This window comes from Pseudomonas sp. zfem001 (assembly GCF_032621725.1).
GTDB classification, from domain to species: domain Bacteria; phylum Pseudomonadota; class Gammaproteobacteria; order Pseudomonadales; family Pseudomonadaceae; genus Aquipseudomonas; species Aquipseudomonas sediminis.
In genome coordinates, this window is record NZ_JAVYJI010000006.1 from 334,839 (window position 1) to 432,633 (window position 97,795).

85 protein-coding genes and 3 tRNA genes are annotated in these 97,795 nt (G+C 62.1%); 47 read left to right on the forward strand and 41 right to left on the reverse strand.

The annotated features are described in order from the left end of the window. Positions 1-24: 24 nt before the first annotated feature. Both RTH74_RS20075 and rpoS read left to right on the forward strand, forming a co-directional pair. Positions 25-903 (forward strand): peptidoglycan DD-metalloendopeptidase family protein, encoded by an 879-nt coding sequence (locus RTH74_RS20075; protein WP_420713170.1) that lies wholly within the window; start codon positions 25-27, stop codon positions 901-903. Between the two features lie 101 nt (positions 904-1,004). Further along, positions 1,005-2,012, forward strand: a complete 1,008-nt coding sequence (gene rpoS / locus RTH74_RS20080; RefSeq protein WP_316915820.1) for an RNA polymerase sigma factor RpoS — start codon at positions 1,005-1,007, stop codon at positions 2,010-2,012. Between the two features lie 435 nt (positions 2,013-2,447). Here rpoS and fdxA read toward each other — a convergent pair whose 3' ends face one another. The 3 genes from fdxA to RTH74_RS20095 form a co-directional block, all read right to left on the reverse strand. Beyond that, positions 2,448-2,771, reverse strand: coding sequence for a ferredoxin FdxA (gene fdxA, locus RTH74_RS20085; RefSeq protein ID WP_017678218.1), 324 nt, complete (start codon positions 2,769-2,771; stop codon positions 2,448-2,450). Positions 2,772-2,909: 138 nt separating this feature from the next. Beyond that, positions 2,910-5,477, reverse strand: coding sequence for a DNA mismatch repair protein MutS (gene mutS / locus RTH74_RS20090; RefSeq protein WP_316915821.1), 2,568 nt, complete (start codon positions 5,475-5,477; stop codon positions 2,910-2,912). Between the two features lie 91 nt (positions 5,478-5,568). Beyond that, a complete protein-coding gene (locus RTH74_RS20095; protein ID WP_316915822.1) occupies positions 5,569-6,873 on the reverse strand; it encodes a PAS domain-containing methyl-accepting chemotaxis protein in 1,305 nt (434 codons plus the stop codon). A gap of 110 nt (positions 6,874-6,983) precedes the next feature. Here RTH74_RS20095 and RTH74_RS20100 point away from each other — a divergent pair, with 110 nt between their 5' ends. The 3 genes from RTH74_RS20100 to recX all read left to right on the forward strand — a co-directional run bounded on the left by RTH74_RS20100 (position 6,984) and on the right by recX (position 9,088). Beyond that, the gene (locus RTH74_RS20100; protein ID WP_316915823.1) at positions 6,984-7,484 is read left to right on the forward strand and encodes a CinA family protein; all 501 of its coding nucleotides are present in this window, start codon (positions 6,984-6,986) and stop codon (positions 7,482-7,484) included. An 87-nt stretch (positions 7,485-7,571) separates the two neighbouring features. Beyond that, complete coding sequence (recA, locus tag RTH74_RS20105; protein ID WP_106734992.1) at positions 7,572-8,615, forward strand: recombinase RecA; 1,044 nt, start codon at positions 7,572-7,574, stop codon at positions 8,613-8,615. A gap of 11 nt (positions 8,616-8,626) precedes the next feature. Continuing rightward, positions 8,627-9,088 carry a recombination regulator RecX gene (gene recX, locus RTH74_RS20110; RefSeq protein WP_099523409.1) on the forward strand — a complete coding sequence of 154 codons (462 nt, stop codon included), beginning with the start codon at positions 8,627-8,629 and terminating at the stop codon, positions 9,086-9,088. 13 nt (positions 9,089-9,101) lie between these two features. Here recX and RTH74_RS20115 read toward each other — a convergent pair whose 3' ends face one another. Next, on the reverse strand, positions 9,102-9,983 hold the full coding sequence (locus RTH74_RS20115) for a DUF6685 family protein (protein WP_316915824.1): 882 nt from the start codon (positions 9,981-9,983) through the stop codon (positions 9,102-9,104). A gap of 144 nt (positions 9,984-10,127) precedes the next feature. On the opposite strand from RTH74_RS20115, the gene RTH74_RS20120 reads away from it, so the two are divergent. Next, positions 10,128-10,349, forward strand: coding sequence for a DUF2835 domain-containing protein (locus tag RTH74_RS20120; RefSeq protein ID WP_106734994.1), 222 nt, complete (start codon positions 10,128-10,130; stop codon positions 10,347-10,349). Positions 10,350-10,435: 86 nt separating this feature from the next. Further along, positions 10,436-11,458: a quinone-dependent dihydroorotate dehydrogenase gene (locus RTH74_RS20125; RefSeq protein WP_316915825.1), complete on the forward strand. Its 1,023-nt coding sequence runs from the start codon at positions 10,436-10,438 to the stop codon at positions 11,456-11,458. A gap of 93 nt (positions 11,459-11,551) precedes the next feature. On the opposite strand, the gene rmf is transcribed toward RTH74_RS20125, so the two are convergent. Further along, complete coding sequence (gene rmf, locus RTH74_RS20130; RefSeq protein WP_003244273.1) at positions 11,552-11,767, reverse strand: ribosome modulation factor; 216 nt, start codon at positions 11,765-11,767, stop codon at positions 11,552-11,554. Positions 11,768-12,183: 416 nt separating this feature from the next. On the opposite strand from rmf, the gene rlmKL reads away from it, so the two are divergent. Next, positions 12,184-14,364, forward strand: a complete 2,181-nt coding sequence (rlmKL, locus tag RTH74_RS20135; RefSeq protein ID WP_316915826.1) for a bifunctional 23S rRNA (guanine(2069)-N(7))-methyltransferase RlmK/23S rRNA (guanine(2445)-N(2))-methyltransferase RlmL — start codon at positions 12,184-12,186, stop codon at positions 14,362-14,364. A gap of 71 nt (positions 14,365-14,435) precedes the next feature. On the opposite strand, the gene dacB is transcribed toward rlmKL, so the two are convergent. Continuing rightward, on the reverse strand, positions 14,436-15,872 hold the full coding sequence (dacB, locus tag RTH74_RS20140) for a D-alanyl-D-alanine carboxypeptidase/D-alanyl-D-alanine-endopeptidase (protein WP_316915827.1): 1,437 nt from the start codon (positions 15,870-15,872) through the stop codon (positions 14,436-14,438). 247 nt (positions 15,873-16,119) lie between these two features. On the opposite strand from dacB, the gene RTH74_RS20145 reads away from it, so the two are divergent. Next, complete coding sequence (locus tag RTH74_RS20145; RefSeq protein ID WP_045735171.1) at positions 16,120-16,461, forward strand: YggL family protein; 342 nt, start codon at positions 16,120-16,122, stop codon at positions 16,459-16,461. 136 nt (positions 16,462-16,597) lie between these two features. Here RTH74_RS20145 and RTH74_RS20150 read toward each other — a convergent pair whose 3' ends face one another. The 7 genes from RTH74_RS20150 to RTH74_RS20180 form a co-directional block, all read right to left on the reverse strand. Beyond that, the gene (locus RTH74_RS20150) at positions 16,598-19,549 is read right to left on the reverse strand and encodes an HD domain-containing phosphohydrolase (protein ID WP_316915828.1); all 2,952 of its coding nucleotides are present in this window, start codon (positions 19,547-19,549) and stop codon (positions 16,598-16,600) included. 70 nt (positions 19,550-19,619) lie between these two features. Further along, complete coding sequence (locus RTH74_RS20155) at positions 19,620-20,684, reverse strand: FUSC family protein (RefSeq protein ID WP_316915829.1); 1,065 nt, start codon at positions 20,682-20,684, stop codon at positions 19,620-19,622. A 12-nt stretch (positions 20,685-20,696) separates the two neighbouring features. Next, the gene (locus RTH74_RS20160) at positions 20,697-22,028 is read right to left on the reverse strand and encodes a deoxyguanosinetriphosphate triphosphohydrolase (protein WP_316915830.1); all 1,332 of its coding nucleotides are present in this window, start codon (positions 22,026-22,028) and stop codon (positions 20,697-20,699) included. A gap of 71 nt (positions 22,029-22,099) precedes the next feature. Continuing rightward, the gene (locus RTH74_RS20165) at positions 22,100-23,263 is read right to left on the reverse strand and encodes an EAL domain-containing protein (protein WP_316915831.1); all 1,164 of its coding nucleotides are present in this window, start codon (positions 23,261-23,263) and stop codon (positions 22,100-22,102) included. A 101-nt stretch (positions 23,264-23,364) separates the two neighbouring features. Beyond that, entirely contained in the window at positions 23,365-23,664 is a 300-nt protein-coding gene (locus RTH74_RS20170; RefSeq protein ID WP_143505289.1) for a hypothetical protein, read from the reverse strand. Continuing rightward, the gene (locus tag RTH74_RS20175; protein ID WP_316915832.1) at positions 23,661-24,020 is read right to left on the reverse strand and encodes a phage holin family protein; all 360 of its coding nucleotides are present in this window, start codon (positions 24,018-24,020) and stop codon (positions 23,661-23,663) included. Before RTH74_RS20175 ends, RTH74_RS20170 begins: the two co-directional genes overlap by 4 nt. 8 nt (positions 24,021-24,028) lie before the next feature. Beyond that, entirely contained in the window at positions 24,029-24,346 is a 318-nt protein-coding gene (locus tag RTH74_RS20180; RefSeq protein ID WP_099523377.1) for a DUF883 family protein, read from the reverse strand. Positions 24,347-24,717: 371 nt separating this feature from the next. On the opposite strand from RTH74_RS20180, the gene RTH74_RS20185 reads away from it, so the two are divergent. Next, positions 24,718-25,926, forward strand: a complete 1,209-nt coding sequence (locus tag RTH74_RS20185; RefSeq protein WP_099523375.1) for an ammonium transporter — start codon at positions 24,718-24,720, stop codon at positions 25,924-25,926. Positions 25,927-26,011: 85 nt separating this feature from the next. Here RTH74_RS20185 and RTH74_RS20190 read toward each other — a convergent pair whose 3' ends face one another. From RTH74_RS20190 to purM, 3 genes are read right to left on the reverse strand one after another with little or no spacing between them, the layout of a single operon-like run. Beyond that, on the reverse strand, positions 26,012-26,728 hold the full coding sequence (locus RTH74_RS20190; RefSeq protein ID WP_106735006.1) for a DUF3108 domain-containing protein: 717 nt from the start codon (positions 26,726-26,728) through the stop codon (positions 26,012-26,014). An 8-nt stretch (positions 26,729-26,736) separates the two neighbouring features. Next, positions 26,737-27,381 carry a phosphoribosylglycinamide formyltransferase gene (gene purN / locus RTH74_RS20195; RefSeq protein ID WP_106735007.1) on the reverse strand — a complete coding sequence of 215 codons (645 nt, stop codon included), beginning with the start codon at positions 27,379-27,381 and terminating at the stop codon, positions 26,737-26,739. Beyond that, positions 27,381-28,439 (reverse strand): phosphoribosylformylglycinamidine cyclo-ligase, encoded by a 1,059-nt coding sequence (purM, locus tag RTH74_RS20200; RefSeq protein ID WP_099523368.1) that lies wholly within the window; start codon positions 28,437-28,439, stop codon positions 27,381-27,383. The genes purN and purM overlap by 1 nt, the downstream gene beginning before the upstream one ends. A 247-nt stretch (positions 28,440-28,686) precedes the next feature. Between purM and RTH74_RS20205 the strand changes: the two genes are divergently transcribed. The 3 genes from RTH74_RS20205 to hda all read left to right on the forward strand — a co-directional run bounded on the left by RTH74_RS20205 (position 28,687) and on the right by hda (position 31,859). Continuing rightward, entirely contained in the window at positions 28,687-29,727 is a 1,041-nt protein-coding gene (locus tag RTH74_RS20205; RefSeq protein ID WP_125835711.1) for a DUF2066 domain-containing protein, read from the forward strand. Between the two features lie 73 nt (positions 29,728-29,800). After that, positions 29,801-30,886, forward strand: a complete 1,086-nt coding sequence (locus tag RTH74_RS20210) for an AI-2E family transporter (protein ID WP_099523363.1) — start codon at positions 29,801-29,803, stop codon at positions 30,884-30,886. 268 nt (positions 30,887-31,154) lie between these two features. Further along, positions 31,155-31,859: a DnaA regulatory inactivator Hda gene (gene hda, locus RTH74_RS20215; RefSeq protein WP_099523360.1), complete on the forward strand. Its 705-nt coding sequence runs from the start codon at positions 31,155-31,157 to the stop codon at positions 31,857-31,859. 82 nt (positions 31,860-31,941) lie between these two features. Here the strand turns inward: hda and RTH74_RS20220 are convergent, their stop codons facing one another. Genes RTH74_RS20220 through arsC form a run of 3 tightly spaced genes read right to left on the reverse strand, consistent with a single transcriptional unit; the run spans position 31,942 to position 33,298 of the window. Continuing rightward, the gene (locus RTH74_RS20220; protein ID WP_179576967.1) at positions 31,942-32,349 is read right to left on the reverse strand and encodes a DUF2069 domain-containing protein; all 408 of its coding nucleotides are present in this window, start codon (positions 32,347-32,349) and stop codon (positions 31,942-31,944) included. A 2-nt stretch (positions 32,350-32,351) separates the two neighbouring features. Then, entirely contained in the window at positions 32,352-32,948 is a 597-nt protein-coding gene (wrbA, locus tag RTH74_RS20225; RefSeq protein ID WP_179576966.1) for an NAD(P)H:quinone oxidoreductase, read from the reverse strand. After that, complete coding sequence (arsC, locus tag RTH74_RS20230; RefSeq protein WP_316915833.1) at positions 32,945-33,298, reverse strand: arsenate reductase (glutaredoxin); 354 nt, start codon at positions 33,296-33,298, stop codon at positions 32,945-32,947. The genes wrbA and arsC overlap by 4 nt, the downstream gene beginning before the upstream one ends. A 142-nt stretch (positions 33,299-33,440) precedes the next feature. On the opposite strand from arsC, the gene RTH74_RS20235 reads away from it, so the two are divergent. Beyond that, positions 33,441-34,658: a YihY family inner membrane protein gene (locus RTH74_RS20235; protein WP_316915834.1), complete on the forward strand. Its 1,218-nt coding sequence runs from the start codon at positions 33,441-33,443 to the stop codon at positions 34,656-34,658. A gap of 460 nt (positions 34,659-35,118) precedes the next feature. Here the strand turns inward: RTH74_RS20235 and RTH74_RS20240 are convergent, their stop codons facing one another. Together RTH74_RS20240 and RTH74_RS20245 are read right to left on the reverse strand one after the other, a co-directional pair. Next, the gene (locus RTH74_RS20240) at positions 35,119-35,511 is read right to left on the reverse strand and encodes a hypothetical protein (RefSeq protein ID WP_099523345.1); all 393 of its coding nucleotides are present in this window, start codon (positions 35,509-35,511) and stop codon (positions 35,119-35,121) included. A 114-nt stretch (positions 35,512-35,625) separates the two neighbouring features. Further along, complete coding sequence (locus RTH74_RS20245) at positions 35,626-37,032, reverse strand: PilZ domain-containing protein (protein WP_316915835.1); 1,407 nt, start codon at positions 37,030-37,032, stop codon at positions 35,626-35,628. Between the two features lie 30 nt (positions 37,033-37,062). Here RTH74_RS20245 and RTH74_RS20250 point away from each other — a divergent pair, with 30 nt between their 5' ends. From RTH74_RS20250 to RTH74_RS20270, 5 genes are all read left to right on the forward strand, one after another. Then, a complete protein-coding gene (locus RTH74_RS20250; protein WP_316915836.1) occupies positions 37,063-37,539 on the forward strand; it encodes a TlpA disulfide reductase family protein in 477 nt (158 codons plus the stop codon). A 97-nt stretch (positions 37,540-37,636) separates the two neighbouring features. Further along, positions 37,637-38,809, forward strand: coding sequence for an MFS transporter (locus RTH74_RS20255; RefSeq protein ID WP_316915837.1), 1,173 nt, complete (start codon positions 37,637-37,639; stop codon positions 38,807-38,809). A 112-nt stretch (positions 38,810-38,921) separates the two neighbouring features. Next, the gene (locus tag RTH74_RS20260) at positions 38,922-39,527 is read left to right on the forward strand and encodes an outer membrane beta-barrel protein (RefSeq protein WP_075748654.1); all 606 of its coding nucleotides are present in this window, start codon (positions 38,922-38,924) and stop codon (positions 39,525-39,527) included. Between the two features lie 67 nt (positions 39,528-39,594). Continuing rightward, a complete protein-coding gene (locus RTH74_RS20265; protein WP_099523335.1) occupies positions 39,595-40,272 on the forward strand; it encodes a response regulator transcription factor in 678 nt (225 codons plus the stop codon). Next, positions 40,269-41,651 (forward strand): ATP-binding protein, encoded by a 1,383-nt coding sequence (locus tag RTH74_RS20270; RefSeq protein WP_316915838.1) that lies wholly within the window; start codon positions 40,269-40,271, stop codon positions 41,649-41,651. Before RTH74_RS20265 ends, RTH74_RS20270 begins: the two co-directional genes overlap by 4 nt. A gap of 12 nt (positions 41,652-41,663) precedes the next feature. Here the strand turns inward: RTH74_RS20270 and RTH74_RS20275 are convergent, their stop codons facing one another. Both RTH74_RS20275 and RTH74_RS20280 read right to left on the reverse strand, forming a co-directional pair. Continuing rightward, entirely contained in the window at positions 41,664-42,080 is a 417-nt protein-coding gene (locus RTH74_RS20275; protein ID WP_316915839.1) for a VOC family protein, read from the reverse strand. Positions 42,081-42,121: 41 nt separating this feature from the next. Further along, the gene (locus RTH74_RS20280; protein WP_316915840.1) at positions 42,122-43,120 is read right to left on the reverse strand and encodes an AraC family transcriptional regulator; all 999 of its coding nucleotides are present in this window, start codon (positions 43,118-43,120) and stop codon (positions 42,122-42,124) included. A 163-nt stretch (positions 43,121-43,283) separates the two neighbouring features. Between RTH74_RS20280 and RTH74_RS20285 the strand changes: the two genes are divergently transcribed. The 5 genes from RTH74_RS20285 (at position 43,284) to RTH74_RS20305 (ending at position 51,040) form a co-directional block, all read left to right on the forward strand. Continuing rightward, complete coding sequence (locus RTH74_RS20285; RefSeq protein WP_316915841.1) at positions 43,284-44,423, forward strand: acyl-CoA dehydrogenase family protein; 1,140 nt, start codon at positions 43,284-43,286, stop codon at positions 44,421-44,423. Between the two features lie 76 nt (positions 44,424-44,499). Then, entirely contained in the window at positions 44,500-45,681 is a 1,182-nt protein-coding gene (locus RTH74_RS20290) for a CaiB/BaiF CoA-transferase family protein (RefSeq protein ID WP_316915842.1), read from the forward strand. Between the two features lie 224 nt (positions 45,682-45,905). After that, positions 45,906-46,415: a molybdopterin-dependent oxidoreductase gene (locus RTH74_RS20295; RefSeq protein ID WP_316915843.1), complete on the forward strand. Its 510-nt coding sequence runs from the start codon at positions 45,906-45,908 to the stop codon at positions 46,413-46,415. A gap of 2 nt (positions 46,416-46,417) precedes the next feature. Continuing rightward, complete coding sequence (locus RTH74_RS20300; RefSeq protein WP_316915844.1) at positions 46,418-49,459, forward strand: response regulator; 3,042 nt, start codon at positions 46,418-46,420, stop codon at positions 49,457-49,459. Positions 49,460-49,603: 144 nt separating this feature from the next. Next, the gene (locus RTH74_RS20305) at positions 49,604-51,040 is read left to right on the forward strand and encodes a response regulator (protein ID WP_316915845.1); all 1,437 of its coding nucleotides are present in this window, start codon (positions 49,604-49,606) and stop codon (positions 51,038-51,040) included. 36 nt (positions 51,041-51,076) lie between these two features. Here RTH74_RS20305 and RTH74_RS20310 read toward each other — a convergent pair whose 3' ends face one another. The 4 genes from RTH74_RS20310 to RTH74_RS20325 form a co-directional block, all read right to left on the reverse strand. Next, the gene (locus tag RTH74_RS20310) at positions 51,077-51,571 is read right to left on the reverse strand and encodes a SprT family zinc-dependent metalloprotease (RefSeq protein ID WP_206418244.1); all 495 of its coding nucleotides are present in this window, start codon (positions 51,569-51,571) and stop codon (positions 51,077-51,079) included. Positions 51,572-51,632: 61 nt separating this feature from the next. Beyond that, positions 51,633-52,295 (reverse strand): Yip1 family protein, encoded by a 663-nt coding sequence (locus RTH74_RS20315; RefSeq protein ID WP_279921066.1) that lies wholly within the window; start codon positions 52,293-52,295, stop codon positions 51,633-51,635. Positions 52,296-52,427: 132 nt separating this feature from the next. Further along, complete coding sequence (locus tag RTH74_RS20320) at positions 52,428-53,027, reverse strand: Yip1 family protein (protein WP_099523316.1); 600 nt, start codon at positions 53,025-53,027, stop codon at positions 52,428-52,430. A 166-nt stretch (positions 53,028-53,193) separates the two neighbouring features. Then, entirely contained in the window at positions 53,194-53,787 is a 594-nt protein-coding gene (locus tag RTH74_RS20325; protein ID WP_316915846.1) for a DNA-J related domain-containing protein, read from the reverse strand. A gap of 101 nt (positions 53,788-53,888) precedes the next feature. Between RTH74_RS20325 and ttcA the strand changes: the two genes are divergently transcribed. The 4 genes from ttcA to RTH74_RS20345 all read left to right on the forward strand — a co-directional run bounded on the left by ttcA (position 53,889) and on the right by RTH74_RS20345 (position 57,123). Next, the gene (gene ttcA / locus RTH74_RS20330) at positions 53,889-54,713 is read left to right on the forward strand and encodes a tRNA 2-thiocytidine(32) synthetase TtcA (RefSeq protein WP_316915847.1); all 825 of its coding nucleotides are present in this window, start codon (positions 53,889-53,891) and stop codon (positions 54,711-54,713) included. A gap of 120 nt (positions 54,714-54,833) precedes the next feature. Beyond that, on the forward strand, positions 54,834-54,965 hold the full coding sequence (locus RTH74_RS20335) for a hypothetical protein (RefSeq protein WP_316915848.1): 132 nt from the start codon (positions 54,834-54,836) through the stop codon (positions 54,963-54,965). Between the two features lie 262 nt (positions 54,966-55,227). Next, positions 55,228-56,292 carry a 3-deoxy-7-phosphoheptulonate synthase gene (locus RTH74_RS20340; protein WP_316915849.1) on the forward strand — a complete coding sequence of 355 codons (1,065 nt, stop codon included), beginning with the start codon at positions 55,228-55,230 and terminating at the stop codon, positions 56,290-56,292. 159 nt (positions 56,293-56,451) lie between these two features. Beyond that, the gene (locus RTH74_RS20345; RefSeq protein WP_099523308.1) at positions 56,452-57,123 is read left to right on the forward strand and encodes a DNA-3-methyladenine glycosylase I; all 672 of its coding nucleotides are present in this window, start codon (positions 56,452-56,454) and stop codon (positions 57,121-57,123) included. Here the strand turns inward: RTH74_RS20345 and RTH74_RS20350 are convergent. The 5 genes from RTH74_RS20350 to RTH74_RS20370 form a co-directional block, all read right to left on the reverse strand. Beyond that, the gene (locus RTH74_RS20350) at positions 57,113-57,364 is read right to left on the reverse strand and encodes a YheU family protein (protein ID WP_037000031.1); all 252 of its coding nucleotides are present in this window, start codon (positions 57,362-57,364) and stop codon (positions 57,113-57,115) included. The genes RTH74_RS20345 and RTH74_RS20350 overlap by 11 nt on opposite strands. Before the next feature lie 63 nt (positions 57,365-57,427). Beyond that, positions 57,428-60,178: a 7TM diverse intracellular signaling domain-containing protein gene (locus RTH74_RS20355; RefSeq protein ID WP_316915850.1), complete on the reverse strand. Its 2,751-nt coding sequence runs from the start codon at positions 60,176-60,178 to the stop codon at positions 57,428-57,430. Positions 60,179-60,335: 157 nt separating this feature from the next. Then, the gene (locus RTH74_RS20360) at positions 60,336-61,535 is read right to left on the reverse strand and encodes an osmoprotectant NAGGN system M42 family peptidase (protein ID WP_106735543.1); all 1,200 of its coding nucleotides are present in this window, start codon (positions 61,533-61,535) and stop codon (positions 60,336-60,338) included. Between the two features lie 62 nt (positions 61,536-61,597). Further along, positions 61,598-63,337 carry an N-acetylglutaminylglutamine synthetase gene (gene ngg / locus RTH74_RS20365; protein ID WP_279921069.1) on the reverse strand — a complete coding sequence of 580 codons (1,740 nt, stop codon included), beginning with the start codon at positions 63,335-63,337 and terminating at the stop codon, positions 61,598-61,600. A gap of 130 nt (positions 63,338-63,467) precedes the next feature. Next, a complete protein-coding gene (locus RTH74_RS20370) occupies positions 63,468-65,237 on the reverse strand; it encodes an N-acetylglutaminylglutamine amidotransferase (protein WP_279921070.1) in 1,770 nt (589 codons plus the stop codon). A 113-nt stretch (positions 65,238-65,350) separates the two neighbouring features. Here RTH74_RS20370 and RTH74_RS20375 point away from each other — a divergent pair, with 113 nt between their 5' ends. The 4 genes from RTH74_RS20375 (at position 65,351) to RTH74_RS20390 (ending at position 66,293) form a co-directional block, all read left to right on the forward strand. Further along, positions 65,351-65,824: a MarR family winged helix-turn-helix transcriptional regulator gene (locus tag RTH74_RS20375; RefSeq protein ID WP_037000023.1), complete on the forward strand. Its 474-nt coding sequence runs from the start codon at positions 65,351-65,353 to the stop codon at positions 65,822-65,824. 96 nt (positions 65,825-65,920) lie between these two features. Beyond that, positions 65,921-65,996 (forward strand) — tRNA-Val (locus RTH74_RS20380). Positions 65,997-66,031: 35 nt separating this feature from the next. After that, a tRNA-Asp gene (locus tag RTH74_RS20385) sits at positions 66,032-66,108 on the forward strand. 108 nt (positions 66,109-66,216) lie between these two features. Beyond that, positions 66,217-66,293: transfer RNA gene (locus RTH74_RS20390), tRNA-Asp, on the forward strand. Positions 66,294-66,486: 193 nt separating this feature from the next. On the opposite strand, the gene RTH74_RS20395 is transcribed toward RTH74_RS20390, so the two are convergent. Both RTH74_RS20395 and RTH74_RS20400 read right to left on the reverse strand, forming a co-directional pair. After that, positions 66,487-67,572: an AraC family transcriptional regulator gene (locus tag RTH74_RS20395; protein WP_316915851.1), complete on the reverse strand. Its 1,086-nt coding sequence runs from the start codon at positions 67,570-67,572 to the stop codon at positions 66,487-66,489. Then, positions 67,569-68,594 carry a carbon-nitrogen hydrolase family protein gene (locus RTH74_RS20400; protein ID WP_316915852.1) on the reverse strand — a complete coding sequence of 342 codons (1,026 nt, stop codon included), beginning with the start codon at positions 68,592-68,594 and terminating at the stop codon, positions 67,569-67,571. The genes RTH74_RS20395 and RTH74_RS20400 overlap by 4 nt, the downstream gene beginning before the upstream one ends. Before the next feature lie 202 nt (positions 68,595-68,796). Between RTH74_RS20400 and RTH74_RS20405 the strand changes: the two genes are divergently transcribed. Together RTH74_RS20405 and RTH74_RS20410 are read left to right on the forward strand one after the other, a co-directional pair. Next, entirely contained in the window at positions 68,797-70,830 is a 2,034-nt protein-coding gene (locus RTH74_RS20405; protein ID WP_316915853.1) for an NADPH-dependent 2,4-dienoyl-CoA reductase, read from the forward strand. 63 nt (positions 70,831-70,893) lie between these two features. Then, entirely contained in the window at positions 70,894-71,325 is a 432-nt protein-coding gene (locus RTH74_RS20410; protein ID WP_316915854.1) for a nuclear transport factor 2 family protein, read from the forward strand. Between the two features lie 8 nt (positions 71,326-71,333). Here RTH74_RS20410 and RTH74_RS20415 read toward each other — a convergent pair whose 3' ends face one another. Continuing rightward, positions 71,334-72,290 carry a TAXI family TRAP transporter solute-binding subunit gene (locus tag RTH74_RS20415; protein WP_316915855.1) on the reverse strand — a complete coding sequence of 319 codons (957 nt, stop codon included), beginning with the start codon at positions 72,288-72,290 and terminating at the stop codon, positions 71,334-71,336. A gap of 569 nt (positions 72,291-72,859) precedes the next feature. Between RTH74_RS20415 and RTH74_RS20420 the strand changes: the two genes are divergently transcribed. The 3 genes from RTH74_RS20420 to RTH74_RS20430 are packed head-to-tail and all read left to right on the forward strand — an operon-like array spanning position 72,860 to position 76,303. Continuing rightward, positions 72,860-74,227 carry a chromosome partitioning protein ParA gene (locus RTH74_RS20420; protein WP_125880265.1) on the forward strand — a complete coding sequence of 456 codons (1,368 nt, stop codon included), beginning with the start codon at positions 72,860-72,862 and terminating at the stop codon, positions 74,225-74,227. 2 nt (positions 74,228-74,229) lie between these two features. Beyond that, positions 74,230-75,171 carry a pyridoxal-phosphate dependent enzyme gene (locus RTH74_RS20425; protein WP_316915856.1) on the forward strand — a complete coding sequence of 314 codons (942 nt, stop codon included), beginning with the start codon at positions 74,230-74,232 and terminating at the stop codon, positions 75,169-75,171. A 22-nt stretch (positions 75,172-75,193) separates the two neighbouring features. Further along, on the forward strand, positions 75,194-76,303 hold the full coding sequence (locus RTH74_RS20430; RefSeq protein WP_316915858.1) for a cyclic nucleotide-binding domain-containing protein: 1,110 nt from the start codon (positions 75,194-75,196) through the stop codon (positions 76,301-76,303). Between the two features lie 81 nt (positions 76,304-76,384). On the opposite strand, the gene RTH74_RS20435 is transcribed toward RTH74_RS20430, so the two are convergent. After that, positions 76,385-77,317 carry a DUF1853 family protein gene (locus tag RTH74_RS20435; RefSeq protein WP_316915859.1) on the reverse strand — a complete coding sequence of 311 codons (933 nt, stop codon included), beginning with the start codon at positions 77,315-77,317 and terminating at the stop codon, positions 76,385-76,387. Between the two features lie 97 nt (positions 77,318-77,414). Here RTH74_RS20435 and RTH74_RS20440 point away from each other — a divergent pair, with 97 nt between their 5' ends. The 10 genes from RTH74_RS20440 to RTH74_RS20485 all read left to right on the forward strand — a co-directional run bounded on the left by RTH74_RS20440 (position 77,415) and on the right by RTH74_RS20485 (position 91,550). Continuing rightward, positions 77,415-78,302: an NAD(+) kinase gene (locus RTH74_RS20440; RefSeq protein WP_099523283.1), complete on the forward strand. Its 888-nt coding sequence runs from the start codon at positions 77,415-77,417 to the stop codon at positions 78,300-78,302. After that, positions 78,303-79,277, forward strand: a complete 975-nt coding sequence (locus RTH74_RS20445) for a metallophosphoesterase (protein ID WP_316915860.1) — start codon at positions 78,303-78,305, stop codon at positions 79,275-79,277. After that, positions 79,274-80,128 (forward strand): rhomboid family intramembrane serine protease, encoded by an 855-nt coding sequence (locus RTH74_RS20450; protein ID WP_316915861.1) that lies wholly within the window; start codon positions 79,274-79,276, stop codon positions 80,126-80,128. The genes RTH74_RS20445 and RTH74_RS20450 overlap by 4 nt, the downstream gene beginning before the upstream one ends. 63 nt (positions 80,129-80,191) lie before the next feature. Next, a complete protein-coding gene (locus tag RTH74_RS20455; RefSeq protein WP_017679055.1) occupies positions 80,192-80,455 on the forward strand; it encodes a YeaC family protein in 264 nt (87 codons plus the stop codon). Beyond that, on the forward strand, positions 80,455-81,291 hold the full coding sequence (locus RTH74_RS20460; protein WP_316915862.1) for a DUF2797 domain-containing protein: 837 nt from the start codon (positions 80,455-80,457) through the stop codon (positions 81,289-81,291). Before RTH74_RS20455 ends, RTH74_RS20460 begins: the two co-directional genes overlap by 1 nt. Before the next feature lie 51 nt (positions 81,292-81,342). After that, positions 81,343-84,000, forward strand: coding sequence for an aminopeptidase N (pepN, locus tag RTH74_RS20465; protein WP_316915863.1), 2,658 nt, complete (start codon positions 81,343-81,345; stop codon positions 83,998-84,000). Positions 84,001-84,474: 474 nt separating this feature from the next. After that, entirely contained in the window at positions 84,475-86,445 is a 1,971-nt protein-coding gene (locus RTH74_RS20470) for a DUF1302 domain-containing protein (RefSeq protein ID WP_316915864.1), read from the forward strand. 68 nt (positions 86,446-86,513) lie between these two features. After that, positions 86,514-87,884 carry a DUF1329 domain-containing protein gene (locus RTH74_RS20475; RefSeq protein WP_316915865.1) on the forward strand — a complete coding sequence of 457 codons (1,371 nt, stop codon included), beginning with the start codon at positions 86,514-86,516 and terminating at the stop codon, positions 87,882-87,884. A 198-nt stretch (positions 87,885-88,082) separates the two neighbouring features. Further along, positions 88,083-89,177 carry a WD40/YVTN/BNR-like repeat-containing protein gene (locus RTH74_RS20480; protein ID WP_420713171.1) on the forward strand — a complete coding sequence of 365 codons (1,095 nt, stop codon included), beginning with the start codon at positions 88,083-88,085 and terminating at the stop codon, positions 89,175-89,177. An 18-nt stretch (positions 89,178-89,195) separates the two neighbouring features. Next, complete coding sequence (locus tag RTH74_RS20485; protein ID WP_316915866.1) at positions 89,196-91,550, forward strand: RND family transporter; 2,355 nt, start codon at positions 89,196-89,198, stop codon at positions 91,548-91,550. A 294-nt stretch (positions 91,551-91,844) separates the two neighbouring features. Here RTH74_RS20485 and RTH74_RS20490 read toward each other — a convergent pair whose 3' ends face one another. From RTH74_RS20490 to RTH74_RS20510, 5 genes are read right to left on the reverse strand one after another with little or no spacing between them, the layout of a single operon-like run. Next, entirely contained in the window at positions 91,845-93,485 is a 1,641-nt protein-coding gene (locus RTH74_RS20490) for a BatD family protein (RefSeq protein ID WP_316915867.1), read from the reverse strand. Further along, positions 93,482-95,242: a VWA domain-containing protein gene (locus RTH74_RS20495; RefSeq protein WP_316915868.1), complete on the reverse strand. Its 1,761-nt coding sequence runs from the start codon at positions 95,240-95,242 to the stop codon at positions 93,482-93,484. The genes RTH74_RS20490 and RTH74_RS20495 overlap by 4 nt, the downstream gene beginning before the upstream one ends. Next, the gene (locus RTH74_RS20500) at positions 95,239-96,243 is read right to left on the reverse strand and encodes a VWA domain-containing protein (protein ID WP_316915869.1); all 1,005 of its coding nucleotides are present in this window, start codon (positions 96,241-96,243) and stop codon (positions 95,239-95,241) included. The genes RTH74_RS20495 and RTH74_RS20500 overlap by 4 nt, the downstream gene beginning before the upstream one ends. Next, entirely contained in the window at positions 96,236-96,730 is a 495-nt protein-coding gene (locus tag RTH74_RS20505) for a DUF4381 domain-containing protein (protein WP_316915870.1), read from the reverse strand. Before RTH74_RS20505 ends, RTH74_RS20500 begins: the two co-directional genes overlap by 8 nt. Then, the gene (locus RTH74_RS20510; protein ID WP_106735519.1) at positions 96,727-97,674 is read right to left on the reverse strand and encodes a DUF58 domain-containing protein; all 948 of its coding nucleotides are present in this window, start codon (positions 97,672-97,674) and stop codon (positions 96,727-96,729) included. Before RTH74_RS20510 ends, RTH74_RS20505 begins: the two co-directional genes overlap by 4 nt. Positions 97,675-97,795 lie beyond the last annotated feature (121 nt).

A 97,795-nucleotide genomic window follows, 5' to 3' on the forward strand; every position in this document is an offset into this window, starting at 1 on the left:
CGGAATCATTCAGGGAGCTGTTGGGTGAGTTGGACCGTCCTTCACGTGCTAGTCCGCGCAGTAGCAGCCATTCGCCTGCCTCTGGCCATGCTTGCTGCCTCCGCGTTGGTCGGCTGTGCCAGCTCGCCCCCAGGTGGTGTGCAGGTAGTCGACCGTGGACAGAATCAAGGGCGTGCTCCAGTAGTACAGCGTCAGCCCGTACGCAGTGGCCACTATGTGGTGCAGCGTGGCGACACGCTCTATTCCATTGCCTTTCGTTTCGGCTGGGACTGGAAGGCGCTGGCTGCCCATAACGGCCTGCGTGATCCTTACGTGATCCGCGTTGGCCAGACGATCCGTTTCGACAACCGCCCGGTAGGTAACAGTCAACCGGTCGCTTCGGCACCGCCTCCAACCACCTCGACGGTTATCACCCAACCAGTGCCCAGTCGTCCACCGGTTGCCGTGACTGCGCCGCCTGCAACTCAGCCCGCTCGCCCGCCGGTAGCCAATACGCCAGCGACGACGCCAGTCACTCCAGTGAGTCGTTCTGCCAGTGGTTGGTCCTGGCCAACCGACGGCGCGGTAATCAGTCGTTTTTCCTCAAACGGTAGTTTGAATAAAGGCATTGATATCGCTGGGCAATTAGGCCAGCCTGTTTTAGCTGCGTCTGATGGATCAGTGGTGTACGCCGGGAGTGGTTTGCGGGGCTACGGCGAGTTGATCATCATCAAGCACAGCGATACCTACGTAAGTGCTTACGGTCATAACCGCAGGTTGTTGGTACGGGAGGGGCAGCAGGTCAAAGCCGGGCAAAGTATTGCCGAAATGGGGTCCACAGGGGCCGACCGGGTGAAGCTGCATTTTGAGATTCGCCGCCAAGGTAAACCTGTCGATCCGCTGCAATATCTGCCACGTCGTTGATCCGTCGCTGACCCGTTCCATCACGTAGGAGGGACGGGCTCAGGTGTGGCCAGGACGGTTCCGCCAGAGTCTGTTGTCGAACTCAGCTAGGGACAACAACAATGGCTCTCATCAAAAAAGAAGCGCCGGAGTTTGACGTCGACGATGAACTGCTCCTCATGGAGCCTGGCATCGTTTTCGGCGAGGTTCAGGGCGATGAGGTGGAAGCGCCGGTCGCACGTACCAAGGCCAAGAACGCCACCCCATCCAAGCAACACAAGTACATCGACTACACCCGGGCGCTAGACGCCACTCAGCTTTACCTCAACGAAATCGGTTTCTCTCCCTTGCTCACTCCCGAAGAGGAAGTGCACTTCGCGCGTCTGGCGCAGAAGGGCGATCCTGCCGGGCGCAAGCGCATGATCGAGAGCAACCTGCGGCTGGTCGTGAAGATCGCCAGGCGTTACGTCAATCGCGGTCTTTCCCTGCTCGATCTGATCGAGGAGGGTAATCTCGGCTTGATTCGCGCCGTGGAAAAGTTCGATCCGGAGCGGGGGTTCCGTTTCTCGACCTATGCAACCTGGTGGATTCGCCAGACCATCGAACGCGCCATCATGAATCAGACGCGAACCATCCGTTTGCCGATTCATGTGGTCAAGGAGCTCAACGTCTACCTGCGAGCGGCTCGTGAGCTGACCCAGAAGCTCGACCATGAGCCTTCTGCGGAAGAAATTGCCAACCTGCTGGAGAAACCGGTGGGTGAGGTCAAGCGGATGCTCGGCCTCAACGAGCGGGTGTCCTCGGTGGACGTCTCGCTCGGCCCTGACTCGGACAAGACGTTGCTCGATACCCTGACCGATGATCGCCCGACCGATCCCTGCGAGCTGCTGCAGGACGATGATCTGTCGCAGAGCATCGATCAGTGGCTTTCCGACCTGACCGACAAACAACGGGAAGTCGTTGTGCGCCGCTTCGGTCTGCGCGGCCATGAAAGCTGTACCCTTGAAGAAGTAGGGCAGGAGATCGGCCTGACCCGCGAGCGAGTGCGGCAGATTCAGGTCGAGGCGCTTAAGCGCCTGCGGGAGATTCTCGAGAATAACGGCTTGTCCAGCGACGCCTTGTTTCAGTGAGGTTTCGCCTCGATCACGAACCCGGCTCCGGCCGGGTTTTTTATGCACGCTTATGTAAGCCATCGCTTACAGGTATTGTCAGTATATGTTCTGAAAGCCCATGGTTTTTACTGAGCTTTTACTTAACTGTTTGTTTTTTAAAGATTTTAAAAAATCATGAACAGACTGGGTCAATCTGAGTCGGGTTGTGCGGTTGCCTGAAGCGGCTAATATCACACCTGTGCTCAGGGACAAGCACAGGCCGTCAGGATGAGGGTCAGGAACATCGCAAGACGCGATTCATCAGGACGATGAGTTGGGAAACAAAGGGACTAGGGAATAAAAGTGGGCGGCGCAAGCCGCCCCTTTTTTTGCGCGTTATTCGTAGTGCCAGCCTGACGCTCCGTTGAAAGTAAAAGACCCGCACTTGGCGGGTCTTTGTGTTTCTGGGCGAACTCAGCGCTCCAGATGTTGCAGCTTGTCCTTCACGCCATCCCACTCTTCGGCGTCCGGCAGTGCTTCTTTCTTCTCGGTGATGTTCGGCCACACTTCAGCCAGGTCGGCGTTCAGTTCGATGAACTCCTGCTGGTCTTCGGGCACTTCATCTTCCGAGAAGATCGCCTGCGCTGGGCACTCCGGCTCGCACAGGGCGCAATCGATACACTCATCCGGGTGAATGACCAGGAAGTTCGGGCCTTCGTAGAAGCAGTCCACCGGGCAGACTTCCACACAGTCGGTGTATTTGCACTTGATGCAGTTGTCGGTGACGACGAAGGTCATTCTGATTCTCTCCTCGGGCGGCGGCCTGAGCCCTTTCTGTGAAGGGCTGTCAGGCGCTCTGTCTGTGGCCGCGGCTCAGGCTGTAAACCGGGCGGTCGTAAAATTGCGCGCGATTCTAGCAGTTTGTTGTATTGAGCGTTAGATCTGCGTCTTCCATGTATATAACAGCTCCAGCGCCTTGCGCGGAGTCAGATCATCCGGATTGATCTTGTGCAATTGCTCCAGCAGCGGGTGCGGCACGCTGGCGAACAGATCGCTTTGCATCGGCGCCTGCGGCTGGCCGGCTTCCTGGCGTGGCAGGTCGTGCGGCAGGCTGGTAGCCTCCAGGCGCGCCAGGTGCTCGCGTGCGCGGCTGATTACCGTGCCGGGTACACCAGCCAGTTGCGCTACAGCCAGGCCGTAACTCTGGCTCGCAGGGCCTGGCTGAACGTGGTGGAGGAAGACGATGCGCTCGTTGTGCTCGGTGGCCGAGAGGTGCACGTTGGCCACCACCGGCTCGCTTTCCGGCAGCACGGTCAGCTCGAAATAGTGTGTGGCGAACAGGGTGAAGGCGCGCAGGCGCGCCAGGTGCTCGGCGGCTGACCAGGCCAGCGACAGGCCGTCGAAGGTACTGGTGCCGCGGCCTACCTCGTCCATCAACACCAGGCTACGCTCGCTGGCGTTGTGCAGGATGTTGGCAGTTTCGCTCATCTCCACCATGAAGGTGGAACGGCCGCCAGCCAGGTCATCGCTCGAGCCGATACGGGTGAAGATACGATCGACCAGCGACAGCTCGCAGGCCGCCGCCGGCACGAAGCTGCCGATATGGGCCAGCAGCACGATCAGCGCAGTCTGGCGCATGTAGGTGGATTTACCACCCATGTTCGGCCCCGTGATGACCAGCATGCGGCGGCTGTCGTCGAGATCCAGATCGTTGGCCACGAAGGGCGTGGTCAGCACCTTCTCGACCACCGGGTGACGGCCCTGGTCGATACGCATGCATGGTTCGTCGACGAAACGCGGGCGATTCAGGTCAAGGTTCAGCGAGCGCTCGGCCAGGTTGCTCAGTACGTCCAGTTCGGCGAGGGCCGCGGCACTATCCTGCAGTGGCGCTAGATGGCCGATCAGGCGCTCGAGCAACTCGTCGTAGAGCATCTTTTCGCGGGCCAGGGCGCGACTCTTGGCCGACAAGGCCTTGTCTTCGAACTCCTTCAGCTCGGGGGTGATGAAACGCTCGGCGCCTTTGAGCGTCTGTCGGCGGATGTAGTCAGCTGGCGCCGATTCGGCCTGCTTGGTCGGCAATTCGATGAAGTAGCCGTGCACGCGGTTGTAGCCGACCTTGAGGTTGGCCAGGCCGGTACGCTCCTTCTCCCGAGCTTCCAGATCCATGAGGAACTGGCCGGCGTTCTCGCTCATCGCCTGCAACTCGTCCAGCTCGGCGTCGTAGCCGGTTTTCAGCACGCCGCCGTCACGGATCACCGCCGGCGGGTTGTCGATGATGGCGCGGGCCAGCAGGTCGGCCAGTTCCGGGTAGGTGGAGATGCTGCCGGCCAGCTGTTGCAGGTGCGGGGTGTCCAGCGTGGTCATCGCCATCTGCAGTTCGGGCAGTGCCGCCAGAGCGTCGCGCAGGCGGGCGAGGTCGCGTGGGCGGGCGTTGCGCAAGCCGATACGGGCAAGGATGCGTTCCAGGTCGCCAATTTCCTTGAGCTGCGGCTGCAGCGTTTCGAAGCGATAACCATCGAGCAGGCGGGCGATGGCGTCCTGGCGCGCCTCCAGCACCGCGCGATCACGCAGCGGGCGGTTCAGCCAACGGCCCAGCAGGCGGCTGGCCATGGCGGTCTGGCAACGATCCATCACCGACTGCAGGGTGTTGTCGCGGCCGCCGGCGAGGTTGATGTCCAGCTCGAGATTGCGGCGGCTGGCGCCGTCGAGGATCACCGTGTCGTCCAGGCGCTCGTGACGCAGGCTGCGCAGGTGGGGCAGGGCGGTGCGCTGAGTTTCTTTAGCATAGCCGAGCAGGCAGCCGGCGGCGCCGATGGCCAGGGTCAGGTTTTCGCAGCCGAAGCCTTTCAGGTCCTGAGTGCTGAATTGCTGGCACAGGCTCTTGAAGGCGCTGTCGCGGTCGAAATCCCACGGCGCGCGGCGGCGCGAGCCTTTGCGCTTCTCGGCGGGCAGACCTTGCGGCCAGTCATCCGGGATCAGCAGCTCGGCGGGGCTCAGGCGTTCCAGTTCGGCCAGCAGGTTTTCCCAGCCTTTGATCTCCTGCACGCTGAAGCGGCCGCTGGTGATATCCAGCACGGCCAGGCCGAACAGACGTTCGTCGCCTAGTACCGCGGCCAGCAGGTTGTCACGGTGCTCATCAAGCAGGGCTTCGTCGCTGATGGTGCCGGGGGTGATGATGCGCACCACCTGACGCTCCACCGGGCCCTTGCTGGTGGCCGGGTCGCCGATCTGTTCGCAGATCACCACAGACTCGCCGAGCTTGACCAGCTTGGCCAGATAGCCTTCGAGCGAATGGAAAGGAATGCCGCACATAGGGATCGATTGGCCGGCCGACTGGCCGCGTGCGGTCAGGGTGATGTCGAGCAGCTTGGCTGCCTTCTTCGCGTCTTCGTAGAAAATCTCGTAGAAGTCACCCATGCGATAGAACATCAACTGATCCGGGTGCTGGTTCTTCAGCTTCCAGTACTGCTGCATCATCGGGGTGTGAGCGGAGAGATCGGTCATGCCGGGCCTTACGTGCGGTGGGTGTGACGAAGCCGGGAATTTTCCCATACTTCGCCCCTCACGTGGGCTGCGAATCTGACGCGATTACCTGTCAGTCGGTAAAGGTCACCGAGAACTGGGCGACGGCTTCGACCACTCGCAGTGATTCACTGCGAATCTCACGAATCACTTCGCCGGCTTGATTGGCCAGGTCTACGCCGGTGCGTGCACGCTCTCGCGTGGTTGCCATGCTGGCCACTGCGTTGCGCGTAAGGCTCTGGTTCTGTTGCACCACCCCATTGATTTCCTGAGTGGCCTGGCTGGTACGTGAGGCGAGTTGCCGAACCTCGTCGGCGACCACTGCAAACCCGCGTCCCTGTTCGCCCGCTCGTGCGGCCTCGATGGCGGCATTGAGCGCCAGCAGGTTGGTTTGATCGGCAATGCTGCGAATGACTTGAACGATGCTGGTGATCTGTTCGGACTGTTTGTTCAGGCCCTCTATCTGCTCAGCCACGTTCGCCAGCTCACTGGCAATATCGGTGACCACGGCCACGGTTTGCGCCACGGTGCGGGTACCGTGATCGGCGGAAACGTCGGTTTCTTTGGCGATATCATGAGCTAGCTGTGCTGCGGCAGCCTCCGAGTCTCGGCGCTCGACCTGAGCGGTGACGTCGCTGGCGAATTTCACGACGCCATAGACACGACCGCTGGCGTCGTAAAGGGGGTTGTAGGTAGCGCGTAGCCAGGCCTGACGGCCTTGCTTGGTCACGCGACGAAATCGGCCGGACACGTATTCGCCTTTGTTCAACTTAGCCCAGAACTGACGGTAGTCGTCACTGTGGCTATCCTCTGGCAGGCAGAACAGTCGGTGATGCTGGCCAATTACCTCTTCTCGGCGATAGCCCATCAGGTCGAGAAAGTTCTGGTTGGCACTCACTACTTGGCCCTCGAGATTGAACTCGATCACCGCCATGGAGCGGTCGATGGCCTTGATGTAGCTCTCGTGCATATGTTCGGCTGCTACCTGGCGGGTGATGTCGGTGGCAATCTTCATGACCTTGGTCACCGAGCCCTGGGCGTCACGGATTGGCATGTAGGTCGCTTCCAGCCAGACCTCCTTGCCGTCTCGCGTCACTCGAGGGAATCGATCACTGAAGTGCTCACCCTGGCGTAGGCGCTGCCAGAACTGCTGATAAGCGAGGCTCTCGCTCAGGCTTCGGGGGCAAAACATGCGGTGGTGTTTGCCGACAATGTCCTCCAGACGATAATTCACCACGCCAAGAAAGGCTGGGTTGGCGTCGAGAATGATGCCGTCCGGGGTGAATTCGATCATCGCCATCGATTGGCGAATGGCCTGTAGCTCCGCCGCTCCCAGATCCTGCGCGTCCTTGTGTTCCTTGTTCCGTGACAGCCACATTGCAGTGCCTCCTGTCGCACCCTAGCCGTGATAACAGTAGACGAAATTTGCCGTTTCCACTGGCGGTGCAAGCTGTGTAGGGTTTGCGGTTCGATGAGCGAGGAGTGGATATGGACAGAATCAGCCAACTGGCCGAACAACTGGGTGCAGCATTACAGGCGCAAGCTGCCCAGGTCACCACTGCGGAGTCCTGTACAGGCGGCGGCATTGCCGAGGCAATCACTCGCATCCCTGGCAGTTCGGCCTGGTTCGAGGCCGGCTATGTGACGTACTCCAACGCCCAGAAAACCAAGCAGTTAGCTGTGTGTACCGACTTCTTCGCCAGTGTGGGCGCCGTTAGCCGTGAGGTGGTCGAAGCGATGGTGCGTGGCGCTCAGGCCAACAGCGGGGCGCGCTATGCCGTGGCTGTCAGCGGTGTGGCGGGGCCGGGAGGTGGTTCTGTGGACAAACCAGTCGGTACGGTCTGGTTGGCCTGGGGCGACGGCGAGCGTCTTTTCAGTATGCGCAAGCAGTTCGCGGGTAACCGAGATGAGGTGCGCCGACAAACGGTCGAGGCTGCTCTGGCGGGGCTTCTGCGCCTGTTGGCGGAGGAAAATCCGCTTATGGGGTAGGCGGGCGACTTGCCCTGTGGAATAATACTGGCTACTTATACAGTTGTTGGCGGCCCTAGGGGCCCTTGTTAATACGTGAGGATGGTAATGGACGAGAACAAGAAGCGCGCTTTGGCGGCTGCCCTGGGTCAGATCGAGAAACAGTTCGGCAAGGGCGCGGTCATGCGCATGGGCGACCATGAGCGTCAGGCCATTCCGGCTATCTCCACCGGTTCGCTTGGGCTGGATATCGCACTGGGTATCGGCGGCCTGCCGAAGGGACGTATCGTCGAGATCTACGGCCCGGAATCCTCTGGTAAGACCACGCTGACCCTGTCGGTGATCGCCGAAGCGCAGAAGCTTGGCGCCACCTGTGCCTTCGTCGATGCCGAGCATGCGCTCGACCCGGATTATGCCGGCAAGCTCGGCGTCAATGTCGATGATCTGCTGGTCTCGCAGCCGGACACTGGTGAGCAAGCGCTGGAAATCACCGACATGCTGGTGCGCTCCAACGCCATCGACGTGATCATCGTCGACTCCGTGGCAGCCCTGGTGCCCAAGGCGGAAATCGAAGGCGAAATGGGTGACATGCACGTTGGTCTGCAGGCGCGTCTGATGAGCCAGGCGCTGCGCAAGATCACCGGTAACATCAAGAACGCCAACTGCCTGGTGATCTTCATCAACCAGATTCGTATGAAGATCGGCGTGATGTTCGGTAGCCCGGAAACCACCACTGGTGGTAACGCCCTGAAGTTCTACTCCTCGGTTCGTCTGGATATCCGCCGTACTGGTGCGGTGAAGGAAGGCGAAGAGGTCGTGGGCAGCGAAACCCGCGTGAAGATCGTCAAGAACAAGGTCGCGCCACCTTTCCGCCAGGCGGAGTTCCAGATCCTTTACGGCAAAGGCATCTACCGTAATGGCGAGATCATCGATCTCGGCGTGCAACAGGGCCTGGTCGAGAAGTCGGGGGCCTGGTACAGCTACAAGGGCAACAAGATCGGTCAGGGTAAGGCCAATGCGGCCAAGTACCTGGAAGACAATCAGGAAGTGGCGCGCGAAATCGAAGGTCTCATTCGCGAGAAGCTGCTGGTCAGCAGCACTCCGGCCAAGGCTCCGGCTGCCGATCTGGCTGATGCTGAAGTCGACTTCTAAGTCTTCAGAGCATGACCGTCGTACTGGATAACCCGCTCGCCGTCAGGCGGGCGGCCATGGATCTACTGGCGCGGCGTGAACATGGACGTGTCGAGCTTGCGCGCAAGTTGCGCAAGCGTGGCGCCTCCGAGGACATGATCGACGCGGCTTTGCAGCGGCTATCGGAGGAGGGCTTGCTATCCGAGGCCCGCTATCTGGAAAGTTTCGTCGCTTATCGTGCGCGTGCTGGCTACGGGCCGTTGCGTATTCGCGAGGAGCTCGGCCAGCGTGGGCTTGCGCGTAGCGATGTCGATCAGGCTCTGCGTGAAAGTGGTATCGACTGGTTCGAGCAGTTGCGTGAAACCTGGCAGCGCAAGTTTGCCAGTCGGCTTCCTGGGGATGCTCGAGAGCGTGCTCAGCAAGGCCGGTTTCTGGCCTATCGTGGTTATTCGCTGGATATGATCGGGCGTCTGTTGCGCGGTTGCGATGAATAGCCCGTCAGTCTGTTCAGGCTGTCTGGATGGCCAACTGACGTAGATGGCTCGGCACGTCTGGTGCGCCGGCCAGGCGCAACCCCTCGCCAAGTGCAGTGGCTTCCTGATGCTCTTTGGGCAGGAGGAGGAACTCCGGGGTGCCGGCTTTCTTCAGTAGCGACAGGCGTGCATAGGGGATGCCGTTGTCCAGTAGCAGCCCCATGAAGCTGGGATCGCTCCACGCCGCCTCTGGCATGGCCAGTACGTGATAGCGATTTTGCAGGTTGTCCAGGCCCGCTTCATTCAAACGATAGCGAACCAGATTGGCTGGCAGCAGCACTTCCAGTTCGCGTCTGCGCGCATAGGCGATTGCTCCGGCGAAGGCTTCGCCGTGCATATCCCCTGACCAGAAGGTGCGCGAGCCGCGCCAGTTGGCCTGGCGAAGTTCTATCGGCTCGCCAGCGAGAAAACGCGGCAATGCCTGGCTGACGGTCTTGACGAAATCCTTGTAGCTGATGATGCGCACCTGCTTGCAGTGTTCGCTTGCCGCGTAGTCTTCGAAGCTCACATAGCCTGGTACCGGGCAAGGGCAGGCGAAACCATCGATCAGGCGCAGATCGAACGATTGCAGTTGCTGCGTTTGCGCTTCCACTACTTGAGTCAGTGCGGAGTGGGCCTGTGCTTTGTCTTCCTGCACGGGGCCGGAAAGAGCGCCGCGAGGCAGGTTGAGCAGAAGCTGCAGTTGCGCGCCGTCGTGCCAGCCAATGCTTTCGACCGCTGCTGGCAAGGGTTTGAATGGCAGGCGCAGGGCGCTGGCCCTGGCGAATATCTGCCGTGAGCTGCGACCGAGCAGGCCCATGCGCTGAGCCAGTGCAGCCAGGCGGCCGCTGAGAGTTGAGGATTCGGACAGGCTCATGGCCGGCAGATCGCTCCTGAAGCGTCTGCTGCAGTGTGGCAGACGCGGATGGCTATTGCCCATATAGCGTAGCGCGGCGCGTGAGTGCCTGTCGCGTTACAGGTCTGTGGCAAAATAGCCCCATTCATTTGCGAGGGTGCCTCCATGCCCAGCTTGGTGCTGGATATTGCGTTATCGGCCGAACGGTTGCAGGCCATCTATCGTGGCCAGGCCAACCGGATTATGGCGCAAAGCCGCGACGGGCGCCGCGTCAGTTTGCCGGCCCATCATTTGCGGCCGTATCTGACTCACGCCGGTATCTTTGGTTCCTTCGTGCTGGAATTCAATAGCTCCGGCGAGTTACTGAGCTTACGCCCTTTGGACTGATCTGGCGCACTTGCCTCGCGCCGAGGCCGCCTGCGCGGCTATAATCGCCGGCTGCCAACCCTCTACCTGTCGAGCTGAGCCTGATCATGTACTCCCTGGCCCGCGAGCTGCTGTTCAAACTGTCCCCGGAAACTTCCCATGAGCTGTCCATCGATCTGATCGGTGCTGGTGGTCGGCTGGGGCTCAACGGCCTGCTGACCAAGGCGCCAGCCAGCCTGCCGGTAAACGTGATGGGTTTGCAGTTCGCCAATCCGGTCGGTCTGGCGGCAGGGCTGGACAAGAACGGCGATGCCATCGATGGTTTCGCCCAGTTGGGCTTCGGTTTCGTCGAGATCGGCACCGTGACCCCACGTCCGCAGCCGGGTAACCCCAAGCCACGACTGTTTCGTCTGCCGGAGGCCGAGGCGGTAATCAATCGCATGGGTTTCAACAACCACGGCGTCGATCGTTTGCTCGAGCGGGTCAAGGCAGCGAAATTCAAGGGTGTGCTGGGTATCAATATCGGCAAGAACTTCGATACGCCGGTCGAGCGGGCAGTGGATGATTATCTGGCTTGCCTGGACAAGGTTTATGCCCACGCCAGTTACGTCACGGTCAACGTCAGTTCACCCAATACGCCGGGGCTGCGCAGTCTGCAGTTTGGTGATTCGTTGAAGGAGTTGCTTGAGGCGCTGCGTCGTCGTCAGGAAGATCTGGCTCAGGAGCACGGCAAACGTGTGCCACTGGCGATCAAGATTGCCCCGGACATGAGCGACGAAGAGACCGCGTTGGTGGCATCTGCGTTACTGGGTGCCGATATGGACGCGGTGATCGCCACCAACACCACGCTCAGTCGTGAGGGCGTCGAAGGGCTGGCCCACGGGGATGAGGCAGGTGGTCTGTCGGGTGCACCCGTACGTGACAAGAGCACGCATATCGTCAGGGTGCTGGCCGGTGAGTTGTCGGGGCGTCTGCCGATCATCGCGGTTGGCGGTATTACCGAAGGCAAGCATGCGGCGGAGAAGATCGCTGCGGGTGCGAGCCTGGTCCAGATCTATTCGGGGTTCATCTACAAAGGACCGGCGCTGATTCGCGAGGCGGTTGATGCGATTGCCGCGCTGCGTAAATAAGCTGCGTAAATAAATAGGGCTCCCGAAGGAGCCCCTGGGCTTGCGCCCGCCGCCCGGAGGGGGTCGGCATGGTGAAGTCGGGTGTGTTCCTGATCAGCCGACAGCGTGAAGTTCGTTGAGTCGATGAATACCGGCTGTGCCGGTCAGCCCATCCCAGTTATCGCCACGGCCCTCACGCCAGCCATTGAGCCAGGCCTGACGAACCGAAGGTAGGGTAAAGGGGCAAAGTTCGCGGGATTTACCATTGATGCCGTACTGATAGCCGCGCAAAAAAGCTCTTTCTAACGGATCACGCTTAAGTCTTCTCATAGGGTGTTGCCCTCACTGTTGACTGTTATGTCCCGTTGGCCTTGTGGCAAGGCCGGGCAGAAATCTTCTGCCTGCGAAAGTCCGCTGCCGGCGTGGCGAACTTTCTGTGCCTTCGCCGTTGCAGCGAAAGCCTTAGGTAGTGTTCTAACGAATGCACCGGGGCCTGTGAATGATCGATTTGTCATAAGGGCGTAACCTAAATGCGGGTGAGGCCATAAGGGGGCTGGTGATACGTCCAGCCTCTTTCGGCCAGGCGCCGTCATATCTGGCTATGCACGTAGATGCCGTCATTTTGCTAGTGCAAATGAGAGTGCTTGCTTATTCCGACGAAGGGTCGCGCTGTGACCTTTTGTCACTTATTTTGAGTCGAGGTGCGCCGCCGCACCTCTCTGATTGCCATAGGCAGTGGAACATCCATGTCTGATCGTTACGAAATCGTGCTGACCTGCCCCAAGGGGCTCGAAGGGCTGTTGCTGGAAGAGGCCAAGGCGCTGGGGCTGGAAGAAGCGCGCGAGCAAACGGCCGCGATCCGCGGCCACGCTGAAATCGAGGTGGCCTATCGACTGTGCCTGTGGTCACGCCTGGCCAACCGCGTGCTGTTGGTGCTGTCGCGTTTTGCCATGAACAACGCCGACGAGCTTTATGACGGCGTGCAAGCGATCGACTGGCGAGACCATCTGGAGCCGTCCGGTAGCCTGGCAGTGGAGTTCAGTGGCAACGGTTCAGGTATCGACAACACCCACTTCGGTGCACTCAAGGTCAAGGACGCGATTGTCGACCGGTTGCGTACCGCTGGCGGCGAGCGGCCCAGCATCGACAAACTCAACCCGGACCTGCGCGTGCATCTGCGCCTGGACCGCGGTGAGGCGGTGCTTTCTCTAGATCTTTCCGGTCATAGCCTGCACCAGCGCGGTTATCGCCTGCAGCAGGGTGCTGCGCCGCTGAAGGAGAACCTGGCTGCGGCGGTGTTGATTCGTGCCGGTTGGCCGCGCATTGCCGCTGAGGGTGGCGCCCTGGCTGACCCGATGTGCGGTGTGGGCACCTTCCTGGTGGAGGCGGCGTTGATGGCAGCCGATATCGCCCCCAACCTCAAACGTGAGCGCTGGGGCTTCTCCAACTGGCTCGGCCACGTGCCGGCAATCTGGAAGAAGCTGCACGCCGAAGCCGAGCAGCGCGCGGCAGCGGGTCTGGCCAAGCCGCCGTTGTGGATTCGTGGTTACGAAGCCGATCCGCGGCTTATTCAGCCTGGGCGCAACAACGTCGAGCGCGCCGGTCTGTCCGACTGGGTGAAAATCTATCAGGGCGAGCTGGGCAGTTTCGAGCCGCGCCCGGACCAGAATCAGAAGGGCCTGGTGATCAGCAACCCGCCTTATGGCGAGCGTCTGGGCGACGAAGCCAGCCTGTTGTATCTCTATCAGAACCTCGGCGAGCGCCTGCGCCAGGCCTGCCTGGGGTGGGAAGCGGCGGTATTTACCGGCGCGCCCGAACTGGGCAAACGCATGGGCCTGCGCAGCCACAAGCAGTACGCGTTCTGGAACGGCGCACTGCCCTGCAAACTGTTGTTAATCAAGGTGCAGACCGAGCAGTTCGTTACCGGTGAGCGGCGTGCGCGCGAAGACGATCAAGAGCCAGCGCAGGATGCGCCGCAACAGGCGCGTCTGTCCGAAGGCGGGCAGATGTTCGCCAATCGTCTGCAGAAGAATCTCAAACAACTGGGTAAGTGGGCGCGCCGCGAAGGTGTCGAGTGCTATCGGCTGTACGATGCCGACATGCCCGAGTATGCCGTGGCAGTCGATCTGTACCGCGACTACGTACATGTTCAGGAATATGCCGCGCCGCGTTCGATCGACCCGGACAAGGCGCAGGCACGCCTGCTCGATGCCCTGGCGGCAATCCCGCAGGCGCTAGGCGTGGCGCAGAGTCGTGTGGTCATCAAGCGTCGTGAACGCCAGACAGGTACCAAGCAGTATCAGCGTCAGGCGGCGCAGGGCGAGTTCATGGAAGTGAACGAAGGCGGGGTCAAGCTGCTGGTTAACCTCACCGATTATCTGGATACCGGGCTGTTTCTCGATCACCGCCCGTTGCGCCTACGTCTGCAGCGTGAGGCGGCCGGCAAGCGGTTCCTCAACCTGTTCTGTTACACCGCGACGGCCACCGTGCACGCAGCCAAGGGTGGCGCGCGCAGCACCACCAGCGTCGATCTGTCAAAAACCTATCTGGACTGGGCGCGGCGTAATCTCGCGCTCAACGGTTTTTCCGACAAGCACCGCCTGGAGCAGGGCGACGTGATGGCCTGGCTGGGAGAGGACCGCGGTGAGTACGAGTTGATCTTCATCGACCCGCCAACCTTCTCCAACTCCAAGCGCATGGAAGGTGTGTTCGATGTGCAGCGTGACCACGTCGAGCTGCTCGACCTGGCCATGGCGCGTCTGGCCCGTGGCGGCGTGCTGTATTTCTCCAACAACTTCCGCAAGTTCCAGCTGGATGAGAGCCTGGTGGCGCGCTATCAGGTCGAAGAAATCAGCGCGCAGACACTGGACCCGGACTTCGCGCGCAATCCCAAGATCCATCGCGCCTGGCGTTTCACCGCCCGCTGACTGCGTCGCTCGGACACAATCCGGGGCCTGGTTCATGAAAGCCCCCGGATTGTATCCGGGCTACGTGATCGTCAGCGCTTGGGTTGGCTGTAGGTGTCGAGCAGTACCTGATCGAGAATCGAGGTGGCGCCCCAGGGTTTCGGGTCGTTGAGGATGGCGACCACGGCCCAGTCCTGGCCGTTGCTGTCGCGGCTGAAGCCTGCGATGGCGCGCACGTTATTCAGCGTGCCGGTCTTGATGTGTGCCTCACCCACGAGTGGCGTGCGCTGCAGGCGTCGACGCATGGTGCCGTCCATTGCCACCAGCGGCATCGAGCTGCGGAACTCGGCAGCGTAAGGGCTGCGCCAGGCCGCCTGGAGTATCAGCGCCATTTCCCGTGCGCTGATGCGCTCGGCGCGCGACAGGCCAGAGCCATTCTCCATCACCAGGTGCGGCGCCGTGATGCCCTTGCGTGCCAGCCAACCGCGGATGACGCGCTGCGCGGCCATGGAGTCATCCTTGTCTGCTTCGGTACGGAACTGTGCGCCGATACTGAGGAACAACTGCCGTGCCATGGTGTTGTTGCTGTACTTGTTGATGTCGCGGACGATCTCCACCACATCGGGCGAGAAGGCGCGTACCAGCATGCGGGCGTCTTCCGGGACGGTGCCCTGGCGGTCCTTGCCGAGGATCTTGCCGCCCAGCTCCTGCCAGATGCCGCGTACCGCGCCCGCTGCGTAGCTGGGGTGGTCGAGCAACGACAGGTAGGTCTGCGCATTGCAGCCTTCGGCCAACTGGCCACTGACGATCAGTGTGGTGCCGTCGAACTGATCCACTGCGTTGTAGCGAATGTCGGGCCAGGATGGGCACTTTGCGGCCTTGAGCAGGCGGACCTGGTTATCGATACGGATCGAGGCGATGGGCGGGTCCATGGCGATGCTCACCTTGCCGTCTTCGGCACGGGTGATGAAACGTTGCGCCTTGAGGTTGACCAGCAGCGAGTCGGGCTTCACCAGGAACGGCTTGTTGGCATCGCCACCATCGTCGTTGAATGCCGGCAATTGCGGGGCGACGAAGAAGCTGCGATCGAGTACCAGGTCGCCTTGAACCTGACGCACGCCGTTGATGCGCAAATCGCGCAGCAACAGCCAGAGCTTCTCCATGTTCAGTTTCGGGTCGCCGCCACCCTTGAGGTAGAGGTTGCCATGCAGCACGCCATCCTTCAGCGGGCCGTCGGCATAGAACTCGGTCTTCCACTGGTGGTTGGGCCCCAGCAATTCCAATGCTGCGTAAGTGGTCACCAGTTTCATGGTCGAGGCCGGGTTGACCGAAACATCGGCATTGAACTGCAGGCCGCCAGCCTGGCCGCCCAGAGGCACGGTCATCACCGACAGCGAGTTGTTGGAAATCTTGTTGGCCTTCAGGGCCTGCTCGACCTTGGCGGGGAGTGCGGCGCTGGCAGCGTGGCAGGACAGGGCGAGGGGGAGAAGCAGGGCGCTCAGCGCCAGTTGGCGAAACCGCTGGATCATCGACAAGAACCTTCCGCAGTCAGGCGGGAGTAACGAGGGAGACAGACAAACGACAGTCCGACTCGGGGAAAAGTTGCCGGCATTATGCAGCAAGAACCGGCTTGCAGTCGGCCTCGTCTATTTAAAAACAGTCACTGCAAACAGCTGGCGTTCAACATGTTCGAGGGGCTGCTGGGCGACACAAAGCAGGCGCTCTGCCTGCGAAACTGCTAGAGTGCCGCGCGTTATTACCTTTGAGGATTGTTTCATGGCGACCAACCGTTCCCGCCGTCTGCGCAAGAAGCTCTGTGTCGATGAATTCCAGGAGCTGGGCTTCGAGCTGACCCTGAACTTCAAGGCTGACCTGAGCGATCAGACCCTTGACGATTTCGTCGATCAGTTCCTCGATCAGGCCATCGCCGGCAATGGTCTGGATTACGTCGGTGGCGAAGACTTCGGCCTGGTCTGCCTGGCCAAGCGTGGCTCGGTCAACGAAGAGCAGCGCGCTGCCGTCGAGGCCTGGCTGAAAGGCCGTGACGAACTGGAGAAGTTCGAGCTCAGCCCGCTGCAGGACGTCTGGTACCCGGAAAACCCGATCAACCAGGCTTGATCGCTACTCGGCGCCGGGTTCCCAGGCGCCGCCTCAGCTTTTGGCTGATCCAGGCCACGGTCTGATACCTGACTGCAGGAGCGGCTCTGCTCTCGAGTCGAAGCGTTGACCAACGTTTCGCGAGCAGAGCTCGCTCCTACAGCACTCCTGCCTTTTCCAAGACCATCTGTTCGTCCACCTGATCGATCTGTTCGGGCTGCATGAAACGTTCGGCGTAGCGCCGATAAATGCCAGCGCGAATGAACAGCGCGAACAGCTGCGGGTCGATGTGCGCGCCCTTGCACATGCCGACCATGATGTTCAGCGCTTCCGACAGCGTCTTGCCTTTCTTGTAGGGGCGATCCACTGCCGTCAGTGCTTCGAAGATATCGGCGATTGCCATCATGCGTGCCGGCAGGCTCATTTGCTCGCGCGTCAGGCGTTTGGGATAGCCGCTGCCGTCCATCTTCTCGTGGTGCCCACCGGCAATCTCGGTGACGTTCTGCAGATGCTTGGGGAAGGGCAGGCGGTCGAGCATCAGGATGGTCTGCACGATGTGATGATTGATGATGTAGCGCTCCTCGGCCGTCAAGGTGCCGCGGGCGATGCTCAGGTTGTGCAGCTCGCCGCGGTTGAACTTGTATGGAGGCACTTCCAGCTTGAAACCCCAGGGATTGTCCGGTGCGATCACCTCCTGGCCAACGCGTTCGATCAGGTGCTCGGGGCGGTCGGCGAGCAGCGGTTCTTCCACCGGCAGGCTGGCGGATGTCGAGCGTTCCAGGCGTTTGGCTTCCTCCCAGGACACGCCCAGGCGATTGTCTAGGGTGCGTAGCCAGCGGCGTTCGGCGATCTGCTGCAGGCGCGCCTGGTCGGCATCGGCCATGGCCTCGCCGCCCTGGTTGATGCGGGCGATGAAGGCGAACTCGTCGTCCAGATCGCTCAGCAACTGGTCGCGCAGCCTAGCCAGCGCCGCCTCCTCGCCACCTTCGCTGCGGGCACGCCAATAGGCGATCCAGGCATCGCGCTTGAGCACCTCGAAACGCATGCGCACTTCGTGAATGCGGTCGTACAGGGTATCCAGTTTGGTCGCCTTGTCGACAACGTATTCCGGCGTGGTTACCTTGCCACAGTCATGCAGCCAGGCAGCGATATGCAGCGCCTCCCATTCTTCGTCGCTTGGGTTGTAATCACGAAACTCGGGGGCGTCGCTCTCGGCAGCGGCGCGCGCCAGCATCAGGGTGATTTCCGGTACGCGCTGACAGTGGCCGCCGGTATAGGGACTCTTGGCGTCGATAGCGCCGGCGATCAGCTGGATGAAGGCATCGAGCAACTGCTTCTGCCTGGCCAGCAGACGCTGGCTCTCGATGCATAGGGCTGCACTGCCTGAGACGGCATCGACGAAGGCGACACGATCCGGGCTGAGCATGCTCTCGCTGTTCTCGCCGGTGTCACGTTGCAGCAGCACCAGCACGCCGACGGTATCGCCCTGACGGTTGTGCAGGCCGGCTGCGATCAGGTGCAGGCGCGGGCTGTCCATGGCTGACAGCAGTCCCTGGAATTTCCCCGCCTGATCGAAACCAATGGAGGTAGCGACGCTGTTGCCACCGCTGGCCGGGCGTTGTAACCAGGTGGGCAGGGTCGGGTCGTCATGGGCCAGGCCGTGGATGCCCAGGTCGGTGAGGTTGCGGCTCTGACCGTCGATGATCAGCCCATGTGGCTCCAGGCGGCCGCTATCGTTGTCCAACAGATAGAGCAGGCCGCCCTGGGCCTCGCTAATGGAGACGGTGGCGTCCATCACGCGTTTGATCAGCGCTTCGAACTGAGTTTCCGCAGACAGGCTGGCGGCGATGTCGAGGAAGCTCGACAGGGTGTCCTTCATGCTGGTCATGGACACCGCCAACTGGTCGACCTCGAGAATCGGCGAGCGCCCGCTGGCCGGATAGGCGAAGTCGAAGCGGCGGATGGCCTGCGCCTCCTGCACCAGACTGCGCAGCGGTTTGACCACCAGGCGTGAGGTCAGCCAGCCGAGGGGCAGGCACAGCAACAAGGTGGTGAGGGTGATCAGGGCACCTTGCCAGCGGATGCGGTAGGCCTCGGCCAGCAGTTCCTGCTCGGGGACCAGCAGCGCCAGATGCAAACCTTGCGGGCCGCCTTCCTGAATGTGCCGATGGGCCATGGCCCAGCGTTGCTTGGCCAGCTCGATGACGCCTGCATCCTGCTCGTTCAACTGGCCGGCCAGCAGTTCACCCAGGGCAGGGTTGAGCTCGCTGACCTTGACCAGCGACACCTTGCCGTCGACCTCCTTGAGCAAGCGACTGCTCTCGGGGTAGGCCACGGCGTTGCCACCGCTGTCGGCAAGCACCACCTGGGTGTTGGGGGTGACGCGGTGGCTGGCCAGGGTGGCGGACAGGTCATCCAGGGTCAGGTCCGCGCCGATCACTGTGGTCAGGCCGCTGCGCCTGGCCAGGGTGGTGCCGATTTCCTGGGTGGAGAAGAACAGATAGGGTGCGGTGGTGATCTGCCCACCGTCGCCGCGGGCGCGCTTGAACCACTCGCGTTGCCTCGGATCATAGGGTTCGCTGAGGTTCTGCCGGCGGCTGAGCGGGTTCAATGAGCCGTCATAGAACAGGTAGTCGCTGTCGGTGCCGACGCTGCTGCGGTCGATGGCCCAGACTTGGTAGGCGGCTTTGTCCGGCGCGTCGAAGCGTTGCTTGAGCATGTCGCTGCGCAGCGGTCTGACCATGAAGAAATCACCATCTTCATAACCCAGGTAGATCGAGGCCAGCTTGGGGTTGTCGCGCAGGGCCTGAACGAACAGCGGCAGCATTTCCAGGCGTTCGTCGAGCGTATCGGCCTGGGTGGCTGGGTGCAGCGCCAGCAGGCTGAGCAGATGGCGTATCGGGCGATAGGTGCTATCCAGATCCTTCTGTACGTCGTACTGGATGCGCTCGAACAGGGTCGAACTGCTGGAGAAGATCAGTCGGCTGGTCTGTTGATAGTTGAATAGCCCCAGCACCACGCCGGTGAACAGCAGTAGCAAGGTGAACAGGACGCTGATGTGAACATGCAGGGGAAAACGGCGTTCGCGCGCAACCGCTGTATTGGGCATCGCACTTCACTCCTTGCTGGCGCTGCAGGCTCCAACAGCATAGTGAAGTGTGGGCGAATCTGCCTAAACGTTATAAAGGCTGTTGCGAACTCTCTTCGGTCTTGCCCGGTTTGTTCAGTTGCAGGCGCAGGCCATGCACCAGCAAGGCCATGGTCAGGGTCAGGGCGACGCCGATCAGTGCGTTGAGCAGGCGAACCTCGGCAAGGTGCCAGTCATGCGACAGGCTCTCGGCCAGGAGCACGAAGCAGAGGCTGGTCTGCAGCACGAACAGGCCATAGTGATTCGCCTGCAGTGCGCGGCTGAGAAACACCAGCGCCAGCAGGGTCATCACCATCATCGGTGGGCTCTGCAGGCTGTGGCCGAAGATGATCAGCAGGCCGGCGGCGGCGAGGCTGGCCAGGCTGGCCTGCAGGGCGCGCACCAGGCTGCCCTGGAATTCCAGTTGCAGCGTGCTGATGACGGTCAGGGTCAACCAATAGCCGCGCGACAGACCGGCCAGGTTGACGATCAGCCCCGAGGCGGCGAAAGCCAGCATGCACGCCAGGGCGTGCAGGCGCCACTGTTGGCGCGGCAGGCGTTGCGCGTGGCGCTTGAGCACCTTGAGAATGGCGAGAAAGCGCGGCATGTACGGCCACATGCGCAGACCATGCAGGCCGCGCAGGCCGAAGGCCAGCAGCATGACCCAAAGCCCGCCGAGGATGAACAGCGTGGCCACTGCGTAGGGGTTGTGCAGATTGCCGATGCCGAACTGTCCCTGGCCAAGGCACAGGCAGATGCTCAGGCCGATACCCAGCTTGCCGGCTTCGCTACCGAAGCGTTGCAGCCAGGCCAACAGCAGGCCGAACGCTGCAAAAATGCACAGGCTGAGCAGGGGGTGACTACCCGCCCAGAAGCCCAGGCCGGCGCTGCAGGCCCCCAGACCGGTGAGCAGTAGCATGCGCAGCATGCCGAAGCGGTGCAGCGGGTTGGCCTGAGCGGCCTGAAACGCGCCTGCCGATGCCCAGAGAAAACCACTGTGAGCAGTGAATAGGCCCAGCACCAGCGGCAAGGCGCAGCCCAGCACCGCGACCACGGCAGGGCCCCAGGCCGGCGGACCGGCATGCCAGGTGAAACTGTTGCGAATCAGGTTCTTCATGCGCTGTTTTCGTCAGATCGGGCTCGAACGGCCGGTCATCTCCCTTGCCATTTCCGTAGCGTAGCTGTCCGTCATGCCGGCGATGAAGTCGATCACCCGCATGAACGAGCGATACAGCGGCCAGCCGGGCTCAGGCGCGTAGTAGCTGAGTAGGTCGAGAATGCGCCGGTGTTTGAAAGACAGCGTACGGCCGCTGTGCTGCTCCAGTGCTGCACCGCAGAAGGCGTTGAGGAGGATTTCCAGCGTGGTGTAGGCGCCGATTTCATGCAACGTCTTGCGCTTGTCGTGGAAGATCTTCTCGCGCGCCAGGGATTTCGCGCTCTGCACACAGTGCTTGGCCGCGCCGTGCATGTGTTCGACCAGATCGCCCTGCAGGCCGCCGCCCAGCAGGGCGTGTTGTTGCTCGACAAAGGCGCCGGCCGCGGCGTTGGTCAGGTGTTCGATGGCCTTGCCGCGCAGGATCGCCAGCTTGCGCCGGCGCGAGTCCTTGGGGCCGAGCTGGCGATAGGTTTCCGGCAGATCATCGCCCACCAGGTCGAGTAGCAATGCCTCCACTTCGGTGTAGTCGAGCAGTTCCATCTCCACGCCGTCTTCCAGGTCGATCAGGCCGTAGCAGATGTCGTCTGCGGCCTCCATCAGGTAGACCAGCGGGTGGCGTGCCCAGCGCTGCGCCTCCAGTTGCGGCAGCTCGAGCTTGGCGGCAATCTGTTCGAGCAACGGCAGCTCGCTCTGGTAGCAGCCGAACTTGTGCTTCTTGTAGCCCTGAGCGTCGGCATGGCGAGCGGTCCAGGGGTATTTGAGGTAGGTGCCGAGGGTGGCGTAGGTCAGCCGTGTGCCGCCATCGAACTGGTGGTATTCCAGTTGGGTGAGCACGCGAAAGCCCTGGGCGTTACCTTCGAAATTGAGAAAGTCGCCGCGTTCGGCATCGCTCATCGCATCCAGCCAACCGCGCCCGGCGGCCTGCTGAAACCAGTGGCGAATGGCGTCCTCGCCGGAGTGGCCGAACGGCGGGTTGCCAATATCATGGGCCAGGCAGGCGGACTGCACGACCATGCCCAGATCGCTCGGTGTGCACCAGTTGGGCAGGTCGTCACGCAACATCTCACCGACACGCATGGCCAGTGAGCGACCGACGCAGCTGACTTCCAGCGAGTGGGTCAGGCGGGTGTGGATATGGTCGTTGCTCGAAACCGGATGCACCTGCGTCTTGCGTCCCAGGCGGCGAAATGCGCCGGAGAAGATGATGCGGTCATGATCCTTGTGGAAGGGACTGCGGCCTAGCTCTGCCGAGCTGGGCGCAGGTTTACCGAGACGTTCACGGGTGAGCAGGGTGTGCCAATCCAAGGCCTATCCTCGCCAGGTTGATCCGGGCCCCTAGCTTGGGTGTTCATGCCGCCGGCTGCAACCCCGGTTGGTTACAGGCCGGCGGCGTCGATATCCACCAGTAGCAGTCGGCGGCCGTTATCGATGAACTGGCCGGCGGTCAGGCAGTATTGGTTGGTGGTGGCGTCGCGGTAGGTGGTGGAGAGCGTCAGGCGCCGTTCTTCCCAGCCTTCGGCCAGCAGTTGATAGAAGTAGGGGCGCCATGACCAGTTGTGGCCGAGGTAGCGATCATCGGCCTGCCAAGCCGCTTGGCGCCATTCCAGGTTTGGCGTGAGCTGGGTGCCGTGGCGGTCGCACTGATAGATGCGCAACAGCCAGGGGTAGTTGTCCGGTGCTTTCAGGCTCGTTGTCGGGGCACCGCTTTCGGCCCAGAACCTCAGTTCGGACATCAGCTCGGCCAGTTGCTGGCGCAGGTTGACTAGGCGTGCGCGCTCGGCGAGTTTCTGTTGCACGTAGTTGTCACGCAGGCGCGCGAAGCGGCCGACGAAGGCATCGCTGGCGAATAGCTCCTCTTCCGGCTTGGCGAACAAGAACCCCTGCACATAGCGGGCGCCGCATTCGAGGGCAAAGTTCAGCTCGGCTTCGGTTTCCACGCCTTCGGCGATGATCCAGCAGCCGGTTTTTTCGGCCATTTGCGCCAGCGCCTTGACCACTTCACCGCTGGGGCCGCCACGCGCGGCTTCCTGAAACAGGCGCATGTCCAGCTTGAGGATGTCCGGTTGCAGCGCCAGCACGCGGTCGAGCTGTGAATAGCCGGCGCCGAAATCGTCGATGGCGATGCGTGCACCGGCGTCGCGGTAGCGCGACACCACGTCAGGCAGGCGCTGGCTGGCGCCGCCGAGTTCGGTGATCTCGAAAACGATGCGCGTCGGGTCGATGCCGCTGCGCTGTAATTGGATCAGGCTGGGCAGTGGCTGCGCTGGACGCAGGCGGCTGATCCAGCGTGGGGAAATGTTCAGGCTAAGGAACCAGTCCGCCGGGGCCTGATGGAAGCGGCGCAAGGCATCTTCGCGGACCTGTCGGTCAAGGCGGCGCAGGGCAGCGGGTGGGGTTTTCGGGTCGGCGAAAAGTGGCCCGGCCGAGCGAGCCTTGCCTTTGTCATCGCGCAGCCGAGCCAGCGCCTCGACACCGGCGATACGACCGGTGGCGGTGTCGATAAAGGGTTGGAAGACGGCAAAAGGCAGTCCGTCGATCACCTGGTTTGTCCTTAGCGCTGAGCGGTTGAGCCGCCTGATGGCGGTTGGGTTACTCAACCAAGCAAGATCGCGGCCAGGCCAGGTCTAGACCAATCAGTGTTTCAGTCGATGCCGCTTTGCCGGCGCCGAAGTAGTGGCGCAATGATCAATGCCAGGCGCAACCAGCGACGCCAGCCTCGTTTACCGCCGAGCAGTCCGGCCAGTGCCAATGCGCCGCCAGTGAGCAAAAAGGGTGCATTACCCTGGCGCAGGCGTTGGCCATACTCGCGTACCTGCTTGAGTGGCTGACTGATTTGCAGCACTTCATGGCGCAGTTCCTGGCGGTGCATCTCCAGGCGCATGCGCAGCACGGCTTTACGCAACTGACGGCGCGAGGCGCCTGGTGGCAAGTTGGACGTCATGGCAGCAGTTGCTCGCGGTCACGTTGCAGTTCTTCCAGGCTGGCGCTGAATGGTGTTTCGGCATTGCGCAGACTGATCAGCAGCCAGGTGGCACACCCTACCAGGCCAGAACCGTAGAACAGGCAAAGACCGGTGGCGACTGCCAGGCGGTGGCTGTCCCAATAGACGATCAGGAGCAGGGCAGACAGCCCGATCAGCAGGAGCAGGGCGAAGGCCAGGCACAGGCCGCCGAGAATCAGCGCGCGCATTGCCTGGTTGCGTTGGTCTTCGAGTTCATGGGCCAGCAGCGCCACATGGCCCTGGAGGAGGCCCAGCAGGGCCGCCCCCAGGCGCCTTGGCGATGGTCCATTGGACATTGGCGCTGTCAACGGCGGCTGATCAGCAGGCCGAGCACCAGGCCAATAGCGGCCGACAAACCCAGTGCCTGCCATGGGTGCTTGTGCACATAGTCTTCAGTGGCGTCGACGGCGATCTTGCCCTGCTCGCGCAGGCCAGACTCGGCTTTGTGCAGGGTGTCTCGGGCACGATCGAGGCTGCCACGAATGTCATCACGCAGGGCCTCGGCGTGTTCGCCGGCGAGACTGGCGGAATGTTGCAGGAGCTTCTCGGTATCGCTGACCAGAGCCTGGAATTCATCCAGCAGGGCGTCCTTGGTGCTTGGAGTAGCGGCTTTGCGGGGCATAGTGAGCAGTCCTCTGCGTTGGTATGTGCTACTTACGATTGCTCTGCAGCGTGAGGGTTCCGCAAGAATAGTCGGGAAGTGACCGGCCTGGCGTTTGGTATAGCGATTGCATTTTGCTGGTGCGCGAAGGTCGAGAAATGCCCTGTGATGGGGCTTTTTCGGGGCGGCTCAGGATGGTCCATTTCGCGCATAACCATTTGATTAACAAGAAATAAGCATCGATATGTCGATATTTGGTGGCGCTATTTTAGGGCCACTCGACGGCACTTTTCGAGGGCGCCCCACAGTGTCTGGCTGCATTGTGGTGCGCGTTTTCGGGTTTGTGCCTTTGTTTGGTGCCTTTTCTTCTGCCTCCGGAGTTTTCTTTCTCGATGGAAAACATCAACAGTGCCGTGGCCACGCTGATCCACGGCTCCAATACCCTGTTCATCCTGCTGGGTGCCATCATGGTCCTGGCCATGCATGCCGGCTTTGCCTTTCTCGAAGTGGGAACGGTACGGCAGAAAAACCAGGTCAACGCGTTATCGAAGATTCTCTCGGATTTCGCTATTTCCGCCTTGGCATATTTCTTCATCGGCTACTGGATCGCCTACGGCATCAATTTCTTCGAGCCGGCTGCGGTGCTGACGGAGAACCATGGCTACGGCCTGGTGAAGTTCTTCTTCCTGCTGACCTTCGCCGCGGCGATTCCGGCGATCATCTCCGGTGGTATTGCCGAACGTGCCAAGTTCGGCCCGCAGCTGTGCGCCACGGCATTGATCGTTGCCTTCGTCTACCCCTTCTTCGAAGGCATGATCTGGAACGGCAACTACGGCTTCCAGGCTTGGCTCGAGGCTCGCTTCGGTGCCGGCTTCCATGACTTCGCCGGTTCGGTGGTGGTGCATGCCATGGGCGGCTGGTTGGCCTTCGGTGCCGTGCTGCTGCTGGGGCGCCGCAACGGGCGTTATCGCGACGGCAAGCTGGTGGCGATGGCGCCCTCGAACATTCCGTTCCTGGCACTGGGCTCGTGGATCCTGATCATCGGTTGGTTCGGCTTCAACGTGATGAGCGCGCAGACGCTCGAAGGCGTCAGTGGCCTGGTGGCGGTCAACTCGCTGATGGCCATGGTTGGCGGTACCGTCGCCGCGCTGCTGGTAGGGCGCAACGACCCTGGCTTCCTGCATAACGGCCCGCTGGCGGGCCTGGTCGCGATTTGCGCCGGCTCGGACCTGATGCATCCGATCGGTGCTCTGGTCACTGGGGCGATTGCCGGTGCATTGTTCGTCTGGGCATTCACCGCGACGCAGGTGAAGTGGAAGATCGACGACGTACTCGGCGTCTGGCCACTGCATGGCCTGTGCGGTATCTGGGGCGGCATTGCCTGCGGCATCTTCGGTCTCGAGGCATTCGGCGGCCTGGGTGGCGTGAGCCTGGCCAGCCAGGTGATCGGCACTGCGTTGGGGGTGGTGGTCGCGCTGGTCGGCGGCTTCGTGGTGTATGGCCTGCTCAAGGCGTCGCTGGGTATTCGCCTGAGTCAGGAAGAGGAATACAACGGTGCTGACCTGTCGATTCACAAGATCGGTGCGGTGAGTCAGGACTGAGAGGCCAGGCCTGGCGTTGTTTGCCAGCGTTTACGGCGGGCAATAAAAAACCGGGCAATGGCCCGGTTTTTTATTCAGTTGTAGATCAGTCGCGACGACCTTCTACCGCCTTGCCGGCGACGGTGCCTTCCTTGAGCATGATCTGGTATTCCTTGCCGTCGGTTTCCACCTGATGCAGGCGCACCAACAGGTGGCCCCAGTCTTTGGCGAACCACAGCACGGTCTTGCGGGTGCTTTGTGTGGGGTCACGCACGCGCTCGACCTTGATTGCGTCGATCAGGCCCGCCTTGGTGCGTACCACTTCTTCGCCCAGCACGCGGAAGTCATAGGTTTCGATCTCGTCACCGTCGACCACCTGGTAGCTCACGCTCTTCTTGCCGGCCGCAACGTCCTCTTGCAGGGCAACCTGGTAGGTCGATTTGTCCAGCAGGCCACGGTTGAGCGGCAGTCGCACGGCATCGCCACGGTCGCTGCCGATGACTTGCTTCTGCTCCCAGTCGAAGTCCTGCTCGACCTTCTTGCCTTTGCCCAGGCCGCTGCGATTTAGGCGGTAGGTCAGTGGCAGCAGGGCACCGTTGTCGACGCGGAAGGTGCTTTCTTCGGTGAGGCCGGCGACCAGCATCGAGGCTTCGAAGTTGAGGGTCCAGCGGCCGTCGTCTTCACGTTTGAGGCTGCGCTCGGCGCTGCCACTGACCGGCAGCTGCTTCCAGTCCGCTGTGTAGCTGGCGGAGAAAGGCTGCAGGTCCTCGGCAAAGGCGGACAGGCTGAACAGTGTCAGGGCGAACAGCAGGGCACGACGCATAGAGTCTCCTAGGTTCGAATCAGGTGGCCGCTGGCGGGCAGCGGCTGGCCATCCAGCATTGCGCCTTGAGCGCCAAGACGCAAGCGGCCTTCGGCAAACCAGCGCACTGCCAGCGGATAGATCTGGTGTTCCTGCTGGTGCACGCGGCGAGCAAGGCTTTCGGCCGTGTCGTCTGCCTTGATCGGCAACACAGCTTGTACGACCAGAGGGCCACCATCGAGTTCCTCGGTCACGAAGTGCACGCTGCAGCCGTGTTCGCTGTCGCCGGCTTCCAGGGCGCGCTGATGGGTATGCAGCCCCTTGTGCTTGGGTAGCAGTGACGGATGGATATTCAGCAGGCGGCCTGCGTAGTGCTGAACGAAGCCCGGCGTGAGGATGCGCATGAAGCCAGCCAGCACCACCAGGTCAGGCTGGTGGGCATCGATGGTCTGGATCAGCGCTGCGTCGAAGGCGTCGCGGCCATCGAACTGCTTGTGGTCGAGCAGGCCGGTGGCGATCCCGGCCTGTTTCGCTCGCTCCAGGCCATAGGCATCGGCGCGGTTGCAGATAACCGCGGCGATGCGGGCCGGATTGCCGTCGTGGCCGACGCTGTCGATCAGCGCTTGCAGATTGCTGCCTGATCCGGAGATCAGGACGACGACATTGCAGGGCATCAGTGAGCTTTCAGGTTGTTCAACTGAACCTGGGCTGCGCCTTCTGCTGCGGCGGTGATCTGGCCGATGACCCAAGGTTGTTCGCCGCTGGCGCGCAGGCTGGCCAGGGCGGTTTCAACCTGGTCCTGAGCGACGCAGATGACCATGCCGACGCCGCAGTTGAGCACGCGGTGCATTTCATGTTCGTCGACGTTGCCTTGTTCCTGCAGCCAGTCGAACACGGCTGGGCGATTCCAGCTGGCCACGTCGATCACTGCCTGGGCGCCTTGCGGTAGCACGCGCGGAATGTTGTCCAGCAGGCCGCCGCCGGTGATGTGGGCCATGGCCTTGACCGCACCAGTGTCCTTGATCAGCTTGAGCAGCGGCTTGACGTAGATACGGGTCGGCGCCATCAGCAGATCGGCCAGAGCCTTGCCGTCCAGTTGCACCTGCTCGATGTCGGCGCCGGAAACTTCGATGATCTTGCGGATCAGCGAGTAGCCATTGGAGTGCGGGCCGGAGGAAGGCAGGGCGATCAGGGCGTCGCCGGTGACGACCTTGGAGCCGTCGATGATCTCGGCCTTTTCCACCACGCCGACGCAGAAACCGGCCAGGTCGTAGTCTTCGCCTTCGTACATGCCCGGCATTTCGGCGGTTTCACCACCGACCAGGGAGCAGCCAGCGAGTTCGCAACCAGCGCCGATACCGGTCACCACGGTGGCGGCGACGTCGACGTTGAGCTTGCCGGTGGCGTAGTAGTCGAGGAAGAACAGCGGCTCGGCGCCGCAGACCACCAGGTCGTTGACGCACATGGCGACCAGATCCTGGCCGATACTGTCGTGCTTGTTCAGGTTCAGTGCCAGGCGCAGCTTGGTGCCGACACCGTCGGTGCCGGACACCAGTACCGGTTGCTTGTAGCCGGCCGGGATCTCGCACAGGGCGCCGAAGCCGCCCAGGCCACCCATGACTTCCGGACGCGCAGTGCGCTTGGCGACGCCTTTGATGCGTTCGACCAGGGCTTCACCGGCATCGATGTCGACGCCTGCGTCCTTGTAGCTGATGGAGGGTTGCTTGCTCATAGATCCGGGCCTTTGGATGGGGAGTTCGTGTAGGCGCCGACGTGGCGCAGGCTCATCCAAGGAGCCCGGCGCGCGTACCGGCTGGCGAAGGCGCGCGATTTTATCAGGCTTGCCCGGTAGCGGCCACTCGTGTGCATGCGCTTCGTCGCAGGCACTGGCTCTGGTTGCCGGGGCTTGAGCGGCTGTTTAAGGTATAGGCCTTTGTGCCCGCCCGCCGTGCGGCCATCCCTTGCGAGAGTCCACCCCAATGCGTTTGCCCATCCGCCTGTTGTTCCTCTGTCTGTCGCTGCTGAGCCTGCCGGTATTGGCCGCGCCGGTTACCGGTCTGTACCAGGTGCGCGAGCCCGTGGCCGACCAACAGCCGGAAACTCGCGACGCTGCCATGCAGAAAGCCCTGCAGACGCTGGTGCTACGCCTGACCGGCGACGCCAAGGCGTTGCAAAGTGCCGGGCTGGAAGGGCTGCGCAAGGACCCGCAGCAGATCGTCAGCCAGTACGGTTATGAAGGTGACGCGTTGCTGGTCGAGTTCGATCCGGGCAGTACCGAGCGCCAGTTGCGTCAGGCCGGCCTGGCTCTGTGGGGTGCCAATCGCCCGGCCATCCTGACCTGGTGGCTCAACGAGTCGCCGGAAGGCAGCCAACTGGTTGGTGAAAGCCAGAGCGCATCGGCACTGCTACGCGATGCCGCGCAACATCGTGGCTTGCCACTGCGTTTGCCGCTGGCGGACCTGAGCGAGCAGGCGCTGGGTACTGCCGATGTGCTGTTGGCCAACGATCCACAAGCCCTGCGCGAGGCGTCCGAGCGCTACGGCGCCGATGCCTTGCTGGCCGTGCAGGCGACTGAAAGCGGCGGCAGCTGGCAGGCGACCTGGCGCCTGTGGCTGGGTGACGAGCGCGAGCAGGGCAAGGCAGAGGCCGCCGATCAGGCAGCGCTGGCGGATGCAGTGCTGTTGGCCGTGGCCGAGCGCCTGGCGCCACGTTTCCTGGTCAAGCCGGGTGCTGCACAAAGCCTGACTCTGGTGATAGAAGGTGCCGACCTGGGCCGTTTCGCGGCACTGGAGCGCTTGCTCGAACCCTTCGCCGCGCGTTTGCAGGAAATCGACGGCCAGCGCCTGGTTTATCAGGTCAGCGCCAGCCCGGAGCAGCTGCGCGCGCAACTGGCATTGGGGCAACTGCAGGAAGTCAGTGAGCCGCTCGATGCTGCTGAGCCAGTAGAGAACCCGGAGGCCGCTGCAACCGAGGCGCCGCAGGTGAAGCCGCGCACCGATCAATTGCGCTTTCGCTGGTAGAATCTGCGCCGGGTAGACCACAGCCCAGTTACGCGGCGCCTTCCTGGCGCCGTTTCGCATCGAGGACGCGAGCATGACCGATTCCACCCGTTGGCTATGGATGGCTGGGCTGTTTCTGCTCGGCTGGCTGCTGTACCTGTTGCACCCGATTCTTTCCCCGTTCCTGATCGGTATCCTGCTGGCCTACATGGGCGACCCGCTGGTCGACCGTCTCGAGCGGCATCGGCTGTCGCGCACGGGGGGCGTGGTGGTGGTATTCGCGCTGTTCGCTCTGGTATTGCTGATCCTGCTGCTGGTGCTGGTGCCCATGTTGGGACGGCAGCTGGTGCGTCTATATCAGCTGGCGCCGGAAATGCTCGATTGGTTGCAAGGCACGGCCTTGCCGTGGTCGCAGTCGCATCTGGGGCTGCAGGATGACCTGCTGCAGGTCGATCAACTCAAGCAGGTCTTTACCGACAACATTGGCAAGACCACCGATGTGCTCAAGGCGGTGCTGGCCCAGGCGACATCCTCGGGGTTGGCACTGCTGGCCTGGCTGGGCAACCTGATGCTGATTCCGGTGGTGAGCTTCTACCTGATGCGCGACTGGGATCTGCTGGTCGAGCGCGTGCGCCGCCTGCTGCCGCGCCAGCGCGAAGGATTGATCGTCAAGCTGACTGGCGAATGTCATGAAGTGCTGGGCGCCTTCCTGCGCGGCCAATTGCTGGTGATGCTGGCGCTGAGCGTCATCTATTCGGTTGGCCTGATGTCGGTGGGACTGGAGCTGGGGCTGTTGATCGGTGTGCTGGCGGGCCTGGCCAGTATCGTGCCGTACATGGGCTTTATCGTCGGTATCGGTGCGGCGCTGACCGCTGCGCTGTTCCAGTTCGGTCTCGAGCCCTATCCGCTGATCGGTATCGGCGTGGTGTTCATGATCGGCCAGTTGCTCGAGGGTATGGTCCTCACGCCCATGCTGGTGGGTGATCGCATCGGCCTGCACCCGGTCGCGGTGATCTTCGCCATCCTCGCGGGTGGCCAACTGTTTGGCTTTACCGGCGTGCTGCTGGCCTTGCCGGTTGCTGCCGTGATCATGGTTCTGCTGCGCCATGCCCATGATTTGTATAAACTTTCCGGCCTTTACGGAGAGTCCAATAGCGGTTCCGACGAGCCGACGAGGTAGGGTCTGTTCCCGTTTCGCCGCGGCCGCGCCGGGGCCAGTTTTTGCGCGGGGCAAGGCATGAGGAGAGAAATTTGGTTATTCCAAATGAACGACGAATAACGCAGCAGCGCGCAGAAACTGGCCCGGCCCTTCGGGTTGCGCGGCAAATGGCGCCATGCTGCGTTGTGGAGCTTGACAAGGGAGCGACCATTACCTGCGCTCCACGCCTGGCCTGGCGCCATTTGGCGCAGCAACGCGGCTCGCGCCGAAACGGGAACAGACCCTGAGCATGAAACCAATCCAGCTGCCTCTGGGGGTGCGTCTGCGTGATGACGCCACCTTCGCCAATTACTACCCCGGCGCCAATGCTGCGGCCCTGGGCTATGTCGAGCGCTTGTGCGAGGCCGACGCCGGCTGGACGGAAAGCCTGATCTACCTTTGGGGCGCCGAAGGCGTCGGGCGCAGCCACCTGCTGCAGGCGGCCTGCCTGCGTTTCGAACAGCGTGGCGAAGCGGTGGTGTATCTGCCGCTCAGCGAAGTGGTGCAGCATGGCCCGGAGTTGCTCGACAACCTTGAGCTGTGCGAGCTGGTCTGCCTCGATGATCTCGATGCTGTGGCCGGACGCAGCGACTGGGAAGAAGGGCTGTTCCACCTGTTCAACCGTCTGCGTGACAGCGGCAGGCGCTTGTTGCTGGCAGGCACCATGTCACCGCGCGAGTTGCCGATTCAACTGCCTGATCTGAAGTCGCGACTGACCCTTTCGCTGATCTTCCAGCTGCATGAACTGTCCGACGAGGACAAGCTGCGCGCTCTGCAACTGCGCGCCTCGCGCCGTGGCTTGCAGATGAGCGACGAGGTCGGTCGCTTCATCCTCACTCGGGGCGAGCGCAGCATGAGTGCGTTGTTCGAACTGCTGGAGCGCCTCGATCAGGCCTCGCTGCAGGCCCAACGCAAGCTGACCATTCCCTTCCTCAAGGAAACGCTGGGCTGGTAACTGCATCGGGAACTGAGGTTCAGGAGCGAGCTCTTGGTTGCACAAGAGCTTCGCGATCAGAGCTCGCTCCTACACAGGACGTTTATTCGCCTGCCAGCTTGCGGTCGTACTGAAAACGCCAGCGCGTGTAGAGCAGTGCGCAGCAGAACAGGCCGAAGCTGATCACGGCCTCCAGTGCGCCGAACAGTGCACGCGCCGGATCGATGGCGGCGAGCACGCCCTGGATGAAGTAGATGTTGACCACGAAGCAGGCCCAAGCATGAGCGCGGGCGTTGCCCAGCAACATGCCGGGGGCGAGCAGTGCAAGCGGCAGCAACTGGATCGCCAATACAACCCCGACCCGCGCACCATGCAGGTCAGCGAAGGCCAGATTCCACACCAGCAGCAGGGCCAGCAGGGCGATAAAGCTGAACAGGCTCAGCGCTCGGCTGAGTTTGACCCGTGGCTCCAGCCACTCGAGGCTGGGCAGGGGTTTCTTCGCTCGGGCCACGTTCAACGCTCCAGTTTGCTGGCGGTTTGCGCCAGGCGTTGACCCAGTGCACGGCACAGGGTGACTTCATGTTCGTCCAGCGCGCGTTTACCGTCGCCGCCCGCATGGTGGCTGGGGCCGTAGGGCGTGCCACCGCCACGGGTTTCAAGCAGTGCCGCTTCGCTGTAGGGCAGGCCGCAGAGCAGCATGCCGTGGTGCAGCAGTGGGATCATCATCGACAGCAGGGTGGTCTCCTGACCGCCATGCAGGCTGGCGGTGGAGGTGAACACGCCAGCCGGCTTGCCGACCAGTTCGCCGGTGAGCCACAGGTTGCTGGTGCCATCGATGAAGTACTTGAGTGGCGCCGCCATGTTGCCAAAACGGGTCGGGCTGCCCAAGGCCAGGCCCGAGCAGTTCTTCAGATCATCCAGAGTGGCGTACATAGCGCCGTCCTCCGGAACGCTCGGCGCAACGGCCTCGCATTCGCTGGATACCGCAGGCACCGTGCGCAGGCGCGCCTCCAGGCCAGCCATCTCGACGCCACGGGCAATCTGTTTGGCCATCTGCGCGGTGGCGCCATGGCGGCTGTAGTAGAGCACCAGGATGTAGGGCGCGCTCATGCCAGTAGCTCCAGTACTTTTTCCGGTGGTCGGCCGATCACGGCCTTGTCGCCAGCGATGAGGATCGGGCGCTCGATCAGCTTGGGATGCGTGACCATGGCCTCGATCAGTTGCGCCTCACTCAAGCTGGCATCGCTCAGGCCCTGCGTCTTGTATTCGTCCTCGCCGCTACGTAGCAGGTCGCGTGCGGAGATACCCAGCTTGCCGAGTAGGCTCTTGAGCTCGCTGGCGCTGGGTGGCGTTTCCAGATAGCGCACGACGTGCGGTTGCAGGCCGCGGGCTTGCAGCAGCTCCAGAGCACCGCGGGATTTTGAGCAGCGCGGGTTGTGGTAGAGGGTCAGGTCGGTCATGGTGGCTCGCATCCGGCTTGAAGTGGCGGCTATTCTAACCGCCTGATGCGCGGATGCACGCAAACCGCTGGGGCGGCTTTGCTGCGACCTTTTTACGCGGCGCATTGTCTGTCTGTTTAGGTTTGAGGGCTAAGGAGAGGTCATGCTGCGTCGTTTGAAGGACTGGATGGGGTTCTGGCTCAGCCTGTATCAGCGTTTCGTGGATAACCGCGGCGCAGGCAACGCAGCGGCGTTGACCTACACCACCTTGTTCGCCGTGGTGCCGATGATGACCGTGACCTTCGCCATGCTGTCGGCAATTCCGGCGTTCCAAGGTGTAGGCGAGGAAATCCAGGGGTTCATCTTCAACAACTTCGTACCCTCCACGGGTGAGACGGTGCAGGAGTATCTGCGTGAGTTCACCACCCAGGCGCGGCAGCTGACCTGGTTCGGCGTGGGTCTGCTGGCCGTTACCGCTTTCCTCATGTTGGTGACCATCGAGAAGACCTTCAACGTGATCTGGCGGGTGCGCCAGCCACGCCGCGGGATGTCCAGTTTCCTGCTGTACTGGGCGATTCTCAGCCTTGGGCCGCTGCTGCTGGGGGCCGGTTTCGCGGTCAGTACCTATATCGCCTCGCTGTCACTGATCTCCGGGCCGGATGCAGTAATCGGTGCCAAGACGCTGCTTGCTTTCACGCCGTTGTTATCGAGCATCGCGGCCTTTACCTTGCTCTATGCCGCGGTCCCCAACACTCGGGTGCCGTTGTCTCATGCTCTGCTGGGCGGCCTGTTCAGCGCCGTGCTGTTCGAAGTGGCCAAGGCGCTGTTCGGCCTCTATGTGCGGCTGTTTCCCGGTTATCACCTGATCTACGGCGCCTTCGCCACAGTGCCGCTGTTTCTGGTGTGGATCTATCTGTCCTGGTTGATCGTGCTGCTGGGCGCCGAGCTGGTGTATGGCCTGTCGCAACCGCGGCACTGGCGCCGCGAGCCTATCCCCAAGGGGCTGATTGTGCTGGTGGTGTTGCGGCTTTTGCTCAAACGTCAGCAGAAGGGCGAGGCTCTGCATTACGGCGACATGCAACGTGCGGGCTGGCGGTTGCCCGAAGACGAATGGACGCAGGTGATGGATTTTCTCGAGCGCGAGCACCTGGCATGCAAGGCCAATGGCGGAGGGTGGGTGCTGTGCCGCGATCTGCACAACTTCTCCCTGTATCAATTGCTCGAGTGCAGTCCCTGGCCATTGCCGAGTCTGTCGCAACTGCCCGCTCAGCTCGATGAGCCCTGGTACCCGGCATTGCGCGAGGGGCTGGAGCGCATGCAAGCGGAGCGTGAGGCACAATTCGGAGCCAGTCTGGCGGATTGGTTGCCGGGGAAGGGCTGAGCAAGCCCGCGTGGTGTGTCGGGCGATGGGGCGCCAGAACGGTGACAAAAAACGTCAGTTTCAGGCGTTGCCTAGTCCTGCCGTGGCCTGGACGCAAGGGGTAGGCGCCAAGGAATGCGTTGTACAAGGGTTGGCACGCTTCTAGCTACTGCAGGAGCAGTTGCTATCGAACTGCCAGCAGGGGCAGGGATCGCTGAGGACGCAGGCAGTAATGACGGTAAAAAACAGCGTAATCCACCTTCATCGACGCGATCCGCAGGAAGCGCTGGCGCGGCTTAACCGAATCACTGGTCTGCACTTTGCGCGTTGGCCTGAGTCGCTGCTCGAACACGTGGTTGCCGAAAACCTGCAGTCAGACGCTGATGATTCAAGCCCGCAGGCTGCACCCAGCCCCGGAGTCTCCTCTGGCTGAAAGCAAAACCCCGCGTCACTGCGCGGGGTTCGATGTTGCCGTTTTGGTTCAGGCCATGGCCTGGCGGCTCTCGCTGTTGGCCAGTTCGACGGCTTGAACGAAGAACTCCTCGACCACCAGGCTCTGCGCCGGCACAGCTGAGCGCAGGCGTACCTGCATGTCTTCTATCTTCATCCGCACCGGCATGCGAGCGATCCCGGAGAGCAGGATCTTGCCGTGGGCATTGACCTTGCCATGGTCGACATTGACCTCGCGGCGCTTGTCCCCGTCGCGATAACTCACCAGCAGCGACACCGGCAGGTTGGCCAGCCCCGGCAATTGCAGCCAGGTGGCGACATTGTATTCGGCCACGCGCCCCTCGTAGGGGGTGACCAGCAGGTGAGCGACGTCGACGATGCGCGAGGGCACGGAGCCAATCAGCTTGTCTTGCGCTTGGGACATGGTGAAATTCCAGGCTGGGTGAGACTTGAGTGCCAGGAATTATAAGCAGCCACCTGTTGGCGAAACTGTGCACTCGGCGGACAGGCCGCGTGACTGGCGTCGCAGTTTTGTATATCAGGCCAGGCGCAGCGGGTGACGGGTAACCGATGAGGTCTGCAGGTTGCCTTCGGGCAGCGGCAAAATCGCTTGGTTATGCACGCTGGCCAGTTGCAGCCATAGGTGCTCGCCGGAACTGAACTGGCCGTTGGGCAGCCACAGGCCGTGGTGCCAGCCGTTGCCCGGTGCCGGGGTGCTCTGCAGCACGCCAGGGTGAGTCTGCGCATTGGGCGCGCGCCTTAGCCAGACCGGCCGTGGTAGGCCTTTCAGATAGCGCAGCCCGAGGTGCAAACCTTCGCTGTTGAGATGACGCCAACGTACCAGGGCCAGTGTCGGTGTGGCATTGGTCAGCAACAGAACCAGTTGCCCGACCTGCAGTTGTCCACCCTCGTTGGCGTTGCACAGCAGGCGCGCGCCGCCCGGGCTGGCGTCGAGAATCTGCGCCTCGGTACGCTGCGGCAACTTGTCCAGCAGCTGCGCATGGATGGCCGGCAGGCCCACCACCAGGCTGCATTGGCCTTCCAGTTCGGCACGTTCATGGCGACGTTGCTGGCGGCCCAGCCAGTGCTGGCGCACTCGTTCGAGCAACTGGCGCTCCTGCGCGCTTTGCAGCGGCGCGGGTTCGTGCAGGGCAATCAGTAGCGCGCCCAGTTCGAAGCGGCGCAGATTGGCAGCTTCGCCTTCGATACGTTGTTCGAAACTGAGGCAGGCCTGTGATTCGCTGAGGTCGACCACCGGACCTTCGGCATCGTCTTCATCGTCCCAGGCTTGCAATCTCGCCAGTGCTGCCAAAGGGGCCAGCGCGCTGAACAGGGCCAGGCATTCGCCCTCATCGAGATGAAATGGGTTGCTCAGGGCCAATAGCAGCATCTGCTGATAGAGCCCGCGCAGGGTGCTGGACGGCTTCGGCTCGAAGGCCGCCGCCACCGGCTCATCCAGACACTGCTGATGTTCGCCGATCCAGTACAGCAAGTGGCTGTCGCGCCAGAGCGTTGCAGGCGGCTCCTGGTACAGCTGGTAGTGGCGCAGCAACTGCTGAGCAAGAAAGTGCTGGGCCATGTACAGGCACCACGCCAGGTGCGGCATCGACGGCTGGCGACCCTGCAAAATTTGCAGTAGCAGGCGTTTGAAACCGATCGCCAATTCGCCGCACAACCGCACGAATAGTGGGCTTGGCGGATGCTGGCGATTGGCAAGGCTGGCGTAATGGCGGTACTCGTCACTGAAGTTTTGCAGCGCACGCTGCCTTTCCAGTAAGGTCAGAGCGCTGCGATTGAGCGAAAACAAAAGGCCCAGCACTTGTTGCAGGCCATGTTCCGGCTCTAGGTGGCGAGCAGCCGCGAGTCGCTGGGCGATTTCCGCCGGCGATAAGCTGTTGTCCTCGCGGATGTCCGGTACTTCCAGGCGCAGGGCATCCAGCGTCATATCAACCCCGGGTGGACGAGGATCGAGTACATGGGCTTAGGGCTCCGGAAATTCGGCAAGGCTGTTTTGAGTATCTGCGCCGGTCTGTTGCTGACGGCTTGTGCCGAAGATTACGGCCTTGATCAGCATGGACGAAAGGTAACGGCTGAGAGCCTGGATGGCCAGTGGCTAGTCATTAATTATTGGGCTGAGTGGTGTGCGCCGTGTCGCACGGAAATTCCCGAGCTCAACGCTTTGGAAGAAGAACTGAAAACCCAGTCGGCGCGAGTGATCGGCGTCAATTTCGATGCCCTGCAGGGTGATGACCTCAAGCGCGCAGCGGACAGTTTCGATATTCGTTTCACCGTGCTGGCGCAGGACCCGGCGGCGCGCTTCGAGTTGCCGCGCAATGACGTGCTGCCGGTGACCTACATTGTCGATGCCGACGGCAAGCTGCGCGAGCGCCTGGTTGGTGAGCAGACGTCGGCAGGCTTGCAGGCGCATCTCAAGCAGTTGCGCGGGCAGTAACACCGAGAAAACCGCCACGTTGGGCAGTCGCAACGATAGGTAGCATGCTAAGCTTTTGCCTCGGCCGAACCTGCGCCGTGCTTCATGAGTCTGCCTGATGTCCGCTACCCATCTTACCCGCGGCAGCGCCGGTTATCGGCGCGCCACTCTGGCGTTGTTCTGCGCCGGTTTCGCCACCTTCGCCATGCTCTACTGCGTGCAGCCGCTGCTACCGATGCTGGCGACGCACTTTCGCGTGTCTGCGGCCAGTAGCAGCCTGGCGTTATCCCTGACCACACTGAGCCTGGCGCTGTGCCTGCTGATCTCCGGCGCGCTGGCCGAGAGCTGGGGGCGCAAGCCGGTCATGGCTGCAGCGCTGGGGTTGGCAGCAGTTCTGGGGATCGCCTGCGCGCTGGTAGAAGAGTGGGGCAGTTTGCTGATTCTGCGTGCGCTGCTGGGGCTGGCATTGAGCGGTTTGCCTGCGTTGGCCATGGCCTATGTCGGCGAAGAATTCGACCCCGAAGCATTACCGGCAGCGATGGGGCTGTATATCGGCGGTACGGCGCTTGGCGGTCTGCTTGGGCGCTTGCTGGCCGGTCTGCTCAGTGACCTGGGCGGTTGGCCCTGGGCCTTGGGCGGCATTGCCGGGCTCGGCCTATTGGCGCTGGGGCTGTTTATCTGGTTGTTGCCGCCTTCACGGCATTTCACTGCCCAGCCGCTGTCCTTGCGCGGGCTGTTGCGCAACTTCGCCTTGCACCTGAGCAACCCGCGTCTACGCGTGCTGTTTGCTCTGGCCTTCCTGCTCATGGGCGGCTTCGTTGCGCTGTTCAACTATGTTGGCTTTCGCCTGGCCGGCGCGCCGTTCAACCTCTCGGCGACGGTGATCGGCCTGTTGTTCACCGTCTACCTGCTGGGCATCTTCAGTGCCGGTTGGGCGGGCCGCCTGGTGCCACGCTTTGGCGCACGCCAGGTGTTGCACGGTGGGATCGGCTTGATGTTGTTGGGTGTGGCCTTATGTGCGATGCCCTGGTTGAGCGCTGCGGTGATCGGGCTGGCGCTGTTCACCCTGGGTTTCTTCGCGGCTCATGCGGTTGCCAGCGGGCAGGTCGGTATCCACGCGCAGGGGGCCAAGGCGCAGGCATCGGCACTGTACCTGTGTGCCTATTACCTCGGCTCCAGCCTGGTGGGCTACGTCGGTGGTTATGTCTGGGAGCACGCCGGTTGGCTGGCGTTGCTGGCTGTGCTTGCCTCGTTATTCGTCGCGGCAGGGGCTCTGGTACGGCGTATCTAGGCTGTTTGTCGCTCGTTCAGTGCAGGTTCAAGGAGGGTTCAGGAGGGATTCAGTAGTCTTCCCGCAGACTTGTTGCCGAGTTGATCAAAACTGCAACGAGAGGAAGGATTCAATGAAAATCACCCTGAACCGTATCGCATTCGCTACCTGCCTGGCCCTGGGCGCAACCGCTGCCCAAGCCAATGACAATTTCGTCGGCCTGACCTGGGGTCAGACTGACAACAACATTCAGAAGTCCAACGCGCTGAATGCCAATCTCGGCAATCCCAAGTTGGACAAAGTGATCAATGGTGAGGGCACCTGGGGTGTCCGCGCCGGCCAGAAGACTGCTGACGGTCGCTACTACGCGACCTACGAGAATGTCTCCGACAGTCACAATGGCTACAAACTGCGTCAGCAGAATCTGCTCGGTAGCTACGACATGTTCGTCCCGCTGGGCAGCAACAACACCAAGCTGTTCGGTGGTGTAACCGCCGGCCTGGTCAAGCTCGAGCAGGAAAGCCGCGGCTTCTCCCGCGACAGCGACATCGGATTTGCTGCAGGTTTGCAGGCCGGTATCCTGCAGGAACTGAACAGCAATACCTCGATCGAAGCCGGCTATCGTTATCTGCGTACCAACGCCAGCACAGAAATGGCACCGCGTGGTGAAGGCAAGGCCGGGTCGCTGGACCTGCATAGCAGTTCGCAGCTCTACCTCGGCGCCAACTTCGCCTTCTGATGGCGGCTTAGCGTTACCAGGCCGGGCTTCTGCCCGGCCTTCGTACAACTAAAAAGGGGGACAACTCATGAAATTGCTGGTGGTGGAGGATGAGGCGTTACTGCGTCACCATCTGTTCACTCGCCTCAGTGAAAACGGGCATGTGGTGGACGCCGTGCGCACCGCCGAAGAAGCACTGTACCGAGCTGAGTCCTTCAATCATGACCTGGCCCTGGTCGATCTCGGTCTGCCGGGTATGAGCGGTATCGACCTGATCCGTGAGCTGCGCAGTCAGGACAAGAATTTTCCGATCCTGATCCTTACCGCGCGCGGTAACTGGCAGGACAAGGTCGAAGGGCTGTCCTGCGGCGCTGACGACTATGTGGTCAAACCGTTCCAGTTCGAAGAGTTGGAGGCACGCCTCAACGCGCTGCTGCGACGCTCTTCCGGCTTCACCAAATCGACCATCGAGGCGGGGTCGCTGGTGCTGGACCTCAATCGCAAGCAGGCCACAGTGGATGAGCAGTCGCTGCAGTTGACTGCCTACGAGTACCGCATTCTCGAATACCTCATGCTGCATCACCAGCAGGTGGTCGCCAAGGAACGTCTGATGGAGCAACTCTATCCGGGCGACGACGAGCGTGACCCCAACGTCATAGAGGTGCTGGTCGGTCGTCTGCGGCGCAAGCTGGAAGGTGTGCTTGGCGGCAAACCAATAGAGACAGTGCGCGGCCAGGGCTACATGTTCAACGAGCGCTGCAAGTGAGCCGAGCGCGCGCCGCTCTGCGCAAATTGCGCATACGTTTCGGCTCGCTGAGGCTGCGCCTGATGCTGGCCAGTGCCGCGTTGGCAATGTTGTTCATGCTGTTGCTGATGCCAGTCTTGCAGGGCGTGTTTCTCATGGCCCTGGAGCAGACCGTGGAGAAACGTCTGGCCTCCGATGCGGCTGCGCTGATATCTGCCGCCCGCATCCATGACGGCCAGTTGCACATGCCGGACAAGATGCCCGACGAGGAATTCGACAACCTCGACTCGCACCTGTTGGGCTTCATCTTTGATCGTGAAGGCCAGATGATCTGGCGCTCACGCTCCTCCATCGACGAGTTGGTGCGCTACCTGCCGCGCTACGACGGTCGCGGCCACGAGTTCATCCGCATTCGCGACGACAGCGGCCAGGAATACTTCGTATACGACGTGGAAGTGGATTTGCTGCGCGGCGACCAAACCGCGCTGAGCATCGTGACCATGCAGCCGACGCGCGAATACCAGGGGCTGTTCAACGGCTTTGCCTGGCAACTGCGTCTGTGGTTGGGCATCGCCTTGCTGGTGTTGCTGGGCCTACTGTGGTTTGGCCTGACCTGGGGTTTTCGCAGCCTGCGCGGCCTCAGCGACGAGCTCGATGGCGTGGAAGCGGGCACCCGTCAACGTCTGAGTGATGAGCATCCACGCGAACTGCTACGCCTGACCAATTCCCTCAACCGCCTGCTCGACAGTGAGCGGCGTCAGCGCGAGCGATATCGCGACTCGCTGGAAGACCTCGCCCACAGCCTTAAAACACCACTCAGCGTGTTGCAGGGCATCGGCGAAACCCTTGCCGTTCAACACGAAAATCGCGAGCAGGCGCAGCTGATGCAGGCGCAGATCGAACGCATGAGCCAGCAGGTCGGCTACCAATTGCAGCGCGCCAGCCTGCGCCGCAGCGGCCTGGTACGTCATCGCGAGCAGGTCTGGCCGGTGCTCGACGGCTTGTGCCGCTCGCTGGACAAGGTCTACCGCGACAAGCGCGTCGAAGCGACACTGGAAGTGCCCGAGCACAGCCAGATCACCATGGAACGTGGCGCGCTGATGGAGCTGCTCGGCAACCTGCTGGAGAACGCCTACCGCCTCTGTCTGCAACGCGTACGCGTCAGGCTGCAACCGCTGGCAGGCGGCTGCCTGATCACCATCGAGGACGACGGCCCCGGTGTACCGCAGCAACAGCGAGAGCGGGTGCTACAACGCGGCGAGCGTCTGGATGCGCAGAACCCGGGGCAGGGCATCGGCCTGGCGGTGGTAGAAGATATCGTCGAAAGCTACGACGGTGAGCTGAGCCTGGAAGATTCGGAACTGGGCGGCGCCTGTTTCAGGGTGCGGTTGTACGACTGAGTCGTGACCGACTCAAACGGCCCATTGCGGGTTCCACACCACTTCCCAGACGTGACCGTCCGGGTCCTGAAAGTAGCCGGCGTAGCCACCCCCAAATGTTGTGTGGGCCGGCTTGATGATCGCCGCGCCCGCCGCCTTGGCCTGTCTCATGAGCGTATCGACTTCTTCTGCACTGGCCACGTTGTGACCAAGCGTCATCTCGGTAGAGCTTCTGGGATGTACGGCTAGGCCGGTGTCATGCGCAATGCTGGCGCGCGGCCACAGCGCTAGACGCAGGCCCGCCTGCATCTCGATGAAAACCACTGCGCCATGTTCGAATTGCTGGCCGACTATGCCTTCTGTCGCGAAACCCAAACCATCACGATAGAAACTTAGTGAAGCCTCAAGATCCTCTACCCCCAGGGTGATAACGCTTACACGAGCTCTCATTCGATCTCTCCCGCTACTGATTCGGTCCAGGTTCGTGTGGTTTAACCTTCCTGCGCGCGATAGGCCCCTGGCGTTAGCCCCGTCCATTTCTTGAACGCGCGGTGAAAGGCCGAGGGTTCGGAGAAGCCGAGTTGTTCGGCGATGTCCTGAATCGCCAGTTCGTCGCGGCCCAGGTGGTAGATGGCCAGGTCGCGGCGCAGGTGGTCCTTGAGCTCCTGGAAGCTGGTGCCTTCTTCGCGCAGGTGACGACGCAGGGTTTGCGGGCTGGTGTGCAGGTGTTGGGCGACCTGTTCCAGGTCGGGCCAAGTGCGGCAGTCGCGGCCGAGCAGGCGACGAATCTGGCTGATCAGGCTGTCGCCGCCGTCGGGGCGGGCCAATAGGTCGGCGGGGGAGTGCTGGAGGAATTGCTTGAGCGTGCGTTCGTCCTGCAGCAACGGCATGGTCAGGTAGCGGGCGTGGAACAGCAGGCTGTTTTGCCCGGCGGCAAAGCGTCGGCTGCAGGGGAACAGCAGTTCGTATTCGGCGGCATGCGCGGGTTCGGGGTAGGCGAAGGTGGCTTCTTCCAAACGGATGCGTTGGCCGATCAGCCAACTGCCCAGGCGGTGCCAGATCACCAGCAGGCTCTCCACGAGAAAATGATCCGGGTCCCACAGCGTGCTGTCGTCGACGCTCAGCCGCGCCCAGTCGCCTTCGCGTTGCAGGCTGATGCTAGGAGCGTCGGGAAACAGGCCGTAGAACATCGCACCACGGCTCAGGGCTTTTTCCAGGCTGCGGCAGTGGATGATGGCGTGACCCATCATGGCGAAGGTGCCGCGTTTGCTCGGCTGGCGACCGAAGCCCAGGTATTCGTCGTCTAGCGCTTCCCACAGCAGTTGCATCAGGCGGGAGAATTGTTCCGGGGCGATGCGTGCGCGCGGTTCGACCAGCACGGCGCTCTGGATGCCAGCCTGACGCAGTATCAGGTCGCAGGCCAGGCCATGGCGGTCCGCACCGCGCAGGGCGGCACGGACGAAGTGGCTGGCAATGGTGCGTTCGCGCATGCTGGGTTTCCGAAAGCGAGGGTGGCCGATGGTAGGCAGTTGCTCCCAGTCAGGGCAAGCCAACCGAGCGATTGGGTCAACCGAGGCTGAGCGCATGGGTCATTGAGGGGCGGCGGGACGGCCCTTAACCTCAAGGACATAACAACAGCGGAGGATCCGCCCCATGCAACGCAACCATTTCGACACCGAGCACAACCTGTTCCGCGACGCCTTCGCTGCGTTTCTCGATAAAGAGGTGGTGCCGCATCAGGAAGCCTGGGAAGAGGCTGGGGTGGTGGATCGCAGCGTGTGGCGCAAAGCCGGCGAGATGGGGTTTCTGCTGCCCTGGGCGGACGAGGAGTACGGCGGTGCCGGGCTCAAGGACTTTCGCTACGAACAGATCATGTGCGAGGAGCTGGCGCGCATCAACGAACCAGGGTTCATGATCCCGCTGCACTCGGCGCTGTGCGGTCCCTATATCGCCGAGTACGGCAATGCCGAGCAGAAGGCGCGGCTGCTGCCGGGCATCATCAGCGGTGAAACCATCCTGGCGGTGGCGATGACCGAGCCATCTGCCGGCTCGGATCTGGCCGGCATGCGCACCACGGCGGTGGACAAGGGCGATCACTGGTTGCTCAACGGCTCCAAGGTGTTCATCTCCAATGGTTATCTGGCCGATGTGGTGATCGTCGCGGCCAAGACCGACCCGGCCAACAAGCACGCCATGGGCCTGTTTCTGGTGGAGCGCGGCATGCCCGGTTTCGAGCGCGGCAAGAAGCTGAAGAAACTCGGCATGCACAGCCAGGACACCGCCGAGCTGTTTTTCAATGACGTCAAGGTGCCCAAGGACAACCTGCTGGGCGACGCCAAGAGCGGCTTCTTCTACCTGATGAACATGCTCGCCCAGGAGCGTCTGACCAATGCCTGTGGCGCAGTGGCCGGCGCCGAGGCTGCGTTGCAGACCACCATCGAGTACGTCAAGGAGCGCCACGCGTTCGGCCGCCCGGTGGCGCATTTTCAGAACACCCGCTTCAAGCTGGCGGAAATGCGCACGCAGGTCGACGTGGCGCAAGTGTTCACCGACCGCTGCGTGATGGACCACAACCAGAGGAAGCTCACTCCCGAAGTGGCTGCCGAGGCCAAGCTGTTCACTACCGAACTGCTCGGCAAGGTGGTCGACGAGGGCGTGCAGCTGCACGGCGGCTGGGGCTACATGTGGGAGTACCCGATCTGCAAGATGTACGCGAATGCGCGTATCCAGCGCATCTTCGCCGGCACCTCGGAGATCATGAAGGAGATCATCAGTCGCGGGATGAAGCTGTAGGCGAGCCTTTCATCTACCCTTGTAGGGGGGCTACGAACCTGCCCGCACTACGCCAAGCATCGCATCTGGAGTCACCATGTCCGGCCCGTTGTCATCGCTGAAGATTCTCGATTTTTCCACGCTGCTGCCTGGGCCGTTCGCCTCGTTGCTGCTGGCCGACATGGGCGCCGAGGTGCTGCGGGTGGAGTCGCCCACGCGCATGGATCTGGTACGCGTGCTGCCGCCGCACGATGGCGGAACCTCCACCAGTCATGCCTACCTTAACCGCAACAAGCGCAGCATCGCCCTGGACCTTAAGCGGCCAGAGGCCGTTGAGGTGGTCAAGCAACTGGTTGGCGAGTACGACATCGTGCTCGAGCAGTTCCGCCCCGGTGTGATGGACAAGCTGGGCGTCGGTTACGAGGCGCTCAAGGCGATTAACCCGCGGCTGATCTACGTGTCGATCACCGGTTATGGCCAGAGCGGGCCGTACCGCGACCGTGCCGGGCATGACATCAACTACCTGGCGCTGGCCGGTATCGCCAGCTATACAGGGCGCCGCGACAGTGGCCCGTTACCGCTTGGCGTGCAGTTGGCCGACCTGGCAGGTGGCTCGCTGCATGGCGTGATCGGCCTGCTCGCGGCGGTGGTGCAGCGCCAGGTTACCGGCCTGGGACAGCAGGTCGACGTGAGCATGACCGACTGCGCGTTCAGCCTGCACGGCATGGCAGGGGCTGGCTACCTGGGTGCCGGCGTCGAGCCTGACATGGAAAACCAGGCGCTCAATGGCGGCAGCTTTTACGACTACTACCGTACCCGCGACGGTCGTTGGTTCTCCGTTGGCAGCCTTGAGCCGCAGTTCATGCAGCAGTTCTGCGCCGCCATCGGCCGCCCCGAGTTAGCGGCGCGTGGTTTGTCACAAAAGCCCGAGGACCAGCGCGCGCTCAAGCGCGAGATCGAGATCGAGTTCGAGAAGCGCGATTTTGCGCAATGGTGCGCGGTATTCGCCGAGCTGGATGCTTGCGTCGAGCCGATGCTGCCGCTGTCCGAAGCGGTGCAGCATCCGCAGATCAGGGCGCGCGAACTGGTCGTCGAGGTGCCGCGCGAAGGCTTGCCGGCGCAGGCGCAACTGGCCTGTCCACTGAAGTTCTCCGAAGGGTTACCACCGCCAAGGCATGTCGGTACGGCAGTTGGCGCGCATACCGCCGAGGTGCTGGCTGAGCTGGGCTACGACGCCGAACAGATCGCTCAGCTCAAGGCCGCCAGAGTGACGGTTTGATCGCCGTAAGAAATGGGGATGTTTCGTTGACGTCAAATTAGTCGCGAATTGACTGGTGCTAGCCTGCAATCTCAGGCATTAATTCAGGACTGCCGACGCTCAAGCTGATCAAGAATTTGTTCCAAGCCATTCATCGACCCGTTTACGCGTGGTGTGGAAGGCACAGGAGGGGATTGACGGTCTTTCGTGCGTACTCTGAATAATGGATATGAGAGGAGCCGCCCGTGCCTACAAACCGCTATCGTCTGCACATGTTGGTGTTCGTCGCCGCGCTGCTGTTCTCCGGCTTCAGTCATGCGTTAGACAAGCCCAGCGGCCCAGTAATCCTGCGTATCACCGGCGCGGTCAGTCAACCCAACAACCTGCAGCAGGCGCATTTCGATATGTCCATGCTGCATGCGTTCGAGCAGCACAGCTTCACCACGCAAACGCCCTGGTACAACGATCCGGTTACCTTCAGCGGGCCGTTGCTGCGTGACGTATTGGCTGCTGCCGGGGCCAAGGGCGAAAGCATGTCTGCTGTCGCACTGAATGACTACCGCACCGAGATCCCCTTTCAGGACGCCATCAAATACGACTTGATCGTCGCCACGACCATGAATGGGCAAGCCATGTCGGTGCGTGAGAAGGGCCCGCTGTTCCTGGTCTATCCCTTCGACAGCAAGGCCGAGCTGCAAGCCGCGACGTTCTACAACCGCTCCGCCTGGCAATTACGTTCGCTGCAGATCAAGTAAGCATGCACAGATTTCGTCTGCTGTGGGTGCTGGTCGCTGGCCTGGTCTTCCTGTACCTGGCCATCGGCGCCATTCTCGTGCATCAGTACCGCAGCCTGAGCGAGGTGATGCGCAGCGGCGATGACAACGCGCTCTGGGCCTTCGCCCAATTGGGCACGGAATATCAACGCCTCGACCACGCGCTGCATACCTATATCCTTGATCCTGTGGTGCCGCGTCGTAATCATTCATCGGACAAACAGGGCAGTATCGGCATCGATGAATTGCGCTTGCGCTATGACATTTTCGTCAGCCGTATCACCACCATCAAGACGGACTCGGCCATGCGCCTCATGGGCCAGGAGCCGGTCTATCAACATACGCTGCAGGCCATCGAGGCGTTCATCGACGAGAGCGATCGTGCGCTGGACGCATTCGCCCGACAGAGCAAACCACTGAATGCGGTGCAGTTGCGTGAACAGTTGCAGGCGCTGCAGGACGATATCCAGGAGCTGGTCTACAGCTCGGCGCAATTGGCCGCCCAAGCGGTGGATGAGCGTAACGGCGAGTTTCGCCATCAGGTGGTGGTGACCACCGCGCTGACTTTGTTCCAAGGTGTGCTGACGTTCTTCTTTGGCTTGGCCATGTTGCGCCAGTCACGCCAGCGTGTACGTGCCCAGCGCGAGTTGCTTGCTGCGCAGGGCCGGCTGGTAGATGCCCTGCAGGAGAACGAAGAAGTGCTAGAAGGGCGCGTGCAGCAACGCACACAGGAGCTGGCCGAAGCCAACCAGGCTCTGCTCGAACATGAAGAAGAGCTGCAGGTTGCACGGGCCAAGGCCGAGAGTGCTTCCCAGCTCAAGTCCGACTTCCTGGCCAATATGAGCCATGAGATACGCACCCCGATGAATGCGGTGATCGGCATGAGTCACCTGTTGCTCGGCACCGCTCTGAACGCCAAGCAGCGCGATTACGCCGAGAAGGTTCAACGCTCCGGTCAGCACCTGCTGAGCTTGATCAATGACATTCTCGATCTGAGCAAGATCGAAGCCGGCAAGCTGGATGTGGAATCCGTGCCTTTCGAGTTGCAGGCCGTGCTGGAGAACATGGCCAGCCTGATCGGCGAGAAATGCGCGAGCAAGGACCTGGAGCTGATTTTCGATATCGACCCTGCCTTGCCGACCAGCCTGGTCGGCGACCCGCTGCGTCTGGGACAGATCCTGATCAATTACGCCAACAATGCGGTGAAGTTCACAGAGCGTGGTGGGATTGTGATTCGTGCCCAACTGCTGGAGCAGGACGAGCAGGGCATCCGAGTGCGGTTTGCCGTCGAGGACTCCGGTATCGGCCTGTCGCCGGAGCAGCAGGCGCGGTTGTTCCAGTCATTCCAGCAGGCTGACAGTTCCACCACACGAAAATATGGCGGTACCGGCCTGGGGCTTGCTATCTCGCGCAGGCTGGCCGGGCTGATGCAGGGTGAAGTGGGTGTCGAAAGCGTACTGGGGCAGGGCAGTACCTTCTGGTTTACCGCCTGTTTGGGCATCGCGACCGAGAAACCGATGCCGGTGCTGCTGCCCAGCCCGGATCTGCGCAACCGGCGGGTGCTGGTGGTCGATGACAATCCGCAAGCGTTGCAGATCCACTCAAGTTTGCTGCGCTCGATGAGTTTCAGGGTGGTAGAGGCCGAAAGCGGGGAGCAGGCGCTGGAGCTGGCTGCGAGGGCGTGTGCCGATGGTGAGCCGTTCGAGGCAGCCTTCGTCGATTGGCGTATGCCAGGTATTGACGGCCTGGAAACCTGTCGTCGTCTGGCCTTGCTCGAGCCAGCGCCGCAGCCGGTGATCGTCACTGCCTATGGCCGCGAGGAAGTGTTCCACGAGGCCGAGCAGGCGGGTATCCCGTTATTGCTGGTCAAGCCGGTAAGCCCTTCATTGCTGTTCGATGCGGCGATTCGGGCGTTGGGTGGCAGCACGGCTACCGAGATGCCGCTACGTTCGGTGAGCAAGGTCAGCGTGAATGACCTGGGAGCCTTGCGCGATGTATCGGTGCTGCTGGTCGACGACAATGAACTGAACCAGCAAGTCGGTCGCGATCTGCTGGAGGCCGCTAGAATGCGTGTCACCGTTGCCGAGAACGGCCAGGTGGCGCTGGATAGGCTCGCGGCTGGCGACTATCAGCTTGTGTTGATGGATGTACAGATGCCTGTAATGGATGGCCTCACTGCCACCCGGCAGATTCGTAGCAATCCACGTTGGCGTGATCTGCCGGTGTTAGCGATGACCGCCAACGCCATGATCACTGATCGCGAGCAGTGCCTGGCCGCCGGGATGAATGCGCACCTGGCCAAGCCCATCGACCCGGACGAGCTGTTCGCGCTGTTGTTGCGATGGTTGCCTGCAACTGAAACTTCCGTGGCAGTACAGGCGGCCCTGCCCCCGGTGCAACTGCCTGAAGCGGCTTTCCCTGATATCGCTGGCGTGGATGTGCAGGCCGGCCTGCGTCGTGTGCTCAACAAGCGTCCGGCTTATGAGGCGCTGTTGCGTAAATTCGTGCAGGGCCAAGCTGGTGCCGTAGAAACGACGCGTATCGCACTTGCCGAAGGACTGATTGAAGACGCTGTGCGCGCGCTTCACACCCTCAAGGGCACCGCGGCAACCATCGGTGCCGAAGCGTTGGCCAACCAGGCAGGACAGCTGGAGGATGCACTGAAGCTGGGGCAGCCTGACGCCAGTTTCGACGCCCAGCTCGGTGCGCTGGCTGAGCACTGTGCCGAGTTGATCGACTGTGTGCTGCGGGTACTACCCGCGCAAGCGCTGACAGAGGCTGCCCAGGGTGATATCGACTGGCCACGGATACGTCTGCTGGTTGCGCGGCTGGAGCTTCTGCTCAGTGATGATGATTCCGATGCCATCGAACTGTTCGAACAGGAGGCTGCCTTGTTCAAGGCCGCCCTGGGCGCTTACTTCGTGGCGCTGGAGCGGGCGATCAACAGCTACATTCTGGACGATGCCCTGGCCGCTCTGCGTATCGCCATACAGGGCAATCCGGCGCTGAACGAAGGCGCGGCCTGATGAACGATCCGACAGAGATAGATACACCCGCAGGCCAGGTCATGACCGCTATTGATGCCAAGCGTGACAATCAGATGCTGAAACCCAATCAACGGCCGTGCAGTACATCGCTGCGGCCGCCAGCATGAATGGAGGTGCCTCAACATGTCAGTTCAAGACTCTACCTTGTTGGTCGTCGACAGTGATCCGGCGCTGACTCGGGCGCTGGTCGAGGAGCTGCAACGCCAGGGCTTCTCTCAGGTCTTGCAGGCCAACGACGTGAATGCGGCTGTCCAGCTGCTGCAGCACAAGCCGATATCGCTGGTGCTCAGCGAGCAGAACCTCAACGGTTCCACTGGCCTGACCTTGTTCGAACGCATGCGCAGTGATGAGCGCCTCGCTGAGATCCCTTTTGTGCTGATGTCCAGCGCCATGCAGCGCCAAGATGTGCAGCGCGCCATTCAACTGGGAATCCGTGATCTGCTGGTCAAGCCCTTTACCACCCAGCGCCTTCTGGAACGCATTCAACGCTCCTTGCAGAGTGATGATTTGCCGGCTCGTTCGAGCCCTCAGGCCGAGGGCGAGGAGCGGGCGAGCATCCTGGTGGTGGATGACACGCCGGAGAATCTGCAGCTGCTTGCCGGGTTGTTTCGTGATCAGTTCAAGGTCAAGCTGGCGCACAACGGAGAGAAAGCCATCTCCATCTGTCATTCCGACAACCCGCCGGATCTCATTCTGCTGGACGTCATGATGCCGGACATGGACGGTTTCGAGGTGGCCCGCCGGCTGCGTCAGCATCACGCCTCCGAACATATTCCGATCATTTTCGTCACTGCCCTCAACGACGAACGCTCCCGTGAACACGGTCTGTCGCATGGGGCGGTGGATTATGTGTTCAAGCCCATCGATCCGGCCTTGTTACGCATACGCGTGCGCAACCTGATGCGGCATGTCGAGCATCGTCGGCAGTTGCAGGCCGATCTGGATCAGTTGCTGGAACTGGCAGCCTTGCGTGCGGACATGCTGCACCTGGTCAAACATGAACTGCAGCAACCGCTCAATGAAAGCGGCGAGGTGCTGCGGGCGCTGGCGCGTTCGGGTCTGACTCCCGTTCAGGTACAAGAGGTGCAGCGCGCCGCGCAGAGCATGCAGCAGATGAAGGAGTTGCTCGACATCGCCAGCGAGCAGCTGTCATTGGGTGCTGGGCAGCGTGAATTGCAGCCGGAGAGCATCCGCCTCAACCCACTGCTGCGCGAGCTTATCGCTGAGCTGCGCCAGCGTTATGGCGATCAGGGTGTGGACATTCAACTGGAAACCGCGCTCGGCAGCAGCGCCACCGTGCTCGCTGATAGTGGCCTGTGTCATGCACTGTTCTATCGGGTGCTCAGGCATGCCCACCAGGCCTGCCCGATGGGCAGCCAGCTCAGTCTGGTGATGATCGACGAGAGCCCGGTTCAAGTGAAGTTGGTGTTGCCTTCGCGCCCGCAAAGCAGCAAGCCACTGGCTGCGGCAAGAGCCATGGCGCATGCCCTGGGTGGCGATATACAGCATGGTGACGAGGGCGGCAGTTACAGCATCCGAGTGAACCTGCCGCGTGCTTGAGAGGTGTAATCGTACAGTCAGGTCAGTTGCGCAGAGTCACTCCTGGCGCTGCTCACCGCTAAAGGTCAGCGTCACCTTGCAGCGCCGGCAGTAGTAGCGGCGGCCTTTGGCGACCAGAGCGTGACGCTGGGCGGAGAAGGGAAATTCACCGTCCGCGCAGCTACAACGATAGATGAAGCGACTGACCTTGCGCCGTTCAACTTCATAGCTGTGGCAGCGATGTGGCGGCAGTTCGTAGACGCCGCGCATGATCAATTGCCACTCCTCACCATGCGGCTGGATGCGCGGGCCGAATAGCTGGTGGGCGACCATGTGAGCGACTTCGTGAGGCACGGTCTGACGCAGGAAATCCTCATGGTTGGCGCGGTACAGCTGCAGGTTGAAGCGCAGCTTGTTTTCCGTGAGGTGAGCGACTCCTGCCTTCTGCCCACGCAGCTTGAAGCTGATTTCGGGGCGGGCAAAGCGTTGCTTGAAGAAGGTTTCGGCCTGCTGATAGCAGGCTTCGACGCGGGCATGAATCTGTTCGGGCATGGACAGGCGCTGGTGCAGGCTGAGCGTGAATTATGCCGCAAGCCAGCAGCCAGCGCAGGTATCACTCGTCTCCTGGCGCCTGCATGCGCTCCTGCTGCGTGCCGCGGCTCTGGTCTTCATCGACTGTTCGCTGGTAGTCCGGCTCGAGGGTGTAAGACCAGAACAGAATCATGCTGACCAGAATGGTGACGATCACCAGCAGCCCCACGCCAATCATCGAGGAGGCGTAAAGGAAACCCTGCTGATTGTCGATGCGCATGAAGCGTGGCAGCCCGACATAAATCAGGTAGGCGGCATGGGCGCAGGCTAGTAGCAGGACGCTTATTGCCAGCCAGCGCGTGGGGTAGAGCGCGGCGATCCCGGCGATAAAGAAGGGCGTACAGGCGTAGGCGATGAAACCGATGCACTGGTTGAACGTGGGCCTGGCCTCGAAGGTACGCGACATGTAGCGCAGGAAGTAGCCCATGATGAACACACCGACCAGCGCCGCCAGATACAGCAACACGCTCAACTGCAATGCGCTTGCGAACTCCAGGCGGATACGTTCGTCGTCTACCAGGCTCCAGCCGACCCAATGGGTGCCGATGAACAGGCAAACTGCTGGTAGCAGGCTGAAAAGCAATAGGTAGGGCAGGTAGCTGGCGCTGTTGCATTCCTCGTCCTGGCGAATGGCCGTCCAGGCGCGGTCCGGGCGGGTGAGAAGGGTGTAGAGGTTCGCATACATGGTGTGACCATCCGCTTGGCTGCCTTTAAATGTCCGGCAGCCGTTGCAGCGTAGGGTTCAACCCAAATTTTCTGGGGCATGGCAACGAAAAGGCCGCCCGAGGGCGGCCTGTGGGTTTGTCACTATCGGCTGTCAGCTTGTGTAGACCGGGCCGACGCCCATGCCCCAGAGAATGACCGAGCTGGCGATCATCGCTACCAGCACGACCAAGCCGACCGCCAGTACAGAGCTGGAGAACATGAAGCCTTCATCTTCAGGAATGTTCATGAACGTCGGTATGCCGACATAGAGCAGATAAACCGTGTAGCAGATCGCGACCGTGCCCACGACCATGCCCAGCCACAGATGCGGATAGAGCGCTGCGAGACCTCCGATGAACAGTGGGGTGGCAGTGTAAGCCGCGAATACGATGCATTGGGTCAGGCTAGGATTGGCGTCGTAGGTACGTGCCATCCAGTGGATGAATGCGCCCATCACGGCTACCCCGGCGAGCATCGCCAGGTAGGACATGATGGTCATCACCATCGCACTGCCTTCGGTAAGCATTACTGGTGCTCGGTCACCAATCGCCCAGCCAACCTGGGTAGTGCCGATGTAGGCTGAAATAGCGGGAATTGCTGCAAGAATCAGCACATGGGTCAGGTACATGTGGCTGATGGATTCTTCCTCGCCACGGATTTCTTGCCATTCTTGATCGGGATGGGTGAAGAGCCCCCAAACGTGGTGGATCATGCCAGACACCTCCTTTTCTTATGACGGTCGCCCCCCAGCGAACGCCCGGGACGCGTGTACAGCGCCACCGGGTGTCAGGCCAAATCTATGCGACCTTATGTCGCAGTATAGGCAGGGCCTGGAGCAGGCGTGGTGTCTGGCTTTAGAGCAAATCGCTCTCTAGAAGTCAGTGGTAATAGCGCTCAAGAATTTCCATGGCCAGGTTTATCGACTGCAGCCGCTCTGTGCTGCCGCCTCGGTCCGGATGATGCTCGCTGACCATTTGTCGGTAGCGCAGTTTGATTCGTGGCAGGTCGAGGGTCCGTTCATTGGTCAGTTCGAACAACTCGAGTGCGGCCTGCTTCTCTTCGCCGCCTTGCATGCGCGTCCAGAAGCTGGTCAGCAAGCGCTCGACGTCGCGTTCGTCGGTGCTCTGCAGGTTGCTCATGTCCAGATAGTAGTCACGCAGGGCGTCGCGTTCACTGAGCGCCGCACTGCCTGACTGATAGGGCAGCAGACGTATACACAGCGGGCTGATCTGCAGCAGGTGACTCTTTTTCTGCCATAGCTGCTCGCGCAGGCGATAAAGCGCGTTGAACAGCAGGAAATGAGTGCGAAACAGCACCAGCTTGTCGGCCAGGGGCAGATTGGGGATATGACCGCTGTGGCGATCTTTCAATTGCTGGATCAGGGTGTATTCGGCAATGCCGTCCGGTGCTGCCTGCAGCAGTTGCAGTACCTGCTCGGCGAGGTCCAGATCGGGGTCGAGGTCGTCGTTCATCGGCCGAGCCTAGCATTTAGTTGTCGCTGGGGTGGGGGCGCGGCGCCATTGTGCGTAAAATGTCGCGCTTTCGTTCCCACTCCCTCGGATTTCGACGCACCATGGGCACCCTCTCGGTCAACCAGAACAAACTGCAGAAGCGCATTCGCCGCCTGGCCGGCGAAGCCATCACCGACTTCAACATGATCGAGGATGGCGACAAGGTGATGGTCTGCCTGTCCGGCGGCAAGGACAGCTACACCATGCTCGACGTGCTGCTGTATCTGCAGAAGGTGGCGCCGATCAAGTTCGAGATCGTCGCGGTAAACATGGATCAGAAGCAGCCCGGCTTCCCCGAGCACGTGTTGCCGGCCTATCTGGAATCCGTCGGCGTGGCGTACCACATCATCGAGAAGGACACCTACTCGGTGGTCAAGGAGAAGATCCCCGAGGGCAAGACCACCTGCTCGCTGTGCTCGCGTCTGCGTCGTGGCACCCTGTACACCTATGCCGATGAGATCGGCGCGACCAAGATGGCGCTGGGGCACCACCGCGACGACATTCTGGAAACCTTCTTCCTTAACATGTTCTACGGCGGCACGCTCAAGGCCATGCCGCCCAAGCTGCTGTCCGACGATGGCCGCAACGTGGTGATCCGCCCGCTGGCCTACTGCGCCGAGGCCGATATCGAGGCCTACAGCCAGCTCAAGGAATTCCCCATCATCCCGTGCAACCTCTGTGGCTCGCAGGAGAACCTGCAGCGCCAGGTGGTCAAGGAGATGCTGCAGGATTGGGAGCGCAAGAGCCCAGGCCGTGTCGAGATCATGTTCCGCGCCCTGCAGAACGTGCACCCCTCGCAGCTGGCCGACCGCAGCCTGTTCGACTTCAAGAGCCTGAAGATCGATGACAGCGCTACGCCGCGCTTCCTTGATGTGATGAGCCTGTAGGGCATCGCGGCTGAAGCCGCTCCCACAAGTGACTCGAACCTGTGGGAGGGGCTTTAGCCGCGGCGCTTGCCAGGCCGTAAAGGCCTGGAGTATGGTTCGGCCATCGCTTTGGAGAATTCCATGTCCGCCAGCCTCAACCTCCTGTCCATGCTGCAAGCCGGTGCCTCGCGCGCCGCGTTGGCTCGTGCGCAGTCGCTTGTTGCTGCGGCGTATTACTTCTTTGGGTATTGGTTTAGCTACAGGCGCGCCTGATACCCCACAGGCGGCCTGAGACACCAGGGCCGCCACCAGAGACGTTTTCCAGAAAACCCCCGGTCGGCAACCCGACCGGGGGTTTTGTTTTTTCCGGCCGAAAACGGCCACAGATCGAGGACTCAAAGATGAACCGTTATTACCGCAACTACCGCTACGACTGGCGATTTAGCAACGTCACCACCGCCCTGACACCTTTGCCACGAACACTCAGTTAGCGCCGCCGCGGCATCGACCGCGCCGGCCAAGGAACCGCCAGATCATGAATGCTTCCGTCTCTGCTCAACTCGCTTCCACCGTTACCACCATCGCCCGCCGCAGCGCCCAGCCGCTGCCCAGCCCCGCGGTACTGCGTCAACGCTTGCCGTTGCCTGCCGCGCTTGCCGATACTATCGCCGCCGACCGTGACGCCATTCGCGCCGTGCTCGATGGCACCGATTCGCGCCTGCTGGTAGTCGTCGGGCCCTGTTCCCTGCATGACCGTAGCAGCGCCCTCGAATATGCCGAGCGCCTGGCCGAACTGGCGCCGCAGGTCGACGACCAACTGTTGCTGGTGATGCGCGCCTACGTGGAAAAACCGCGCACCACCGTAGGCTGGAAGGGGCTGCTGTACGACCCGCATCTGGATGGCAGCGGCGACATGGCCGAGGGCTTGCGACAGTCCCGGCAGTTGATGCTGGATATCCTCGAGCGCGGCCTACCGCTGGCCACCGAGCTGCTGCAACCTATGGCGGCTGGCTACTTCGACGATCTGCTCGGCTGGGCGGCCATCGGTGCGCGCACCAGTGAGTCGCAGGTGCACCGCGAGATGGTCAGCGGTCTGGATCTGCCGGTCGGCTTCAAGAACGGCACCGACGGTAGTGTCGTCATCGCCTGCGAAGCCATGCGCTCGGCGGCGCACCCGCATCAGCACTTCGGCATCGATGACCTTGGCCATCCGGCCCTGCTGCATACCGCGGGCAACCCGGACACCCATCTGGTGCTGCGCGGTGGCCACGGCGCGCCGAACCACGATGCCGCCAGCGTGGCGGCCGCGCGTGAGGCGTTGCAGCGTCAGGGTATCGCACCGCGCATCATGGTCGACTGCAGCCATGCAAATAGCGGCAAGGACCCTTTGCGTCAGCCTGCGGTGCTGGAAAGCGTGATCGAGCAGCGCCTGGCTGGCGATGACAGCCTGCGCGGGGTGATGCTGGAGAGCCACCTGTTCGACGGTTGTCAGGCGATGTCCGGTGAGCTGCGTTACGGCGTATCGATCACCGATGGCTGCCTGGGCTGGAGCGGCACCGAAGCAGTATTGCGCCACGCGGCTGATCGTTTGCGTGGGTGAGGGGCGTTGTGCTGTAGGAGCCACGCCTCGCGGCGAATATGCTCAGGCCAGAGGCGCATAGACAAAGCGCTTCGCCCCGGGGCGGGGCTCCTACAGGGCTTGTACTCGGGGGCTTACTGCGTGCAGGCTTCGTCATCCGTTTCATGAAGGATTTGATTCATGCGTGATTACAAGTGGCTGCACGAGTTTTGCCTCAATCGCTTCGGCTCGGCGAAGGCGCTGGAGGCCATGCTGCCGCAGCCGCGTAGCGATGCCGAACTGCGGGCGCTAAGTGATGACCGTTATCTGTCGCTGATCAGCCTGCGCATCTTCCGCGCCGGCCTCAAACACAGTTTAGTGGACGCCAAATGGCCGGCCTTCGAGCAGGTGTTCTTTGGCTTCGATCCGGAGAAGGTGGTGCTGATGGGCGCTGAACGCTTGGAGAACCTGATGCAGGATGCGCGGCTGATCCGCCACCTGGGCAAGCTGAAAAGTGTGCCGCGCAACGCCCAGTTCATCCTCGATGTGCGTCGTGAAAAAGGCAGCTTTGGCACCCTGATCGCCGATTGGCCGGTGACCGACATCGTCGGTTTGTGGAAATACCTGGCCAAGCATGGCAGTCAGCTTGGCGGCCTGTCGGCGCCGCGTTTTCTGCGCATGGTGGGCAAGGACACCTTCATTCCCACCGATGACATGGTCGCCGCGCTGAAAGCGCAGGACGTGATCGACAAGGCGCCGACCAGCTTGAAAGACCTGGCCGCGGTGCAGGCGGCGTTCAACCAGTGGCAGGCCGAAAGCGGCCGACCGCTGTGTCAGCTATCGGTGATGCTGGCGCATACGGTCAATCACTGAGCGATTGCTGCAACGCCTCCAGCCATTCCTTGGGCACGTCACGCTTCATCGCCAGCTGGCATTGCTGGCTGTCAGGGTCGAAGACGATCACTGCTTCGCCCTTGTCCAGTGCGCGACGTACGCGTTGCACGCGGGTTTCCAGCGGGGTTTCATCGCCGTTGTCGGTGCCGTCACGGGTGACGAAGTCTTCGATCAGGGCGGTGAGGGTGTCGGCTTGCAGCAGGTCAGCGGGGATCAGCACAGCGAGTGACTCCAGTTATTGGAGCTCATGATAGAGCCACAGGGCTCCATGCTGCGAGCTTCCTCAGTGCATCGTGCCGGGCCGCTTGAGGTGATGCTCCAGCGTGCTGTAGAGCAGGGCGCTATCCAGCGGTTTGCCGAGGAAATCATCCATGCCAGCGTCCAGACCGTGCTGACGGTGCTCGTCGAGGATATGCGCGGTCAGTGCGATGATGGGGACGGCAGCGAGTTGGCGGTCGCGTTCGAACCGGCGGATCTGCCGTGTGGCTTCGAAGCCGTCCATCACCGGCATCTCGCAATCCATCAGGATCAAATGCACGGCTGCCGGGTCGCGAGCGTATTCGTCCACCGCTGCCTGGCCGTCGACTACCAGGCGCACGCTGTAGCCACGTTTCTTCAAAAAGCCCTGAACCACCAGTTGGTTCACCGGGTTGTCCTCTGCCACGAGAATGCAGGGGGCTTCGCTGTTGTCGCTGCGTATTTCTCTGACCAACTGATGTACCTGTGCTCTGGGTTCTTCATACAGCCCGTTCAAGGCCAGGCGCAGCGCGTTGATCGCCACGGGTTGGGCCAGGTGTTGCAGGCGCAGGCCATGGCTCGCCGGCAGATGTTGGCAGGCCTCGGGCGGGCAGACCAGCAGCACGCGCTGTTGCGTCTGCAGCTTGGGCCGGAGCGAGTCGAGCCAGTGATTGACGCCACCTGGCCAGGGCGCCATCAGCACCAGCAACGGTGGCGCAGCGAAATCCTCCAGATAGTCCTGCAGGCGCTCTGGCGTCTGGCAGCGTTCGGTGCGCATGCCCCAGCGTCCGAGCAGACGGCTCATGGCATCCAGGCCCAGGCCGTCGAGAGAGGCGAGCAGAGCGGTGCGGCCGGCAAGCAGGCGGCTGAGCTCGTCGGCTGTTTCCTGTTCGGCCAGTAGCGGCATGTCGAACGCGAAGCGGGTGCCCTGGCCCAGAGTGCTCTGCACTTCGATTCTACCGCCCATCATCTCCACCAGCTCCTTGCTGATGGCCAGGCCCAGACCACTGCCGCCATAACGGCGAGTAGTGCTGGAGTCGCCCTGAGCGAAAGATTCGAACAATTGCGCCAGTGCCTGCTCACTGATACCGATGCCACTGTCGCTGACGGCGAACACCAGATGCGGCCGACCATGGCTGTCGCTGCGGCGGCTGACGCTGACTGCCACGTGGCCTTCGGCAGTGAACTTGAGCGCGTTGCTGAGCAGGTTCATCAATACCTGTTTAAGCCGTGTCGGATCACCTTGAATGCGCCGGGGTACGCCGTTTTCCAGGCTGACGTAGAGGCGCAGGCGTTTGTCCAGCGCCTGGCCGGTGAACAGGCTGAGCGTCTCGGAAATCATGTCTTCCAGATCGAACTCGATCTGCTCCAGGCTGAGCTTGCCGGACTCGATGCGGGCGTAGTCGAGGATGTCGTTGATCACCGCCATCAACGAACTGCCGGAGCTGGAAATGGTGTCGACATAGAAGCGCTGGCTTCGATCCAGCGGTGTTTCGCGTAGCAGTTGCAGCATACCCAGCACGCCGTTGAGTGGCGTGCGGATCTCGTGGCTCATCTTGGCCAGGAAGCGACTTTTGGCCTGACTCTCGAATGCCGCCTGCTCTGCCGCGCGACGCGACTGGAAGCCTTCCTCCTTGAGCAGGTTGATGCGGTCGGCAAGTCCGATGGACAGGGTGATCAGCTCGATGGTCACGCCGATCTTCACCGCCGTTGCGCCGAATACGCCGAATACTTCCAGGCCCAGCGAGCCAGTGGTGGCCTGGATGAAGGCAAACAGCAGGATGGCCCAGGCCAGGGTGTAATAGGAGCCATAACGTACGCCACGACGCCACACGTAGATGCCGGTCAGCAGCAGGATCAGCGACACCAGGGAGACGGTGACGCTGGCCAGAATGTTCCAGGCAGCGAAGCCGATCAGCGGTATCGACAGCAGGCAGCCGACGCAGACCAACATCAGCAGGCGCAGGCCGGTATCCAGACGCGGGAAATACTGACGTGCATGCAGGAAATGACGGCTGAACTGGATGGCCGTGAGGCAGTGCGCGTACATCAGGATGTAGATGCTGACCGACTGAAAGGCCACGTGCTCGGGCAGCAGCTTGAACAGCATGCCGTCGAAGCACGCCGCGAGCAGGCCGACGTTGAGGTTGTAGGCCAGGTACCAGAGGTAGGCCGATTCACGCAGCGACAGGTAGAGGAACAGGTTGTAGCAGAACATGGCGAACAGCACGCCGTAGAACGCGCCGTTGAAGCCCATCAGGTTTTCCTGCGCGGCTGCGCTGGCACCGTAGGTGGCGAAGAATAGCGGCACGAACACCGTGCTGGTGGTCTCCACGCGGATCAGCAGAGTGCTGACACCGGGCTCCAGCTGCATGGGAAACCAGAAATTGCGGACCTGCACCGGCCGCTGGGAGAAGGCGAAAGTGTCGCCGCTTTCCTGTTCCAGGCGGTTGCCCTCCGGATCGATCAGGTGCACCTGCAGATGATCGAGCAACGGATAGTTGACTTCGAGATAGCCGCCTAGCTCATGGTTCAGGGCGTTGACCAGGCGAACCTTGAACCACCACACCGATGCGTTCTTGCCGAGGTTGGCATGTTCACCGCCCAGGGCCTTGAAGGCGTCATCATCCAGCGCCTGCACCTGCTCGATGCTCAGGGTGCCCTTTATGTCTTCGTAATAACCGGTGTAAGGGCCCAGGGATAGGCGCAGGTCGTCGCTGTCGAGCGACGCAGGCGTAAGCGCCCAACTGGGGCAGGCGAGCCAGAGCAACAGCAAGGCCAGAAAGACGCGAGGCATCCGTGAACCTCAGAAGGCCAGGAAAATGGCCGGGGTGTCATGTTCAACGTCGCTTGGCGACGGCCCTAAGGTTGGCCACTGACTGCAGGCCAGAAAAAGGGGAGCTGATGCTCCCCTGTCGTTCTGTGTGTCACTTTGCCTTTATGCGCTCAAGCCTTCAAGCGTCCCGATCATGTTGGCCAACCAGGCTGTCTACCGGCGGGACCCGGGTATCGCTTTCCATCTGAGCGTCATGCTCCAGCTGATGACTGAAGCGCTCTAGCGAGCCCTGTGCCGGTTGCGCATCGCTGGCGAACACCGGTGGGCTCATCATGTAGGCGGTGAGCAGGCGGCTGAGAGCCTTGAGGCTATCGATATGGGTGCGTTCATAGCCGTGAGTCGCGTCGCAGCCGAAGGCCAGCAGCGCCGTGCGGATGTCATGGCCGGCGGTGACCGCCGATTGCGCGTCGCTGTGGTAGTAGCGGAACAGGTCGCGGCGTACCGGTACGTCCTGTTCGGCTGCCAGGCGCAGCAACTGACGTGACAGGTGATAGTCGTAGGGGCCGCCGGAGTCCTGCATCGCCACGCTGACGGCGTGCTCGCTGGACTGCTGGCCTGGCGCGACCGGAGCGATGTCGATGCCGACGAACTCGCTGACATCCCAGGGCAGCGCGGCAGCAGCGCCGGAGCCGACCTCTTCGGTGATGGTGAACAGCGGGTGGCAGTCGATCATCGGTTGCAGGCCGTGATCACGAATCGCCTTGAGTGACGCCAGCAGGGCGGCGACGCCGGCCTTGTCATCGAGGTGGCGGGCACTGATATGACCGCTCTCGGAAAACTCCGGCAGCGGATCGAAGGCGACGAAATCACCGACACAAACGCCCAAGGAATCGCAATCAGCGCGGGTGGCGCAGTAGGCGTCCAGGCGCAGTTCGACGTGATCCCAGCTTACCGGCATGGTGTCGACGGCGGTGTTGAAGGCGTGCCCCGAGGCCATCAGTGGCAGCACACTGCCGCGAATCACGCCGTTGTCGGTGAACAGGCTGACACGGCTGCCTTCGGCGAAGCGGCTCGACCAGCAGCCCACTGGGGCCAGGCCCAGGCGGCCGTTGTCCTTGATCTCGCGGACGATGGCGCCAATGGTGTCCAGATGCACGGACACGGCGCGGTCGAAACGCTCGTACTCGCTCTGGCGTCCGCGCAGGGTGGCGCGAATGGTGCCGCGGCGGGTCAGCTCGAAGGGGATTTCCAGCTCTTCGAGACGTTCGGCGACGTAGCGCACGATGGTGTCGGTGAAACCGGTGGGGCTAGGGATGGCAAGCATCTCCAGCAGCACCTTCTGCATGTAGTCGAGATCGGGTTCGGGTAGTTGTTGCATGCAAGCTCCTCGGCATTCGGGTTTCCCCTCTCCCTGTGCGGGAGAGGGCCGGGGGAGAGTGGTCAGCTCGATACCTGGCTGAGCGGGAACAGTAGGTCGACGAAGCGCTCGGCGGTCGGCTGCGGCTCATGGTTGGCCAGGCCGGCGCGCTCGTTGGCTTCGATGAATACGTACTCCGGCTGATCAGCAGCGGGCACCAGCAGGTCGAGGCCAACCACGGGGATTTCCAGGGCGCGCGCGGCCTTGATGGCGGCGTCGCGCAGGGTCGGATGGAGGATCGCGGTGACGTCTTCCAGAGTCCCGCCGGTATGCAGGTTGGCGGTCTTGCGCACGGCCAGGCGCTCGCCGGCGGGCAGCACACTGTCGTAGTCGAGGCCGGCGCCATGCAGGGTGCGCAGGGTTTCGGCGTCCTTGGGGATGCGGCTTTCGCCACCGGTGGCGGCCTGGCGGCGACGGCTTTGCGCATCGATCAGCTCGCCGATGCTGTGTCGGCCATCGCCAATGATTTCGGCTGGGCGGCGGATGGCTGCGGCCACCACCTCGTAGCCGATGACCAGTACGCGCAGGTCGTGACCTTCGTGATAACTCTCCAGCAGTACGCGCTGATCGAACACGCGGGCGCGTTCGATGGCTTCCTGCACCTCGCCCGGCGTACGCAGATCCACGGCCACGCCCTGGCCTTGTTCGCCATCGACTGGTTTGACCACAACCGAGCCATGTTCGGCGAGAAAAGTGGCGTTGTCTTCGGCGCTGGCGGCCAGGCGCTGGGCCGGCACGCTGAGGTCAGCGCGCGACAGGGCACGGTGAGTCAGGCGCTTGTCCTGGCACAGGGTCATGCTCACGGCACTGGTCAGGTCGCACAGCGATTCGCGGCAGCGGATGCGTCGGCCGCCATGACTGAGGGTGAACAGCCCGGCCTCGGCGTCATCCACCTGCACTTCGATGCCGCGGCGCAGCGCCTCGTCGACGATGATCCGTGCGTAGGGGTTGAGCTCGGCCTGTGGGCCGGGGCCGAGGAACAGCGGCTGGTTGATGCCGTTCTTGCGCTTGAGGCTGAAGGTCTGCAGCTCGCGGAAGCCGAGCTTGGCGTAGAGCTTCTTGGCCTGCTTGTTATCGTGCAGCACCGACAGGTCGAGGTAGCTCAGGCCACGGCTCATGCCGTGCTCGATCAGGTGACGCACCAGTACCTCGCCGACACCGGGGCGGCTGCATTGCGGGTCGACCGCCAGGCACCACAGGCTGCTGCCGTTTTCCGGGTCACGGAAGGCGCGTTGGTGGTTAAGGCCCATGACACTGCCGATCACCGCGCCGCTGTCTTCGTCCTCGGCCAGCCAGTAGGTCGGGCCGCCCTCGTTGTAAGGCGTGAGCTTGGCCGGGTCGATCGGCAACATGCCGCGGGTCTGGTACAGGCAGTTGATTGCCTGCCAGTCGGCATCGTTCTGCGCCCGGCGAATACGAAAACCACGGAAGCTGCGACGCGCCGGGCGGTAGTCGGTGAACCACAGGCGCAGCGTGTCGGAGGGGTCGAGAAACAGTTGCTGCGGTGCATGCGCCAGCACCTGATGCGGGGCAGCCACGTACAGGGCGATGTCACGTTCACCGGGCTGTTCGTCCAGCAGGGACTCGGCCAGGACAGTGGCGTCGGGGTAGGTATGGCCGATCAGCAGGCGGCCCCAGCCGCAATGAATGGCTTGTGGCTGACTGGGCTGGCTGCTGTGATCCTCGGCCAGGCGGGCCTGCAGACGCTCGTAGGATGGTGTCTGGCCTCGCAGCAGGCGTTGGTTGAAGGCAGTGGAGCGCATGGAATAATCCCTGTCCGTGTTCACTACGTCCGGTCTTGGCCGGATCGTCATTGAGTCGCGACACATCCCGGCTTTGCCGGGCTATGACCATTGATCCTGCAGGAGCGGCCCGAGGGCCGCTCCATGTGAGTTACAGACCCTGTTCGCTCAACCACAGATTGAGCGCTGCCAGTTGCCATAGCTTGGACCCGCGCAGCGGCGTGAGCTGGCTCTGCGGGTTGGTCAGCAACTGATCGAGCATGGTCGGGTTGAACAGGCCGCGATCCTGGCTTGGGTCGAGCAGCAGGTCGCGCACCCAACCGAGGGTGGCGCCCTCAAGATGCTTGAGTCCTGGCACGGGGAAGTAGCCTTTGGGCCGGTCGATCACCTCGCCGGGGATGACCTTGCGCGCGGCTTCCTTGAGCACGTACTTGCCGCCTTCCGGCAGCTTGAACTGCGCGGGAATGCGCGCCGACAGCTCGGCCACGCGATAGTCAAGGAACGGCGTGCGCGCCTCCAGGCCCCAGGCCATGGTCATGTTGTCCACCCGTTTGACCGGGTCGTCGACCAGCATCACCGTGCTGTCCAGGCGCAGGGCCTTGTCCACTGCAGCATCGGCGCCGGGCATGGCGAAGTGCTCGCGAACGAACTCGCCAGCCATGTCGCCGGTCAGCCAGGCGGGCTGCACGCAGGCCGCGTATTCGTCGTGCTCTCGGTCGAAGAAAGCGGCGCGGTAGGCGGCGAAAGCATCCTTGGCACCATCGACTTGCGGATACCAGTGGTAGCCGGCGAACAGTTCGTCAGCGCCTTGGCCGCTCTGTACCACCTTGCAGTGCTTGGCGACTTCGCGCGAAAGCAGGTAGAAGGCGATGCAGTCATGGCTGACCATCGGCTCGCTCATGGCGCGGAAGGCCTGCGGCAGCTGCTCGAGAATCTCGTGCTCGCCAATGCGCAATTGATGATGGCGGGTGCCGAAATGCTGGGCGATCAGGTCCGAATACTGGAATTCGTCGCCACGTTCGCCGCCGGCATCCTGGAAGCCGATGGAGAAGGTCAGCAGGTTCTCCACACCAGCTTCGCGCAGCAGGCCGACCAGCATGCTCGAATCGACGCCACCGGAGAGCAGCACGCCGACGTCGACCGCCGCGCGCTGACGAATCTCCACCGCTTCGCGCATGGTCTGCAGTGTGCGGTCGCGCCATTCTTCAAAGCCGAAGTTCACTTCCTCGCCTTGCGGGCCGAACTGCAGCGTCCACCAGGTGTGCTGCTCGACCTTGCCGTCAGCATCGACACGCATCCAGGTGGCTGGCGGCAGTTTTTCCACGCCTGCCAGGATGGTACGCGGCGCCGGTACCACAGCGTGGAAATTCAAGTAGTGGTTAAGGGCGACGGCATCCAGCGTCTTGGCGATGTCGCCACCCTGCAGCAGGGCTGGCAGCGACGAGGCGAAGCGCAGGCGCTCGCCAGTACGGGACAGATACAGCGGTTTGACGCCGAGGCGGTCGCGGGCGATGAACAGGCTTTGCTTGTCACGTTCCCAGACGGCGAAGGCGAACATGCCATTGAGCTTGGGCAGCAGCTTTTCGCCCCAGGCGTGATAGCCCTTGAGCAGCACTTCGGTGTCACCGCCGGAGAAGAAGCGATAGCCCAGCGCTTCCAGCTCGCCGCGCAGCTCGGGGTAGTTATAGATGGCGCCGTTGAACACCATGGACAGGCCGAGATCGCTGTCGATCATCGGCTGGCCCGAGGCTTCGGCCAGATCCATGATCTTCAGCCGGCGATGGCCCAGAGCGATGGGGCCCTGGCTATGAAAGCCATGGGCGTCTGGGCCGCGAGGGGCCAGATGGTGGGTGATGCGCTCGACTGCCGCCAGGTCCGCGGGGCGTCGATCAAAACGTAGTTCTCCAGCTATTCCGCACATAGTTCCTTACCGGTATTGCCGTTGGGGATGGTGGCTCGGACAGCCCGAACCTTTTACACCAAAACAAGAAAATGCTTTCATGTCAAAGTTTTGGTTAATGTGTATTGGTGCTTATGAGTGATAAAAAAGTTCCTGGTGAAATAGATTTGTCATCTGTCATGGCCTTTGAAATGCCACTATTCCAGGCGCTGCGCCGCTTGCAGCAGGCGGGGGAGGTGCATGCCAAGCGTCTGGCCCGTTTTGGCGGGCTGACGCCCATGCAGTTGATGGTGCTGCAGGTGCTGGCCAGCGAGACGCGGATGACTGCCAGCGTACTCAGCAGTCGCGTCAGCCTCACCGCGGCGACGCTTTCCGGGCTGCTTGATCGTCTCGAGGAGCATGGCCTGTTGCAGCGCCAGCGCGATGACCAGGATCGCCGTCGTCAGTGGCTACTGATCAGTGCCGCCGGACGCGAGCTGATCCAGCAGGCACCGTCGTTGATGCCGCCGGAATTCAACCAGCGTTTTGCCGCGCTGGCCGATTGGGAGCGCCACAGCCTCACGGCCGCGCTGCTGCGCGCCGCCGAACTGTGCGGAGAGATGGAATGAGGAGGGCGATGAACCTGCCTTTTTCAGAAAAAATTCAAGCAGGGTGTTGACTTAGCATCGCCGCCTGCATAAAGTGCGCGCCTCGCTAAGGCACATGGGTGATTAGCTCAGCCGGGAGAGCATCTGCCTTACAAGCAGAGGGTCGGCGGTTCGATCCCGTCATCACCCACCATAGCCTTAGAGAGAAGGACGAAAGTCCACCGACGCGCAGCGGTAGTTCAGTCGGTTAGAATACCGGCCTGTCACGCCGGGGGTCGCGGGTTCGAGTCCCGTCCGCTGCGCCATTATTTCCCAGATCGGCACCTTGTCGATTTGAGATGGCAAAGCCCGCAGGGGCGCCATCAGATGCAACAGAGTTCCATGAGTTCTTTGGACGCAAGTCCAACCGACACGCAGCGGTAGTTCAGTCGGTTAGAATACCGGCCTGTCACGCCGGGGGTCGCGGGTTCGAGTCCCGTCCGCTGCGCCATATACGAAACCCGTCGATCGCAAGATCGACGGGTTTTTTATTGCCTGTGATCCGGGGTAATCAATCGCCCTGCGGCTTTTCGTCATCTTGTCTTCACACTGGCAACGTAGCTTGCTAACGAAAGATGACATGCCCCAGGAGAATGCCCGATGGATGACTATCAGGAAGAACTGCTCGAGCGCGACGTCCTCAATCAGGACATGCCCGATGTGGACGACGACGCCACCGAACTCTGAGCTGCGCCGCTGGCCCTGCGCTGTGTGCGACGGTAATCGCCCGGCGTCTGCCCGAGCCAACGCTTGAACGCGCGTTGGAAGGCTTCGGCCGAGGCGAAGCCGAGCAGGTAGGCGATCTCGCCAAAGGCCAGCTCGGTATCACGGATATAGGCCGTGGCCAGGTCGCGGCGGGTGTCGTTAAGGATGGCGCGAAATTGCGTGCCTTCCTCGGCCAGCTTGCGCCGCAGCGTCCAGCTCGGCAGGTGCAGGCTGCGCGCCACTTCCTGAAGGTCCGGCTCATGGCCGTGCAGCAAGGGCCCCAGAAGCTGGATCACGCGTTCGCGCAGACTACGCGTGCGAGTCAGTTGATCAAGCTCCCGTTCACACAGCTCCAGCAGGTGCCGCCAGGTGCCTGGGCAATGTTGTGGGTTGCGCAGGGCCAGGGTGTCGCTGCTCAGGCGCAGGCGGTTGGCGCCGCTGGCGAATTCCACCGGGCAGCCGAACAGGGGCTCGTAACGCTCGCCGTAGTCTGGCGCAGGAAATTCGATTTCGACCTTTTCGGGAATGAACGGGCGACCGACCACCTGGCCCAGATTAATCTGCCAGCCGGCCAGCACCGAATCCACCACGAAGCGGTTGTAGGCGTTGTACGGACTGATGGAATAAAAATGCAGCCAGGCGCCGCGCGCATCCTCGCTGAAGCCCGAACGGCCTCGATAGTTGGCGGCATACAGCGGCTCGAAGCGGGTAAGGGTGCGTGCCGCTTCGCGCAGATCAGGCGCTTGCGCGGCGCAGATACCGGCCAGTCCAACCTGGCTCAGGCGGCTGTGGCGGCCCATGTCCAGGCCCAGGGCTGGGTTGTTGCACAGGGCAATGGCGCTATGGCCAAGGCGCATGAAGCGCGGGATCGACAGGCGCGCGCGCGGCTCGCTCAGGCGTGCTGAATCCAGACCGAACTGCTCGAGCAGCGGCTCTGGGCGCTGGCCCTGTTCGCGCAGTGCGTCGGCCAATGCCTGGGTGAAGCCGACGGAGAGATCGCCGAGGCGAACGCGTGATGCCTTCATAACCATAGATTGATCAGTTGCGCGCCACGCTCGGGGGCGCCGCGTTCGCTGCGACCGGCACCGAAGGCGAGTGCCTGGGATTGGCCTGCGCGTTCCCACAGGCGACCGCGTAGGTGGACTTTCAGCCCAGCGCGAACGCCATGGGTCTGCAGTAGTTCGCCAAGCTTGGCGTCGTCCGTCTGGCTGTCCAGATCGCTGGGCATTGCCAAGAGCTCGATGGTCTCGTCGCCAGCCGTCGTTGCCTGGCGCAACTGCTGCATGTCACCGCCGAGTATCACGCCGAGGCGACCTGCCGGGGTTTCCAGTACCTGCACGGCACCGGTTGTTTCGGTCGTCAGCGCGCCTGCACTGAAGGCGTGGCGTTGTGGCTGGCCGAGCGGGTTGCCGGCCCGGTCGAAGACCAGGCTGACGTTGTACAGCGGCCCGCGGCCGATCTCGAGGCGGCCCTGTTCTATTTGAGGCTCGGGCAGAACGATGGAGCCCGCCACCAGGGTGATCTGGTAATCGCGAGCCAGATCGCCAAACAGCTGTTGATAGTCGCGCGCCATGCTCTTGGCCTTGGTCCGCAGCATGGCATCGTCCAGGCGCGCGTCGTCTGCGGCGCCCAGTAGCGCGCCGAGAAAATCCAGCGGGTTGGTTACCGCCAGCCAGTGCATGGCCTGGCGGCGTTCATTGGCACGGTAGAGTTCTTCTTTCTCGCCAACGGCGAGCAGCCAGGTGCCGATATGTTCCGGCAGCACGACGACGGTGCGCGCGTTGAGCATCCCTCGTTCACGGGCTTGATCGAGGTAGGCGGCCAGTTTCAGGCGCAGGCGGGCGAGGCTCTGGTAGTCGGCAGCGAACAGTTCCGGCTGGATGCCCAGCAGGTTACCGCGCGGGCCGGGCTCGCCGATATCAAGCGCGACCTGGCTGCGCAGATCGGACAGGTAGTGGCTGCTGGGACGCTGCTCGATCCACTGGGCGTAGCTGCCAAGGCCGGCCAGCAGTGCGAACGCGAGCAGAAGGGTGATCAGTAGGCGCATTTCGGGATGTTCGGCTTCGTTGCGGTGCAGGTTAGGTCGGTCGAGCCGTGCTGCCAAGGTGAATTGCTACTTTTGATCATTATCTTGTTAGTTTCGATCATTGAGCATGGTTGGCAGCCTCTTTATCGTCTGGCTCCATAACCGACCGCGTGCCCATGAGACCGCGGCAATCCGTGAACTGCACCGCGATGTGGAGAATTCCATGACTGCTCGTTACCCGCACCTGCTGGCCCCGCTCGACCTCGGCTTCACCACGCTGAGCAACCGCACGCTGATGGGCTCCATGCACACTGGCCTGGAAGAGAAACCTGGCGGCTTCGAGCGCATGGCGGCCTATTTCGCCGAGCGCGCCCGTGGCGGTGTCGGCCTGATGGTCACTGGTGGCATCGGCCCGAACGAGGAGGGCGGCGTGTATTCCGGGGCGGCCAAGCTGAGCACGCCGGAAGAAGCCGAGAAGCACAAGGTCGTTACCCAGGCCGTGCATGAGGCCGGCGGCAAGATCTGCATGCAGATTCTGCATGCCGGGCGTTATGCCTACAGCCCCAAATCCGTTGCGCCGAGCGCCATCCAGGCACCGATCAACCCGTTCAAGCCGCGTGAGCTGGACGAGGAGGGCATCGAGAAGCAGATCGCCGACTTCGTCAATTGCGCCGCGCTGGCCCAGCAGGCCGGTTATGACGGCGTCGAGGTAATGGGCTCGGAAGGTTATTTCATCAACCAGTTCCTGGTCGCCCACACCAACCATCGTACCGACCGCTGGGGCGGCAGCTACGAGAACCGCATGCGCCTGCCGGTAGAAATCGTCCGTCGCGTGCGCGAGGCGGTCGGGCCAAACTTCATCATCATCTATCGCCTGTCGATGCTCGACCTGGTCGAGGGCGGTAGCACCTGGGACGAGATCGTACTGCTGGCCAAGGCCATCGAAAAGGCTGGCGCCACCATCATCAACACCGGTATCGGCTGGCACGAGGCGCGTATCCCGACCATCGCCACCAAGGTGCCGCGTGCGGCTTTCACCAAGGTCACCGCCAAGCTCAAGGGCGAGGTGTCGATCCCGCTGATCACCACCAACCGCATCAATACCCCGGAAGTGGCCGAGCAAGTGCTGGCCGAGGGCGATGCCGACATGGTGTCGATGGCGCGCCCGTTCCTCGCTGACCCGGACTTCGTCAACAAGGCCGCCGAAGGCCGCGCGGACGAGATCAACACCTGCATCGGCTGCAACCAGGCCTGCCTGGACCACACCTTCGGCGGCAAGCTGACCAGTTGCCTGGTCAACCCACGCGCCTGCCACGAGACCGAGCTGAACTACATCCCCACCACCACGGTGAAGAAGATTGCCGTGGTCGGTGCCGGCCCGGCTGGCCTGGCCGCTTCCACCGTCGCCGCCGAACGTGGCCACAGCGTGACCCTGTTCGATTCGGCCAGCGAGATCGGCGGCCAGTTCAACGTGGCCAAGCGCGTGCCGGGCAAGGAAGAGTTCTTCGAGACCCTGCGTTACTTCAAGCGCAAGCTGGAAACCACTGGCGTTGACGTGCGCCTGAATACCCGTGTGTCGGTGGACGACCTGGTGGCGGGCGGCTTTGACGAAATCATCCTGGCCACTGGTATCGCGCCGCGTACGCCAGAGATTCCGGGTATCGAGCATGCCAAGGTGATCAGCTACCTGGACGCAATTCTCGAGCGCAAGCCGGTCGGGCAGAAGGTCGCTGTGATCGGTGCCGGCGGTATCGGTTTCGATGTTTCCGAGTTCATCACCCATCAGGGCAAGGCCACCAGCCTCGACCGTGACGAGTTCTGGAAGGAATGGGGTATCGATACCGCGCTCGAAGCCCGTGGCGGCGTGGCGGGTGTCGAGGCTCATCCTCACCCGGCGGCGCGTCAAGTGTTCTTGCTGCAGCGCAAGAAATCCAAGGTCGGCGACGGCCTGGGCAAGACCACCGGCTGGATTCACCGTACCGGCCTGAAGAACAAGAACGTGCAGATGCTCAACAGCGTCGAGTACGTGCAGATCGACGATGCCGGTTTGCATATCCGCATCGCTGGTGGCGAGGAGCAGGTGTTGCCGGTCGATACCGTGATCGTCTGCGCCGGCCAGGACCCGCTGCGTGAGCTGCAGGAAGGTCTGGAGAGCGCTGGCCAGCGCGTGCACCTGGTCGGTGGCGCGGACGTCGCCGCCGAGCTCGACGCCAAACGGGCGATCAACCAGGGCTCGCGTCTGGCTGCTGAGCTGTAATGATGACGCCCCGCCTAGTGCGGGGCGTTTGCTATCTGGCCTGAAAACAACAAGGAGAAGCCGATGTCTCTCAATACCCAGCTACAACCTGCCGCTGCAGCCAGCCTCGAGCGCTGGCACCAATTCGTCGCCGCCAAGGATCTGAGCGCCTTGCCTGAGTTGCTGCACCCACAGGCGGTGTTCCGCTCACCCATGGCGCACACCCCGTATCCGGGGGCGCAGGTGGTCAATATGATCCTCAATACTGTGCTCAAGGTATTCGAGGACTTCGCCTATCACCGTGAACTGGCCACCGCCGATGGCCTCAATGTGGTGCTGGAGTTTTCCGCGAAGGTCGGTGGACGCGAGTTGAAAGGAGTCGACATGATTCGTTTCGACGACTCGGGGCGAATCGTCGAGTTCGAGGTGATGGTGCGCCCGATGAGTGGGCTGCAGGCGCTCGGTGCCGAGATGGCGCAGCGCCTGGCGCCTTTTCTCGCCGCAGCCAAAGGCTGAACGGCGCTCTACTTGAGAACGCCCACTTCTCGGTAAAAGCGCTCGGCGCCTGGGTGCAGCGGAATCGGCAGGCCGCTGGTGGCTCGCTCCAGTCTGATGTCCTTGGCTGCCGGATGCGCTTCGGCCAATCGGTCGAGGTTCTCGAAGAGCAGTTTGGTCATCTGATAGGCCACGGCGTCGGAAACGCTGGTCTGGCTCACCAGAACGTTGGTGATGGTCGCCGTCGTCACGTCGCTGGCCTGGCCTTTGTAGGTGCCGGCAGGAATGGTGCCCGACTGATAGGCGCTGCTGCCGATACGTGACACCACCTGCTCTGGAATGGCGACGAAGGTGATTGGCACGCGTTCGGCCAGGTCGCGAATCGCCGCCATGCCCAGGCCTGCCGACTGCAGGGTGGCGTCCAGTTGGCCTCTCTCGATCAGTTCGACCGATTCGGCGTAGGGTTTGAATTCGACATGCCCCATGTCGCTGTAGCTGAGACCTGCGGCCTTGAAGATGGCTCTGGCGTTAAGCTCGGTACCCGAGCGCGGCGCCCCGACGGAAATACGCTTGCCGCGCAGGTCTTCCAGGCTGGTGATCCCCGATGCCTTGCTGGCGACGATCTGGATGTAGTTCGGGTAAATACCGGCGATAGCGCGTAGGCGGTCACGCGGTGCTCTAAAACCGGCTTCTTCGTCGCCTTTCCAGGCATCGGCTACCGAGTCACCCAGCGCGAAGGCCAACTGACCACGGGCGATCTGCAGCAGGTTGAGGTTCTCCACCGAGGCTTTGGTGGCCCGCACGCTGGTGGTCGAGTCTGCGATGCGCTCGCTATAAAGGTCGGACAGGCTCATGCCCAGCGGGTAATAAACGCCACTGGTGCCGCCGGTGAGAATGTTGATCGAGGTTGGATTCGCCTGAACGTTGAGGCTATTGGCCAAAATCGCGGCAGCGGCGAGCAGGCCAAGGCGCTTGGCTGAGTGCATGGGGATTCTCCGTTATTGTTATTTTGGACTTAAGGATGCATCAGCGCTGTGCGGGCAGTTCTCTGGTGCTGGGGGGCCTGAAACGGCTTGAGTGATGAGTACTGGCAGTGAAATGGTGATGGCAGAACATGGCTGACCTCTTGTCTTTTTTATCAGTCCGACCACGCGTTTCGCGCGCGGGTTGGTCTGTCACAGAGCAGGTGACGTGCCAGCTTGTCGGACCGCCGGTCTAGAGCGGGTGAGCTCAATGGTCTCGACTCTGATAGGCGGAAGTTTGCCTATGCTGGAAAAGTAAAAAGCAAGAATCCGCCGAGCGAGCTGTGCTGGGCAGGCTAGTGCTCATCCTGTCGCGCCGGGTGGCTGGCAATTCGCGTACTTTCCGTTCTGGTCACATTTTTGCGCCAAGCAGTGGCCTATTTGGGCTGGCTCGCAGAGTGAGTGCCAACCCAGTCACATTGCTGTGGTTGGGTTTTCCCCTAGACTTGCTCGAGGTATCAAGGACGATATCAGTGCAGAGTCTGCGCTGCGCTGGCACGCGACGTATTCCCGGTTGGTCCAGAGGGTCCTCAATGAGCATGCAGAACAAGCCGCAGATGGTGGAAGCCGTGATGTTCTTCAGTGAACGCGGTATCTGCAAACAGATGATGTTCCCTGAGTTCGAGGCTTTGCTCGACGGCGTGGTGAACATGCCCGAATTCGCCGACGAGCAGATGCGTGCGGTGTTCGTGGTGATCAATCCGCGCCTGCTGGTCAGGGCTGCGGTGTTCTTCTTTCTGGATTTCGACGAGGACGGTCGCCCCGACAAGGGCTGGAACATTCCTCTGCAACACCTGGCCGAGCGCGCCGGCCGTGGTCCGGATCTTGGCGCTGGGCCGATTCGCCTGGCCTGTCGCAGCCAGTGTCCGGTTTCCTGGCATCAGATGCACCTTTGGGACCCGAGTCTGGCACCTGCTCAAAATGACCTGGTGTTGCTGCGCGATGCAGTCAAACGCAATCAGCTTGGGTTGCTGATCGAGGACGACAGTGCTCAGGCGGTGGTTGCCGAGCGTTTGCAGGTGGCTTCCGAAGATAAATGGTATGCGCCCGATCCGGCCAAGGAAGTGGCCGAGCAATTGGCGCAGAAAATGGATCAGGAACATCGAGCCAAGACCGCGCAGCTGATTCAGCAGCAGCGTCTGCGCATCACCAGCCTGACCCAGCAGCATGAAGACGAACTGGCCAAGTTCAAACTGGCCAGCGAGGAGCAGAGCAAGAATCTGCAGGGGCAGATTCATGGGCTGCATCAGGCGCTGCGCCAGCAGGAGGAGCTCAACGCTAACCTCAAGGCGCAACTGGCCGCCCAGGCTGAAAGTTTCCAGAGCAGCCGTGAAGACATGACTCAGCAGCTACGTGCCCTTGAGCGTCATGGTCGTACCGAGGGCGACATCCTGCGTGCGCAGTTCGACGGCGAAATGCGCGCCAAAGTCGTTGCGGCCGTGGCGGAGTACAAGGAACAGATCGCCATTCGTGACGTTGAGCTGGCCTATCGCAACGAGCTGGATGCCCAGTTGCAAGCGGAGATCGAGCGCCTCAAGCGTGAGCGCGATGCATTCGCCAGTCAGGGCGGTGACCAGGTGCTGGATCGTCTGGCCAAGCTTGGCGTGGTGTTCGTGGTGTACCACCCTGGCGCCGGGCACCTGACCATTCCTCTCCAGGACGTCGCCCGCTACCAGGACAACCCGATGGCCTACGCTGCGGGTAAATGCTTCGTTTCTGAAGAGCAGTATCGCCACTGGTTGGCGCATTATCAGCAGCCCAGCTGCGACGCATCCTTGCCCAGTGGAGAGCGCTGCGCCATTCCCATCGACCGCGTCGATACGCCCAGCCGTTTCGCTCTGGGTGATTCGAACTGCTGTGCGCGGCACAAGGCGAGTAGTCGTCTGCGTACCGTCAGCTGATCTTGCCAGTACGGATTCCCACCTGGCGTCCGCGGGCGCCGCTACAACGTCTGCAACTGGACTGGCTCGAGGCTGCCGGCGTCGAGCTTGCCTGTCTGCGCCTGGATCTTGTCGACCCCCTGTTGTCCGGCAACAAGTGGTTCAAGCTCGCGCCCTATCTTGAACAGGCCGCTGCGGACGGTGCGCAGGGGGTGATCAGTCTGGGGGGGGCACACTCCAATCATTTGCATGCGCTGGCTGCAGCGGGGCGGCGTTTCGGCTTCACCAGCGTCGGTCTGTTACGTGGTGAGGCGCAGCAGACCCCGACCGTCGATGATCTGCAGCGCATGGGCATGACCCTGCACTGGCTGGGCTATGGCGGTTACCGTGCGCGGCATCAGCCGGATTTCTGGGTGCCCTGGCTCGCTCGATACCCGAATTTTCAGGTGATTGGTGAGGGCGGTCTGGGGCTTCAGGGCGCCAGTGGCTGTAGCTGTCTGGTGGCGATGGCCGAAGCGCAGTTGGCCGATATCGGCTGGTCCGATTTCGATGCCTGGTGGCTGGCTACGGGGACCGGCACCACCCTGGCCGGTTTGCTGCTGGGTGATGGTCAGCGCAGCGTATTCGGCGCGCAGGCGGTACCCAATGATCACGGCGTCGCCACTCAGGTCGCCACGTTGCTGGACGAGGCCGGGGCGTCGGCGCGGCGTTACCAGCTGATCGAGGCAGCACGCGGCGGCTTTGCCCGTATCGATGAGTCGCTACGCCAGTTCATCCTGGAAACCGAGCAAGCCTGCAGTGTGCCATTGGAGCCTGTGTATACCGGCAAGGCGCTGATGGCGCTACGCGATTTCTGCGAGCAAGGTCAACTCGCACGCGGCACTCGGTTGATCTTCATTCATACTGGCGGCTTGCAAGGTCGACGGGTGTTGATGGGCGCCAGTGCCGACTACACTCAGGTCTGACCAGCGGAGCCTGGAAATCCTCATGAGCGAACCCCTTACCCCCGAACAACTGCGCAGCCTGACGCCGCTCAACGCGCTTTCCGCGCAGCAGTGGCGCGAGCTGCGTAGCCAGTTGGTGCCGCAGCCGCTGCTGGCCGGGCAACTGCTGTTTCGCCAGGGGGATCAGGCGCGCCTGACCTGCTATCTGCTGGCCGGCGAGTTGCAGCTGCAGGATGCCGCGGGCAGGACGCAGAAGTTGCAGGCCGGCAGCGAGATTAGCTGTCACCCGGTGTCACCCGGCCTGCCACGGTTGCATGACGCTCGCGCCTTGACCGATATCAGCGTGCTGATGATCGACAGTGCCACGCTCGATCGCCTGTTGACCTGGCGTCTGGCGCATCAGGATCTGTTATTGGCATTGCAACACAGTGGCGCCGATATCGAATGGCTGGAGCGACTGCTGGAAAACCCGCTATTTGCCAAGGTACCGCCGGCCAACGTGCAGAACATGCTGGCGCGGCTGCAGAGGGTCGAGCTGGCTGCGGGCAGTCAGGTGCTTGAAGAAGGCGCTACCGGAGATTGTTGCTACTTCCTGGAAAGTGGCCGCGCCGAGGTGATTCGCGGCGCTGGCAGTGATCATCAGGTGCTGGCGGAGCTGGAAGTGGGCGCCTGTTTCGGTGAAGAAGCGCTGCTTGCTGATCGGCCACGCAATGCCACGGTGACCATGGTCGAGGCGGGTAGTGTGCTGCGCCTGGATCGTCAGGATTTCTTTGCTTTGCTCAAGGCTCCAGTAGTGGCCGAGGTGTCGCTGGGCGAGGGCGCCAGGTTGCTGACACAGGGCGCGCAGTGGCTGGATGTGCGGCTGCAGGAAGAGTACGAGAAGGCGCACGCGCCGCAAGCGCTGCACATGCCGCTGCAGCTGTTGCGCCTCAAGGCGCGCCTGCTGGATCGCTCACGCACCTACCTGTGCTACTGCGACAGCGGCAAGCGCAGCAGCAGTGCGGTGTTTCTGCTCTCGCAACTGGGTTACAGCGTTTATGCCCTGCGTGGCGGCCTGGATGCCCTGCCGGCGGTGCAGCGCGACGCACTGCTGTGTGAAAGCGGGGCAGGGTATCTGGCGCGTTCCGGTGGGCGTACCGAACGTAGCCGTTGATTGGCGCTGGCCCTGCGGCCTATCAACGAGGTGGATGAAGTCCGCGGATTGCCGGTAGCAGCGTCCCGGATTGCATCCGGGCTACGACTGCGCTGGCCACTGATCGTTGACCAGAAAGATTCGTTCGACCTCTCGCCAATCCCCGGCGTGATCTTCCTCCAGTCGCACCAATAACTGCGCTTGGGCGTCAGACCCTAGCAGCTTCAGCCATTGCTGGAAGGTGTCTGCGGGCCAGGTCTCGTCAGTCTTCACTCGCGCCGGTGCGAGCCAGGCCAATCGCGGCAGGGGTTGCCAGCGAGCGTCTGGTTTGGTCGCGGCGAAAGCATTCCAGTCACGCTGGTGTAGCCAATTGCCCCGGCAGTGCTCGGGGCCCGCGCCGCGAGGTGATGGGCAACCATCAGGCCAGGGGTAGAACAGGTAGCCGCCGAGCCAGAAGGCGGACCGAGTATCGCCCAACTGCAGCTCGTTCAAGGTCGCGCGTGCCTCGCGGCGCGACGACAGGGGCAACTGGTGCTGCGCGAGGTGACCGAGTTTCAGGTCAAGCCGATCATGGCTGCCGGGGCCGAGCCAGTCCGCCGCGTCGCTACCGCGCGTGCCCAGGTAGAACTTCACCGCCAGCTCCAGGTGATGCTCGCCTTCCGCGTCGCGCAATAGCAGGTCCAACTCGCCCAGTGTCTGGCCGTTCTGACGGATCGGCAGGTTGGCGGCGACCACCTCTACATCCGGCGCCGCGCGCAGGGCGAACTGCCACAGGCGTTCGTAATAAAGGCCGAGGCGACGCACCGGTTTTGCCGCCAGCCAAGTGTGCAGTGGGCTGGGGTCCTTGTCCTGCTGCGCAAGCCAGTCTGCCAGTTGTTGCGGTTGTCGCGTCCAGCAACTGGCTTGCAGGGGATGACGCTGGACTTTCGTGGTCTCACCGAGCATGGGTGGCGAGAGCAGTGTCCACGCCAGGTCGCGCACGGCAGGGGTGTGCAGGCTTTGCAGCAGGTCATGCATCACGTCAGGGCTGGTCATGATCCCGAGCATAGCGCAGCAACAGCACTGGTTTGCTGCGGCCCCGGCGTTTGGCCGATAATCTCTCTTCGTTTCTTATCTGTCTGGCGGGAGTCCCATGGAGCAATTTCGCAATGTCGGCATCATCGGGCGCCTGGGCAGCACGCGGGTTCTGGAAACCGTACGCCGCCTCAAGCGCTTTCTGATCGACCGCCACCTGCATGTGATCCTCGAGGACACCATCGCTGACGTGCTGCCTGGGCACGGCTTGCAGACTTCCTCGCGCAAGATGCTGGGCGAGGTCTGCGACCTGGTGATCGTCGTCGGCGGCGACGGCAGCATGCTCGGCGCGGCGCGCGCCCTGGCTCGGCACAAGGTTCCGGTGCTGGGGATCAACCGCGGCAGCCTGGGCTTTCTCACCGACATTCGCCCTGATGAGCTGGAGCTCAAGGTGGCGCAGGTGCTTGAAGGCCACTACCTCACCGAGAACCGTTTTCTGCTGGAGGCCGAGGTGCGCCGCCAGGGCGAGGCCATCGGCCAGGGTGATGCGCTCAACGATGTGGTGCTGCACCCCGGCAAGTCGACGCGGATGATCGAGTTCGAGCTGTATATCGACGGCCAGTTCGTCTGCAGCCAGAAGGCCGACGGCCTGATCGTCGCCACACCCACCGGCTCGACCGCCTACGCACTGTCCGCTGGCGGGCCGATCATGCACCCCAAGCTCGATGCCATCGTGGTGGTGCCGATGTACCCGCACACCCTGTCCAGTCGGCCCATCGTGGTCGACGGCAACAGCGAGCTGAAGGTGGTGGTATCGCCGGACATGACCATATATCCGCAGGTTTCCTGCGACGGCCAGAACCACTTCACCTGCGCGCCGGGCGACACCCTGCACGTGGCGAAGAAAGCGCAGAAGCTGCGACTGATCCATCCGCTGGATCATAACTACTACGAGGTCTGCCGAACCAAGCTGGGTTGGGGCAGCCGCCTGGGAGGGCAGGACTGAATGTCCCTCGACCCCCATCGTGGTTATGACCTGATCGGTGATATCCACGGTTGCTCGCGCACCCTCGAACGTCTGCTCGATCGCCTTGGTTATAGCCAGCAGAGCGGCGTGTGGCGCCATCCGACGCGTATGGTGATCTTCCTCGGTGACCTGGTCGACCGCGGCCCGGGCATTCGCGAGGCCCTGCACCTGGTGCACGATATGGTTCGCGCAGGCCAGGCACTGTGCATCATGGGCAACCACGAGTTCAACGCGCTGGGCTGGAGCACGCCGGCTCCACCAGGCAGCGGCCGTCACTACGTGCGCGAGCACAGCCCGCGTCATCAGCGCCTGATGCGTGAGACATTGGCGCAGTTCGAAGACCATCCACAGGAGTGGCGCGAATTCCTCCGCTGGTTCTACGAGATGCCACTGTTCATCGACGCCGGGCGCTTCCGCGTCGTGCACGCCTGCTGGGATGCCGAGTTGATCGCACCGCTGCAGGCGCAATTTCCCGATGGCTGCATCGACGAGCATTTCCTGCAGGCTTCGGCGGTGCCCGGCAGTTTCGCCAACATGGCGCTCGATCGCCTGCTGCGCGGCACCGACATGCGCCTGCCGCACGGCCTGACCCTGACCAGCGGTGATGGCTTCACGCGTTCCTACTTCCGCACCAAATTCTGGGAAGAGGACCCGAAGACCTATGGCGATATCGTCTTCCAGCCCGATGCCTTGCCGGAACTGGCGGCGCAGACGCCGCTGACCGAACTGCAGAAGGACGAATTGCTCAGGTATGGCGCGCACGAGCCGCTGTTGTTCGTCGGTCATTACTGGCGACGCGGCAAGCCGGCGCCGATCCGGCCCAATCTGGCCTGTCTGGATTACAGCGCAGTGGTCGGCGGCCGCTTGGTCGCTTATCGCCTGGATCAGGAAACACGTCTTGATGCGGGCAAATTCGTCTGGGTCGATGTCGACCCGCAGGAGGCACCGCGATGACGTCAGTAGAAGTGCTGCGCTTGCCGCTGGATACCGACTTGAGCGGCTTCGTTGGCCTGTTGCAGCGTTTGAACGTGCCGCACCGGGTGGCGGAAGAGGGCGGTGAGCAGGTGCTCTGGGTGCCAGGTGAACAGCTTGCCGGGCACGTGCGCGAGCTTTATGCGCGTCACCCGCAGGGCGACGCCGGCGGAGAGCTGCCGGTAAGCGCTGCGCCGGTGCGGGACAGCTTCTTCACGCAGTTGCGGCGCAGTCCGGTTACGGCACTGGTGCTGCTGGCGACCTTCATCGTCTTCGCCGTGACCCTGGCGGGCGAGAATTTTTCCACCATCCGCTGGCTGAGCTTCGTCGATTTTCGTATCGACGGTGCGCGCATCTATCTGACCTATCTGGATGCCACTTTGGGCAGCGGTCAGTGGTGGCGCCTGATCACGCCGATGCTGATTCACTTCGGCTGGCTGCACCTGGCGATGAACAGCCTGTGGTACTGGGAGCTGGGGCGGCGCATCGAGTTTCGTCAGGGGGCCATTGGTCTGCTCGGGCTGACCTTGCTGTTCGGCCTGGCGTCGAACTTCGCCCAATACTGGTGGGCTGGGCCGTCGTTGTTCGGCGGGTTATCTGGCGTGCTTTATGGCCTGCTCGGGCATTGCTGGATCTACCAGCGCCTGGCACCGAATCCGGCCTACCGGCTGCCGCCCGGCGTGCTGGTGATGATGCTGATCTGGCTGGTTGTCTGTATGACCGGCATCTTCGAAACCCTGGGGGTTGGCGCTATCGCCAACGGCGCGCACGTCGGTGGCCTGCTCATCGGCTGCCTGACAGGGCTGCTTGGCGGTATGCTGGCAAGACGCTGATTTATTGGGTGGGCTGAAGCGGAGTGCCGCCCGGCCCACCTTACGATTTACTTGGAGACCTGAATGTCGTCCTTTCTCGATGCGATTGAAAACATCACCCCGGAAATCTACGAAAGCCTCAAGCTGGCCGTGGAAATCGGCAAATGGCCGGACGGCCGCAAGCTGACTCAGGAACAGAAAGAACTGAGCCTGCAGGCGATGATCGCCTGGGAAATGCAGAACCTGCCGGAAGAAGAGCGCACCGGCTACATGGGCCCGCAGGAATGCAGCAGCAAGTCCGAGCCGGTGCCGAACCTGTTGTTCAAGTCCTCGGATACCCTGCACTGATGAGCGAATTGGGGCGTGGCTCGCTGAGCAAGATGAAGGCGCACCTGGATGCACCGGTGCAATATGCCTTTCGTCTGGGCGAGGAAGAAGTACCGGTCAACCCGCTGGTGGGCAAGCACTTGCGCCTGGAATACCTCGGCGCCATCCATTGCACGCACTGCGGGCGCAAGACCAAGACCAGCTTCAGCCAGGGTTATTGCTACCCCTGCATGCAGAAGCTGGCGCAATGCGATATCTGCATCATGAGTCCGGAGAAGTGCCATTACGATCAAGGCACTTGCCGCGAGCCGAGCTGGGGCGAGCAGTTCTGCATGACCGACCATATCGTCTACCTGGCCAATTCCAGCGGCGTGAAGGTCGGTATCACCCGCGCTACTCAGGTGCCGACGCGCTGGATCGACCAGGGCGCGACTCAAGCGCTGCCGATTCTACGCGTGGCCACCCGGCAGCAGTCCGGCTTCGTCGAGGATCTGCTACGCAGTCAGGTGGCGGACAAGACCAACTGGCGTGCGTTACTAAAAGGCGACGCTGAGCCGGTCGATCTGCTGGCCATTCGCGAGCAGTTGTTCGATAGCTGTGGCGCGGGCATTGCCGAGCTGCAGCAGCGCTTCGGCCTGCAGGCCATTCAGCCGCTGTCCGCGGCCGAGGTGCAGGCGATTCGTTATCCCATCGAGGCCTATCCGGCCAAGATCACCAGCTTCAACCTGGACAAGCAGCCGCTGGCCGAGGGTACCCTGCTCGGTATCAAGGGCCAGTACCTGATGTTCGATACCGGCGTGATCAATATCCGCAAGTACACCGCCTACCAGTTGGCTGTCCACGAGATCGCCGCCTGACACCCGATTGCCACCGGCGCCCGAGGCGCCGCAGACGAGAGGCCAAGAGCCATGCGCACCGAACAATCCAAGACCATCTATCTGAAGGACTATCAGGTTCCCGATTACCTGATCGACGAGACCCACCTGACCTTCGAGCTGTTCGAGGATTACAGCCTGGTGCACGCGCAACTGGTCATGCGTCGCAACCCTGAAGCCGGTGCCGGTCTGCCGAAGCTGGTGTTAGATGGCCAGCAACTGGAGCTGCTGGAGCTCAAGCTCGACGACCGCGAACTGGGCACGGGCGATTACAGCCTGACCGACAGCCACCTGACCCTGCAGCCGACCCAGGAGCGCTTCGTGGTCGACAGCAGCGTGCGCATCCATCCGGAAAGCAATACCGCGCTGGAGGGGCTGTACAAGTCCAGCGGCATGTTCTGCACCCAGTGCGAGGCCGAGGGCTTCCGCAAGATCACTTTCTACCTCGACCGCCCGGACGTGATGAGCAAGTTCACCACCACGGTCAGCGCCGAGCAGCATGCTTATCCGGTGCTCTTGTCCAACGGCAACCCGATTGCCAGCGGCAGTGAAGAGGGCGGTCGCCACTGGGCGACCTGGGAAGACCCGTTCAAGAAGCCGGCCTATCTGTTCGCCCTGGTCGCCGGTGACCTCTGGTGCGTGGAAGACAGCTTCACCACCATGAGCAAGCGTGAAGTGGCGCTGCGCATCTACGTCGAGCCGGAGAACATCGACAAGGTGCAGCACGCCATGGACAGCCTCAAACGCTCGATGAAGTGGGACGAGAAGGTTTACGGCCGCGAGTACGACCTGGACATCTTCATGATCGTCGCGGTCAACGACTTCAACATGGGCGCCATGGAGAACAAGGGCCTCAATATCTTCAACTCCAGCTGCGTGCTGGCCAAGGCCGAGACCGCCACTGACGCCGCGCACCAGCGCGTCGAGGCGGTGGTAGCGCACGAGTACTTCCACAACTGGTCGGGCAATCGCGTGACCTGCCGCGACTGGTTCCAACTGTCGCTCAAGGAAGGCTTCACCGTGTTCCGCGACAGCGAGTTTTCCGCCGACACCCATTCGCGCACAGTCAAACGCATCGAGGACGTGGCCTACCTGCGTACCCATCAGTTCGCCGAGGACGCCGGCCCCATGGCCCACCCGGTGCGCCCGGATGCGTACATGGAAATCTCCAACTTCTATACCCTGACCATCTACGAGAAGGGCTCGGAAGTGCTGCGCATGATCCACACCCTGCTCGGGCCGGAGCTGTTCCGCAAAGGCTCGGACCTGTACTTCGAGCGCCACGACGGCCAGGCGGTGACCTGCGACGATTTCGTCAGGGCCATGGAAGATGCCAGTGGCATCGACCTGACCCAGTTCAAGCGCTGGTACACCCAGGCGGGCACGCCGCGCCTCGACGTCAGCGAAGCCTATGACGCCGCCGCGCAGACCTACAGCCTGACCTTCCGTCAGAGCTGCCCGGCCACGCCGGGGCAGAGCGAGAAACTGCCGTTCGTGATTCCGGTGGCGCTCGGCCTGCTCGATGCTCAAGGCAATGAGTTGCCGTTGCGCTTGCAAGGCGAAAGCGCCGCGCAAGATATCAGCCGCGTGCTGTCGGTCACCGAGGCCGAGCAGACCTTCACCTTTGAAGGTGTCGCCGAGAAGCCGCTGCCCTCCTTGCTGCGTGGCTTCAGTGCGCCGGTCAAGCTGCACTTCCCCTACAGCCGTGACCAACTGATGTTCCTCATGCAGCACGACAGCGACGGCTTCAATCGCTGGGAGGCCGGGCAGCAATTGTCCGTGCAGGTGCTGCAGGAGCTGATCGGCCAGCACCAGCGCGGCGAGGCTCTGAGCCTGGATCAGCGTCTGGTCGCCGCGCTGCGCACATTGCTTGAAGACGAGTCGCTGGATCAGGCCATGGTCGCGGAGATGCTCTCGCTGCCGGGCGAGGCCTACCTGACCGAGATCAGCGAGGTGGCGGATGTCGAAGCCATCCACGCCGCGCGTGAGTTTGCTCGCAAGGCGCTTGCCGACGCGCTGTTCGCCCCGCTGTGGGCGCGCTACCAAGCCAATCGTGAAGTCTCCAAGGCTACCCCTTACGTGGCCGAGGCGGCGCACTTCGCTCGCCGCAGTCTGCAGAACATCGCGTTGTCCTACCTCATGCTCAGCGAGAAACCCGAGGTACTGGCGGCCTGCGTCGATCAGTTCGACAACGCCGACAACATGACCGAGCGCCTGTCGGCCCTGGCCGTGCTGGTCAACTCGCCGTTTGAGGCAGAGCAGGGCAAGGCCCTGGCCATGTTCGCCGACTTCTTCAAGGACAACCCGCTGGTCATGGATCAGTGGTTCAGCGTGCAGGCAGGTTGCCCGCTGCCGGGCGGCCTGGAGCGTGTGCACGCATTGATGCAGCACGAAGCCTTCACCCTGAAGAACCCGAACAAGGTACGTGCACTGATCGGGGCCTTCGCCAACCAGAACCTGATCAACTTTCACCATGCGGACGGGGCGGGCTACCGCTTTCTTGCCGACCAGGTCATAACCCTAAATGCCCTCAACCCGCAGATCGCTTCGCGTCTGCTGGCTCCTCTGACCCGCTGGCGCAAGTACGGCGCGGCTCGTCAGGCGCTGATGAAGGGCGAGCTGGAGCGCATCCTCGCTTCCGGCGAGCTGTCCAGTGATGTCTATGAAGTGGTGAGTAAAAGTCTGGCCTAAGACGGTTTTTGCTCTACAAAAAAAGTGTTACCGGCCTCTGGTTGGTAACACTTTTTTGTTACCCAATGAAATATGCATACAGTCCGTTATGCCTTTGCACACTTAAGTTCGGGCTTCGTCGCTTGACAGCGAGGTGATATTCGTCGACCAACTGCGCTGCGAGGTGTGTGGTGAGTGGCATAAAGCGTCGGATCGTAGGACAAAGTGCGCCAGTTTTTCTGACGTATTGGTCAGTGGCTGATCAGTCACGCAAAGAAGTTGGCCAACAGCTCTTCCAAGCCTGTTTGCGCTGATACGCCTGTTTGAATTGGCACCATGGTTGCAGTGCTGAGCAGGATTTGACCGCGGGCGAGCGCTCGCTGGTTCTTGGCACATGTCACAGCAAATAAAAAATAGAAGCCGTCGTCAGTACGGCAATCGCGACCCGGTTACGGGATCGCCCAAAAGAATGATCTGTCCACGGAGTGAGTCTCGATGGAAATTAAGTCCCGCAAGCCCGTTCTACGTTTTGCCCCGGCCAAGGCCGGCTTTGCGTTCGCTGGTGTTCTGCCGTTGCTGGTCGCCGCCCAGGCTCAAGCGGTGGAGTTCAGCTTCGCCGATAACGAAATCACTGGTTCCATCGACACCACCGTCTCCTACGGCCAGCTGTGGCGCGTACAGGGTCAGGACAAGACCAACAACGACATCAATACCAACGATGGCAACCGCAACTTCGATACCGGCCTGGTCTCCGAAGTGTTCAAGATCACCTCCGACCTTGAAGTTTCCTACCAGAACTATGGTGCATTCGTTCGTGGTACCGCGTTCTATGACACGCAGATCATGGACAAGCGCAACGATTACTACGATGCCAATACTCCGTCTCAACCGAGCCAGAGCTACCCGCATGACAACACCTTCACCCGCGAGACGCGCCACAAGGCCGGTCGTGACGCGCAGATTCTCGATGCCTACATCTATGGCAATTGGGATGTGGGTGACATGCCGATTTCCGGTCGTTTCGGTAAGCAGGTGTTCAACTGGGGTGAGGGCCTGTTCTATCGCGGTGGCATCAACACCACCAACCCGGTCGATGCCGCCAAATTCCGCTTGCCTGGCTCCGAAGTGAAGGAAGTGCTGGTGCCTGTCGAGGCGCTGAGCTTCAACCTCGGTCTGACCGACAATCTCTCGATGGAAGCGTTCTACCAGTTCAACTGGAAAGAGTCTGCTATCGATCCGGTCGGTACCTATTTCTCCGAGACTGACTTGTTCGCTGATGGCGGCCATACCGCTTATAACCAGAGCGGCTCACTTGCCAGTGCGCTGACGCCGAACCCAGGCCTGGGTGGCTTGTCCTTGTATCAGGCTTCCGTCCTGAATCCTGCTTATGGTCTGAAAGGTAGCTCGTTTGCTACGGCAGATGCTTTCAAGGTCGCCTCTATCAAGAACGATCTTAACGCCAAGAATGATGGGCAATTTGGCGTTGCATTCCGCTATATCGCCGAAGAGCTCAACTCGACAGAGTTTGGCTTCTACTTCGTGAATTACCACGCGAAAGAGCCATCCATCTATGCTCAGCTCGATGACTCTTACGCCGGGCTAACGCCTGCACAGTTTGGTGCGCTGGTCGGTAGCGCTCCGGTACAAGGGGCGGCCGGCGGTAATGCTGCACTTGCGCAGCAAATTGCCGGTGGCTTGGTCTCGGTTGACGTAGCTAATCAGATCCAGGCAAGCCGTCAGTATGCTGAAGACATTCGAATGATGGGTCTGAGCTTCAACACCACCGTGGGCAATGCGTCGGTATTCGGCGAATTTTCCTATCGTCCCAACCTGCCAATCGGTATCGCGACTACCAACGACCTTCTGGGGCAGGTACTTCAGCAAGCACCGCAGATCGCTCTGGGACAGCAGGTTCAGGTCGGTGGTCAAACGGTAAGTTTGGGCAACCGTCGTTTGAGCAACTACGAGCGCGTAGAAGCGTTCAATACCTCCTTGGGCACCATCTATAACTTCGGCCCGACGCTCGGATTCGACTCCTTGTTTGGTGTGGCGGAGCTCGGCTCCGAACACATTCGCGGCAGTAGCCTCAAGTACACGGACTTCCAGGGTAATACGCGTTACTACTCTGGCCGTGCGAATGGGTCCTACGTCTCCGGCTATGACCGCGACGATCAGATCAACAAGAATGCCTACGGCTACACCCTGGTGCTCTCCGGTACCTGGAACGACGTCTACGCCGGCGTGAACCTGTCGCCGTTCGCCGTGTTCAAGCACGACTTCGAAGGCAACTCGCACCAGACCGGCAACTTCATCGAGGGCCGCAAGGCGTACACCGTTGGTATGCGCGCCAGCTACCTGAACAGCCTGGAAGCCGAGATCCAGTACACCGAGTTCTATGGTGCAGGCCAGAACAACGGGGCGCGTGATCGCGACAATATCGGTCTGAACGTCAAGTATTCCTTCTAATACCCATAACCAGAAAAAGAGCCGGGCGCCGCTGGGCGCTCGGCAATACTCTTCACGGAGAATTACCCATGCTGAACAAGCACAGGCTGATGGCCGTCGCCGTTGCACTGGCGTTTTCCGCCGGCTCCGCGCTGGCTGCCGTTTCCCCGCAGGAAGCTGCCAAGCTCGGCGACACTCTGACTCCTTTCGGCGCCGAGAAGGCCGGCAACGCTGCCGGCACCATTCCGGCCTGGACTGGTGGCATCACCCAGGCACCGGCTGGCTACACCCGTTCCGGCCAACACCACGTCAACCCATTCCCGGATGACAAGCCGCTGTTCACCATCACCGCGGCCAACCTGAGCCAGTACGAGGCCAATCTGACTCCGGGTCAGATCGCCATGTTCAAGGCTTATCCGGAAACCTACCAGATGCCGGTGTATCAGACTCGTCGTTCCGGCTCCGCGCCGCAGTGGGTCTATGACAACACCATCAAGAACGCCACCAGTGCCAAGCTGGTCGACGGCGGCAACGGTTTCTCCGATGCCTACGGTGGTATTCCGTTCCCGATTCCGCAGAACGGCGTAGAAGCGCTGTGGAACCACGTCGCCCGCTACCGTGGTACCTACATCGTGCGTCGCGCCTCTGAAGTGGCAGTGCAGCGTAACGGCGCCTACTCGCTGGTCACCTCCCAGCAGGAGGCGCTGTTCAAGTACTACCTGCAAAACGGCTCCTTCGCTGACCTGAACAACATCATGTTCTACTACCTGTCCTTCACCACCAGCCCGGCGCGTCTGGCCGGTGGTGCGGTGCTGGTTCACGAGACCCTGGATCAGGTCAAGGAGCCCCGTCAGGCTTGGGGCTACAACGCCGGTCAGCGTCGCGTACGTCGTGCACCGAACCTGGCTTACGACACCCCGATCGCTGCGGCTGATGGTCTGCGTACTGCCGATGACACCGACATGTTCAACGGTGCTCCGGATCGCTATGACTGGAAGCTGGTGGGCAAGAAGGAAATCTACATCCCGTACAACAACTACAAGGTCACCAGCCCTGACGTTAAGTACAAGGATCTGTTGCAGGTCGGTCACCTCAATCCGGCTCTGACCCGTAACGAGCTGCACCGTGTATGGGTGGTCGAGGGCACGCTGAAGTCTGGCGCTCGCCACATCTACTCCAAGCGCACTCTGTTCCTCGACGAGGACAGCTGGCAGGCTGCGGTAGTGGATCAGTACGACGGTCGTGGCGAGCTGTGGCGCGTTTCCATCGCCTACCTGAAGAACTACTACGACCTGCCGACCACCTGGTCTGCGCTCGATGTGTTCCATGACCTGCAGGCGCGTCGTTACCACGTGCAGAACCTGGACAACGAAGAGAGCAACACCATCGACTTCACCCAGGCCACTCCGGACGACGGCTACTTCAAGCCAGCAGCCCTGCGTCGCCGCGGTACGCGATAATAGTCGTGTAGTCTCACGCGAAGGCCGCTACAGTAGTAGCGGCCTTTTCGTATCAGCTTGATGGATAGGCTTCTATCACGCGGGTTTTGCCTTAACAAAACATAACGTCGCGCCAATTGTCAGGGCTTTCCGAAGCTCGCTAGGATGAGCGGCCTGCTAATCAGTAGTACCGCCTATAACAAGAAAGGGGGAAGGTATATGAGTGAGCCCGTCATGCGGCGCACCCAGTCCGGTCTGGCGCCCATCCTGGCGCGCAAATCGGCGCTCCGTGTCCATTCGCCGCTGGCTAAAGCGCTCTCGCTGTGCAGTGTGCTTTCCATTCTGGCTTTCGCTGCCGCACCCTTGCAGGCCGAGACCTCGGCTGCGGCTGATGCCGGCTACGCCATCGAGTCGCCCAAGGCCGTGCACAGCCTGTTGCTCGATGTGGTCAACACCGGCGAGCGCCTGGTTGCCGTTGGCGACCGTGGCCACATTCTCTATTCCAACGACCAGGGGCAAAGCTGGCAGCAGGCCAAGGTGCCGACTCGCCAGATGCTGACCTCGTTGTTCTTCGTCGATGCCCAGCATGGCTGGGTGGTTGGTCACGATGCGCAGATTCTCGCGACCACCGATGGCGGCCTGACCTGGACCAAACAGTACGAAGACCTCGAGCGCGAGGCGCCGCTGCTGGATATCTGGTTCAAGGATCTTCAGACCGGTTACGCCGTGGGTGCCTATGGCGCGCTGCTGGAAACCACCGATGGTGGCCAGAACTGGGAAGACGTCAGCGATCGTCTCGACAACGAAGATGCCTATCACCTCAATGCCATTGCCGCTGTGAAGGACTCGGGCCTGTTCATCGTCGGTGAGCTGGGCCAGATGTTCCGTTCCGCTGACTGGGGCCAGACCTGGGAGCGCATCGAGGATCTGCCATACGAGGGCTCGCTGTTCGGCGTGCTCGGCACCGACCAGCCAGCCACTCTGTTGGCCTACGGTCTGCGCGGCCACCTGTTCCGCTCCACCGACTTCGGTGATAGCTGGCAGCAGGTCAAACTCAATACGCCGAACAATGGTCCACTGGAATTCGGTCTGGCCGATGGTGCGCTACTTAAAGATGGCAGCGTCGCTGTAGTCGGGCACGGCGGCACCGTGCTGCGCAGCACGGATCACGGCCAGACGTTCAGCCTGATCAACCGTCCCGACCGCCTTTCGCTGGCCGGGGTAGCTGCACTGGATAACGGCAACCTGATCCTGGTGGGGCAGGGCGGCGTTCACCTCGCCGCCTCGACTGGCGCCAATCTGGGCCAACAATAACAAGCCGGGAGCCTTTGCATGACCAAGCATCAACAACAGCCTGCTTCCTTCCTTGAACGGCTGATTTTCAACAATCGCCCGGCGGTGATCCTGATCTGCCTGCTGATCAGCATCTTCCTGTTCTATCAGGCTGCTCAGGTACGCCCGCAGACCAGCTTCGAGAAGATGATTCCGCTGGGGCACCCCTATATTCAGAAGATGCTCGAACACCGTAATGACCTGGCCAACCTGGGTAACACGGTGCGTATCTCGGTGGAGGCCACCGACGGTGACATCTTCAGCAAGGAATATATGGAAACGCTGCGGCAGATCAATGACGAGGCGTTCTACATTCCTGGCGTCGACCGTTCCGGCCTGAAATCGCTGTGGAGTCCGAGCGTGCGCTGGACCGAAGTGACCGAAGAGGGTTTCGCTGGCGGCGAAGTGATCCCGCAGACCTATGACGGTTCTGCAGATAGCCTCGAGGATCTGCGCAGCAACATCCTCAAGTCGGGTCAGATCGGTCGCCTGGTAGCGAACAACTTCAAGTCCAGCATCGTCGATATTCCGCTACTCGAGTCCTATCCGGACCCGAATGATCAGAGCAAGCTGATCAAGCTGGACTACCAGAAGTTCTCTCACGAGCTGGAAGACAAGATTCGCCAGAAGTACGAGGCGCAGAACCCCAACGTCAAGGTGCATATCATCGGCTTCGCCAAGAAGGTCGGTGATCTCATTGATGGCCTGATCGGTGTGGCGCTGTTCTTTGCCGTGGCCATCGGCATCACCTTCGTGCTGCTGCTGTGGTTCACTCACTGCGTCAAGAGCACCTTGGCGGTGCTAATCACCACGCTGGTTGCGGTGATTTGGCAGCTGGGCTTGCTGCACACCCTGGGTTTCGGTCTCGATCCCTATTCGATGCTTGTGCCATTTTTGGTATTTGCCATCGGTATTTCCCATGGCGTGCAGAAGATCAACGGCATCGCCATGGCATCGGGGGAGGCGACCGACGCGCTTTCTGCCGCGCGCATGGCGTTCCGCCAACTGTTCATCCCGGGGCTGGTGGCGCTGCTGTCCGACGCAGTTGGCTTCGTTACCCTGCTGCTGATCGATATCGGCGTTATCCGCGAGCTGGCCATCGGCGCATCGATGGGCGTGGCGGTGATCATTCTCACCAACCTAATCCTGCTGCCGGTCGTGATTTCCTATATCGGTATCGGCAACCGTGCGGTGAAGAAGAGCCGCGAGGAGGCCGCCAAGGATCATCCGGTCTGGCGCGCCATTTCCAACTGCGCTCATCCGATGGTGGCACCGATCTCCGTTGTCGTTGCTGTGGTGGCGCTGGCCGGTGGTGTCTGGTACGGGCAGAACCTGAAGATCGGTGACCTCGATCAGGGCGCGCCAGAACTGCATCCGGACTCGCGCTACAACCTGGACAACGACTTCGTCATCCGCAACTACTCGACCAGTTCCGACGTACTGGTAGTCATGATCAAGACCGGCCCCGAAGGCTGCTCTACCTATGACAGCCTGGCCGCCATGGACGAGCTGATGTGGAAGATGGAGAACACCGAAGGCGTGCAGTCGGCCATCTCCATGGTCACCGTGTCCAAACAGGTGATCAAGGGCATGAACGAGGGCAACCTGAAATGGGAAACCCTGTCGCGCAACCAGGACGTGCTGAACAACTCCATTGCCCGTGCCGAAGGCTTGTACAACGCCGACTGCTCGGTGGCGCCGGTGCTGGTGTTCCTCGAGGACCACAAGGCCGAGACCCTGTCGCGCGCCGTGGCTGCGGCTGAAGAGTTCTCTGCACAGCACAGCACTGACGATCTCCAGGTGGTACTGGCTGCCGGTAACGCCGGTATTGAAGCCGCAACCAACGAGGTGATCGCCGCGTCCGAGACCACCATGCTGATCGCCGTCTACGCGGCGGTGAGCATCATGTGTCTGCTGACCTTCCGTTCGCTGGCTGCGACCCTGTGTGTGATCCTGCCGCTGGTATTGACCTCGGTGCTGGGTAACGCGCTGATGGCCTTCATGGGCATCGGTGTGAAGGTCGCCACGCTGCCGGTGATCGCGTTGGGTGTGGGGATCGGTGTCGACTACGGCATCTATATCTACAGCCGTCTGGAGACCTACCTGCGTCAGGGCATGCCGCTGCAGGAGGCCTACTACGAGACGCTGAAATCTACCGGTAAGGCGGTACTGTTCACCGGCGTGTGCCTGGCGATCGGTGTGGCGACCTGGATCTTCTCGGCGATCAAGTTCCAGGCCGACATGGGCTTGATGCTGACCTTCATGTTCCTGTGGAACATGATCGGGGCGATCTGGCTGCTGCCGGCACTGGCTCGTTTCCTGATCAACACCGAGAAGATGCGCGCCAAGGCTTGATGTCTATCGCGTAGAACGAAAACCGCGGCCCTTGAGCCGCGGTTTTTTTATGCTTGGCCGGCACATGAGGCGGGAAATCGACAGCTGGATGGCTGCCAGCTCGCAGGAGCCCCGCCTCGGCTACTGGCCACGGCAAAGCGAAGTCTCAGTCGGTATCAGTGCCATGGTCGATTGGGCGGCGTGTGAAGTAGGGTGGGGCCGGGTGGCGATCCGCTTTAGCCCACCAAGGTCAGCCGCTTTTGGTGGGCTTTAGCCCACCCTACCACTTGCACGTCCTGTAAGCCCATCGCGCGCTTAGCGCGGATACAGCGGTGGTAGCGCGCTGCTGTCTTGCGGCGTAGCAGTCGGCTCCTGCACATCGGGCAGGTTGCGAATCGCTTTCCACAACTCTTCGCCTTGCCATTGCTGGCCGGTTTCGCTGTATAGCGCGCCGTTGAGACCATCTAGCGCATCCGACAGCGGCACATAGCGCGCGGCCATATCCGCGAGTGTCTCCGGCTGTTGCCGCGCCCAGGCGTCGAGTGCATGCCGCGTGGCCTGGGCATCGCCGGTCTGGCAGGCCCGCTTGATGTCGTCGAGCAGTGTGCGTGGGCTGGGGCCTGCTTGTGCCGCGCGTTGGATCGCCGGTTGCCGGCGGGCATGCCACCACAAGCCGAAGCCGAGCAGCGTGGTTACGCTCAAGAGCGCGCAGGCCAATTGCCAGGGCCACAGCTCCGGCCCCTCAATCACCTGGGTCGTCACCATCGGTGTATTGGGTTGCTCATCGCTCTGCAGTTGCGGGTTTGCCGCGACCTGCAGTGTGCGGGCGGAGAGGGTGGTGCGCTCCAGTGTGTCGGTCTGGGTGTTCCACCACAGCACTTCCAGGGGCGGCAGCTCGAAACTGCCGCTGCGATTGGGCACCAGCGCCTCGCGTTCCTCGCGGGTGCCGATGATGCCGGTTTCACTCTTCTGGTCGCTCATCTGCGGCTGATCCGGGTAGCGACGCAGGCCGTCGACCTGGGTCGCCGGCAATGGCGGCAACTGGGCACTGGAAAGTCCGTCGACCTTGAGAATCAGGCGGCGGGTCAGGGAGTCGCCGACCTGGCTCTGCTCCGGTTGCGGGTTCCAGGTTTCCGCCAGGCCCAGCGCACGCGCCGGCAGCCAGGGCGCATCGGCCGGGTAGTCAGCCGGCTTGGGTTTGACCTGCAACGGAATATCGGGGGACTTGACCCGTGAGACCTTGCCGGTGCGTGGCCCGAATGGCAGGAAGTCGGTACTGCGCGAGCGGTCGACCAGGGTTGCGCTGAAGGTCTGCCCGGGAATCACCAGCTCGCCGCTGCGTTGCGGATAGATGGCGTACTGCAGCTCGATCACGCCGTGCAGCACGCCGCCGATGCTCTTTTCGTAAGTGCGCGGTTCGCCCAGTTGTTCGACGCGGGCATCGGGTAGCCGCAGCGGCGTCAGGCTGCTGTCGTCGTACATGGACACCGAGTGGTAGATGCGCAGGGTCAGCACCGCCTGAGCCTGGACGTAGACGTTGTCCTGATCGAGGCTGGCATCGATGAATACCGGTGCCAGTTGTTCGCCATCGCCAGCGCTGACGGCTGCCTCGACATTCAGCGTGATTGGCAGGGTTTCGGCGTCTTCCAGGCGGATTGCCGGGATTGTCACCTCGCCGTTGCGGCGCGGCTGCAGGGTGAGGATCCAGCGAGTGCTGGCGCGCGGTGCATCGCCGATGCTGCTCAGACGGTTAACCTGACGGCTGCCAAGTACCTCGAAGTCTTTCTCCAGCGGGCTCAGGTCGGGCCGACCGAAGCGGGTCGGGTCAGTCGACTCCAGCGTCAGTACCACGGTTTCGCCTTCGCTCAGGCGAGTGCGGTCGACGCTGGCGAAAAAGGCTTCGGCATGGGCCTGCCCCGCGAGCACTAGAAGAAGCAGGAAGACCAGACGCTTCATCGGTTCGAGTCCTGACGCTGTTGCTGTTCATACCAGAATTTGCGCCGCAGCAGCTCCGCCGGGTCGTCCGGGATCTGCCGCAGCCATTGTTCCAGCGCTTGCCGACGTTCTGCCGCGGTGCCCAGGTCGGCTTCCGTGCGCGGTTGCTCGACGGGCTCGGCGTCATCCGGGGTTTCACTGCCGGAGGTGGGTCGCACCTCATCTTCACCGGCGCCGTTGGCGCTGCCCTGTGTTTCGCTGCGCGCACTGTTATCGCCGGAGCTGCTTGGCTGGGCGGGTTGCGCGGTATTGTTCTCGGCAGGTTGGCCGGTCGAAGACTCATTGGCCTCCGGTTGCTCGTTGGCAGGTTCCTGCTGCTGGCCCGAGTCGCTATTGCCTGACTGCTGCTGATTCTCGCGTTGGCGCAGCGCTTCTTCCACCAGGGCCTTGTTGTGCTGCGCGGCAGCCAGCTCCGGTTGGCGTTCCAGGGCCTGCTCATAGGCATCCAGCGCCGCTTCCAGTTCACCGGCCTTGGCCAGGGCATTACCGCGATTGTAGTGATCGATGGCGCTGTCGCCCTTGGCGAAACGCTCTGCGGCGGCAGAGTAATCCTCGGCCTCATAGAGAGCCTTGCCTTGCCACTGCGGATCGACGAAGCGCTGGGCGGCCTCGTCAGGGCGTTGTGCTTCCAGCAGGCGCTGGCCCTGCTGATCGGGGCGCAGCCAGAGGTCATCGAATTCGAAGGCCTGACTGCTTTGTGGTGGCAGCATCAGCAGCAGTGGCAGGCAGAACAGCCAGCCGCGGCGCCCGGCGCAGGCGGCCAGCAATAGCAGTGGCAGCAGCAGCCAGTAGCCCTGGTCGATATGGCTGTCGAGCAAGGTCGGCTCACCTGCCGCGCGCATGGCCTGCGGGCCATCGAGCAGGCCCAGGCGGCGCAGGTCGTCGTCGTCCAGGCGGATCGGCGCATAGCGGCCGCCATGGGCCTCGGCGGTTTCCTGCAGGCCGCGCGCATCCAGGCGTGGGATCAGGATGGCGCCGCGCGAGTCCTTGAGGAAGCTACCGTCCTCTTGCACCACTGGCGCGCCTTCGCGACTGCCCACGCCGAGCACCAGCAGCGGTACCGAGCGTTTCTCCAGTGCCTGCTGGATGCCGCTGCGCTCCTCTTCATCGAGGGCGCTGGTGATCAGTAGCAGTCGGCCCTGGCCCAGTTGCGCCTGGTCGAGCAGTTGCAGCGCGCGCGCGACGGCCAGGTCGGCGCGTCGGCCCGGCTCCGGCATCAGCGACGGTTTAAGCGCTTCCAGCAGGTTGCGGCTGGTGGCCAGATCATCGGACAGTGGCACCAGACTGTGTGCGCTGCCGGCGTAAACGATGATCGCCGTCTGCGCGTCGCGACGGGCTTCGAGCAGGTCGAGTAACTTGCGCCGAGCCTGTTCCAGACGGTTGGGGCGGCCGTCGGTTGCGAGCATCTGCGGCGTCAGTTCGAGCAGGATCAACAGTGGGTCGGCAGGCTTCTGGTTGCTCTGCTCGACGCGCTGCCAACTGGGGCCGAGTAACGCCAGGACGGCGAGCAGCCAGGCCAGGCCGAGTGCCAGCCAGGGCAGCTTGCTGGAGCGGCCGCTGCCGCCCTTGAGCAGCGCCTGATGGAATACAGGGGGCAGCAACAGTTGCCAGCGCCCGCTCTGGCGCTCGCGATGCCACAGGCGCCAGAGTAACCAGGCCAGCAAGGGCGCGGCCAGCAGCCACAATGGGCGCAGCCATTCCGGCCAGAGCATGCTCATGTACGCCTCCTTAGCCGCTGTAGCAGGTCAGGCCAGAGCACCTGGCTAACCAGCAGCAACGAGCCCAGCAGCGCCAGCGTCAGTGGCCAGGCATAGAGTGCCTGGGCCGGGCGGGCGAGGGTGGGTTGCTGGGCGACGGGCTCGAGGCGGTCGAGGGTCTGTTCGATCTGGGTCAGCTCGGCCTGATTGCGTGCGCGGAAATACTCACCGCCTGTGACGTCAGTGATCGCGCGCAGACTGGTTTCGTCCAGGTCCAACGCGCTGAAGCCGAAGCTGCCGAATGCACCGCTTTGCTGTGGGTCGGCGCCGATGCCGATGGCATAGATCCGCACACCTTCATCGGCGGCCAGTTGCGCAGCCACCATCGGATCGATTTCGCCGCCGTTGTTGGCTCCGTCGGTGATCAGCACCAGCACGCGACTTTGCGCCGGGCGCTGGCGCAGACGTTTGACCGCCAGGCCGATGGCATCGCCGATGGCGGTGTTCTTGCCGGCGATGCCGATCAGCGCCTCGTCCAGCCAGGTGCGTACGGTGTGGCGGTCGAAGGTCAACGGCGCCTGCAGATAGGCCTGGCTGCCGAACAGGATCAGGCCAACGCGATCGCCACGGCGGCCTTCGATGAAATCGCCGAGCAGGCGCTTGACCAGCTCCAGGCGGCTGATTGGCTCGTCATCCCACTGCATATCGGCGTAATCCATGGAGCCGGAGACGTCCACCGCCAGCAGCAAATCGCGGCCGCTGGCGGGCAGCGGCAGCGGTTCGCCGACCCACTGTGGCCGGGCGGCAGCGCACAATAACAGGCACCAGAGCAGCACCAGTGGCGCTTGCTGGCGCCAGCTGGGCAGGGCAGCACGGGCGCGACGCCCGCTCAGGGCCTGCAATTCGTCGAGAAAGCCGACGCGCAGCGCCGCATCACCGCTGTCGGCCGGCGGCAGCAGCACGCGCAGTAGCCAGGGCAGCGGCGCAAGCAGAAAGACCCAGGGCCAGGCGAACTCAAACATGCTTGCGAATCCAGGTGGCGATGGCCTGATCGAGCTCCACGATGGCCTTGTCGCTCAGCGTGCACTGCGGTCTGTAGCTGCCGTCGACGAGTATCATCCAGCGGGTCAGACCCGCCGCCGGACAGCGGTTATCGAGAAACGCCAGCCAGGCGCGGCTGCTCAGGGTGTGACTGGCACTCTCGGGATAGCGTTCGCGGCACAGGCGCTTGAGCAGGGCGTTGAGCTGCTGCAGCCAGGGGCCGGCCGGGGCGCCGTCGAAGGGCTTGCTCAGACGCGACAGTTCGTCGAGCGCAGCCTGGCGCAGTGGGTCGAGTGTTTGCTGTGTCGCCACCTTTGGCGGACGGCGTCGCCAATTGCGCAGCAAGCGCCACAGGCCCCAAGCCAGCAGTGGCAAGAGCACAGCCAGCAACCACCAGCCGGGTGCTGGTGGCCACCAGGGCACGGGCGCTGGATCGATCAGCGGCTGCAACTGGTCGATGGGATTCATAGGGATTTTCTCGCGTGCAGGCTGCTGAGCTGCTCCTGCAATTGCTCGACCAGTTCGAACTGCGTGCTCAGCGGCAGCAACGGCACGCCCAGCTTCTGTGCCAGGCGCTGCCAGCGTGCCTCACGGGCCTGGGCCTGGGTGCGATAAGCCTGGCGCAGGTCGCCGTTGTGGCTGTCGAGCTCCAGCTGCGCACCGTTCTGGGTGAAACGCAGCAGGCCGGCGGCCGGCAGGGCGTGGTCGAGCGGATCGGACAGCGGCAGCAGCAACAGATCCGTGTGGCGTGCGAGCAAGGTGAGTTGCTGTTCGGCGTTGTCGCTGAGGGCACGCTCATCGCAGAGCACGATCACCAGGCTGCCCGGGCGCAGCACCTCGCGGGCGCGACGCAGGGCCAGGCCAAAATTGTCGCGGCTCGTGTTGGCCTGGCTTTCCGGGCCGAGCGCCTGGTTGGCGCGGGCCAGCAGGTTGAGCAGTTGCAGCAGGCTCTGCTTGCTGCGCCGTGGCTTGACCTCGTGATGCTCGTTGTCGGCGAACACCAGGCCGCCGATGCGATCGTTGTGACCCAGCGCGGCCCAGCCGATCAGCGCAGCGGCGCGAGCGGCCAGCACCGACTTGAAGCATTGGCCGGAGCCGAAGAACAGGCGCTGGCTCTGCTCGCTGATGATGAAGATGGGACGCTCGCGCTCTTCGTGGAACAGCTTGGTGTGCGGCTCCTGGGTGCGCGCGGTGACGCGCCAGTCGATGGTGCGCACGTCGTCGCCCGGCTGGTAGACGCGTACCTGGTCGAAGTCCACGCCACGGCCGCGCAGCTTGGAGTGATGCAGACCGATCAGCGGGCTGCGCCGGGCCGGGGTGGAGAACAGCGGCACCTCATGCACCTTGTGGCGCATGTCGATCAGCTCGCCGAGGGTGATATGGATGCCGGGTGCCGGGGTTGGGCTGGACATATCGATCTCACGCCATCCTGCCGTGTTCCCTCGCCCATTTATGGGAGAGGGCTGGGGAGAAGGTGGAGCGTTTCGCTGCCCTCTCCCCCGACCCCTCTCCCGCAAGTGGGAGAGGGGAGAC

What these genes read in the sequence shown, in the direction of transcription:
- arsC (WP_316915833.1), bottom strand. Translation starts at nt 33,298, where the DNA reads ATGACCGACCTGACCCTCTACCACAACCCGCGCTGCTCAAAATCCCGC.
- RTH74_RS20475 (WP_316915865.1), top strand. Translation starts at nt 86,514, where the DNA reads ATGCTGAACAAGCACAGGCTGATGGCCGTCGCCGTTGCACTGGCGTTT.
- RTH74_RS20445 (WP_316915860.1), top strand. Translation starts at nt 78,303, where the DNA reads ATGTCCCTCGACCCCCATCGTGGTTATGACCTGATCGGTGATATCCAC.
- RTH74_RS20405 (WP_316915853.1), top strand. Translation starts at nt 68,797, where the DNA reads ATGACTGCTCGTTACCCGCACCTGCTGGCCCCGCTCGACCTCGGCTTC.
- RTH74_RS20190 (WP_106735006.1), bottom strand. Translation starts at nt 26,728, where the DNA reads ATGCGTCGTGCCCTGCTGTTCGCCCTGACACTGTTCAGCCTGTCCGCC.
- RTH74_RS20360 (WP_106735543.1), bottom strand. Translation starts at nt 61,535, where the DNA reads ATGCAACAACTACCCGAACCCGATCTCGACTACATGCAGAAGGTGCTG.
- RTH74_RS20500 (WP_316915869.1), bottom strand. Translation starts at nt 96,243, where the DNA reads ATGTTTGAGTTCGCCTGGCCCTGGGTCTTTCTGCTTGCGCCGCTGCCC.
- RTH74_RS20370 (WP_279921070.1), bottom strand. Translation starts at nt 65,237, where the DNA reads ATGTGCGGAATAGCTGGAGAACTACGTTTTGATCGACGCCCCGCGGAC.
- rmf (WP_003244273.1), bottom strand. Translation starts at nt 11,767, where the DNA reads ATGAGAAGACTTAAGCGTGATCCGTTAGAAAGAGCTTTTTTGCGCGGC.
- ttcA (WP_316915847.1), top strand. Translation starts at nt 53,889, where the DNA reads ATGGGCACCCTCTCGGTCAACCAGAACAAACTGCAGAAGCGCATTCGC.
- RTH74_RS20415 (WP_316915855.1), bottom strand. Translation starts at nt 72,290, where the DNA reads ATGCACTCAGCCAAGCGCCTTGGCCTGCTCGCCGCTGCCGCGATTTTG.
- purN (WP_106735007.1), bottom strand. Translation starts at nt 27,381, where the DNA reads ATGCCCTGCAATGTCGTCGTCCTGATCTCCGGATCAGGCAGCAATCTG.
- RTH74_RS20395 (WP_316915851.1), bottom strand. Translation starts at nt 67,572, where the DNA reads ATGAAGGCATCACGCGTTCGCCTCGGCGATCTCTCCGTCGGCTTCACC.
- RTH74_RS20510 (WP_106735519.1), bottom strand. Translation starts at nt 97,674, where the DNA reads ATGTCCAGCCCAACCCCGGCACCCGGCATCCATATCACCCTCGGCGAG.
- RTH74_RS20235 (WP_316915834.1), top strand. Translation starts at nt 33,441, where the DNA reads ATGCTGCGTCGTTTGAAGGACTGGATGGGGTTCTGGCTCAGCCTGTAT.
- RTH74_RS20255 (WP_316915837.1), top strand. Translation starts at nt 37,637, where the DNA reads ATGTCCGCTACCCATCTTACCCGCGGCAGCGCCGGTTATCGGCGCGCC.
- RTH74_RS20250 (WP_316915836.1), top strand. Translation starts at nt 37,063, where the DNA reads ATGGGCTTAGGGCTCCGGAAATTCGGCAAGGCTGTTTTGAGTATCTGC.
- RTH74_RS20285 (WP_316915841.1), top strand. Translation starts at nt 43,284, where the DNA reads ATGCAACGCAACCATTTCGACACCGAGCACAACCTGTTCCGCGACGCC.
- RTH74_RS20435 (WP_316915859.1), bottom strand. Translation starts at nt 77,317, where the DNA reads ATGACCAGCCCTGACGTGATGCATGACCTGCTGCAAAGCCTGCACACC.
- RTH74_RS20100 (WP_316915823.1), top strand. Translation starts at nt 6,984, where the DNA reads ATGGACAGAATCAGCCAACTGGCCGAACAACTGGGTGCAGCATTACAG.
- RTH74_RS20440 (WP_099523283.1), top strand. Translation starts at nt 77,415, where the DNA reads ATGGAGCAATTTCGCAATGTCGGCATCATCGGGCGCCTGGGCAGCACG.
- rlmKL (WP_316915826.1), top strand. Translation starts at nt 12,184, where the DNA reads ATGTCTGATCGTTACGAAATCGTGCTGACCTGCCCCAAGGGGCTCGAA.
- RTH74_RS20420 (WP_125880265.1), top strand. Translation starts at nt 72,860, where the DNA reads ATGAGCATGCAGAACAAGCCGCAGATGGTGGAAGCCGTGATGTTCTTC.
- RTH74_RS20180 (WP_099523377.1), bottom strand. Translation starts at nt 24,346, where the DNA reads ATGCCCCGCAAAGCCGCTACTCCAAGCACCAAGGACGCCCTGCTGGAT.
- RTH74_RS20470 (WP_316915864.1), top strand. Translation starts at nt 84,475, where the DNA reads ATGGAAATTAAGTCCCGCAAGCCCGTTCTACGTTTTGCCCCGGCCAAG.
- RTH74_RS20175 (WP_316915832.1), bottom strand. Translation starts at nt 24,020, where the DNA reads ATGTCCAATGGACCATCGCCAAGGCGCCTGGGGGCGGCCCTGCTGGGC.
- RTH74_RS20460 (WP_316915862.1), top strand. Translation starts at nt 80,455, where the DNA reads ATGAGCGAATTGGGGCGTGGCTCGCTGAGCAAGATGAAGGCGCACCTG.
- RTH74_RS20345 (WP_099523308.1), top strand. Translation starts at nt 56,452, where the DNA reads ATGCGTGATTACAAGTGGCTGCACGAGTTTTGCCTCAATCGCTTCGGC.
- RTH74_RS20455 (WP_017679055.1), top strand. Translation starts at nt 80,192, where the DNA reads ATGTCGTCCTTTCTCGATGCGATTGAAAACATCACCCCGGAAATCTAC.
- RTH74_RS20150 (WP_316915828.1), bottom strand. Translation starts at nt 19,549, where the DNA reads ATGCCCAATACAGCGGTTGCGCGCGAACGCCGTTTTCCCCTGCATGTT.
- RTH74_RS20325 (WP_316915846.1), bottom strand. Translation starts at nt 53,787, where the DNA reads ATGAACGACGACCTCGACCCCGATCTGGACCTCGCCGAGCAGGTACTG.
- RTH74_RS20490 (WP_316915867.1), bottom strand. Translation starts at nt 93,485, where the DNA reads ATGAAGCGTCTGGTCTTCCTGCTTCTTCTAGTGCTCGCGGGGCAGGCC.
- RTH74_RS20505 (WP_316915870.1), bottom strand. Translation starts at nt 96,730, where the DNA reads ATGAATCCCATCGACCAGTTGCAGCCGCTGATCGATCCAGCGCCCGTG.
- RTH74_RS20485 (WP_316915866.1), top strand. Translation starts at nt 89,196, where the DNA reads ATGACCAAGCATCAACAACAGCCTGCTTCCTTCCTTGAACGGCTGATT.
- RTH74_RS20315 (WP_279921066.1), bottom strand. Translation starts at nt 52,295, where the DNA reads ATGTATGCGAACCTCTACACCCTTCTCACCCGCCCGGACCGCGCCTGG.
- RTH74_RS20275 (WP_316915839.1), bottom strand. Translation starts at nt 42,080, where the DNA reads ATGAGAGCTCGTGTAAGCGTTATCACCCTGGGGGTAGAGGATCTTGAG.
- RTH74_RS20260 (WP_075748654.1), top strand. Translation starts at nt 38,922, where the DNA reads ATGAAAATCACCCTGAACCGTATCGCATTCGCTACCTGCCTGGCCCTG.
- RTH74_RS20265 (WP_099523335.1), top strand. Translation starts at nt 39,595, where the DNA reads ATGAAATTGCTGGTGGTGGAGGATGAGGCGTTACTGCGTCACCATCTG.
- RTH74_RS20205 (WP_125835711.1), top strand. Translation starts at nt 28,687, where the DNA reads ATGCGTTTGCCCATCCGCCTGTTGTTCCTCTGTCTGTCGCTGCTGAGC.
- RTH74_RS20320 (WP_099523316.1), bottom strand. Translation starts at nt 53,027, where the DNA reads ATGATCCACCACGTTTGGGGGCTCTTCACCCATCCCGATCAAGAATGG.
- fdxA (WP_017678218.1), bottom strand. Translation starts at nt 2,771, where the DNA reads ATGACCTTCGTCGTCACCGACAACTGCATCAAGTGCAAATACACCGAC.
- RTH74_RS20335 (WP_316915848.1), top strand. Translation starts at nt 54,834, where the DNA reads ATGTCCGCCAGCCTCAACCTCCTGTCCATGCTGCAAGCCGGTGCCTCG.
- hda (WP_099523360.1), top strand. Translation starts at nt 31,155, where the DNA reads ATGAAACCAATCCAGCTGCCTCTGGGGGTGCGTCTGCGTGATGACGCC.
- RTH74_RS20355 (WP_316915850.1), bottom strand. Translation starts at nt 60,178, where the DNA reads ATGCCTCGCGTCTTTCTGGCCTTGCTGTTGCTCTGGCTCGCCTGCCCC.
- RTH74_RS20410 (WP_316915854.1), top strand. Translation starts at nt 70,894, where the DNA reads ATGTCTCTCAATACCCAGCTACAACCTGCCGCTGCAGCCAGCCTCGAG.
- RTH74_RS20495 (WP_316915868.1), bottom strand. Translation starts at nt 95,242, where the DNA reads ATGAGCATGCTCTGGCCGGAATGGCTGCGCCCATTGTGGCTGCTGGCC.
- RTH74_RS20185 (WP_099523375.1), top strand. Translation starts at nt 24,718, where the DNA reads ATGGAAAACATCAACAGTGCCGTGGCCACGCTGATCCACGGCTCCAAT.
- RTH74_RS20115 (WP_316915824.1), bottom strand. Translation starts at nt 9,983, where the DNA reads ATGAGCCTGTCCGAATCCTCAACTCTCAGCGGCCGCCTGGCTGCACTG.
- RTH74_RS20450 (WP_316915861.1), top strand. Translation starts at nt 79,274, where the DNA reads ATGACGTCAGTAGAAGTGCTGCGCTTGCCGCTGGATACCGACTTGAGC.
- RTH74_RS20125 (WP_316915825.1), top strand. Translation starts at nt 10,436, where the DNA reads ATGTACTCCCTGGCCCGCGAGCTGCTGTTCAAACTGTCCCCGGAAACT.
- RTH74_RS20310 (WP_206418244.1), bottom strand. Translation starts at nt 51,571, where the DNA reads ATGCCCGAACAGATTCATGCCCGCGTCGAAGCCTGCTATCAGCAGGCC.
- dacB (WP_316915827.1), bottom strand. Translation starts at nt 15,872, where the DNA reads ATGATCCAGCGGTTTCGCCAACTGGCGCTGAGCGCCCTGCTTCTCCCC.
- RTH74_RS20120 (WP_106734994.1), top strand. Translation starts at nt 10,128, where the DNA reads ATGCCCAGCTTGGTGCTGGATATTGCGTTATCGGCCGAACGGTTGCAG.
- pepN (WP_316915863.1), top strand. Translation starts at nt 81,343, where the DNA reads ATGCGCACCGAACAATCCAAGACCATCTATCTGAAGGACTATCAGGTT.
- RTH74_RS20430 (WP_316915858.1), top strand. Translation starts at nt 75,194, where the DNA reads ATGAGCGAACCCCTTACCCCCGAACAACTGCGCAGCCTGACGCCGCTC.
- RTH74_RS20400 (WP_316915852.1), bottom strand. Translation starts at nt 68,594, where the DNA reads ATGCGCCTACTGATCACCCTTCTGCTCGCGTTCGCACTGCTGGCCGGC.
- RTH74_RS20210 (WP_099523363.1), top strand. Translation starts at nt 29,801, where the DNA reads ATGACCGATTCCACCCGTTGGCTATGGATGGCTGGGCTGTTTCTGCTC.
- RTH74_RS20170 (WP_143505289.1), bottom strand. Translation starts at nt 23,664, where the DNA reads ATGACGTCCAACTTGCCACCAGGCGCCTCGCGCCGTCAGTTGCGTAAA.
- RTH74_RS20300 (WP_316915844.1), top strand. Translation starts at nt 46,418, where the DNA reads ATGCACAGATTTCGTCTGCTGTGGGTGCTGGTCGCTGGCCTGGTCTTC.
- RTH74_RS20305 (WP_316915845.1), top strand. Translation starts at nt 49,604, where the DNA reads ATGTCAGTTCAAGACTCTACCTTGTTGGTCGTCGACAGTGATCCGGCG.
- ngg (WP_279921069.1), bottom strand. Translation starts at nt 63,337, where the DNA reads ATGCGCTCCACTGCCTTCAACCAACGCCTGCTGCGAGGCCAGACACCA.
- RTH74_RS20290 (WP_316915842.1), top strand. Translation starts at nt 44,500, where the DNA reads ATGTCCGGCCCGTTGTCATCGCTGAAGATTCTCGATTTTTCCACGCTG.
- wrbA (WP_179576966.1), bottom strand. Translation starts at nt 32,948, where the DNA reads ATGAGCGCGCCCTACATCCTGGTGCTCTACTACAGCCGCCATGGCGCC.
- RTH74_RS20095 (WP_316915822.1), bottom strand. Translation starts at nt 6,873, where the DNA reads ATGTGGCTGTCACGGAACAAGGAACACAAGGACGCGCAGGATCTGGGA.
- RTH74_RS20480 (WP_420713171.1), top strand. Translation starts at nt 88,083, where the DNA reads ATGAGTGAGCCCGTCATGCGGCGCACCCAGTCCGGTCTGGCGCCCATC.
- RTH74_RS20340 (WP_316915849.1), top strand. Translation starts at nt 55,228, where the DNA reads ATGAATGCTTCCGTCTCTGCTCAACTCGCTTCCACCGTTACCACCATC.
- recX (WP_099523409.1), top strand. Translation starts at nt 8,627, where the DNA reads ATGACCGTCGTACTGGATAACCCGCTCGCCGTCAGGCGGGCGGCCATG.
- RTH74_RS20375 (WP_037000023.1), top strand. Translation starts at nt 65,351, where the DNA reads ATGAGTGATAAAAAAGTTCCTGGTGAAATAGATTTGTCATCTGTCATG.
- RTH74_RS20155 (WP_316915829.1), bottom strand. Translation starts at nt 20,684, where the DNA reads ATGAAGAACCTGATTCGCAACAGTTTCACCTGGCATGCCGGTCCGCCG.
- RTH74_RS20280 (WP_316915840.1), bottom strand. Translation starts at nt 43,120, where the DNA reads ATGCGCGAACGCACCATTGCCAGCCACTTCGTCCGTGCCGCCCTGCGC.
- mutS (WP_316915821.1), bottom strand. Translation starts at nt 5,477, where the DNA reads ATGACCGATCTCTCCGCTCACACCCCGATGATGCAGCAGTACTGGAAG.
- RTH74_RS20145 (WP_045735171.1), top strand. Translation starts at nt 16,120, where the DNA reads ATGGCGACCAACCGTTCCCGCCGTCTGCGCAAGAAGCTCTGTGTCGAT.
- purM (WP_099523368.1), bottom strand. Translation starts at nt 28,439, where the DNA reads ATGAGCAAGCAACCCTCCATCAGCTACAAGGACGCAGGCGTCGACATC.
- RTH74_RS20245 (WP_316915835.1), bottom strand. Translation starts at nt 37,032, where the DNA reads ATGACGCTGGATGCCCTGCGCCTGGAAGTACCGGACATCCGCGAGGAC.
- RTH74_RS20240 (WP_099523345.1), bottom strand. Translation starts at nt 35,511, where the DNA reads ATGTCCCAAGCGCAAGACAAGCTGATTGGCTCCGTGCCCTCGCGCATC.
- rpoS (WP_316915820.1), top strand. Translation starts at nt 1,005, where the DNA reads ATGGCTCTCATCAAAAAAGAAGCGCCGGAGTTTGACGTCGACGATGAA.
- recA (WP_106734992.1), top strand. Translation starts at nt 7,572, where the DNA reads ATGGACGAGAACAAGAAGCGCGCTTTGGCGGCTGCCCTGGGTCAGATC.